Origin of the sequence: Guyparkeria halophila (genome assembly GCF_034479635.1) — a bacterium.
Lineage (GTDB): Bacteria > Pseudomonadota > Gammaproteobacteria > Halothiobacillales > Halothiobacillaceae > Guyparkeria > Guyparkeria halophila.
Genome location: NZ_CP140153.1, coordinates 2,060,685 through 2,176,027 on the forward strand (window position 1 = coordinate 2,060,685; position 115,343 = coordinate 2,176,027).

At 66.5% G+C, this 115,343-nt stretch carries 102 protein-coding genes, 3 tRNA genes and 1 other RNA gene (1 of these 106 only partly in view); 22 read left to right on the plus strand and 84 right to left on the minus strand.

Features of this window, described 5'->3' with window-relative positions:
• Positions 1–212: 212 nt before the first annotated feature.
• The 5 genes from folP to SR882_RS09320 form a co-directional block, all read right to left on the minus strand.
• On the minus strand, positions 213–1,043 hold the full coding sequence (gene folP / locus SR882_RS09300; protein WP_322520972.1) for a dihydropteroate synthase: 831 nt from the start codon (positions 1,041–1,043) through the stop codon (positions 213–215).
• Positions 1,040–3,052: an ATP-dependent zinc metalloprotease FtsH gene (gene ftsH, locus SR882_RS09305; protein WP_322520973.1), complete on the minus strand. Its 2,013-nt coding sequence runs from the start codon at positions 3,050–3,052 to the stop codon at positions 1,040–1,042. Before ftsH ends, folP begins: the two co-directional genes overlap by 4 nt.
• 93 nt (positions 3,053–3,145) lie before the next feature.
• The gene (rlmE, locus tag SR882_RS09310) at positions 3,146–3,769 is read right to left on the minus strand and encodes a 23S rRNA (uridine(2552)-2'-O)-methyltransferase RlmE (RefSeq protein ID WP_322520974.1); all 624 of its coding nucleotides are present in this window, start codon (positions 3,767–3,769) and stop codon (positions 3,146–3,148) included.
• 170 nt (positions 3,770–3,939) lie between these two features.
• The gene (locus SR882_RS09315) at positions 3,940–4,413 is read right to left on the minus strand and encodes a copper chaperone PCu(A)C (RefSeq protein WP_322520975.1); all 474 of its coding nucleotides are present in this window, start codon (positions 4,411–4,413) and stop codon (positions 3,940–3,942) included.
• Complete coding sequence (locus SR882_RS09320) at positions 4,410–5,069, minus strand: SCO family protein (protein WP_322520976.1); 660 nt, start codon at positions 5,067–5,069, stop codon at positions 4,410–4,412. Before SR882_RS09320 ends, SR882_RS09315 begins: the two co-directional genes overlap by 4 nt.
• Before the next feature lie 114 nt (positions 5,070–5,183).
• On the opposite strand from SR882_RS09320, the gene yhbY reads away from it, so the two are divergent.
• The 6 genes from yhbY to SR882_RS09350 all read left to right on the plus strand — a co-directional run bounded on the left by yhbY (position 5,184) and on the right by SR882_RS09350 (position 12,856).
• Entirely contained in the window at positions 5,184–5,501 is a 318-nt protein-coding gene (gene yhbY / locus SR882_RS09325) for a ribosome assembly RNA-binding protein YhbY (protein ID WP_322520977.1), read from the plus strand.
• On the plus strand, positions 5,498–6,184 hold the full coding sequence (gene aat / locus SR882_RS09330; RefSeq protein WP_322520978.1) for a leucyl/phenylalanyl-tRNA--protein transferase: 687 nt from the start codon (positions 5,498–5,500) through the stop codon (positions 6,182–6,184). The genes yhbY and aat overlap by 4 nt, the downstream gene beginning before the upstream one ends.
• 181 nt (positions 6,185–6,365) lie before the next feature.
• Positions 6,366–8,363, plus strand: a complete 1,998-nt coding sequence (locus SR882_RS09335; RefSeq protein WP_322520979.1) for a cation:proton antiporter domain-containing protein — start codon at positions 6,366–6,368, stop codon at positions 8,361–8,363.
• A gap of 98 nt (positions 8,364–8,461) precedes the next feature.
• Positions 8,462–8,695, plus strand: coding sequence for a hypothetical protein (locus SR882_RS09340; RefSeq protein ID WP_322520980.1), 234 nt, complete (start codon positions 8,462–8,464; stop codon positions 8,693–8,695).
• A 227-nt stretch (positions 8,696–8,922) separates the two neighbouring features.
• A complete protein-coding gene (gene mfd, locus SR882_RS09345) occupies positions 8,923–12,378 on the plus strand; it encodes a transcription-repair coupling factor (protein WP_322520981.1) in 3,456 nt (1,151 codons plus the stop codon).
• A gap of 16 nt (positions 12,379–12,394) precedes the next feature.
• Complete coding sequence (locus tag SR882_RS09350) at positions 12,395–12,856, plus strand: RDD family protein (RefSeq protein ID WP_322520982.1); 462 nt, start codon at positions 12,395–12,397, stop codon at positions 12,854–12,856.
• Positions 12,857–12,974: 118 nt separating this feature from the next.
• Here the strand turns inward: SR882_RS09350 and ftsZ are convergent, their stop codons facing one another.
• The 16 genes from ftsZ to rnpB form a co-directional block, all read right to left on the minus strand.
• A complete protein-coding gene (gene ftsZ, locus SR882_RS09355; RefSeq protein ID WP_322520983.1) occupies positions 12,975–14,135 on the minus strand; it encodes a cell division protein FtsZ in 1,161 nt (386 codons plus the stop codon).
• A 46-nt stretch (positions 14,136–14,181) separates the two neighbouring features.
• Positions 14,182–15,426 (minus strand): cell division protein FtsA, encoded by a 1,245-nt coding sequence (ftsA, locus tag SR882_RS09360; RefSeq protein ID WP_322520984.1) that lies wholly within the window; start codon positions 15,424–15,426, stop codon positions 14,182–14,184.
• 64 nt (positions 15,427–15,490) lie between these two features.
• Positions 15,491–16,300 carry a cell division protein FtsQ/DivIB gene (locus SR882_RS09365; RefSeq protein ID WP_322520985.1) on the minus strand — a complete coding sequence of 270 codons (810 nt, stop codon included), beginning with the start codon at positions 16,298–16,300 and terminating at the stop codon, positions 15,491–15,493.
• Entirely contained in the window at positions 16,300–17,319 is a 1,020-nt protein-coding gene (locus tag SR882_RS09370) for a D-alanine--D-alanine ligase (RefSeq protein ID WP_322520986.1), read from the minus strand. Before SR882_RS09370 ends, SR882_RS09365 begins: the two co-directional genes overlap by 1 nt.
• Positions 17,316–18,752 (minus strand): UDP-N-acetylmuramate--L-alanine ligase, encoded by a 1,437-nt coding sequence (gene murC / locus SR882_RS09375; protein WP_322520987.1) that lies wholly within the window; start codon positions 18,750–18,752, stop codon positions 17,316–17,318. The genes SR882_RS09370 and murC overlap by 4 nt, the downstream gene beginning before the upstream one ends.
• Entirely contained in the window at positions 18,752–19,882 is a 1,131-nt protein-coding gene (gene murG, locus SR882_RS09380; protein WP_322520988.1) for an undecaprenyldiphospho-muramoylpentapeptide beta-N-acetylglucosaminyltransferase, read from the minus strand. The genes murC and murG overlap by 1 nt, the downstream gene beginning before the upstream one ends.
• On the minus strand, positions 19,879–21,135 hold the full coding sequence (gene ftsW, locus SR882_RS09385) for a putative lipid II flippase FtsW (protein WP_322520989.1): 1,257 nt from the start codon (positions 21,133–21,135) through the stop codon (positions 19,879–19,881). Before ftsW ends, murG begins: the two co-directional genes overlap by 4 nt.
• Positions 21,132–22,598 carry a UDP-N-acetylmuramoyl-L-alanine--D-glutamate ligase gene (gene murD / locus SR882_RS09390; protein ID WP_322520990.1) on the minus strand — a complete coding sequence of 489 codons (1,467 nt, stop codon included), beginning with the start codon at positions 22,596–22,598 and terminating at the stop codon, positions 21,132–21,134. Before murD ends, ftsW begins: the two co-directional genes overlap by 4 nt.
• A complete protein-coding gene (gene mraY, locus SR882_RS09395) occupies positions 22,598–23,680 on the minus strand; it encodes a phospho-N-acetylmuramoyl-pentapeptide-transferase (RefSeq protein WP_322520991.1) in 1,083 nt (360 codons plus the stop codon). The genes murD and mraY overlap by 1 nt, the downstream gene beginning before the upstream one ends.
• Complete coding sequence (locus SR882_RS09400) at positions 23,661–25,115, minus strand: UDP-N-acetylmuramoyl-tripeptide--D-alanyl-D-alanine ligase (RefSeq protein ID WP_322520992.1); 1,455 nt, start codon at positions 25,113–25,115, stop codon at positions 23,661–23,663. The genes mraY and SR882_RS09400 overlap by 20 nt, the downstream gene beginning before the upstream one ends.
• Complete coding sequence (locus tag SR882_RS09405) at positions 25,112–26,629, minus strand: UDP-N-acetylmuramoyl-L-alanyl-D-glutamate--2,6-diaminopimelate ligase (RefSeq protein WP_322520993.1); 1,518 nt, start codon at positions 26,627–26,629, stop codon at positions 25,112–25,114. Before SR882_RS09405 ends, SR882_RS09400 begins: the two co-directional genes overlap by 4 nt.
• Before the next feature lies 1 nt (position 26,630).
• The gene (locus SR882_RS09410) at positions 26,631–28,400 is read right to left on the minus strand and encodes a peptidoglycan D,D-transpeptidase FtsI family protein (protein ID WP_322520994.1); all 1,770 of its coding nucleotides are present in this window, start codon (positions 28,398–28,400) and stop codon (positions 26,631–26,633) included.
• The gene (gene ftsL / locus SR882_RS09415) at positions 28,397–28,657 is read right to left on the minus strand and encodes a cell division protein FtsL (RefSeq protein ID WP_322520995.1); all 261 of its coding nucleotides are present in this window, start codon (positions 28,655–28,657) and stop codon (positions 28,397–28,399) included. Before ftsL ends, SR882_RS09410 begins: the two co-directional genes overlap by 4 nt.
• Complete coding sequence (gene rsmH / locus SR882_RS09420; protein ID WP_322520996.1) at positions 28,654–29,577, minus strand: 16S rRNA (cytosine(1402)-N(4))-methyltransferase RsmH; 924 nt, start codon at positions 29,575–29,577, stop codon at positions 28,654–28,656. The genes ftsL and rsmH overlap by 4 nt, the downstream gene beginning before the upstream one ends.
• A complete protein-coding gene (gene mraZ / locus SR882_RS09425) occupies positions 29,574–30,026 on the minus strand; it encodes a division/cell wall cluster transcriptional repressor MraZ (RefSeq protein WP_125197790.1) in 453 nt (150 codons plus the stop codon). The genes rsmH and mraZ overlap by 4 nt, the downstream gene beginning before the upstream one ends.
• Before the next feature lie 355 nt (positions 30,027–30,381).
• An RNA gene (rnpB, locus tag SR882_RS09430) (RNase P RNA component class A) lies at positions 30,382–30,739 on the minus strand.
• Between the two features lie 467 nt (positions 30,740–31,206).
• Here rnpB and SR882_RS09435 point away from each other — a divergent pair.
• Complete coding sequence (locus tag SR882_RS09435; protein WP_322520997.1) at positions 31,207–32,370, plus strand: tetratricopeptide repeat protein; 1,164 nt, start codon at positions 31,207–31,209, stop codon at positions 32,368–32,370.
• 105 nt (positions 32,371–32,475) lie between these two features.
• Here SR882_RS09435 and SR882_RS09440 read toward each other — a convergent pair whose 3' ends face one another.
• The 9 genes from SR882_RS09440 to SR882_RS09480 all read right to left on the minus strand — a co-directional run bounded on the left by SR882_RS09440 (position 32,476) and on the right by SR882_RS09480 (position 42,367).
• Positions 32,476–32,799: an H-NS histone family protein gene (locus SR882_RS09440; protein ID WP_058574532.1), complete on the minus strand. Its 324-nt coding sequence runs from the start codon at positions 32,797–32,799 to the stop codon at positions 32,476–32,478.
• Between the two features lie 415 nt (positions 32,800–33,214).
• Entirely contained in the window at positions 33,215–34,906 is a 1,692-nt protein-coding gene (locus SR882_RS09445) for a flagellar hook-length control protein FliK (protein WP_322520998.1), read from the minus strand.
• A complete protein-coding gene (locus tag SR882_RS09450) occupies positions 34,903–35,370 on the minus strand; it encodes a flagellar export protein FliJ (RefSeq protein ID WP_322520999.1) in 468 nt (155 codons plus the stop codon). The genes SR882_RS09445 and SR882_RS09450 overlap by 4 nt, the downstream gene beginning before the upstream one ends.
• Positions 35,371–35,385: 15 nt before the next feature.
• Positions 35,386–36,750 carry a flagellar protein export ATPase FliI gene (fliI, locus tag SR882_RS09455; RefSeq protein WP_407653315.1) on the minus strand — a complete coding sequence of 455 codons (1,365 nt, stop codon included), beginning with the start codon at positions 36,748–36,750 and terminating at the stop codon, positions 35,386–35,388.
• Positions 36,743–37,612 (minus strand): FliH/SctL family protein, encoded by an 870-nt coding sequence (locus SR882_RS09460; protein ID WP_322521000.1) that lies wholly within the window; start codon positions 37,610–37,612, stop codon positions 36,743–36,745. Before SR882_RS09460 ends, fliI begins: the two co-directional genes overlap by 8 nt.
• Positions 37,599–38,639: a flagellar motor switch protein FliG gene (gene fliG / locus SR882_RS09465; protein ID WP_322521001.1), complete on the minus strand. Its 1,041-nt coding sequence runs from the start codon at positions 38,637–38,639 to the stop codon at positions 37,599–37,601. Before fliG ends, SR882_RS09460 begins: the two co-directional genes overlap by 14 nt.
• Before the next feature lie 6 nt (positions 38,640–38,645).
• The gene (gene fliF / locus SR882_RS09470) at positions 38,646–40,451 is read right to left on the minus strand and encodes a flagellar basal-body MS-ring/collar protein FliF (RefSeq protein WP_322521002.1); all 1,806 of its coding nucleotides are present in this window, start codon (positions 40,449–40,451) and stop codon (positions 38,646–38,648) included.
• Between the two features lie 50 nt (positions 40,452–40,501).
• Entirely contained in the window at positions 40,502–40,855 is a 354-nt protein-coding gene (gene fliE, locus SR882_RS09475; protein ID WP_322521003.1) for a flagellar hook-basal body complex protein FliE, read from the minus strand.
• Positions 40,856–40,945: 90 nt separating this feature from the next.
• Positions 40,946–42,367, minus strand: coding sequence for a sigma-54 interaction domain-containing protein (locus SR882_RS09480; protein ID WP_322521004.1), 1,422 nt, complete (start codon positions 42,365–42,367; stop codon positions 40,946–40,948).
• A 323-nt stretch (positions 42,368–42,690) separates the two neighbouring features.
• On the opposite strand from SR882_RS09480, the gene SR882_RS09485 reads away from it, so the two are divergent.
• Together SR882_RS09485 and SR882_RS09490 are read left to right on the plus strand one after the other, a co-directional pair.
• Entirely contained in the window at positions 42,691–44,193 is a 1,503-nt protein-coding gene (locus SR882_RS09485; protein WP_322521005.1) for a flagellar hook-length control protein FliK, read from the plus strand.
• Positions 44,190–44,531, plus strand: a complete 342-nt coding sequence (locus tag SR882_RS09490) for an EscU/YscU/HrcU family type III secretion system export apparatus switch protein (protein WP_322521006.1) — start codon at positions 44,190–44,192, stop codon at positions 44,529–44,531. The genes SR882_RS09485 and SR882_RS09490 overlap by 4 nt, the downstream gene beginning before the upstream one ends.
• A 99-nt stretch (positions 44,532–44,630) precedes the next feature.
• On the opposite strand, the gene SR882_RS09495 is transcribed toward SR882_RS09490, so the two are convergent.
• The 5 genes from SR882_RS09495 to SR882_RS09515 form a co-directional block, all read right to left on the minus strand.
• Positions 44,631–44,706, minus strand: a tRNA-His gene (locus tag SR882_RS09495).
• 37 nt (positions 44,707–44,743) lie between these two features.
• Positions 44,744–44,820, minus strand: a tRNA-Arg gene (locus tag SR882_RS09500).
• Positions 44,821–44,838: 18 nt separating this feature from the next.
• Positions 44,839–44,915, minus strand: a tRNA-Pro gene (locus SR882_RS09505).
• Positions 44,916–45,041: 126 nt separating this feature from the next.
• Positions 45,042–47,333, minus strand: coding sequence for a phosphoenolpyruvate--protein phosphotransferase (gene ptsP / locus SR882_RS09510; RefSeq protein WP_322521007.1), 2,292 nt, complete (start codon positions 47,331–47,333; stop codon positions 45,042–45,044).
• Positions 47,323–47,901 (minus strand): RNA pyrophosphohydrolase, encoded by a 579-nt coding sequence (locus tag SR882_RS09515; RefSeq protein WP_322521008.1) that lies wholly within the window; start codon positions 47,899–47,901, stop codon positions 47,323–47,325. The genes ptsP and SR882_RS09515 overlap by 11 nt, the downstream gene beginning before the upstream one ends.
• Before the next feature lie 462 nt (positions 47,902–48,363).
• Here SR882_RS09515 and SR882_RS09520 point away from each other — a divergent pair, with 462 nt between their 5' ends.
• Positions 48,364–49,038 carry a histidinol-phosphatase gene (locus tag SR882_RS09520; protein WP_322521009.1) on the plus strand — a complete coding sequence of 225 codons (675 nt, stop codon included), beginning with the start codon at positions 48,364–48,366 and terminating at the stop codon, positions 49,036–49,038.
• Between the two features lie 41 nt (positions 49,039–49,079).
• On the opposite strand, the gene dcd is transcribed toward SR882_RS09520, so the two are convergent.
• On the minus strand, positions 49,080–49,661 hold the full coding sequence (gene dcd, locus SR882_RS09525; protein ID WP_322521010.1) for a dCTP deaminase: 582 nt from the start codon (positions 49,659–49,661) through the stop codon (positions 49,080–49,082).
• A gap of 203 nt (positions 49,662–49,864) precedes the next feature.
• Between dcd and SR882_RS09530 the strand changes: the two genes are divergently transcribed.
• Both SR882_RS09530 and SR882_RS09535 read left to right on the plus strand, forming a co-directional pair.
• Positions 49,865–50,512 carry a DUF1134 domain-containing protein gene (locus SR882_RS09530; RefSeq protein ID WP_322521011.1) on the plus strand — a complete coding sequence of 216 codons (648 nt, stop codon included), beginning with the start codon at positions 49,865–49,867 and terminating at the stop codon, positions 50,510–50,512.
• A 174-nt stretch (positions 50,513–50,686) separates the two neighbouring features.
• Positions 50,687–51,283, plus strand: a complete 597-nt coding sequence (locus tag SR882_RS09535) for a Tll0287-like domain-containing protein (RefSeq protein WP_322521012.1) — start codon at positions 50,687–50,689, stop codon at positions 51,281–51,283.
• A 105-nt stretch (positions 51,284–51,388) separates the two neighbouring features.
• On the opposite strand, the gene SR882_RS09540 is transcribed toward SR882_RS09535, so the two are convergent.
• The 8 genes from SR882_RS09540 to SR882_RS09575 all read right to left on the minus strand — a co-directional run bounded on the left by SR882_RS09540 (position 51,389) and on the right by SR882_RS09575 (position 59,995).
• The gene (locus SR882_RS09540; RefSeq protein WP_322521013.1) at positions 51,389–53,767 is read right to left on the minus strand and encodes a mechanosensitive ion channel domain-containing protein; all 2,379 of its coding nucleotides are present in this window, start codon (positions 53,765–53,767) and stop codon (positions 51,389–51,391) included.
• Between the two features lie 103 nt (positions 53,768–53,870).
• Positions 53,871–55,712 (minus strand): excinuclease ABC subunit UvrC, encoded by a 1,842-nt coding sequence (uvrC, locus tag SR882_RS09545; RefSeq protein ID WP_322521014.1) that lies wholly within the window; start codon positions 55,710–55,712, stop codon positions 53,871–53,873.
• 15 nt (positions 55,713–55,727) lie between these two features.
• A complete protein-coding gene (locus SR882_RS09550) occupies positions 55,728–56,354 on the minus strand; it encodes a response regulator transcription factor (protein WP_322521015.1) in 627 nt (208 codons plus the stop codon).
• Positions 56,355–56,504: 150 nt separating this feature from the next.
• Entirely contained in the window at positions 56,505–56,972 is a 468-nt protein-coding gene (locus SR882_RS09555; protein WP_322521016.1) for a CYTH domain-containing protein, read from the minus strand.
• Positions 56,973–56,999: 27 nt separating this feature from the next.
• On the minus strand, positions 57,000–57,974 hold the full coding sequence (locus SR882_RS09560) for a beta-ketoacyl-ACP synthase III (protein WP_322521017.1): 975 nt from the start codon (positions 57,972–57,974) through the stop codon (positions 57,000–57,002).
• Positions 57,971–58,993 carry a phosphate acyltransferase PlsX gene (plsX, locus tag SR882_RS09565; protein WP_322521018.1) on the minus strand — a complete coding sequence of 341 codons (1,023 nt, stop codon included), beginning with the start codon at positions 58,991–58,993 and terminating at the stop codon, positions 57,971–57,973. Before plsX ends, SR882_RS09560 begins: the two co-directional genes overlap by 4 nt.
• Before the next feature lie 121 nt (positions 58,994–59,114).
• On the minus strand, positions 59,115–59,300 hold the full coding sequence (rpmF, locus tag SR882_RS09570) for a 50S ribosomal protein L32 (RefSeq protein ID WP_125197768.1): 186 nt from the start codon (positions 59,298–59,300) through the stop codon (positions 59,115–59,117).
• 113 nt (positions 59,301–59,413) lie between these two features.
• Positions 59,414–59,995: a YceD family protein gene (locus SR882_RS09575; RefSeq protein ID WP_322521019.1), complete on the minus strand. Its 582-nt coding sequence runs from the start codon at positions 59,993–59,995 to the stop codon at positions 59,414–59,416.
• Positions 59,996–60,126: 131 nt separating this feature from the next.
• Between SR882_RS09575 and SR882_RS09580 the strand changes: the two genes are divergently transcribed.
• The gene (locus SR882_RS09580; protein WP_322521020.1) at positions 60,127–60,723 is read left to right on the plus strand and encodes a Maf family protein; all 597 of its coding nucleotides are present in this window, start codon (positions 60,127–60,129) and stop codon (positions 60,721–60,723) included.
• Between the two features lie 209 nt (positions 60,724–60,932).
• Positions 60,933–61,799 (plus strand): undecaprenyl-diphosphate phosphatase, encoded by an 867-nt coding sequence (locus SR882_RS09585; RefSeq protein ID WP_322521021.1) that lies wholly within the window; start codon positions 60,933–60,935, stop codon positions 61,797–61,799.
• A gap of 109 nt (positions 61,800–61,908) precedes the next feature.
• On the opposite strand, the gene SR882_RS09590 is transcribed toward SR882_RS09585, so the two are convergent.
• From SR882_RS09590 to parE, 6 genes are all read right to left on the minus strand, one after another.
• Positions 61,909–62,679, minus strand: a complete 771-nt coding sequence (locus SR882_RS09590; RefSeq protein WP_322521022.1) for an inositol monophosphatase family protein — start codon at positions 62,677–62,679, stop codon at positions 61,909–61,911.
• A gap of 981 nt (positions 62,680–63,660) precedes the next feature.
• Positions 63,661–64,137 (minus strand): hypothetical protein, encoded by a 477-nt coding sequence (locus SR882_RS09595; RefSeq protein ID WP_322521023.1) that lies wholly within the window; start codon positions 64,135–64,137, stop codon positions 63,661–63,663.
• 267 nt (positions 64,138–64,404) lie between these two features.
• Positions 64,405–65,094 (minus strand): zinc metallopeptidase, encoded by a 690-nt coding sequence (locus SR882_RS09600; RefSeq protein ID WP_322521024.1) that lies wholly within the window; start codon positions 65,092–65,094, stop codon positions 64,405–64,407.
• Positions 65,094–69,038, minus strand: a complete 3,945-nt coding sequence (locus SR882_RS09605; protein ID WP_322521025.1) for a translocation/assembly module TamB domain-containing protein — start codon at positions 69,036–69,038, stop codon at positions 65,094–65,096. Before SR882_RS09605 ends, SR882_RS09600 begins: the two co-directional genes overlap by 1 nt.
• Positions 69,035–70,774 carry an autotransporter assembly complex protein TamA gene (locus tag SR882_RS09610; protein WP_322521026.1) on the minus strand — a complete coding sequence of 580 codons (1,740 nt, stop codon included), beginning with the start codon at positions 70,772–70,774 and terminating at the stop codon, positions 69,035–69,037. Before SR882_RS09610 ends, SR882_RS09605 begins: the two co-directional genes overlap by 4 nt.
• A gap of 6 nt (positions 70,775–70,780) precedes the next feature.
• Positions 70,781–72,685 (minus strand): DNA topoisomerase IV subunit B, encoded by a 1,905-nt coding sequence (parE, locus tag SR882_RS09615; protein WP_322521027.1) that lies wholly within the window; start codon positions 72,683–72,685, stop codon positions 70,781–70,783.
• Between the two features lie 359 nt (positions 72,686–73,044).
• Between parE and trxA the strand changes: the two genes are divergently transcribed.
• Complete coding sequence (gene trxA / locus SR882_RS09620) at positions 73,045–73,908, plus strand: thioredoxin (protein WP_322521028.1); 864 nt, start codon at positions 73,045–73,047, stop codon at positions 73,906–73,908.
• A gap of 186 nt (positions 73,909–74,094) precedes the next feature.
• Positions 74,095–74,985 carry a cation diffusion facilitator family transporter gene (locus SR882_RS09625; RefSeq protein WP_322521029.1) on the plus strand — a complete coding sequence of 297 codons (891 nt, stop codon included), beginning with the start codon at positions 74,095–74,097 and terminating at the stop codon, positions 74,983–74,985.
• A 6-nt stretch (positions 74,986–74,991) separates the two neighbouring features.
• On the opposite strand, the gene SR882_RS09630 is transcribed toward SR882_RS09625, so the two are convergent.
• Positions 74,992–75,510, minus strand: a complete 519-nt coding sequence (locus SR882_RS09630) for a GlcG/HbpS family heme-binding protein (RefSeq protein ID WP_322521030.1) — start codon at positions 75,508–75,510, stop codon at positions 74,992–74,994.
• Positions 75,511–75,584: 74 nt separating this feature from the next.
• On the opposite strand from SR882_RS09630, the gene SR882_RS09635 reads away from it, so the two are divergent.
• The 3 genes from SR882_RS09635 (at position 75,585) to SR882_RS09645 (ending at position 79,743) form a co-directional block, all read left to right on the plus strand.
• Positions 75,585–77,471: a DUF294 nucleotidyltransferase-like domain-containing protein gene (locus tag SR882_RS09635; protein ID WP_322521031.1), complete on the plus strand. Its 1,887-nt coding sequence runs from the start codon at positions 75,585–75,587 to the stop codon at positions 77,469–77,471.
• A 226-nt stretch (positions 77,472–77,697) separates the two neighbouring features.
• On the plus strand, positions 77,698–77,958 hold the full coding sequence (locus SR882_RS09640; protein ID WP_322521032.1) for a DUF4212 domain-containing protein: 261 nt from the start codon (positions 77,698–77,700) through the stop codon (positions 77,956–77,958).
• A 21-nt stretch (positions 77,959–77,979) separates the two neighbouring features.
• On the plus strand, positions 77,980–79,743 hold the full coding sequence (locus SR882_RS09645; protein WP_322521033.1) for a sodium:solute symporter family protein: 1,764 nt from the start codon (positions 77,980–77,982) through the stop codon (positions 79,741–79,743).
• A gap of 97 nt (positions 79,744–79,840) precedes the next feature.
• On the opposite strand, the gene SR882_RS09650 is transcribed toward SR882_RS09645, so the two are convergent.
• Positions 79,841–80,143, minus strand: a complete 303-nt coding sequence (locus SR882_RS09650) for a hypothetical protein (RefSeq protein ID WP_322521034.1) — start codon at positions 80,141–80,143, stop codon at positions 79,841–79,843.
• A gap of 246 nt (positions 80,144–80,389) precedes the next feature.
• Here SR882_RS09650 and SR882_RS09655 point away from each other — a divergent pair, with 246 nt between their 5' ends.
• Positions 80,390–81,919: a leucyl aminopeptidase gene (locus tag SR882_RS09655; protein WP_322521035.1), complete on the plus strand. Its 1,530-nt coding sequence runs from the start codon at positions 80,390–80,392 to the stop codon at positions 81,917–81,919.
• 109 nt (positions 81,920–82,028) lie between these two features.
• Here the strand turns inward: SR882_RS09655 and SR882_RS09660 are convergent, their stop codons facing one another.
• The 6 genes from SR882_RS09660 to surE form a co-directional block, all read right to left on the minus strand.
• Positions 82,029–82,550: a MarR family winged helix-turn-helix transcriptional regulator gene (locus tag SR882_RS09660; protein WP_322521036.1), complete on the minus strand. Its 522-nt coding sequence runs from the start codon at positions 82,548–82,550 to the stop codon at positions 82,029–82,031.
• Positions 82,551–82,741: 191 nt separating this feature from the next.
• Positions 82,742–83,743, minus strand: coding sequence for an RNA polymerase sigma factor RpoS (gene rpoS, locus SR882_RS09665; RefSeq protein WP_322521037.1), 1,002 nt, complete (start codon positions 83,741–83,743; stop codon positions 82,742–82,744).
• A 444-nt stretch (positions 83,744–84,187) separates the two neighbouring features.
• The gene (locus SR882_RS09670; protein WP_322521038.1) at positions 84,188–84,949 is read right to left on the minus strand and encodes a peptidoglycan DD-metalloendopeptidase family protein; all 762 of its coding nucleotides are present in this window, start codon (positions 84,947–84,949) and stop codon (positions 84,188–84,190) included.
• Positions 84,950–84,952: 3 nt separating this feature from the next.
• Positions 84,953–85,534: a YqaA family protein gene (locus SR882_RS09675; RefSeq protein ID WP_322521039.1), complete on the minus strand. Its 582-nt coding sequence runs from the start codon at positions 85,532–85,534 to the stop codon at positions 84,953–84,955.
• A 36-nt stretch (positions 85,535–85,570) separates the two neighbouring features.
• Entirely contained in the window at positions 85,571–86,224 is a 654-nt protein-coding gene (locus SR882_RS09680; protein ID WP_322521040.1) for a protein-L-isoaspartate(D-aspartate) O-methyltransferase, read from the minus strand.
• Positions 86,225–86,234: 10 nt separating this feature from the next.
• Entirely contained in the window at positions 86,235–86,975 is a 741-nt protein-coding gene (surE, locus tag SR882_RS09685) for a 5'/3'-nucleotidase SurE (protein WP_322521041.1), read from the minus strand.
• Between the two features lie 136 nt (positions 86,976–87,111).
• Between surE and SR882_RS09690 the strand changes: the two genes are divergently transcribed.
• Entirely contained in the window at positions 87,112–87,660 is a 549-nt protein-coding gene (locus SR882_RS09690) for a Smr/MutS family protein (protein ID WP_322521042.1), read from the plus strand.
• A gap of 186 nt (positions 87,661–87,846) precedes the next feature.
• Here SR882_RS09690 and SR882_RS09695 read toward each other — a convergent pair whose 3' ends face one another.
• The 5 genes from SR882_RS09695 to secA are packed head-to-tail and all read right to left on the minus strand — an operon-like array spanning position 87,847 to position 94,782.
• Positions 87,847–88,347, minus strand: a complete 501-nt coding sequence (locus tag SR882_RS09695; RefSeq protein ID WP_322521043.1) for a hypothetical protein — start codon at positions 88,345–88,347, stop codon at positions 87,847–87,849.
• A gap of 33 nt (positions 88,348–88,380) precedes the next feature.
• On the minus strand, positions 88,381–89,361 hold the full coding sequence (locus SR882_RS09700) for a thiamine phosphate synthase (protein WP_322521044.1): 981 nt from the start codon (positions 89,359–89,361) through the stop codon (positions 88,381–88,383).
• A 5-nt stretch (positions 89,362–89,366) separates the two neighbouring features.
• Positions 89,367–90,596 carry a bifunctional glutamate N-acetyltransferase/amino-acid acetyltransferase ArgJ gene (argJ, locus tag SR882_RS09705; RefSeq protein ID WP_322521045.1) on the minus strand — a complete coding sequence of 410 codons (1,230 nt, stop codon included), beginning with the start codon at positions 90,594–90,596 and terminating at the stop codon, positions 89,367–89,369.
• Between the two features lie 20 nt (positions 90,597–90,616).
• Positions 90,617–91,939 carry a DUF945 family protein gene (locus SR882_RS09710; RefSeq protein ID WP_322521046.1) on the minus strand — a complete coding sequence of 441 codons (1,323 nt, stop codon included), beginning with the start codon at positions 91,937–91,939 and terminating at the stop codon, positions 90,617–90,619.
• 44 nt (positions 91,940–91,983) lie between these two features.
• Positions 91,984–94,782, minus strand: a complete 2,799-nt coding sequence (gene secA, locus SR882_RS09715; RefSeq protein WP_322521047.1) for a preprotein translocase subunit SecA — start codon at positions 94,780–94,782, stop codon at positions 91,984–91,986.
• Between the two features lie 265 nt (positions 94,783–95,047).
• Between secA and SR882_RS09720 the strand changes: the two genes are divergently transcribed.
• Positions 95,048–95,500 (plus strand): DciA family protein, encoded by a 453-nt coding sequence (locus tag SR882_RS09720; RefSeq protein WP_322521048.1) that lies wholly within the window; start codon positions 95,048–95,050, stop codon positions 95,498–95,500.
• Positions 95,501–95,556: 56 nt separating this feature from the next.
• Here the strand turns inward: SR882_RS09720 and SR882_RS09725 are convergent, their stop codons facing one another.
• The 21 genes from SR882_RS09725 to SR882_RS09825 all read right to left on the minus strand — a co-directional run.
• The gene (locus SR882_RS09725) at positions 95,557–96,114 is read right to left on the minus strand and encodes a flavin reductase family protein (protein ID WP_322521049.1); all 558 of its coding nucleotides are present in this window, start codon (positions 96,112–96,114) and stop codon (positions 95,557–95,559) included.
• A 52-nt stretch (positions 96,115–96,166) separates the two neighbouring features.
• On the minus strand, positions 96,167–96,670 hold the full coding sequence (locus tag SR882_RS09730; protein ID WP_322521050.1) for a response regulator: 504 nt from the start codon (positions 96,668–96,670) through the stop codon (positions 96,167–96,169).
• Between the two features lie 184 nt (positions 96,671–96,854).
• Positions 96,855–97,772, minus strand: coding sequence for a UDP-3-O-acyl-N-acetylglucosamine deacetylase (gene lpxC, locus SR882_RS09735; protein ID WP_322522413.1), 918 nt, complete (start codon positions 97,770–97,772; stop codon positions 96,855–96,857).
• Positions 97,773–97,940: 168 nt separating this feature from the next.
• Entirely contained in the window at positions 97,941–99,824 is a 1,884-nt protein-coding gene (gene htpG / locus SR882_RS09740; protein WP_322521051.1) for a molecular chaperone HtpG, read from the minus strand.
• A 142-nt stretch (positions 99,825–99,966) separates the two neighbouring features.
• Complete coding sequence (locus SR882_RS09745) at positions 99,967–100,638, minus strand: DUF429 domain-containing protein (RefSeq protein WP_322521052.1); 672 nt, start codon at positions 100,636–100,638, stop codon at positions 99,967–99,969.
• Positions 100,639–100,794: 156 nt separating this feature from the next.
• The gene (gene rplS / locus SR882_RS09750; RefSeq protein WP_322521053.1) at positions 100,795–101,142 is read right to left on the minus strand and encodes a 50S ribosomal protein L19; all 348 of its coding nucleotides are present in this window, start codon (positions 101,140–101,142) and stop codon (positions 100,795–100,797) included.
• The gene (gene trmD, locus SR882_RS09755) at positions 101,139–101,936 is read right to left on the minus strand and encodes a tRNA (guanosine(37)-N1)-methyltransferase TrmD (protein ID WP_322521054.1); all 798 of its coding nucleotides are present in this window, start codon (positions 101,934–101,936) and stop codon (positions 101,139–101,141) included. The genes rplS and trmD overlap by 4 nt, the downstream gene beginning before the upstream one ends.
• Positions 101,936–102,457, minus strand: coding sequence for a ribosome maturation factor RimM (gene rimM, locus SR882_RS09760; RefSeq protein ID WP_322521055.1), 522 nt, complete (start codon positions 102,455–102,457; stop codon positions 101,936–101,938). Before rimM ends, trmD begins: the two co-directional genes overlap by 1 nt.
• A gap of 3 nt (positions 102,458–102,460) precedes the next feature.
• On the minus strand, positions 102,461–102,727 hold the full coding sequence (rpsP, locus tag SR882_RS09765; RefSeq protein ID WP_125197731.1) for a 30S ribosomal protein S16: 267 nt from the start codon (positions 102,725–102,727) through the stop codon (positions 102,461–102,463).
• Between the two features lie 205 nt (positions 102,728–102,932).
• Positions 102,933–104,228, minus strand: a complete 1,296-nt coding sequence (locus SR882_RS09770) for an adenylosuccinate synthase (RefSeq protein ID WP_322521056.1) — start codon at positions 104,226–104,228, stop codon at positions 102,933–102,935.
• Positions 104,221–105,411, minus strand: a complete 1,191-nt coding sequence (locus SR882_RS09775) for an ATP phosphoribosyltransferase regulatory subunit (protein ID WP_322521057.1) — start codon at positions 105,409–105,411, stop codon at positions 104,221–104,223. The genes SR882_RS09770 and SR882_RS09775 overlap by 8 nt, the downstream gene beginning before the upstream one ends.
• Before the next feature lie 152 nt (positions 105,412–105,563).
• The gene (locus SR882_RS09780) at positions 105,564–105,746 is read right to left on the minus strand and encodes a DUF2065 domain-containing protein (protein ID WP_322521058.1); all 183 of its coding nucleotides are present in this window, start codon (positions 105,744–105,746) and stop codon (positions 105,564–105,566) included.
• A 12-nt stretch (positions 105,747–105,758) separates the two neighbouring features.
• Positions 105,759–106,691: a protease modulator HflC gene (gene hflC / locus SR882_RS09785; protein WP_322521059.1), complete on the minus strand. Its 933-nt coding sequence runs from the start codon at positions 106,689–106,691 to the stop codon at positions 105,759–105,761.
• Positions 106,688–107,821, minus strand: coding sequence for an FtsH protease activity modulator HflK (gene hflK / locus SR882_RS09790; protein ID WP_322521060.1), 1,134 nt, complete (start codon positions 107,819–107,821; stop codon positions 106,688–106,690). Before hflK ends, hflC begins: the two co-directional genes overlap by 4 nt.
• Positions 107,822–107,971: 150 nt before the next feature.
• Complete coding sequence (gene hflX / locus SR882_RS09795) at positions 107,972–109,324, minus strand: ribosome rescue GTPase HflX (protein ID WP_322521061.1); 1,353 nt, start codon at positions 109,322–109,324, stop codon at positions 107,972–107,974.
• A 5-nt stretch (positions 109,325–109,329) separates the two neighbouring features.
• Complete coding sequence (hfq, locus tag SR882_RS09800) at positions 109,330–109,587, minus strand: RNA chaperone Hfq (protein WP_322521062.1); 258 nt, start codon at positions 109,585–109,587, stop codon at positions 109,330–109,332.
• 228 nt (positions 109,588–109,815) lie between these two features.
• Positions 109,816–110,757, minus strand: a complete 942-nt coding sequence (gene miaA, locus SR882_RS09805; RefSeq protein WP_322521063.1) for a tRNA (adenosine(37)-N6)-dimethylallyltransferase MiaA — start codon at positions 110,755–110,757, stop codon at positions 109,816–109,818.
• An 8-nt stretch (positions 110,758–110,765) separates the two neighbouring features.
• Positions 110,766–112,586 carry a DNA mismatch repair endonuclease MutL gene (mutL, locus tag SR882_RS09810; protein WP_322521064.1) on the minus strand — a complete coding sequence of 607 codons (1,821 nt, stop codon included), beginning with the start codon at positions 112,584–112,586 and terminating at the stop codon, positions 110,766–110,768.
• A gap of 79 nt (positions 112,587–112,665) precedes the next feature.
• On the minus strand, positions 112,666–113,922 hold the full coding sequence (locus SR882_RS09815) for an N-acetylmuramoyl-L-alanine amidase (RefSeq protein ID WP_322521065.1): 1,257 nt from the start codon (positions 113,920–113,922) through the stop codon (positions 112,666–112,668).
• Between the two features lie 226 nt (positions 113,923–114,148).
• Positions 114,149–114,643: a tRNA (adenosine(37)-N6)-threonylcarbamoyltransferase complex ATPase subunit type 1 TsaE gene (gene tsaE, locus SR882_RS09820; RefSeq protein ID WP_322521066.1), complete on the minus strand. Its 495-nt coding sequence runs from the start codon at positions 114,641–114,643 to the stop codon at positions 114,149–114,151.
• A protein-coding gene (locus SR882_RS09825) for an NAD(P)H-hydrate dehydratase (protein WP_322521067.1) crosses the window boundary here: on the minus strand, positions 114,640–115,343 show its 3' portion. 919 nt of this gene lie beyond the right edge of the window; only the last 704 of its 1,623 coding nucleotides appear in the window; its start codon lies beyond the right edge, outside the window; its stop codon occupies positions 114,640–114,642. Before SR882_RS09825 ends, tsaE begins: the two co-directional genes overlap by 4 nt.

Below are 115,343 nucleotides of genomic sequence, written 5' to 3' on the forward strand. Positions count from 1 at the left end.
TTTTCTCTCAACTGTTGCACCCCGCGACACCCGCCGGGCAAAAAACACCACGATGCCAGTGACATCGGAAAACGGTGAACCGGCGGATTGGCGGTGATTTCAAGTCAACCAAATTAACCCCGCCGGGCAAAATATCAGAAAACCCTAATTCGTTCCAAGGCAAACGCTTTTATGGCGGGAAAGCCGTATTTGTATACATGCCGCGGTCCGGCTCATGCAGCGCAGACGGCCTCCCAAACCGCCAGTGCGTCACGTGTGGCTTCGACATCGTGCACGCGCAGCACGGCAGCACCACGTTCGGCCGCCAACAGGGCGGCCGCCGCACTGCCTACGGCACGGCGCTCGAGCGACTGCCCGGTGGCCTCGCCGATCATGCGCTTGCGCGACATGCCGACCAGGATGGGCGCGTCCAGGCGCGCGAGTTCATCGAGGCGACGCAACAGGGCGAAGTTCTGCGCATGGGTCTTGGCAAATCCGAACCCCGGGTCCACCAGGATGCGCTCGGCAGGGATGCCCGCCGAACGCAGGCACTCCACCCGCTCGGCGAGATAGTCGATCACCTCGGTCACCACGTCGGCGTAACCCGTGCGCGTCGTCATGTCATCGGGTTCGCCGCGCATGTGCATCACGCAGACCGACGCGCCACTCGCTGCCGCCGCCTCGACGGCGCCCGGGCGGGTCAGCGCGCGAACGTCATTGATCAGGCAGGCACCCGCCTCGACCGCTCGCGTCATGACCACCGGTGAACTCGTGTCCACCGACAGCGGGCAATCGAAACGCATAGCCAACGCCTCGATCACCGGGATGACACGCGCCAGCTCTTCCGCCTCGGCAACGGGGGTGGCCCCGGGGCGCGTCGACTCGCCGCCAACGTCAATCAGGTCGGCGCCGGCCTCGATCATCTCCTGCGCGGCCGCCACCGCCCGGTCGACGCTGTCGAAGCGCCCCCCGTCGGAAAACGAATCCGGCGTAGCATTGAGGATGCCCATGATCAACGGGCGCGCCGACTGGCGCCAGTCCGGGCAGGCACACGGGGCGGTCATCCGCCGCGCGGGCCACCCAGCGGGTCACCACTGGGGGTGCGATTGCCGTCATCGGATTCGGATCGACCGTCATCATCCGATCCGCCGTCGTCACGAGTGGGCTCGTCGTCCTCGACCTCGTCGTCGGTGGTATCGATGTGCGCACCGGAACTCGGCGGCTCACCACCCGTGCCGGAGCCACGCTCGCCCCAGTCCTCGGGCTCGCGCACCGGGCGGCGCTCCATCAGGTCGTCGATCTGCTTGGCGTCGATGGTTTCGTACTTCATCAACGCTTCGGACATCGCGTGCAGGATATCCATGTTCTCGACCAGGATCTGACGGCAGCGCTGGTAGTTGCGGTCGATGACGTCCTTGATCTCGACGTCGATGACTTCCTTGGTCTCGTCGGAGAAGTGACCACCCGAGGCCTGGCGCCCCATGAAGGGGTCGCCGTCGTCCTCGGAGTAGTAGAGCGTGCCGAGCTTCTCGGACATGCCCCACTTGGTGACCATGTTGCGCGCCAGCTCGGTGGCCCGCTCGATGTCATTCGAGGCCCCGGTGGTCACCGCCTCGTCACCGAAGATCAGCTCCTCGGCGATCCGCCCACCGAACAGGCTGGAGATGTTCGAGTCGAGCTTGCGCTTGGAATAGCTGTAGCGATCGGCATCCGGCAGGAACATGGTGATACCCAGCGCCCGGCCGCGCGGAATGATCGAGACCTTGTAGACCGGATCATGCTCCGGCACCAGTCGGCCGACGATCGCGTGGCCCGCCTCGTGGTAGGCGGTGAGCTTCTTCTCGTCCTCGCTCATCACCATGGACTTCCTTTCGGCGCCCATGATGATCTTGTCCTTGGCGCGCTCGAGATCGGCCATGGTCACGTCCGGCTTGTTGGCCCGGGCGGCGAACAACGCGGCCTCGTTGACCAGGTTGGCCAGGTCCGCGCCGGAGAAGCCCGGGGTGCCGCGGGCGATCAGTGACGGCTCGACGTCCTTCGCCGCCGGCACCTTGCGCAGGTGGACGTTGAGGATCTGCTCGCGACCGCGCACGTCCGGCAGACCGACCACGACCTGGCGATCGAAACGGCCCGGGCGCAGCAGCGCCTTGTCGAGCACGTCGGCGCGGTTGGTCGCCGCGACCACGATCACGCCCTCGTTGCCCTCGAAGCCGTCCATCTCGACCAGCAGCTGGTTGAGGGTCTGCTCGCGCTCGTCGTGGCCGCCGCCCATGCCCGAGCCGCGATGACGACCGACCGCGTCGATCTCGTCGATAAAGATGATGCAGGGGGCGTGCTTCTTGGCCTGCTCGAACATGTCACGGACACGCGAGGCGCCCACGCCGACGAACATCTCGACGAAGTCCGAACCCGAGATGGAGAAGAACGGCACCTTGGCCTCGCCGGCGACCGCCTTGGCCAAGAGCGTCTTGCCGGTACCCGGCGGACCGACCATCAGCACGCCGCGCGGGATGTTGCCGCCGAGACGCTGGAACTTGCCCGGGTCCTTGAGGAAGTCGACCAGCTCGACCACCTCTTCCTTGGCCTCGTCGGCACCGGCGACGTCGCTGAACGTGACCTTGACCTGGTCCTCGCTCATCAGCTTGGCCTTGGACTTGCCGAAGCTCATGGCGCCGCGGCCACCGCCGCCCTGCATCTGGCGCATGAAGAAGATCCAGATGGCGATCAGCAGGATGAACGGGAACCACTGGATGAAGATCGTCATCAGCAGCGACGGCTTCTCCGGCGGCTTGGCGTTGATCGCCACGTTGTTGTTCAGCAGATCACCGATCAGGGCACGGTTGTCCGTCTCCGGGCTGTAGGTCTCGAAACGCGTGCCCGTGCCGGTGGTGCCCTTGATGGTCTGGCCTTCGATGGTGACCGAGTCGACGCGCCCGCTCTTCACGTCCTGAATGAACTGCGAGTACGGCACCGCACTCGTGGTGGTTGCGCGTTGATCGAAGCTGTTGAACACCGTCATCAGCACGATCGCGATTACCACCCAGATCAGGATGTTCTTGGTCAAATCGTTCAACGCAACACCTCTGCGTACAGCCGCAAACAGGCGGACATCCCCGATGCCCGCCTGCCCTGGCGAATCAATGAATCGAATATTGTTCGGACAACCTTATCTCACGCGCTTGCCGGTTGCCACCAGATAGACCTCTCGCGAGCGTGGCCGAGACGCCTTCGGCTTGCGAACCACCACGCGGTCGAAGCGCTGACGCGTCTCCTTGACGTACTCGTCGAACCCCTCGCCCTGGAACAGCTTGGTGACGAAGGCGCCCTTCGGCTTGAGCATCCGATCACAGAAATCCAGTGCAAGTTCCGCGAGATACATCGAGCGGGGAATGTCGACCGAATCCACACCACTCATGTTGGGGGCCATGTCGGAAAGCACAAGATCGACTTCGCTCTCGCCCAGGGCCGCCTCCAATTCGTGCAGCACGGCATCCTCGGTGAAATCACCCTGCAGCACCGTGGTGTCGGCGAATTGATCCATGGGCAGCAGGTCGAGGGCAAAGACATGGCCGTTACTCCCGACCACCTGGGCGGCGTACTGGGTCCAGCCGCCCGGCGCGGCGCCCAGATCGACCACCGTCATGCCGGGGCGCAGGAAGCGGTCGCGCTCGTTGAGCTCGATCAGCTTGTAGACGGCGCGCGAACGCCAGCCCTCGCGCTGGGCCTTCTGCACGAACTCGTCACGGAAATGCTCGGTGAGCCATCGTTTGCTGCTGACCGACCGCGCCATGAGGCCTCCGGGTAGGACGTTACAAGGGAGCGGGATTATCCCCTATCGTCCCCGGCGACCCAAATCGCGCAACCGGCGCACGACCAGATTCACCGGGCCGCGACGCCGCGGGGAGACGTCGATCGGATCGCCACCGGCGCAACCGACCCTAGCCCGGCCTAAGCCCGGCCTTAGTGATGGTGATGATCGCCGTGGCCATGTCCGGCGGGGCGCGCTTCGCGCGGACGCACCACCGCCTCGACCGTCTGGGTGCTGCCATCGTCAAAACGCAGCTCGATGGCGATGCGCTCGCCCTCGGCGGGCGCCGTCTCCGGCCCGATCAGCATGATGTGCAGACCACCGGGTGCCAGCGCGACGGACTCGCCGGCCGGCACGCTGATCCGATCCTGGCGCACCATGCGGTGCATGCCGTCCTCATTGAACGACCGGTGCAGCTCGACCGTCTCGAAGCCGGGCGCGTCGGCCTCGACCACGTCGACGGGCACCTCGCCGGCGTTGTGCAGTTCCATGAACGCGGCCGTGGCGTAGGCGCCCGGCGGCGCCAGCACCACCCACGGCTCGCGCACTTCCAGTTCGGCGGCGGAGGCCGGGAGCGTCATCACGGCGGCAATCGTGGCGGCGATCAGGGCGGAGAGACGTTTCATTCGGGGCGTACCTCAGATAGGAATGACTGGAGCATCGTCACGACGCGGTCGGGGTGATGCGGGCCGGGCAACACCGCCAGCATGCGCCCCTGCGGGTCGATCAGGCGAAAGCCGGTGTCGTGGTCGACACTGTAGCGCCGTTCGCCCGGCGCGTGCTCGCCGATGCGATAGCCGGCCTTTACCGCGCCGGTGACCGCGTCGATCGCCTCGCGCGATCCGGTCACCGGCACGAACTCCTCGGAAAAGAACGCGGTGTATTTTTCCAGGTGGGCCGGCGTGTCGCGCTCCGGGTCGACCGACAGGAACACCACCTGCCAGTCGAATTGCGGCGAGTGCTCCTGCAGCGCCGGCAGGATCTGGGACAGCTGGCCCAACTCGGTCGGACAGATGTCGGGGCAGTAGCTATAGCCGACGTAGAGCAGGGTCCACCGGCCATCGAACAGCGCCGATGTCCCCACGGGGCCGTCAACGCCTTCAAGCACCACGTCGGGCACGGGCATGGGCGCCTCGGGGGCACGCAGCACCAGCGGCTCGGGACTCTCGTAGCCGGCCAGCGGATTGGTCCCGGGGTTTTCGGCGGCCGGCTGGCAACCGGCGAGCAGCGAGACGAGGAGGAAGGGCAGTAGCAGAACGCGCAGCAACATGGTGTCGGTCATTGGTCCGATAGAGTCCAGGGCGGTAAACTGCCGGGTCATCCACGGCGTTGCAATGTGTGATTTCACACAGCCGCCCTCCCCCAACTCGGCCGATACCCGGAGAGTCCCGACGACATGAACCTAACCGCCCGCCAGCGACAGTACCTTCGCGCCGAAGCGCATCACTTGAAGCCCGTGGTTCTCCTCGGCCAGCACGGCCTGACCGAGGCGGTACTCCTCGAAATCGAGCAGGCACTCGAAATCCACGAGCTAATCAAGGTGCGGGTCCCCGGCGTCGAGCGCGACGAGAAGCGTCAGATCATCGACGCCATCACCGATGAGACCAAGGCCACCCTGGTGCAGACGGTAGGTCACATCGCCGTGCTGTTCCGCCCGCGCGCCAGCTACTCCGACTTCAATCTACCCAAGCCGGGAAAACCCGGCCAGCAATGATCCCGCTGCTCGGGCCGAATCCGCGGGTCTTCCCGCCGGTCAGCAGTGCCCTGCAGGAACCCAACGGCCTGCTGGCCGCCGGCGGCGATCTCTCTGTCGATCGACTGGCGACGGCTTACCGGCGCGGCATCTTCCCTTGGTACTCAGAGGGCGACCCCATCCTCTGGTGGAGCCCCGACCCACGCACGCTGTTCACCCCCGAGCGATTCCACGTCTCGCGCAGCCTGGCCAAGTGGCGCCGTCAGCAGCGCTACCGCGTGACGGTCGACACGGCGTTTGCCGCGGTGGTCGACGGCTGCGCTGGACCGCGCCGAGGCGATCCGGGCACCTGGATCGTGCCGGCCATGCGCCAAGCCTTCGTCGACCTGCATGCCGCCGGCATCGCCCACTCGGTGGAGGTCTGGTCGGGCGAGGAGCTGGTGGGCGGACTGTTCGGCAGCCGCATCGGCCGGGCCGCGTTTGGCGAGTCGATGTTCAGCCGCGCCGCCAACGCCTCCAAGTTCGCGCTGGCCGCCATTCTGGTCGATCACGCCTGGGGACCAATCGATTTCCTCGACGCCCAGTTCACCACCGAACACCTGCTCGGACTGGGCGCCGAGGAATACCCGCGCTCGGTGTTCACGCGCTGGCTCGACGAGGCGGCCTGTGCCGATAGCCCGGCCGGGTTTCCGGGCGGTTTGTGATAAAACATGGGCGCTCGTTAGCTCGTTAGGAACCGGTGCACGAAAAGTAACCCCGCTCTTTGCGCCTTAAGGGCGGACGACTCAGCAAGCCATCGGGGCATTAACTATTCGCGCAGAGGCTCCTTAGCCACTTGCGCCGAAAACATCGCCGTCACGCCCACATCTAGGAACGAGACACCCCATGCCAGCCGACACCATGGGCATCCTGCTGACACTGTTGCTGATCTCGGTCGTCGCCGTGGTCGCCCTGCGACGTCTGAACCTGCCGGCGATCCTCGGCTATCTGGCCGTCGGCATGCTCGCCGGCCCGCATGCGCTCGGGCTGGTCAAGGACATCCACGACATCCACCTGATCGCCGAGTTCGGCGTGGTGTTCCTGCTGTTCATGCTGGGGCTGGAATTCTCGCTGTCGCGACTGATCGCGATGCGCCGGGCCGTGGTCGGCATGGGCGGGGCCCAGGTGTTGCTCACCGCCGTGATCACCGGCGGGGCGGCATTGTTGATGGGCTTCTCCCCGGCCGCGGCCTTCACGCTGGCCGGGGTCATGACCGTCTCCTCGACGGCGATCGTCATTCGGCAACTCGGCGAGCAACTGGAGGTCAACTCCCGGCACGGCAACAATGCCGTCGGCATCCTGCTGTTCCAGGACCTCGCAGTCATCCCCTTCCTGATCGTCATCCCGGTGCTGGGCGTGTCGGGTGCGGCGGGCGACGCGGGCAACCTCACCCTTGAGATCACGCTTACCCTGGGCGCGGGCGTGCTCGCCGCCATCGTGCTGTTCTTCGGTGGGCGCTGGGTGCTGCGGCCGCTGTTCCGCGAAATCGCCAAGTCCCGCTCGGCCGAACTGTTCACCCTGGCGGTGCTGCTGACGGTACTGGGCGCCGGCTGGATGACCGATACCGCGGGCCTGTCCTGGGAGCTGGGCGCATTCCTGGCCGGTATCGCCCTGTCCGAGACCCAGTACAAGCACCAGATCGAGGCCGACATCCGTCCGTTCCGCGACGTGCTGCTGGGTCTGTTCTTCATCACCATCGGCATGATGCTCGACATCGGCGGTCTGGCCGATATCGGCCACTGGGTGCTGATGTTCCTGGCCATCCTGATTCTCGCGAAGTTGGCGATCATCTTCCTGATCGGCCGGGCAATGGGGGAGGCGCCCGGCGTGGCGTTTCGCTCAGGGCTGGTGCTGGCCCAGGGCGGCGAGTTCGGCTTTGCCATGCTCTCCATCGCCAGCCCCGACCTGATGACCGACGTGGAGCATCAAATCGTGCTGGGCACGGTGATCTTCTCGATGGTGCTCACGCCCATCCTGGTCAAGTACAACGGCGTGATCGCCAAGCGACTGGTCCCGGGTTACGCGAAAAGCCGGCGCGAGCACAACATCGAGGTGCGCGCCGATGCCAGCGACGTGTCACGGCACGTCCTGATCTGCGGGTTCGGCCGGGTCGGCCAGAACGTCGCCCGCCTGCTCAAGAGCGAGGGCATCGACTACACCGCGATCGAGGTCGACCCGGATATCGTCCAGCAGGCCAACGAGGCGGGACTGCGGGTGTACTTCGGCAACTCGACCCACCTCGACATCCTGCAATCGGCGGGCCTGAATCGGGCGCGCGCCGTGGTGATCAGTCACCTCGACGATGCCTCGACCATCAAGACCATCGAGGTGATCCGCGGCCACAATCGCGACATCCCGGTGATCGTGCGCACCCGCACCGACGAGCATCTCGACCGCATCCACGAGGCGGGGGCCACCGAGGTGGTCGCGTCGGTCTACGAGATGAGCCTGGCACTCGGCGGTCACGTGCTGCGCACGCTCAACGTGCCGCTGGCGAAGATCCTCCGTCAGATCCAGGAAATCCGCCAGGCCGATTACGCGCCATTGCGTCACACTTTCCACGGTGACCGTGCCCGGGACGAGAACGATTTCACCCTGCTCGCGCCGCGCACCCTGAAGAACGTCGCCCTGGTGCCGGGGGCAGCGGCAATCGGCAAGCGACTCGGCGCGCTCCTGACCGACCACGACGACGTGGTGGTCGACGCCATCAATCGCCACGGCATCCGTGGCGAGAGCCCCAGCGACGAGGTCGAGCTCCAGGAAGGCGACGTGCTGACCCTCTATGGCTCCCCGGAGACCCTCGACACCGCCGAACAACTGCTGCTGACCGGCCGCCCCGACTGATGGCCGGCGGCGAATCGATTGGAAATGTGGCGGTATTTCACTAAGCTAGGGCGAACAACGACAGGCACCTGATCCCGATATCAGGGGAGGCAAGCGACATGATCGCCAGTGTGGACAGCGGTTACAGCAACGTGGCGGCCGCGGACGGCATGCTCTCGACACCGTCCAATCAGCAGACCGCCAACCCGAGCGCCCAGACGCGCAACACGCCGGTCGAAAACCCGGTGGAAAACCGGGTCAACGGTGGCGAGGCGGCCGCTGCTGCACAGAACCGTGCCGGTGACGAGCAACAGGATGGCGGCCCGGGCAGCATGATCGACGTGCGCGCCTGATCCGATCGGGATTGACACGAGGCAGCGACAGCCGCTGCCTGGGAATGCGGGCCACGGCCCGCATTTTTTTGTCCCCGCAACACCGGCGACGGACAGCGTCGCCATCAATCCCGCCGCCCGTGCAGCCGCGCGGCAAATGGGCGACAATCGCGCCTTCGAATCCGACCGCCTTGATACACGCCGGCCCCCGCGGGGGCCCGCCTCGACCACGACCCGCAACCGACTCCATGAGCGACGCCAAGCAGTCCATCGCCCAGCCCGCCGACCACCGCGACCCGATCTATCTGCGCGTGCATACCGAGCTCGGCCGAGCGCTGGCCACGCGCCTGGCGGCCGTTGCCGCGGACCGGCCGGTACTCGCCGTGCTGCCCGACAGTCGAGCGGTCAACGACACCCGCGCCGCCCTGGCGTTCCTGGGCGTCGAGGCCAGCATCTTCCCCGACTGGGAAGTCCTGCCTTACGACCGCTTCTCGCCGCACCAGGACCTGATCTCCGACCGGCTCTCAAGGCTGTGGCGACTGCCCGGCGAATCGCGTGGCCTGACCCTGATCGCCGCGCCCACCCTGCTCCAGCGCCTGCCGCCACCGGCCTTCGTCACCGGCCAGGGTATGGTGCTGGAGGTCGGGCAGCGCCTGGACCGCGAGGCCTATCGCCAGCAGCTCGCGGCGGCTGGCTACAGCCTGGTCTCGACCGTCGAGCAGCACGGCGAATACGCCCTGCGCGGCGGACTGATCGACGTATTCCCGATGGGCGCCAACGAGCCGGTGCGCATTGACCTGTTCGACGACGAGATCGAGACCCTGCGCCATTTCGATCCCGAATCGCAGCGCTCCACCGAAACGGTCGAGGCCATCACCCTGCTGCCGGCCCGCGAATACCCCCTGACCGACAAGGGCATCGCCACCTTCCGTCAGAACTGGCGCAATACCTTTCCCGGTGACCCGACCAGCGCCCCCATCTACAAGCAGGTATCGGAAGGACTGGTGCCGGCCGGCATCGAGAGCTACCTGCCGCTGTTCTTCGAGTCCACCGCGACGCTGTTCGATTTCCTGCCGGACTCGGCCCGGCTGCTGCTGTTCGATGGCGTCGAGCAGTCCCTCGAGGCCTTCGTCCACGAGACCAGCGAGCGCTTTGCCCAGCGCGCCGGTGACATCGACCACCCCATCCTGGCCCCCGAGGCGCTCTACCAGACGCCGGAGGAATTCGGCGAGCAGCTCAAGCGTCTGCCCCGCTGGCAACTGGTGGCGGGCAACGACGAGCGTTTCCCGCAGGCCGCCGACATCGCCGACCGGCCGCTGCCCGACCTGACGGCCGGCAGCGCCGCCCAGCCGGCGGTGATCGAACGACTGGCCGAATTCGTGCGCGGGTTCGACGGCCACACCCTGCTGGTCGCCGAGAGCAGCGGGCGGCGCCAGGCCCTGATCGAGCAGACGGCCGCCGTCGGGCTGGAGCCGCTGGCGATCAAGGGCTGGGACCAGGCCGACAAGGCGCCGGTCACCATCGCGGTGGCCGAGCTCGAGCACGGCGCCATCCTGCCAGCGGCCGGCCGACCGGTGGCGGTGATCAGCGAGACCAACCTGTTCGCCGAGCGGGTCGCGCAACGACGAGCCAAGTCTCGCCGGGGCCGGGATGCCGATGCGATCATCCAGAATCTCGACGATCTCGCCATCGGCGCACCGGTGGTCCACGAGGATCACGGTGTCGGCCGCTTCCAGGGGCTGGTCACCCTGGAAATGAACGACCAGCAGCAGGAATACCTGCTGCTGACCTACGCCGATGACGACAAGCTTTACGTGCCGGTCTCCAGCCTCGAGCGCATCTCGCGCTACACCGGCGGTGCCGAGGAAACCGCTCCCTTGCACCGGCTGGGCTCTGGGCAATGGGAGAAGGCGAAGAAGCGCGCCGCCCAGCAGGTGCACGACGTTGCCGCCGAACTGCTGGACGTGCATGCCCGTCGGGCCGCGCGCAAGGGCACCTCGCTCAAGGCCGACGAGGCCGACTACCGCCAGTTCGCCGAGGAGTTCGCCTTCGAGCCCACCGACGACCAGCGGCTGGCCATCGAGCAGGTCCTGGTCGACATGGCCGCCGGCCAGCCCATGGACCGCGTCGTCTGCGGCGACGTGGGCTTCGGCAAGACCGAGGTGGCGATGCGCGCGGCGTTCGTCGCGGTGGAGAACCACGCCCAGGTGGCGGTGCTGGTCCCCACGACGCTGCTCGCCGAGCAACACCTGCGCAACTTCCGCGACCGCTTTTCCAACTGGCCGGTGACCATCGAAAGCCTCTCGCGCCTGTCGGGCGGCAAGAAGACCGGCGAGTTGCGCGAACGGATCAAGGCCGGCCAGGTCGACATCGTGATCGGCACGCACAAGCTGCTGCGCGACTCGCCCGAGTTCGCCAACCTCGGATTGGTGATCATCGACGAGGAGCAGCGTTTCGGCGTGCGCGACAAGGAGCGCCTCAAGGCCCTGCGCGCCGAGGTGGACATGCTCACGCTCACCGCCACGCCCATCCCGCGCACGCTCAACATGGCGCTGTCGGGCATTCGCGACCTGTCGATCATCGCCACCCCGCCGCGCGAGCGGCTGGCGGTCAAGACCGTGATCCTGCGCTGGGACGAGGTGCAGATCCGTGAGGCGATCCAGCGGGAACTGAAACGGGGCGGTCAGGTGTACTTCCTGTACAACGAGGTCAAGAGCATCGACCGCATGGCCCGCCTGGTCGAAGAGATCGTCCCCGAGGCGCGCATCGGCGTGGCCCACGGTCAGATGGGCGAGCGCGGGCTGGAGCAGGTGATGTCGGATTTCTACCACCAGCGCTTCAACGTGCTGGTCTCGACCACCATCATCGAGTCGGGCATCGACATCCCCACGGCCAACACCATCCTGATCCACCGCGCCGACAAGTTCGGGCTGGCCCAGCTCCACCAGCTGCGCGGTCGCGTCGGTCGGTCACACCACCGCGCCTACGCCTACCTGATCACCCCCGAGCCGGGCCAGCTGACCCCGGATGCGCAGAAGCGCCTCGAGGCGATCGCGGCGCTCGAGGACCTGGGCGTGGGCTTCACCCTGTCCACCCACGATCTCGAGATCCGGGGCGCCGGCGAGCTGCTGGGTTCGGGGCAATCCGGGCAGATGCACGAGGTCGGCTATCGCTACTACATGCAACTGCTCGACCGGGCGGTCGCCGCCATCCGTCAGGGGCGCGAGCCGGCACTGGACGCGCCGATGCAGAACGCGAGCACCGAGGTCGACCTGGGCGAACCCGCGCTGATCCCGGAGGACTTTGTCAACGACGTTCACACCCGACTGACGCTCTACAAGCGCCTGTCGACGGCGACGGACGACGAGGCGCTCGACGAGCTCAAGGTGGAGCTGATCGACCGCTTCGGCCTGCTGCCCGAGCCGGTGGTCGCCCTGGTCGAGACCCATCGCCTGCGCATTCGCGCCCGCCGGCTCGGCATCACCAAGCTCGAACTCACGTCACGCGGCGGGCGCCTGATCTTCGGCGAGGATGCCCGCATCGACCCGGCCAAGCTGGTCGCCGCCGTGCAGGCCGCCCCGGAGACCTACCGCCTGTCGGCCGACACCCTGCGCTTTAACCGGGACATGCCGACGCTCGATGATCGCCTGAAGACCATCGAGGTCATCCTGCAGGACATTGCCCTGCCCGAGACCGCCACCTAATCACCAGGGCCGAGAAATGACCGACGCCAGTGAACGCGACACACCCAAGCGCCCCGCCCGCACCGCCCCGCTGTGGCGACGGGCCGCGGCGCTGTTCTACGACATGCTGTTCGTCATCGCCGTCGTGATCCTGGCCACCTTCATCGCGCTGGTGTTCACCGGCGGCGAGCCCGTGCCGCCGGAAGGCCCCGTGCAGTGGCTGTTCCGTGGCTACCTGCTGGCGTGGATCGCGGCCTATTTCGTGTTCTTCTGGTGCCGCTTCGGCCAGACGCCCGGCATGAAGGTCTGGCGCCTGCTGCTGATCCGCGAGCGGGCGGGCGCTTGCCTTGGACCGATGCTGGCGCGTTTCGGCTTTGGTCTGCTCAGTCTCGCGACTCTCGGCCTGCTGTTTTTCGCCGCCCGCCGCGACCCGCAGCGGCGCAGCTGGATCGACGATCGCCAGGCGATGCGGGTGGTGCAGTTGCTGCCCGGCGGCTGACGCAACCCGGCCGATCCAGGAGAACGAACCCAAAAAGAAAGGCCCCGCGGACGCATGTCCCGGGGCCTTTGACTTGCCTCGCGAGTTTTCACCCCGGCGATCAACCGGGGACCCTCATTCAGTCCGCCTGGTGGCGCAGGAATGACGGGATATCGATGGTGTCGAGATTGATCGCGGTGTTGCCGCGATGTGCCGCGCCGGCGTAGGCCTGCTGGGCCTCGGCACGCGTCGGCTCGGCCTGCTCGGTCGACTCCTCGCGGCGAGCCGCGTTGTCGATCACCACGCGCGGCTTGCTCGACTCGGCGCTGACGTTCTTGATCCGCGACAGGCCGGTCGCCACCAGCGTGACGCGCAGCTGGCCGTCGAGCTCGTCGTCGACCGCGGTGCCCACCTTGACCACCGCCTCGTCGCCGGCCAGCTCCTGGACCATCTCACCGATCTCCATGAACTCGCCGATCGACAGATCGCCGTTGGAGGTGACGTTGACCAGGATGCCCTCGGCACCGGTGAGGTTGATGTCGTCGAGCAGCGGGCTGTGGATGGCGGCCTCGGCGGCCTCGGCGGCGCGGTTGTCGCCGGTGCCGATGCCGGTGCCCATCATCGCCGTGCCCTTCTCGGTCATGATCGCGCGCACGTCGGCAAAGTCGAGGTTGATCTCGCCCGGACGGGTAATCAGCTCGGAGATGCCGGCCACGGCAGTGAACAGCACCTCGTTGGCGGCGGCAAAGGCATCACGCAGGGCCGCCTGCTTGCCCATCACCGCGGTGAGCTGGTCGTTGGGGATGACGATCAGCGAGTCGACGTTGTCCTCGAGCTCCTGGATGCCTTCCATCGCCACCGAGGTGCGCTTCTTGCCCTCGAAGGAGAACGGCCGGGTAACCACCGCCACGGTGAGAATGTTCATGTCGCGGGCGATCTGGGCGATCACCGGTGCCGCGCCGGTGCCGGTACCCCCGCCCATGCCGGTGGTGATGAACAGCATGTTGGCATCACTGATTGCCTCCTGGATCTGTTCGCGATCCTCGAGCGCGGCCTGGCGGCCCAGCTCGGGGTCGGCGCCGGCACCGAGGCCCTTGGTGATGTTCGCGCCGATCTGCAATTGCGACGGCGCGTTGCTTTTCACCAGCGCCTGGGCATCGGTGTTGGCACTGATGTACTCGATGCCCTCGATGTGCTGTTGAACCATGTGAGCCACGGCGTTGCCGCCGCCCCCACCAACGCCGATGACCTTGATCTTGGCGCTTTCGGTCTGCATTTCAGCCATTGTCCAGTTGCTCATGGTGTCGTCTCCTTCTCTCGCGTGGCATTCAGATAAGTGGTGTGAATCAGAGGTGATCGCGGAACCAGCCCTTCAGGCGTTCCAGAACATTTCCATGGGCCGTCGCCGGTCCATGGGCCGTTTGTTCGCGGGCCTGTTCCAGCCCGTGCAGCATCAAACCAATCCCGGCGGCGTTCGCCGGGTCTCCCAAGGCGTCCAGGTTGCCGACCACACCCTGGGGCGTACCCAGTCGGGCCGGCATCTGCAAAAAGTCCTCGGCCAACTCGACGAAGCCCGGCATCTGCGCCGTGCCACCGGTCAGCACCACGCCGGCGTTCACCAAGTTCTGGCAACCCGACTGGCGGACCTCCTCCTGCACGTAGGAGAGCAGCTCTTCGACCCGGGGGCGGACGATGCGCATCATCGTCTCCTGCGGGATGCGCCGCGGTGGGCGGCCGGAAACCCCCGGCACCTCGATGGCGCGTGAGGCCTCGCGTTCGTCCACCGTCCCCAAGTTGGCGTGGTTGATCTTGATCTTCTCGGCCTCCGCCGGCGGCGTGGTCAGGCCGTAGGAGAGGTCGTTGGTGATCTGCTCGCCGGCAATCGGCAGCACCGCGGCGTAGCGCAGCGCCCCGCCGGTGTAGATGGCGATATCCGTGGTGCCACCGCCGATGTCGATCAGCACCACCCCGAGCTCGCGCTCGTCGTCGTTGAGCACGGCGCGGGCCGCGGCGATCGGCTCGAGGATGGTGCCCTCGACATGCACGTCACAGCGCTCGACGCACTTGATCACGTTCTGCACGTTGTTCGCCGCCGAGGTGACGATGTGCACGTTCGCCTCGAGCCGGTGACCGCTCATGCCCTGCGGCTTGCGGATGCCGTCCTGCCCGTCGATGCGGAATTCCTGCGGCTCGCAGTGCAGGATCTGCTGGCCGTCGGCGATCTTGACCGCCCGGGCCGACTGGATCACCTGGCTGACATCGGCGTCGGTGATCTCGCGCCCGCCGGTGCCGGTCATCCCCTGCGAATCCATGCTGCGCACGTGATCGCCGGCGACCCCGACCCACGCCGAGCCGATCTCGCAGTCCGACAGGGCGCTCGCCCCGTCGATCGCGCGGCGAATCGCCATCGAGGTGGATTCGATATCGACCACCGAGCCACGTCGCAGCCCCTTGTTGGTCGGATGCGAGCCGTAGCCGATCAGGCTCAGCCGCCCGTCGCCGTCGCATTCGCCAACGAGGGCCGCTACCTTGCTGGTGCCGATATCGAGTCCGACAACGAACTCCCGCTCTCCTTTTCTCAACGCGCTCATGCTCTGTTTCTGCCTTTGATTGCCATGGTTTCCGATCGCTTCCGGCTCCCGAACATCCCTGTCGTCAGTCTTGTGTTGTCTTGTTGTTCGATTTGTCGTCCGCGTCGCGCCACGCCACGGCAAAACCGTTGCTGTAGCGCAGGTCGATTCGCTCGACCTGATCCATCTTTCCCGCCAGCGTGTCCGGGTAGACGTCGAGCAGTCGCTGGAGGCGCGCCTCCAGCGATTCCTGCCCGGTCTGGATCACCGCCCCGGAGGCGAGCGACAGGCTCAACGACCCGCGCGGACTCATCGCCACGCCGATCAGCTCCATCCCCACCCCGGCCAGCACAGGCTTGAGGCTGGTGTAGCGCTCCCAGACGGTCCACTGGCTGCCGGCAGGACCGGCAAGCTGCGGCAAGCGCAGGTCGACCGGCCGCCGCTGCGGTGCGAAGACCACGCCGGCGGCGCTCAGCAGTCGCTCCTCGTTCCAGGCGGCGATCGGCTGATGCGTCTGCAGGCTCACCAGCAGCCGATCCGGCCATTGCCGGGTAATGCGCACCTCGGTGAGCCAGCCGTCGTTGAGCAGTCGCTCGCGCAACGCCGTGATATCCACCGTCCAGATGCCCTGCCCCAGCGCCGGCCAGAGTTCCTGGCGCACCTGCTCCTCCGTGACGAAGCGGTTGGCCCCGTCGATCTCCAGTGCCGCAACCGGCGACTGGAGCTTGAGCCAGACCCGCTGCGAGACCAGCACCACCGCGGCGACGAAGGCCAGCCACAGCCCGATCCGCCAGGCCCAGCGCAATACCACCCGCAGGCCGGTAATAAAGGCCGTCCAACGCTCGCGCCAACTCGGCCCGCGAGGCCTGACCCGGGAGGCACGTCGTGTTGTCATCAAACCGCTCCATCAGCCGACTCACCTCCCGTGGATGCCCCGGCCGGGTGGGCCCGGCTGGCCCCGCTGGCCCCGCTGGCCCCGCTGGCCAGGGTCTGCTCGAGAATGGCGACGCACAGCCCGGGAAAATCCAGGCCCACCGCACGCGCAGCCATGGGCACCAGCGAATGACTGGTCATCCCCGGCACCGTGTTCACCTCGATCAACCAGTGCCGCCCCTCGGCGTCACGAATGAAATCCACCCGGCCCCAGCCGCGCGCGCCGATCAGGGCGAACGCCGTCCGGGCCGCCTCGGCCAGCCGAGCCTCTTCCTCGTCGGCGAGGCCACAGGGAATCCGGTAGCCGGTGTCCTCGGCCTCGTACTTGGCCTGGTAGTCGTAGAAGGCATGCTCGGCGCTGGCCTCGATCCGGATCGCCGGGAGTCTCTGCTGGCCCAGGATGGCGACGGTGTACTCGCCACCGGCGATGAACTGCTCGACCATCACCTCGCCGTGGGCAGCGGCGTCACGGAACGCCGGTTCGACGCCCGCCGGGTCGTCGACCTTGCTCACCCCCACGCTCGAGCCGTCGGCGGTGGGCTTGATAATCACGGGCCAACCCAGCGTCTCGGCGGCCTCGCGGGCCGCGGCGAGGCCGTCGACTACCGCGAAGGCGGGCGTGTCCAGCCCCGCGTCCCGCCAGATGCGCTTGCACAGCACCTTGTCCATGCCGACCGCCGAGGCGGCCATGCCGCTGCCGCTGTAGGGCACCTCATTCAGGTCGAGCAGGGCCTGGACCTGACCGTCTTCACCCCCCCGGCCATGCAGGGCGATGAAGACCCGGTCGATGCTCTGGTTGACCAGCCGCCGGCCGAGGTCGCGGGCGCCGGCACGATTCAGATCGACGCCGATCGCATCCACCCCGCGCGACAACAGACCCTCGAGCACCGCCCGACCGCTGGCGAGCGAGACCTCGCGCTCGGCCGACCAGCCGCCCATCAGGACCATCACGCGCCCCAAGGCCTGAATCGATTCGTTCATGCCCGATCCTCCCATTGCTCCAGCAGCAGTCCCGGCAAGCTGCCGACGTTGCCGGCCCCGAGGGTCAACACGATGCCGTCCTCGCGCACCATGTCGTCGATCACCTCGGCCACCTGGGCCGGCTCGGTGACGAACACCGGGTCGACCTGGCCGCGGGCACGAATCGCGCGGGCCAGGCTGCGGCCATCGGCGCCGGCAATCGGCTGCTGCCCGGCGGCATAGACCTCCATCAGGATCAGCTGGTCAACCTGCGAGAGCACCTCGACGAAGTCCTCGAACAGATCGCGGGTGCGGGTGTAGCGATGCGGTTGGAAGATCAGGAGCAACGGCTCGTCCGGCCAGGCATCGCGCACCGCGGCCAGGGTCGCGGCGACCTCGCGCGGATGATGGCCATAGTCGTCGAGCAGCATCCGCCGGCCCTGAGTGAAGGCGAGCGAGCCGCGACGCTCGAGCCGACGCCCGACGCCCTTGAACCCGGTCAGTGCCCGGACGATCGCCTCGCCGTCGACACCCAGGTCATGGGCGACCGTGATCGCCGCCAGCGCGTTGAGGATGTTGTGCCGTCCCGGCATCGCCAGCCGGCAGTGCCACGACTCGCCGCCCGGCAGGCTGACGTCGAAGCTCGACTCGAAACCGTCGCTGTGGATGTCGGTCGCGCGCACGTCGGCCTGCGCATCAATGCCATAAGTCAACACCTGGCGACCCACGCGATCGACGATGCTCATCGTGTGACTGTCATCGGCACACAGCACCGCCAACCCGTAGAACGGCAGGTTGTGCAGGAACTCGACGAAGTGATCCAGCAGCTTGGAGAAATCGTTGTCGTAGGTCTCGAGGTGATCGGCGTCGATGTTGGTGACCACCGCGACGTGCGGCTGCAGGTGCAGGAACGAGGCATCCGACTCGTCGGCCTCGGCCAGCAGGTATTCCCCCCGGCCGAGGCGCGCGTTCGAGGCGCTGGACAGCAGCTTGCCGCCGATCACGTAGGTCGGATCGAGCCCCGCCTCGGCCATGATCGCGGCCAACAGCGAGGTGGTGGTGGTCTTGCCGTGCGTGCCGGCCACCGCCAGCCCGATCCGAAAGCGCATGATCTCGGCGAGCATCTCGGCGCGACGCACCACTGGCATGCGGTGTTCATGCGCCGCCACCAGTTCCGGGTTGTCCGCGGCGATCGCGGTCGAGACCACCAATACGTCGGCCCCGGCAAGATTCTCCGTGGCATGACCGATGAACACCTCGATGCCCAGCTCACGCAGGTGACCCACCGCCGGCGATTCGTTCATGTCCGAGCCGGAGACCACGAAGCCCAGCGTGTGCAGCACCTCGGCGATACCGCTCATGCCCGCCCCGCCGATACCGACGAAGTGCAGGTGGCGCACCTTGCGCATGCGCACCTGGGCGACCGGGGCGAAATCGGCTGTCACTGCATCCATTACCGGCCCTCCCCGGATGGGTTGTTGTTGGGTTGCGCGGCGATCACGTCCTCGCAGATCGCCGTGATGCGCGCGGTACTATCCGGCACGGCGGCTTCGCGGGCCCGCGTCGCCATGTCGAGCAGAGCGGCCCGGTCGGCCAGCAACGGCCCGAGCAGACGGGCCAGGGTGTCGACGTCGGCCTCGCGCTGGTTGAGCAGTCGCGCGGCGCCCTGCGCCACCAGCCAGGCGGCATTGAATCGCTGGTGATCGTCGACGGCGTGCGGGAACGGCACGAACAGCGCCCCGATACCCGCCGCGGCGATCTCGGCGACGGTCATGGCGCCCGCCCGGGCAATGACGAAGTCCGCCCAGCCGAAGGCCTCGGCCATGTCGTCGATGTATCCCGATACCTCGTGGCGGCTGCCCGCACCCCAATCGGCGACGTCGTAATGGGCAACGGCGGTCTCCAGGTGGCGTGGCCCCGCCTGGTGACGCACGATCAGGTCAGTGCGCTGACTGATGCGCGCCAGGGCCTGAGGCACGGCCTCGTTGAGTGCCTGGGCCCCCAGGCTGCCGCCCAGCACCAGCACGCGCACCGGCCCGTCGCGCCCCTCGAAACGCGTGGTCGGTGCCGGTAGCTCGGCAATGGCCGAACGCACCGGATTACCCACCACCTGCTCGGCCGGCAGCGTGCGACCGAAGGCCTTCGGGTAGGCGGCCAGCGTGACGCGGGCCAATCGGGACAGCACGCGGTTGGTCAGACCGGCGATGGCGTTCTGTTCGTGAATCACCAGCGGACGGCGGGTCAGCCACGCGGCCAGGCCACCCGGGCCGGCGGCAAAGCCACCCATGCCTATGACCAATGCGGGCCGATGGCGGCGCAACAACCGACCGGCCTGCCAGACGGCATGCAGCAGGCGGAAGGGGGCCGCCAGGCGCGTGCTGAAGCCCTTGCCGCGCAGGCCGCCGATGGCGAGATAGTCGATCGGATAGCCGGCCTCCGGCACCAGGCGGGATTCGATGCCCCGCTCGGTCCCCATCCAGCGAATGGCGTAGCCGCGCTCGGCCAGCGCCCCGGCCACGGCCAGTGCCGGCACCACGTGCCCGCCGGTGCCGCCGGCCATGACATAGATCACCGCGCGGCTCATCGGGTCACCTCCCGCACATCCTCGATGCCGGCATCGGCCAGGGCTCGACTGGCCTCGTGATGGACGCGCAGGATCAATCCCATCGCGAGCAGCGTCGCGACCATCGCCGAGCCGCCGTAGCTGATCAACGGCAACGTCAGACCCTTGGTGGGCAGGAGCCCCATGTTCACGCCCATGTTGATCAGCGCCTGCATGCCGATCCACGTGCTGATACCCCAGGCGAGCGCCGCGCCGGTGTAATGATTCACCGCCCAGGCCATGCGGGCGATCACGAACCCGCGCCAGACCAGCACCCCGTAGAGTCCCAACAGGGCGATGACACCGAACAGGCCGAACTCCTCGGCGTAGACGGCGAAGATGAAATCGGTATGGGCCTCCGGCAGGTAGGCCAGTTTCTGCACGCCCTCGCCCAGGCCGCGGCCGAACAGGCCGCCGGTGCCGATGGCGATTAGGGCATTGACCAGCTGGTAGCCGTCGCCGAACGGATCCGCAAACGGATTGGAGAACGACAGCAGGCGATCGACCCGATACTGCGCCGAGAACACGCCGACGACCGCCAGTGCCCCGCCGGCGACCATCAGCATCAGCATGGTTTGCAGCTGGGCACGCATCAGCCAGGCCATGGCAAAGAGCGTCGCGCCCAGCACCAGGGTGTTGCCGTAGTCGGGTTGGAGCAGCAGGAGGGTCGAGGCGAGCATGATTACGCCCACGGGGGCGGCCATGCCGCGGATGCGCGTCTGCACCTTCTCCAGATGCACGCCGAGATAGGCGGCCATCCAGACGATCATGCCCAGCCGGGCAAACTCGCTTACCTGCACCCGCACGAAGCCCAGATCGATCCAGCGCGTCGCCCCGTTGACGGTGTGCGCCACACCCGGGATGAACAGCACGGCCAACGACAGGATCGAGGCGAGCAGGATCACGTTCCGCAAGGCCACGAAGTGACGCAACGGCATCATCAGCAGCACCGCCATCGCGATCAGACCGACGACCACGGCGCCCGACTGGCGAATCAACAGGCCGCGACCGGCGGCCGAGGAATCGCCCATGCCGAGCGTTGCCGAGGCGACCATCACCAGGCCGATCGACAACAGCGCCAGCAGGGCGATGAGGAACGACCGGTCCAGGGAAATGCCACTGGTGGCATCTTTCGCCCCGTCGACCACATTGCGATCGGCGAGCCATTGCAGGCCCTGGCCGCCCAGGCGCCCGAGCGATTGCCACCCCCGGCGGTTGAGTTGCCACAGGCTCATGAGGCCACCTCCGCGGACACCGGCGCCGGCACATCACGCGCATCGCAGATCGACTCAGCCGCCCGGGCGAAATGCTCGCCGCGATCGGCGTAGCCGCGGAACTGGTCGAAACTCGCACAGGCAGGCGACAGCAACACCACCACCTGCCGACCGGCCGCTACCCGGGCAGAGGCCTGCTCGGCGGCCCACGCCACGGCGGCCTCGAGCGATTCACAACGGGCGCGGGGCAATGAGTCGCCGGCCACCGCGGCCAGTACCGCCTCGATCTCATCGGCATCGGCGCCGATCAGCGCCACGCCCTGAGCGTGGGCCTTGAGGGCCGCGGCCAGCTCGTCGAAGGATTGGCCCTTGGCCTGCCCACCCACGATCACGACCTGCCCGGCCGCCCCGCCGGCAGCCAACCCGTCGATCGCGGCCACGGCGGCACCGACATTGGTGGCCTTGGAATCGTTGATGAATCGCACCTCGCCGCCATTGACCGGCCAGCGGCAGACCACCTGCATGCGATGCGGCAGGCCGGTGAAGGCGGCCATCGCGGCCCTCAGGGCCATCCCGTCGAGCGCCGCTCGACCGGCTACCGCCTCGACCAGCGCCAGGGCGGCCAGGGCGTTCATGCGGTTGTGGGCCCCCGGCAAGGCCAGGTCCTCGCCGGCGAACAGCACCTGGTCGTCGCGACAGAGGGATTCGCCATCGGCATCCAGGTAGTAGCGATGCTCGGCGGCAGGCGAATCGTCGTCCGCCCCGGCGGAAAAGGTCACGATCCGAGCGCGGCTGTGGGCGGCCATCGCCGCGACGCGCGTATCGTCGGCATTGATCACGACCGCCTGGGCATGGACGAGGATCTTCTGCTTGAGCGCCGCGTAGGCCTCGATCGAGCCGTGCCGGTCGAGGTGATCGGCACTGATATTGAGTACGGTTGCGGCCCGTGCGCGGATGGCCTCGGGATCGCAGGCCTCCAGCTGGAAGCTCGACACCTCGAGCACCAGCACGTCGCTCGGTTCGGCCAGGAGATCCAGCGCCGGGGTGCCGTAGTTGCCACCGATGGCCACCCGATACCCCGCGGCGGTGAGCAGTTCGGCGGTCAGTGCCGTGACCGTGCTCTTGCCGTTCGAGCCGGTGATCAGCACATAGGGCACCGGCGCGTGACGCAGGGCGACGGCGATGTCGCTCTCCACCGGGATGCCGCGACGGCGCGCCTCGCCTACCAGCCCCGCCAGCGGTTCGACTGCGGGGTTTAACCCCGGGCTCAGCACGATGCCGTCGAGCGCGCGGAGTTCGGCCGAGTCGAGCATGGCCGCATCGAGCTCGCCGTCGAAGAGCGTGCCGGCACCGAACGCCTCGAGCCAGGCGGCACGCGGGGCGTTCGCCCCGCGCGTGTCGGCGGCGACAAACGACTCGCCGCGACGGGCGAAGAAGCGCCCCGCGGAGAATCCAGTCTGTCCCATGCCGACGATCAGTTTCATCAGCGCACCTTCATCGTTGCCAGACCGATCAACACCAGGATCACGGTGATGATCCAGAAGCGCACGATCACTTTCGGCTCCGGCCAGCCCTTGAGCTCGAAGTGGTGATGGATCGGCGCCATGCGGAAAATGCGTTTGCCGGTCAGCTTGAACGAGGCGACCTGAAGCATCACCGAGACGGTTTCGAGCACGAAGATGCCGCCCATGATGAACAGCACGATCTCCTGGCGAACCATGACGGCGACGATGCCCAGTGCCGCGCCCAGCGCCAGCGCACCGACGTCGCCCATGAACACCTGCGCGGGATAGCTGTTGAACCAGAGAAAGCCGAGACCGGCGCCAACGATCGCGGCACAGAAGACCACCAGTTCGCCCACCCCGGCGATGAACGGCAGCCCCAGGTAATTGGCGAACTCGTAGTGGCCGGTGACGTAGGCGAACGCGCCCAACCCGCCGGCGACCAGCACGGTGGGCATGATCGCCAGCCCGTCGAGCCCGTCGGTGAGGTTGACGGCATTCGAGCTACCCACCACCACGAAATAGGTCAGGATCACGAAGCCCAAACCCAGCGGGATCAGCGCGTCCCTGACCAGCGGGATCAGCAGGCTGGTCTCCGCCGGCGTCTCGGCAATGGAGAACAGGAAGACGGCGGCAACCAGCGCGATCACCGACTGCCCCAGGTACTTCCAGCGCGCGGCCAGGCCGTCGCTGTTGCGGCGCGAGAGCTTGAGGTAGTCGTCCCAGCCACCGATCAGGCCAAAGCCCATGGTGGTGAGCAGCGCGACCCAGACATAGACATTGCCCAGATTGCCCCAGAGCAGCATCGAGACCGCAATCGAAATCAGGATCAGCGCCCCGCCCATGGTCGGCGTACCCGCCTTGGCCAGATGGGTCTGCGGACCGAGCTCGCGGATCGGCTGACCCGCCTTGACGCTCTGCAGCCAGCGAATGACGAACGGGCCGACCGCCAGCGAGATCAACAACGCCGTGGCGACCCCCAGCATGGCGCGGAAGGTCAGGTATTCGAATACGCCAAAGAAGCTGGCGTACTGGGTCAGCCATTCAGTCAGCCAGAGCAGCATCTCGCCCTCTCCCTGTGGATTTGTTGCCGGTCCCCGGCGCGATGCCGATCTCCCGTTCGAAGGCCTCGCGGACCCGTTCGATGTGCATGAAGCGTGAGCCCTTGAGCAGCACGGTCACGGCCGTCGAGCCGTGGTCGGCCAGGCGCTGGCGCAATACCCGGATGGCCGCCTCGCTGTCGTCCACCACCTCGATCGCGCCCTGGGCTCCGCCGGCCGCCTCGAATCCCGCGGCCAGCGCCGCGGCCCCCGGACCGACTGCCACCAGGCCCTCAAGTTCCTGCCCCGCGGCGAATTCGCCCAGTTGCCGGTGCAGTGAGTCGGACTCGACACCCAGCTCGCCCATGCTGCCGAGCACGGCAAACCGCGCGCCCGGCTGGCCGGCGAGGTAGCCGAGCGCCGCACGCATCGATTCGGGATTGGCGTTGTAGCTGTCATCGATCAATTGCCAACCGTTGGCGAGCACCACCTGGCCCATCCGCCCGGCCGGCGGGCGGAAGGCGGACAGCCCGGTCCTGATCGCCTCGACCGAGGCACCCGCCAGGCGGGCCAGGCCGATCGCGGCCAGCAGATTGGCGGCGTTGTGCGCGCCGGGCATGGGCACGGCAAGGTGATCGAACAGCGGCTGGCCACGCTCGGTCACCGACAGCTCGTGGGCCGTGGCGTGGTATTCGCCCGACCAGGTCGCCCATTCGCGGTGGCAGGGGTCGAGCGTGAAGGTCTCGGCCTGCGGCGCGTCCATCAGCCAGCCATCCGCGCCGTTCGAATCGAGATTCACCAGGGCGCGTGCCGCCGCGGGGCGATGGCGATAGATCTCGCCCTTGGCCTCAATGATCCGTTCGACCGAGCCGAATTCGCCCACGTGGGCCCGCCCGGCCATGGTGACCACGACGATGTCCGGGGCGGCCAGTTCGGTCAGCCGGGCGATCTCGCCGACATGGTTGGCGCCCATTTCCACCACCGCGAAACGCGTCTCAGGTGCCCAGTCGAGCAGGGTCAGCGGAACGCCGATGTCGTTGTTCAGGTTGCCGCGGGTGGCCGCCGTGGCGCCGATCTGACCCAGCATGGCGGCCAGCAGTTCCTTGACCGTGGTCTTGCCGCTGCTGCCGGTGATCCCGATCACGGTCGGATCGACCGCCTCGCGCCAGCCGCGGGCCAATCGACCCAGCGCGGCCAGCGTGTCGTCGACGACCACCTGCGGCAGCGCGCAATCCGGCAGTTCGCGCTCGACCAGCGCGGCAACTGCACCCTGTCGGGCCGCCTGATCGATGAAGTCATGGGCATCGAAGTTCGGGCCTTTCAGCGCAACGAACAGGCGACCGCCCAGTTCGGCGCGCGTATCGGTGCCCACGCCGGCGATTGGCAGCGCGCCGTCGGCATCCTTCGCCAGGCGTCCCTCCGCCCAGCGGGCGATCTGATCGAGCGTGGCCCGGATCATGGCGCCACCTCCCGTGCCTGCTCGCGGACCACCAGACGGTCGTCGAACGGGCGCCGCTGGTCGCCGATTTCCTGGCCGGTTTCATGGCCCTTGCCGGCCACCAACAGGCAATCGCCCGGCCGCCCGTCGGCGAGCTGGCGAATGCCGGTGGCAATCGCCGCGTGCCGGTCGACGAGGCGCTCGACATCGGCGGGGTTCTTCATGCCGGCCACGATCGCCTCGATGATCGCCTCGGGCGATTCACTGCGCGGGTTGTCACTGGTGACGATCACCCAGTCGGCCAGCCGCTCGGCAACCGCCCCCATCAGCGGGCGTTTGCCCGTGTCGCGGTCGCCGCCACAACCGAAGATCACGCCCAATCGGGCACCATCGGGCAGCGCCTCTCGCAGGCTTGCCAGCACGTTTTCCAGGGCATCGGCGGTATGGGCGTAGTCGACCACGACGGTCATGCCGCGACCGACGGCAAAGGTTTCCATCCGCCCCGGCGGGGTCTTGAGCCGGCCCACTTGGCGCGAAAGGGCATCCAGCGTCTCGCCCACTACCAGGCGGGCAGACAGCGCGGCGAGCAGGTTCTCGGCATTGAAACGACCGGCCAGCGCGGCCTCGAGCTCGGCCCGCTCGCCAAAGCCACTGACCGCCAACCGCATGCGTCCCGACTCCGGGGCCTCGAGCACGCCGGTCAGGCAGGGACGGCAGGCGGTCGGCCCGGCCGACGGGGCCAGCGAATAGCACAACTGGCGTGGCGCGTCCGCTCGGGCGGCGAGTGTCTCGAGCATCCGCTCCGTCGCCGGCTGGTCGGCATTGAGCACCGCCTGGCGCAGACTCGGCAGGGCGAACAGGCGGGCCTTGGCCGCGAGATAGGCCTCGATGTCGCCGTGGTAGTCGAAGTGATCCCGACCCAGGTTGGTAAATACCCCGGTGCGGATGGGAAGGCCGTCCACCCGGCCCTGGGTCAGGGCATGGGAGGAGACCTCCATGACGATCTCGCGCGCGCCCTCACGAACCAGCTCACCGATCAGACGCCAGTTCTCGATCAGCCCCGGCGTGGTGTTGCTCGTCGCCTGGTACTCCGCCCGCGGTGACCACAACCCCCAGCCCAGCGTGCCGATCACCCCGACGGGCTCGCCGTCGATGCCGATCAACCCGGCAATCAGATGACAGACGGTGGTCTTGCCGTTGGTCCCGGTGACGGCCGTAATCGCCACGGCTTCGTGGTTCCAGCCATTGGCCTGGATGATCAGCTCGGCGATCGCGTCCTCCGGGCGGTCGAGAAGCATCACGCCCTCGGCGGGTGTAAGCCCGGCACCAATGACACCGGCCGCGCCACGGGCCAACGCATCCGCGACAAACCGGTCGGCATCGTGCGATTGGGTTTCACGGGCGTAGAACAGCGTGCCGGCGTCGAGATCGCGGCTGTCGTCACTGATCGCGCGCACGCGACGATCCGGGGCACCGGCATGCCGCAGCCGGGCGATCTCTCGCAGGCCGATCTCGGGGAATGCCACGCGCGCCATGTCAGCCAGCCTCCCGAGTTCGGGTGGAATCGGCCACCACGGACGGCAGATCGCCGGCAATCTGCCCGGCTGGCAGTTCCGGCAGGTTGTCCGGGCGGATATTGAGCATGCGCAGCGCGCCGCTCATCACCCGCTGGAAGACGGGCGCGGCGACATCGCCGGCGTAGACCCTGCCGGCACTCGGCCGATGCAAGACGACCACCAGCGCGAGCCGCGGATCGCTGGCCGGGGCCACGCCGGCAAAGACGGTGTTGTAATCGGTACGGGAGTAGCCGCCCTCGCCCAGGCGTCGCACCGTGCCGGTCTTGCCGGCGATCTGGAAGCCGGTCACGGCGGCCTCGGGTGCCGTGCCGGTGGGCGAGACCACGGAACGCAACATGCCGACCACGCGGTCGGCCACATCGGGATCGAACACCGGCCGGCTTTCGGGTGGACCGTCCCGACGCAACAGGCTGGGCACCACGAACTGGCCGTCATTGGCCAGGGCGACATAGGCCGAGGCGAGTTGCAACGGCGTGACCGCCAGTCCGTAGCCGTAGCTGTGCGCGGCCGTGTCGGCCACCCGCCAATCGCGCCACAGGCTGAGCGAGCCGGAGGCCTCGCCCGGGAACCCCACTCCGGTGACCTGCCCGAAGCCCAGCCCCCGATAACTGCTCCAGATGGCCTGGGCGCCGATATCCTCGGCCAGCATGCTCGCGCCAACGTTGCTCGACTTCTCCAGCAGGCCGGTCATGTCCAGCGTGCCGTAATTACGATGATCGTGGATGGTAAAGCCGCCAACCCGGCGGTAGCCGGGGGCCGTATCGACGGTGTCGGCCGGCTGCCAGCGGCCGCTGGCCAGCGCGGCGGCCACGGTAAAGGGCTTGACCGTCGACCCCGGCTCGAACTGGTCGACAATCGCGTGATTACGGGTAAGCGACGGGTCGATGCTGGCCCGGTTGTTGGGGTTGAACGACGGCGCGCTGGCCATGGCCAGCACCTCGCCGGTGGCCACGTTCATCAGGGTGGCCGAGCCGGCCAGTGCCTCGTGCTCCTCGACCGCACGCGACAGCTCCCGATAGGCGAGGTACTGCAGCCGCCGATCGATGGAAAGCGCCAGGTCCTGCCCCGGCCGCGCGGCCTGAACCACGCCCAGGTCGACGATCTCGCGGCCATCGCCGTCCTTGAGGATGCGGCGCTTGCCCGGGGTGCCGGCGAGCAGCTGATCGAAACTCAGTTCGATGCCGGCCAACCCCTCGTCGTCGATGTTGGCAAAGCCCAGCAGCGGGGCGGTGACATCCGCGGTCGGGTAGAAACGCTTGTATTCACGCTTGAGCCCCACACCCGGCAGCTTGGCGGCACGCACCGTCTCGGCCAGGCTCGGGCGCACCTGGCGAGCGACGTACAGGAAACGACGCGAGCCGTATTCGCGCACCCGCCGCTGCAATTCGGCGGCCGGCTGGTCGAGCATGTCCGCCAGCCTGGTGACGGCCTCGGGGTGGGTGCCGATCACCTTGGGGTCGATCCAGATCGCGTGCATGGCCACGCTGATGGCAAGCGGCTCGCCATGGCGATCGGTGATCATGCCGCGATGGGCCGCGATGGTCTGGACGCGCTGCTGACGGTCGCCGCCCTGCTCGGCATAGAAATCCCGTTCAGTGACCTGCAACTGCACCGCCCGGCCGAGCAGCATCGTGGCCGCGAACGCGAACACCATCAACACGACGCCAGCGCGCCAACGCACGCCCAGCCAGGTGGCCCAACGGGTGATGAATGCCCAGGCCGCGTTCATCGGAACACCACCGTGATCTGGTCCTCGGCCGGCGGGCGCATGCCGAGCTCCTCGGTCGCGATCCGTTCGATCCGCCCCTGGGCGGTCAACGTGCCTTCTTCGAGCTGCAGCTCCGCATAGGTGCCATCAAGACGTTCGATGCCGTCACGCGCCACGGCGATCTGCTGGGTCAGTCGACGATCCTCGGCCACCAGCACCACCACCGCGAGCGCGCTCGCGACGACCAGCACCAGCAAGAAGAGATTGAGCGCCCTCATGACGCACGCTCCGCGACCCGCATGATCGCGCTGCGTGCACGCGGGTTCTGGGCGGTTTCCTCGCGGCCGGCACGAATGGCCTTGCCGACCTTCTTGAGCGCCACTTCGCCGACCGGGTTGCCGAAGAAATCCTTGCCGGCCGTGCTGTGATCGCGGATGAAACGCTTGACGATCCGATCCTCGAGCGAATGGAAGCTGATCACCACCAGCCGACCACCCGGCGCGAGGTGCTCGAGCGCCTGCTCGAGGGCCTGGGTGATCTCGTCGAGTTCCTTGTTGATATAGAGCCGGATCGCCTGAAAGGTGCGGGTGGCCGGATGCTTGTTGGGGTCGCGCCTGGGGATGGCGGCGACGACGCAATCGACCAGGTCGGTGGTACGGGTCAGCGGGGCCTGCTCGCGCCGAGCGACGATACCGGCGGCGATCCGGCGGGCGAAGCGTTCCTCGCCCAGACGAAACAGCACGTCGCGGATCTCCTCTTCCTCGGCGACCGCCAGCCAGTCGGCCGCCGACGGCCCGTGGCTCTGATCCATCCGCATGTCCAGCGGACCGTCGAAGCGGAACGAAAAGCCGCGCTCGGCCTGGTCGAGCTGCGGGGAGGACACGCCCAGATCGAACATCACGCCGTCCACCGGCTGGTCGACGCCGTGCTCGGCAAGGGCCTCACCCCAACCGGAAAAGGAGGCCTTGATAAAGGAGAAGCGCGCATCCTCGTCGGCGAGCCGGGCCGCACTGTCCGCCGCCTCGGCATCGCGATCGAAACCGACCAGTCGCCCTTTTGCCGCCAGCTTCGCCAGAATGGCGCGGCTATGGCCACCGCGACCGAAGGTGCCATCCACGTAGGTGCCGGCCGGGTCGGTGACCAGGTTATCGACCGCCTCGTCGCGCAGCACCGTGTCGTGGCTGGCATCGACCGTCATAGCGACAGGGTCTCCAGGGCCGTGGGCAATTGGTCGTCCTCGTCGGACTGATCGAGGAACTCCTCGGTCATCTGGCTCCAGAGCGGCTGTGACCAGAGCTCGAGCTTTTTGCCCTGCCCGACCAGCACGGCCGGCTTTTCCAGCTTCGCGTGGGCGCGCAGCGCGGGGGGAATGACGATGCGACCGGCCGAGTCGAACTCGACCTGGGTGGCGTGACCGATCAGCATCCGCTTGATGCGGTTGGCGGTCTTGTTGAACGACGGCAGGGCATCGATCTGCTTCTCGATTTCCAGCCAGGTCGCCAGCGGGTAGATAAGGAGACAGTGTTCCTGCGTGTCGATAGTGAGGATCAGCTGGTTCTCATCCTGGGCAAACGCCTCCCGATGACGCGTGGGCATGGCCAGGCGACCTTTGGCGTCGAGATTCAGGTTGGTGATGCCTCGGAACACTTTTTCCCACTTTTTCCCACTTTTCTACACCTGCGCGCACTATAGCCCCAGCCAACAGGGCTATCAAGCAAATGGCGGCATTTTTCTTTTGACCACAAGGAGTTAGCCAACAAAGAGAGGGAAGTCGAGACGCTGTTTCCAGATAAAAACAGGGGGTTACCGCGCATAGATAACAAAGCGCACGAGGATGCGAGCAGCCGCATCCCGGCGCACCGGAGTGCCGGTGGGGGAAAGTGGGAGAAAATCGGGGGCGGATGGCGCGGGGTGGAGTCGCGCTTGTCCGCGGTAACGGCAAGGCGGCGATCCGCCGCGTCCGCCGACGGGAACGGGACCGTTCCGCCGGAAACACAAAATGGGGTGGAGTCAGCCGGTAAGCCGGGTTCTGTCGTGGATTGCCATTCATCTGGGCGCGACGTCACCGTCGCGCTCGAGCAGCCTACCCGGGAACAGCGCGGGCCACGCCATTGTTCCCCTATTTGGCCTTGCTCCCGGTGGGGTTTACCGTGCCACGACGTGTTACCACGCGTGCGGTGCGCTCTTACCGCACCCTTTCACCCTTACCTGTGCCGCATTGCTGCGGCCATCGGCGGTCTACTCTCTGCTGCACTTTCCGTCGACTCGCGCCGCCCAGGCGTTACCTGGCACCGTGCCCTATGGAGCCCGGACTTTCCTCGACGTTCACTAAGGAACGCCGCGACAATCTGGCCAACTCCGGCGGCGGAGTATAAAGGAAGGTCTGCACGAATAGCCAACCCCTCTGGCTTACCGGCTTGTTCGCCATCAAGGCGTCGATTCGAAGGCGGGCTCATTGCCCGGCGAGAATCGGCAACACCGAGGGCGGGCAAGCCGGCAAGCCCCGCAGGGCGACCCGGAACGGCGTGCCAGTGGCACGCCGCAGCCCGGGAAGCGCCGAGCAACAGCGAGGCCGGAACGGGCCGCCAGGCGCCCATCTGCGGTGTTGCAGCGCTTGCCAATGACTATGGCCATTGGGCAGCGCACTGCGCCTTGCACCTGGACGCCTGGCGACCCGCAGAGAGGTTGGCTATTCGCGCAGACCTTCCTGAAGAAACCGCAGCCGGTGTCGAGGCGAGCGTGATTCGACTCCCGTCATCCATGGGGGAGTCGGGTAGACTTCGAACGCCGAATTCGATCCGATCCCCCCCTTTGCTCGAGCCCAGCCATGCCCGAATCGCTCCCCGCCGCCCTCGATACCCTGCGCCGCCAAATGACCGAACCGGCCACCAGTCCGGTGGACTGCGCTCAGGCCGCCGACGTCATCGACTGGTACTACGAGCAGGCCTGGCAGACCGACCGTATCGTTCGTGACGAACTGCCGTGGCTGCTGGACTGGATGCGTCATTGCCGTGACCCGCGACGATTCGAGATCGGTGACGGTCTCGCCGTGACCCTGATCGGCGAGGGACGACTGCAGGAAGCCAGCGACCTGGCCGGAGGATTGCTGACCGAGGCCTGGGACGCCGGCTTGATGCATACCCTGGCCCTGGCCCTGGCCGCACGGGGCGAGGTGGCCGAGGCGATCACACGACTTCGCGATCTGGTCGGCCACCCGGAATTCGCCGCGCTGCCGCCGGAACTCGCCACCCAGGCGCACCTGGACCTGGCCACCCTGCTCCGTCGTCAGGGCAGCCTGTTCAAGGCCATCCCACCATTGACACAGGCCGTGGAAACGGCCGCCCGCTGCGACGACCCGGCCTGGCTGGAACAGGCGGCCGACATACTGATCGAACAACTGGTCGAACAGGGCGGCGCCGAAGAGGCCGTGGAGATTCTCTCACCATGGCTCGACGAGACACGCCTGGGGCTTTGGCAGCGGGTTCTCGATCGACTCGGCAACCAACTCGACCCCGAACAGCGCGAACGCGGCCTAGCCCTGATGGTCCGCGCCGGCGACTACCGCACGGTACTCAACCGGCTCGTCGACCAGGCCGGCAATGACCCGCAACGACTGCTGGTCGCGTTCACGGCCGCGCTGTCGTTGCGGGCCCCTGCCGAAGTCACCTGCCCACTGGCCGCGCGGCTGCTGGGAAGCGATTCGGCCCGCCAGGACGAGAGTGCGCCATTGATTGCCGCCGCCTCGGTCGCCGTCGCCGAGAGCCAACAGGAGAAAAGCCAGGCGCAGGCAAAATGGCACCGTGACGGGGTGGTTCAGCTAATCAGCGTGGCAAAACACCACGGCATCCTCGAAGGGGACGTGCGCGCATGGGCCGAGAAGGAGGGGCTTTACCACGAGCATGGCGTGATCGACCGTGCCGCCCGGCACTGCCTGGATAAAATCGATCGACCACCGGAATGGCTCGTTCAACGTATCAGGCAGAAAGGCTAATCGGACCGCATAAACAAAGGCCCTGCCGTTTGGCAGGGCCTTTTCTTTTCGATCGAATCATCGAGAAGATTCACCAAATCCCGGTCAAGCGCCGGGGTCAACGATTCAGATGCGGAAGTCTTCGAGCTTCTTGCCCTTGTTGAGTTCATCGACGAGCCAGTTGGGGCGCTTGCCGCGACCCGACCAGGTCTGCGACGGATTGGCCGGGTTCATGTACTTGGCCGGCAACTTCTTGCCCGCCTGCTTACTGCCCTTTTCCAGGCCGAAGATGTCGGCCACGGAGGTATTGAGCTCGTTGGCCAGCGCCTCGGCTTCGCGGCGCAATTCCATGACGCGCTGCTTGCTGCGCTCGCGCAGGGCCTGCTCGGCGTCATTGACCAGTTTCTTCAGTTCGTCGGCGGAAAGGTTTTTTACGTCGAATTGACTCATCTGGATAGGTACCCCTGAAAAAGTAATGGGCGGAATGGGATTCACTCGAATCAACATTCTTTCCGGAGAAAGCCGCGCTTTCCATGGCCCGGCCCAATGCATCGGGAATCTAGCCCATTAAAACAAACAGGTCAACGCCTGCCGAGGCATAACCCCTATCCCGAAAAAAACCCCACAATTACCAGAAAGGTTTCGCCGAAACCTTCTCCGCATCGAAAAACCTCGGAATGGCCCGCCACTCGTTTTCGCTTGGGACGGCCATTGTCACGACAAAATGCATTAAGTACGTACCCGCCAGATAGCAAAAAGGGGCCGCAAGGCGACCCCTTAAATAACGGAACGATCTGTCTTATCTCAGAGTGTCAGCTGACCGGCGACGTCAAGACCCGGCGCCAGCCGCTCGACGACCGATTGATCAGGCAAAGAGGTCGAGGACCAGGCGCCCCTGGGTCGATTCCTCATCCAGGCCATCCGTTCCGTCGGCGCCCATCATGGCCGTCTGGCCGGCTTGAGTACCATCGCCGGCCTGGCCGCCTGCGCCGCCCTGGCCCTCATCGTCGGCATCGGCCAGTTGCTGACCAAAATCGCTTTCCTGGCCAAGGTCGACCTCGACTTCGCTATTGGCCAGGCCCGCTTCCTGCAGCCATTCCTTCAGGCGAGGCAGTTGTTGTTCGAGCAGACCCTGTGCGGTGGCATTGCTGGCCGTCAAGGCAATACGGGTCTCGTCGCCCTGGGTCTCGATGGCAATCTTCAATGGACCCAGGTCTGCGGGCCTCAACTCAATACTGGCCTTGGAGATGCCCTTGCCGACCATCCACTGGACCTGCTGGCCCAGTTGCGCCGGCATCTGTGGATTGGGCGTGCCGGCCGCGGCCTGTCCCGTGAATATCCCCCCGGCCGGGCTACCGCCGGACGACATCGACGCCGCGCTGGCACCCAGGCCCGCCGAGGTAGTCTGGGCGTTGCCCGACGCCAGCTCCGCCTCGGAACGCGCCTGGCGTCCCTCCAACCCGTTTAGCGACGACCAGTGGGTGAGCGGCGCCCGCTCGCGCTGCGTCTGGGATGGTTCGCGACCGGTCAACCCCAGGGCCGCACTCACCGGACCACCGGTCCAATCGGCGTCACGCGCTGCCTCACCACCAGCCCCACCGACCAAGCGGGTCGACTCGCTCGAGCCGGCCGAGCGGCGGCCATTTTCCGCAAAGCGCAGAAAGCCATCCCACGATGTGTGCGCCTCACCTTGGGACGCCGCTAGACCCTGGGCGCCCCGCGCCTCGCCACTCGCGGCGGATTCGGCTCGGCGCACGACTTGCTCAAGTGCCTGCAACTGCCCCAGCAGGCCCGCGGGCATGGCACCGCTCTCGGATTGGGCATCGGCCAAACCCTCACGCAGGGCGGCCAGGCGCTCCGCCAATCCTTGCCATGCCTGCGATGATGGCGAACCGGCGTTGTCAGTCGATTGGCGCAACTGGGTCAGGGCATCGGCCAGCTCGTTCAGCTGATCGCCCAGCCCGGCCATCAGATCATCCCGCCCCCCACCGGCAGGTTCAGAGGAACCGCCAGCCAAGCCATCGATGCCCCCATCACCACCACGCCAATCGCCGTCCGCCGTTATAGACAAGTGGTTGCCCGAGCCATCCCGTTGGCCCAGCGCCCTGCCGTCTGCCGGTGCACCGTTCAGGCGGCCGCCACGACCATCGAGCAGCCCGGCCAACTCGTCCAGTGCCGACTGGATATCGCCAGCCATCTCGGTGGCGGTGTTTTCACCCGACTGGGCCAGACCCTGCGAGCGACCGGCAAGCGCGTCGCGCAGCTGGGCCAGTTGATCGGCCAACCCCGCCAATGCCTGCTCGAGATCGCCCCCTCGTCCGCCGACACCTTGCTCGGCCGCCGCCAGACTCTCCGGCGCGGCGGCCGCACCGCGCGACAAACCGCCCTCACCGTCCGCCTTGAAGCGCCCCTGCGCGGAGGCCATCAGGCGCGCGAACTCCTCGCGCCCAGTGCTGCCACCCAGACCCGCAGCAAGCCGTCCGGCCTTGCCGTCGGCATTGCCCAGCAGGCGACCGAGCGACTCGATCGTCGCCTTGCCTTCACCGATCTGACTCATTGCATTCCCCCTGTTCCGCCCCCGCGCGCGGCCTTGGCCGCGCCGTGCTGATCCATCACCTGTTGCTCGGCCCGGTCGGCTCGCCGCCGGATCGAGTCGCGGTAGCGCTGGCTAAGACGGTCGACCGATTCATTGCGCGCATGCGCCTCTCGGGAGTCGTTCGCCCGCTTGCTCAGTTGCTCTTCCAAGTCCCGGACCACCTTGCGCTGGTGCTCGATGGTCTCCTCGATCCGGGCCATGAACTGACGATAATTCTGCAGCGCAAAGGCGCGGTTGCGCCCCTCGGCGGCAAAGCCCAGATTGTTGGTGTATTCGGTGAAATAGCCTTCCAGGTCGGCAAGACGCTGGCGCTGCGCGTCCAGTTCGCCCTGCGCCTCGCGACGACGACGGCTGGCCAGGTCGGCCTGATGACTCATGACTCGGCCGGCATTGCCCAGGGACTTGAGTCGCTGTGTGTCACTCATGATTGCTTACCCCCTTCACGCCGAGTGCAACAGGTCGACCAGGGCATCGATGCTGGATGCCATGTCGGCCGGTTGGTCCATCGACTGCGACAGGAACGCCTCGAGGTCGGGCTGGATATCGATCACCCGATCCAGCCGCGCATCCTGACCCCGGCGATAGGCGCCCACCGCGATCAGGTCGCGATTCTCGCGGTAGGTGGCCGCCAACTCCTTGAATCGCCTCATCAAGGATAGATGATCCGGGTCGACCAGCTTGGGCATCAGCCGGGAGATCGAGGCCTCGACGTCGATCGCCGGGAACCGGCCGCGCTCGGCGATCTCGCGTGACAGCACGATGTGCCCATCCAGGATCGCCCGGGCGGCATCGGCCACCGGATCGTTAAGATCGTCACCCTCGACCAGCACGGTGTAGAAGGCGGTGAGACTGCCCTGGCGGCTTTCGCTGTTGCCGGCCCGCTCGACCAGCCGGGGCAGGTGCGCGAACACCGACGGCGGATAGCCCTTGGTCGCCGGCGGCTCACCGATCGCCAGCCCGATCTCGCGCTGGGCCTGGGCGTAACGGGTCAGCGAGTCCATCAGCAACAGGACGTCGAAGCCCTGATCGCGGAAATGCTCGGCGATCGAGCTAGCCAGGTTCGCTCCGTGCAGGCGCATCAGGGCGGAGCTGTCGGCCGGTGCGGCCACGACGACGGCGCGCTGGCGCGCCTCGTCATCCAGGATCTCGCTGACGAACTCGGCCACCTCGCGCCCCCGTTCGCCGACCAGGCCGACCACGATGATCTGGGCGCGGGTGTAGCGGGTCATCATGCCGAGCAGCACGCTCTTGCCGACGCCCGAGCCGGCAAAGATGCCCATGCGCTGACCGCGCCCGACCGTCATCAGGGCGTTGATCGCCCGCACGCCCACATCGAGCGGTTCGGTAATCTCGCGACGCTTGAGGGGGTTGATCGGTCGACCGTGCAGATTGACCGACGCATCGCCGGTCAGGCGCTCGCCGTCGTCGATCGGACGACCGCGGGCATCGAGCACCCGCCCGAGCAATTGCTCGCCCATCGGCACGCGGCTGGCCGTGCCGAGGTTCTTCACCCGGCAGCCGGGACCGACGCCCTGGGTGGTCTCCAGCGGCATCAGGTAGGTCGCCTCCTCGGCAAACCCGACCACCTCGGCCTCGAAGCGCCGCCCCTGCGGGTCGGTCACCTCGCATTGATCGCCGATCAGCGCCGACAGACCGCGCGCCTCGAGCGCCAGCCCCACGACACGCACGATCCGCCCCTCCGAGGCCGCTGCCGGGGCATCCACCCGGGCGGTCGTGCCCATCAGGCGTCTCGCCCAGTTCAGCGACACATCGGTGTTCGGGTCACGCAGTCCGGGGTCAGTCATCACGGTGCTCCTCCGACTGGGGGTCATCGGCCTCGGGCGCCGGCTTGGCATCCGTGCGCGCGCTGGCCTCCGCATCCACGGCGGCGTCCGATTCTCCGGCCTCCCGCGCTTGCCCCGCCAGCTGATCGCCCCGATCGGAGCGGTCCGTCCCGGAACGGGCGGCCGCGTCGTCGGGAACCGGCTGGTCCGGGCCGGGGTAGACCCGGCCGATCAGGTGATCGAGCGTCGCCGCCCAGCGGTTGGCCAGACTGGCATCCACCCGGGCATCACCCGACTCGACCACCACCCCGCCGGCGGTGACGGTCGGATCGGGCTTGAGGTCGAGCGTCTCGAAGCGCGAGTCATCGATCAACTCACGCAATGCCGTCTCGTCCGCCGGCGCGCAACGCAGGATCACCGCTCGGGCCGAAACCGGCAGGGCCGCGAGGGCCTCGCGGGCGATCGACGGCAAACCGCTGTTGTCCGCCTGCACCTCGCGAGCCACCATGACGCGCGCGATCTGGGTGGCCAGTGCCGTGAGCTGCTCGGTGACCTCGTCGTCGAGCAGGGCCAGGGGGCGCTCGAGATGCGACAGCCAGCCACGCAGGCGGTTCTCGACGCTCTCGATCTCCTCGCGGGCCGCGGCCATGCCTTCCTGGTAGCCGGCATCGCGGCCCTTCTGCAGGCCCGCCTCGTAACCGCGCTGCTCGGCCTCGGCACGCGCCTCGGCAAGCTCCTCGGCCGTCGCCGGGTCGAGCTCGTAGGCCGGCTCGTCGGCGGGCGCGGCGCTGAAATCCGGCAGTTCCCAGGCACCCACCAGCTCCGACCAGTCCGAGGCATCCAGCGGGCGGGTGAGGGTCGGCGACTCGTCAGATGAACTCATCGCCACCACCACCGCCCAGGGCTATCTTGCCTTCGTCGGAAAGCTGACGGGCAACCTGCAGGACTTCCTTCTGCGCGGCCTCCACGTCGGCCAGGCGCGTCGGGCCGAGGGTCTCCAGGTCGTCGCGCATCATCTCGGCGGCCCGACGCGACATGTTGCCGAAGATCTTTTCCTTGAGCTCGGAATCCGCGCCCTTCATCGCCAGCAGGAGCTTGTCGGCCGGGACCTCGCGCAGCAGAACCTGCAGGCTGCGGTCCTCGACATCGACCAGGTTGGCAAAGACGAACATCAGGTCCTCGATCTGGACGCCCAGCTCTTCGTCGGTCTCCTTGACGCGTCCCATCAGCTCCTCTTCCACATTGGATTCGAGGAAGTTCATGATGCCGGCGGCAATCTTGACCCCACCGACCTTGGACGACTTGCCACCCTGGGTGCCGGACGCCTGACGCTCCATGATGTCGTCGAGCTCCTCGAGGGCCTGGGGGGATACCCCCTCGAGGTGGGCGATCCGCAGGACGATGTCGGTGCGGGTGTTCTCCGGCAGCATCTGCAGGATCTCCGCTGCCTGGTCGCTTTCCAGGTGCGACAGCACGATCGCGATGATCTGCGGGTGCTCGTAGCGGATGATCTCGGCGATCGAACGCGCGTCCATCCACTTGAGAAACTCGAGGTTGCGCCGGTTGCCCTGCGACGAGATCCGCTCGAGCAGGCCCGCCGCCTTGTCTTCGCCCAGCGCCCGGTTGAGCACGTTACGGATGTAGTCGTTCGAGCCCAGCGCGAGACCGGTCTGGTTCTCCAGGTCGTCGGAGAACTCGTCGAGCGCCGCCTGGATCTGCGGACGGGTGACGTTCTTCAGAACCGCCATGGCCTGACCGATCTTCTGCACCTCGCGCGGGTCGAGTTGACCGAAGATGTGCGCCGCGGATTCTTCACCCAGCGCCATCATCAGAATGGCCGCTTTTTCCGGCCCCTTGAGGCCGACGAGCGGGCTTTCCTGCGGGAGGTTGGTGTTGGGTGCCTGGGCCATGGGAAATCAGTTCTCCTCGTGGGTCCACTGCTTGATGACGGCAGCGACCGCCTTGGGATCGTGGTTGACGCTCTTGCGCAGCTGGCGCAGCTTGTCGGTGTAGCTGGCGTTACCGATCAGCTCGGGCACGTTGGAGAGGTCGTCCTCGTCGTATTCCTCTTCCTCGCCCTTGGCGCGGCGCTCGTCCGGGTACTGCGTCGGCATAGTGTACTGCGGGCCCTGCTGCTGTCCGGACTGATCGCTGAGCTCGGTCGACGTGGCGACGCGCTCGCGACGACTTTCGGCGAGCATCTTGAGCAGCGGTCGGGCCACCAGCAGGAACACCAGCAGCATCGCCAGGCCAATGCCGGCATTCTTCAGGGTGCTCCAGAACCAGCCCTGCTCCCAGACCGGCGTGGTCACCGGCTCGATGTCCTGGTCGACGAACGCGAAGGTGCTCAGGGTGACCTGATCGCCACGAGCCTCGTCGATGCCCACGGACTGGGCCACCAGCGCTCGCATCTGTTCCAGGCGCTCGGTTCGGGCCTCGGCGGCAGCTTGGGCGGCGGCTTCGGCGGCCGCCTCGTCCTCGGCATCGGCATCGGCCGGGGCACCGCCGCCGGTGGCGTTCTCGTCAAGCAAGACGGCGACGCTGAGCTTTTCGATCTGTCCACTGGCGAACTGGGTGTGTTCGATATTGCGATCGACGTTGTAGTTGCGCGTCTCGTTGCGGTCGCTGTCGATGGGGGTCTGCACCAGGGTCTGGAATTCCTCGACGGTCAGATCCTGCGGCGGAGCGAGTCCGCCATCGCCACCGTCCGGATTGACCACGCCACCCCCCGGTGGCTGGTTGGCGATCGCCCCCGGCACGCCCACGACACCTTGCCCACCACCCAGCGAGCGGACGGTCTCGTTGACCTGCTCACTGAGCAGGACACCCTCGTCGGGACCATAGGTCTGGCTGGTGCCCTCGCGACGGGAGAAATCGATCTCCGCGGACACCTGGGCGCGGACGCGGTCCGAACCGACGATCGGCGCGAGCAACGACTCGATCCGACGCGCGTAGGCCTGTTCAAGATTCTGGCGGTATTGGAACTGGCGGCTGGTCAGCCCCATGCCCGCGGCATCGTCGCCCTGGTTGGTCAGCAGGTTGCCGCTCTGGTCGACCACGCTGACATTCTCGGGGGACAGGTCGTTGATGCTGGAAGCAACCAGGTGGACGATGCCGTTGACCTGGCTACGACCAAGAGTGCTGCCGCCCTTGATGTCCACCACGACCGAGGCGGTCGGCGTCTTGCGATCCCGCACGAACACCGACTTCTCGGGCTGGGCAATGTGCACGCGGGCGGCACGGATCGCACCGATGGTCTGGATGGAGCGGGCCAGCTCGGTCTCGATGGCACGCTGGTAACGCGCCTGCTCGATGAATTGACTGGTGCCCAGCGACTGGTCCTGATTGAGCATCTCGAGCCCGACGCCATCGCCGCCCGGCAGGCCTTGCTGGGCCATCAGCATGCGGATCTCGGGTAACCGGTCCGCCCCTACCATCACGGTACCGTTGTTTGCCAGCTCGTACGGCTCGCCCGCGGCCTTGAGGGCGTCGACCACTTCGGCCGACGCCTGGGCATCCAGTGACTGGTACAGGGGGACCATCGATTTGCCGCTTCCCCACAGAAAGAAGCCGACCATGAACGAGATCACCGCCGCCAATGCAATCAGCAGCAACAACTGACGGAAACTTGACGACTGCGTGAATGCATCCATCTGCCGAATCCAGCGCGGGCTCTCGCCGCTGCCGGTCGGAGTGGTGGTGATAGCTGAACCTTGGGCCATGACGTTATGTCCGAATCAGGAAAGTACGGGGGACGCGGGAGAGCGAGGCATTACAACGGCATGTTCATGACCTTTTCGTAGGCCTGAACCAGTTTGTTGCGCACCTGCAGGGTGGCCTCGAAGGCCACGGAAGATCGCTGCGAGGCGAGCATGACCTGGGTGAGCGTCACCTGATCGTCACCCGCCTGCAGGCGGTTCTTGAGATCGCCGGTGGTCTGCTGCGCCTCGTTGACCTGCCCGACCGCCTGGGTCAGGGCATCGGCAAAATTGCTGCGCTCGACTTCGTTGACGCCCTGCGCGGCGGGATTGATCGCTTCCGGACCCGCCGGGCGCTGCGTGGCCTGGGTACGCAGCTGCTGCATCTGGGAAAGGATCTGATCGACTGACATGTCGTTGCCGCTCATGGACCCACCTCGTTGACTGTCGCGAATTGACTTGCGTCAGTCTCTAGCAGGACCCGTGCCAGTTCCGTTCGAAGTCGGGGGGCAGGAGCGTCAACCGATCTGGTACTTGCGCATCTTCTCGACGAGGGTGGTGCGACGGATCCCCAGCAGACGTGCCGCACGCGCGACCACGGCGTCGGCCTGTGTCAACGCCGCCTGGATCCAGGCCTGCTCAATCGCCTCGAGCTGCGACTTCAGCGAAATGCCGTCGTCCGGCAGCGTCAGGTCGCAGTCTTCGACCTCCTCCGGGGTCAGCGGCAGTCGCGGGCCGATGTTCTCGGTCAATGACCAGATGCTGCGCGGGTCCGGGTCCATTCGCGCCACCGCTGCCGACTGATCGGTGGATGCCTCAGCCGAGTGCTCGGGCGCGGGCTCCGACGGGCCGAGGTGCTGCAGATGCGCGGGGAGATCGGCGACCCGGGCCGGGCGGTCTCCCGCAAGAATGCCGATCCGCTCGAGCACATTCGCCAGCTCGCGCACATTGCCGGGCCAATCGTGCTGGCTGAGCGCCGAGATCACCGCATCGGTCAGCGTGGGCGCCGGTCGGCCGTCGCGGTGCAGCCGCTCCACCAGCGCCGCGGCGATCTCCGACAGGTCGTCACGCAGTGCGCGCAACGGCTGGGTCTGGATGGGAAAGACGTTGAGACGGTAATAGAGGTCCTGACGGAACTTGCCCTCGTCGACCATCGAGAGCAGATCACGGTGCGTCGCCGCGACGATGCGCACGTCGGCATCGAACGAGGCGCTGCCGCCGACGCGCTCGAACTTGCGCTCCTGCAGCACCCGCAGGATCTTGACCTGCATGGAGAACGGCATGTCGCCGATCTCGTCGAGAAAGATGGTGCCGCCCTGCGCCAGTTCGAAACGCCCCTTGCGCTGGCTGATCGCGCCGGTGAAGGCGCCTTTTTCGTGACCGAACAATTCCGATTCGAGCAACTCGCCGGGAATGGCCCCGCAGTTGACCGGCACGAAGGGCTTGTCGGCACGCTCGGAGAGCATGTGGATCATCCGCGCGACCACTTCCTTGCCGGTGCCGGTCTCGCCCAGGATCAGCACGGTGGCATCCGTCGGCGCCACCTGGGCCACCTCGCGGCGCAGCCCCTCGAGTGCGGGGCTGCTGCCGATCAGGCCGCGGTTTTCATGACGCAGTCGCTCGCCGTGCCAGCGGCTCTTCATCGGCGCGAGCACGGCCTGCAGCGTATCCAACGACACCGGCCATGAAAGCTGGGCCTGCGGCGGCATGGGCGGGACACCGTCAAGCTCACCCATCACCACCCACGGGGGCTGGGTGGCCGAATCGGTCGCCTCGATCGCGCCCTCGGCAGCGAAGGTCAATCGGCACATCGGCGCATCGGATCCGGGCGGCTGGTGGCCTGTGCGGGTATCGAAACCGAGCAGCGTCAATTGCTCCTTCAGCAACGACGCCTCGGGCGCCTCGCTGTCGATCCAGCAAAGGGGTTGCGGCCGCGGCATGCTCTTCTCCTGGGTCCTCGGCGGTCGGGTGCCGCCGATTCTTGTTGTTTTTTGTTTGCTTTTCCGAGCAAACTGTCGCACTCATCCCGTCATGGCCCTCGAACGGGCGGCGGTGACAATCGGCGAACGCGAAAGTTCCCGGGAAAATTAGCGCGCGCCCAGCGACATGTCAAAACATTGTCACTCGCAATGAAATCCCGTGCGCTCCCTTGTGGCTTGTGAGCGACACCGGCCCGTCCTACCATCGTCGGTAACCTCGACGTGCCGGGGAACGTGCCCAGGGAAACGCGGCACGACCGGCAACCGCCCCGACCGGAGCCCGCATGAAGATTCTCAAGGTCGAACAGCCCGGTCAGACGACCACCGCGGGGCCGGTCCTCCGACTGGAGACGGGGCAGCGCCTGGCGGCCATTTCGCTGTCGGATGCGCGCCCCGGTGAGCGCGCGATGCTGTCGGTGGCCGGGGGACAGTTGCAGGTCACCACCCAACATCCGCTGAAAGCCGGCCAGGCCATCGATCTCGAGGTCACCAGACTGGGCGAGCAGGTTCACCTGCGGCCACTCGGTCCTCCCCCTGACCCGCGTCGGCTCGATCAGGCGCAGTTGACCCGCAACCTGCTGCAGGCGCTCGCCCGTCTGCCAGCCCCCGGCGTGGGCACCCCGAATATCACCTCGAATACCGCCCCGGCTGCCGGGATGTCACCGGCCGGTCCCGGCACGGGCACCGCAGCCACCGCCCCTCCCGGCGTCCCGGCTCAGGCGTCGGGCGGCTCGGCAACGGGGGGCGCGCCGAATGCCCCGGCCTCCGCAACCCAGCCGAATTCGTCGACTCCCCAACAGGCCAGCGGGACCAACGCCGCACCGATCCCGGCCTCGGTCTTTCAGGCCACTCGATCGAGTGGCGCGGCTGGAGCCACCGAATCGCTGCTGCGCGCCGCATTCGCCCAGGCCAGCGCGACGGGCAGCCAACCAACCGCTCCGGCGAACGCCCCGGCCCCGGGGCAAGCCATGCCAACGGCGCCAGCGCAGGCCATACCGCCGGGGCTCAATGGGCTGCTGCCGCTGCTCTCGGCGCTGCGCGAACCGCGGCTCATCCAGGGACTGGTCTCCGGCTGGCTGGCCACACCGACCAATCCCGCCCCACAACCCAACCCGCTCGCCGGCATGGGCGGTCCGATGCCGGCGCCCGCCGGCCAGGGGCAAGGATTCATGGAAACCCCACTGGGCACCCTGCTCCAACAAGCCGCGCGCAGCCTGCGCAGTCAGCCGGATCTGGCCCCCCGCGATCCGGCCACCCGGCAGGCCACTCTGGAATTCATGCAGCGCCTCGGCGAACAGGTCGAACGCAGTCAGCTGGCCACCGCCCTCTCCCAGGGTGCGGCCGGCGCAGCGGCCGGCACCCAGACCGGCCCCAACCAGCCCACCTGGTTGCTGGAGATCCCGCTGCAACTCGCCAACGAGGCCCACACGCTGCGTCTGTCGATTCGGGAAGAAGATGACTCGGGCGAGGCGCAAAGCGGCGGGGGGCGCTGGCGCATCGATCTGGCGATGGAATGGCCGCAACTCGGCCCCCTGCATGCCGCGCTGGTCATGCAGGGCGAGCAAATCGACGTCGACCTCTTTGCCGATCAACCGGCGACGGTGACCGTGCTGGAAACCACGCGCCCGACCCTGGCCCGCGGGTTGGCCGATGCCGGCTTCACGCCCGGGCGGCTGGGGGCACACCCCGGCCCGCCGCCGGCGAGCGCACAGGCCCGGCTGGAGCCCGACACCGCAGCGGCCGCCGGGGATTCCGCCCCGCAGGGCTTTCTGAGCGAGCAGGCATGAGCGACCCGGAGCCGAGCGACACGCACCGCCGTCCCTCATCCGGCCCGCGGCGGGCGATTGCCCTGTCCTACGACGGCAGCGACGTGCCGCAGGTTGTGGCGACCGGGCAGGACGAGCTGGCGCGCCGCATCATCGAGATGGCCCGGGAATCCGGCGTACCGGCCGTCGAAGACCCGATGCTCGCCCGTGCGCTGGCCGAGATCGATCTGGGCGAGCACATTCCCGAGGCACTTTTCCGGGCCGTCGCCGAGGTATTGAGCTATGCGCTCTACGTCAACGACCGCCATGAGGAGGTGCTGCGCCGTGCCAGGGAACAGGGCGACAAGGACGACGGTTGACCTGCCCCGGGATGCGCCCAGTTGATGCGGCACCAGCGCGGAAAAGCGATCAGGCACGAAAAAGCCCGCCAGGTGAGGCGGGCTTTTTCAAGGCTATGGTGGGGTGACTGATGGGATTCGAACCCACGACCACCGGAATCACAATCCGGGGCTCTACCAACTGAGCTACAGTCACCATCGAAAGGCAGTTGCCGTTCGTGCAGGTGCGCTTATGGCGCGCCCGGCAGGACTCGAACCCGCAACCCTCGGCTTAGAAGGCCGATGCTCTATCCGGTTGAGCTACAGGCGCAAGTTTCGGCTAATTCACTGGTCGGAGTGGAGGGATTCGAACCCCCGACCACCTGGTCCCAAACCAGGTGCGCTACCAGACTGCGCTACACTCCGTTCGCCGTCATCGCGCAAACGCGCCTCGTCCGCCGGAGCGGTTCGACCCGTGCCGGTGACGAAGGTGCGCCATGATAGGGATCGACCGGGGCCAAGTCAATCGCCCCGGGGGGCAGCGGTCGACGCTCAATAGCGGCCCGCGCGAATCAGGCCGCCCAGCCCGCGATCGTCGAGCGCCTGGTTGAGCAAGGTGCGGATCTCGGCGGGGCGTTCGCAACGCATCGCCTGCTCGAGCAGCGCCTGGGCATCGGCATGCGAGAAACTGCGGATCACCCACTTGATGCGCGGCAATGAACCGGCGCTCATCGAGAGCGAGTGGATTCCCAGCCCCAGCAGCAGCACGGCCCCGAGCGGGTCACCGGACAGCTCACCGCAGACGGCCACTTCGCAGTCCTGCCGTGCCCCGGCGGCACAGATATCGCGGATCGCGGCGAGCACCGCCGGGTGCAGGGCATCGTACCGCGAGGCGACGCGCTCGTTGTTGCGATCGATCGCCAGCAGGTACTGGGTGAGATCGTTGGTGCCGATGGAGAGAAAATCGCAGCGTCGAGCCAGCGCGTCGGCCTGGTAGACCGCCGACGGCACCTCGATCATCACGCCGATCTTGGGCCGCCGGATTTCGCCGATCTCCTCGGACACCTCGTCGAACGCCTGCTCGATGTAGGCCAGCGACTGGTCGAGCTCCTCGACCGCCGAGATCATCGGCAACAGGATATGCAGGTTGTTCAGTCCCGCCGATGCCTTGAGCATCGCGCGGATCTGGGTGAGGAAGATCTCCGGGTGGTCCAGCACCAGCCGGATGCCCCGCCAGCCGAGGAACGGGTTGTCCTCGCGGATGGGGAAATACGACAGCGGCTTGTCGCCGCCGACGTCGAGCGTACGCAACACCACGGGCTTGCCGACGAAGGTCTCGAGCGCCTCGCGGTAGATGTGCGCCTGCTCTTCCTCGCCCGGGAACTGCTTGCGGATCTGGAACGGCACCTCGGTGCGGTACAGGCCGATGCCCTCGGCACCGACGGTCAGCGACGGCGCCATGTCCGAGAGCAGGCCGATATTGACGTGCATGGCGACGCGCACGCCATCGGAGGTCAACGCCGGCTCGTCGCGCAGGGCGGCCAGCTCTTCGGTCAGTTCGGCTTCCTCGCGGGCCAGCCGCTGCATCTCCTCGCGCAGCGAGCCGCGCGGGCGCACCACGACCAGGCCGCGATAGCCGTCGACCACCACCTCCTTGTTGCGCAGCCGGGAAATCGGCAGGTCGGAAACGCCCATTGCCGCCGGAACGCCCAGCGCCCGGGCGAGTATCGCCAGGTGCGAGGAGCCCGAGCCCGTCGACGAGACGATACCGACCAGGCGCTCGGTGGGCACCTCGGCCAGATGCGAGGCAGACAGGTCATTGCCGACCAGCACGATCTGATCGGGCCACTCGGTCGGCCCGGCGCTCTCGGCGTGCAGCTTGTGCAGCACGCGGTTGCCGAGATCACGGATGTCCTGGGCACGTTCGCGCAGATAGGCATCGCTCATCTGCTCGAACACGGCAGCGTGCTCGGCGATCGCATCGCGCAACGCGGCACCGGCCCACTGGCCCGCGCGGATATGCTGCTCGATCGCCTCGACCAGCGAACCTCCCGACAGCATGCGGATGTAGGCATCGAACAGCAGGTTCTCTTCCTCGCTACCGGATGCCCGCGCAAAATCGATCTTGAGCTGTTCGAATTCCTGTCGGACGGCCTCGATCGCGCTGTCGAGCACGCCCAGCTCGTGGTCGATGTCCTCGACCTCGCGATCCTCGACCATCTCCAGCGACTGGCCGTCGGCCACCACCACCGCCGTGCCGAACACCACGCCGGGCGAGCCCGGCAGCCCGCGCGCCGAGAACGCGGAGTCAAAGCCGCCGGGCTCGTTGCCGGTGCGCATCAACTCGCCGCTGGCGCGGGCGTGACGAATGGCGGAGGCCAGCTGGGTGGCCAGGGTGACGACGAAGGATTCCTGGTCGTCGGAAAACCGGCGCCGCTCCCGGGCCTGCACGACGAGCACGCCCAGCACATCGCCCCGGTGAATGATCGGCACGCCCAGAAAGCCGTGATAGGGCTCCTCGCCGATATCGGTAACGAACTTGAAGGCCGGATGGAGCGAGGCATCCTCGAGGTTGATCACCTCGGCCCGACGCGCGACCAGCCCGACCAGCCCCTCGTCGAGGGCGAGCGAGACCTGCCCCACCATCGCCTTGTTCAACCCCTCGGTGGCCTGCAGCACCAGGCTGGGCTCGACCGCCTCGGCCTCGTCGCCACCCAGCACGTAGACCGAGCAGACCGACACGTCGAGCGCCGACTGCACCCGTCGGGCGATCAGGTCGAGCGCCGCCCGCAGGTCGGCGGACTTGGACACCTCGGTAACGATCTGGCGCAGCTCATCGAGCATCACGATTCCCCGCCGTGGCCAGATCGGCCGATGAGTCCCGTCCGCCACGCCGCTCGAGTTGCTCGGGCAGGCAGTCGTCCGGGCATTCGGCGGGCACGCCTTCGATGAAGGGCGCGAGCTGATGCAGCGCCTGAAAATAGACGGTGCGCTTGAAGTAGATCACTTCGGGCAGGATCGACCAGAACGGGCGCCACTCCCAGCCATCGAATTCCGGCTTGTGGGTGGCGTTGAGATCGAAGGCGCTCTCGTCGGTGCGCAGGCGCAGGAGAAACCACTTCTGCTTCTGACCGATGCAGACAGGCTGGACGTGACGACGCACCATGTTGCGCGGCAGCCGGTAGCGCAGCCAGCCACGCGTCCAGGCCATGACCGAGACATGCTCGGGCAAGAGCCCTACCTCCTCGTGGAGCTCACGGTACATCGCCTCCAGCGGCCGCTCCTCGACATCGATGCCGCCCTGGGGAAACTGCCAGGAACGATGGCCGACCCGCTTGCCCCAGAAGACCTCGCCTCGCTGGTTGCACACGATGATGCCGACATTGGGTCGAAAGCCGCTACGGTCAATCACGATTCCACTCTTGCAAAAGTCAGTCGCCTGAAATGGCGGGACGTCGCGCCCCGCAGGGGTAAGCCACCGTGCCGAAAGCAGGCCGTCGATGGTCACCCAAGTGTCATTGATTCTTTCACAAAACCCCGGGGCGATAAACCGACGCCGCCAGCCGACTCACGATCCGCCGCTGCAGGCGCCCTTCCCTCCGGCCTCCTCGCCCGATTCGACCATCGATGCGACCGCCCGACGTCGGGCCGATTGCCGATCAACAAGGCGCACCCCGGCGGATCGGACAAGCGGCAACGCCCATTCTGACGCGCTGCTCGGCACCGACGACGACCGGCCAGGCCAGACTGGCATTCCCCGGGCCACGATCCGGTCATGTTGGGGTATCATGCGCGCCCGTCGACCCGGCCCCGGTCGGGATCCAACGCGATCATGACGGCAGGCGCTTCGTGCCCTGTCGGCAGGAGGCCTTTCGTGAAACTCGCCATCTTCGACCTCGACAACACCCTGCTCGCCGGTGACTCCGATCACGCCTGGGGCGCCTTCATGACCGAACACGGCATTGTCGACGCCGACGATTACGCCCGTCACAACGACGAGTTCCTGCGCCATTACCAGCAGGGCACGCTCGATATCGACGCCTACCTGCGCTTCGCGCTCGCCCCCCTGGCCGAGCACCCGGCCGAGGACCTGGAGACGTGGCGGTCCGCGTTCATCGAAAAGGCCATCCGGCCGATGATCACGCCGGCCGCCCGCGAGCTGGTCGAATCCCACCGGCACCGGGGCCACACCCTGATGCTGATCACGGCGACGAACGCCTTCGTCACCGGCCCGATCGCCGAGCTACTGGAGATCCCGCACCTGCTGGCGACCGAGCCCGAGCGACGTAACGGTCGCTACACCGGTCGTTACACCGGCACGCCGACCTTCCAGCATGGCAAGATCCTGGCACTGGAGGAATGGCTGGAGACGCAGCAGGTGCGCCCGGAAGAGACCTGGTTCTACTCCGATTCGCGCAACGACCTGCCGCTGCTCGAGCAGGTCGATCACCCGGTCGCGGTCGACCCGGACCCCGTCCTGCGACGCGAGGCCGAGGCGCGTGGCTGGGACATCCTGATGCTGAACGCCGTTGAGGAAACGGCGGAATAGGCGAAGTCGGCGGGGCACGCCAGCGGCGAGCCCCACCGGCATTAAGCCGTCGGCAGGGTGACGCCGCGCTGTCCCTGATACTTGCCGCCACGATCCCGGTAGGAGGTCTCGCAGACCTCGTCGGACTCGAGGAACAGCATCTGCGCCACGCCCTCGTTGGCGTAGATCTTCGCCGGGATGGGCGTGGTGTTGGAGAACTCGAGCGTCACGTGGCCCTCCCACTCCGGCTCGAGCGGGGTGACATTGACGATGATGCCGCAGCGGGCATAGGTCGACTTGCCCAGGCAGATGGTCAGCACGTTGCGCGGGATACGGAAGTACTCGACCGTGTGTGCCAAGGCAAACGAGTTTGGCGGGATGATGCAGACGTCGGAATGCACGTCGACGAAGCTGCGCTCGTCGAAGGCCTTCGGGTCGACGATGGTGGTGTTGATGTTGGTGAACACCTTGAAATGGGTCGAGCAGCGCACGTCGTAGCCGTAGCTCGAGGTGCCGTAGGACACCATGGGCACATCGTTGCCCTCGCTGTCCCGGCTGCTACGAACCTGTCCCGGCTCGAACGGCTCGATCATGCCGTGCTCCTCGGCCATTCGGCGGATCCAGCGATCGGACTTGATACTCATTCGGTCATCCCATGGAAAAGGCGGCGCCATCGGGCGATCCCGCGGCAAAGCGCGTATGCTTGCGACAAAACAGCGGGTTGTCAACCGGGCCCGCCCGGCACGCGGCCGCGCAACTTTTGCGGCTTGCGCCGGTCTGCTTAAGGAACGTCCTTAGGCAACCTCTCGACATGCCGTTTCACTCTGAACAAGGGATTTTTCGAAACATGCAAGGCACTCTCTCCAACACCCCACGTTTCGTAGCGTCTGCCACGGGTTCACGGCTCGCCGCCGTGCTCGGGGCATTCGCCCTTGCCCTGCTCCTGGGTGGCTGCGCCACCAACCCGTCAACCAACCAGACCAGCGGCGATTCGAACCAGGCCGCGCAGGATGATGGCTACGACAAGTACGAAACGACTCAGGAGGCGGTCAACTTCCTGGGTGGCTCAGCCGAGGGCATTGCCCGGATGATCGACCGCGCCTTCGCCGACTACGGCCGGCCCAACGCCATTATCAAGGGCGAGGAAGGCGGCGGCGCGCTCGTTGTCGGTCTGCGCTACGGCATGGGCGAGTTCATGGCCAAGTCCGGTGAGAAGCAGACCGTCTATTGGCAGGGGCCGTCGGTCGGCTGGGACTTCGGCGGCGATGCGGGGCGTGTGTTCATGCTGGTCTACAACCTGCCCCGCCCGGATCTGATCTTCCAGCGCTTCGCGGGCGTCAATGGCTCGGCGTTCGTCGTTGGCGGCGTGGGCATGCAGTACCTGCGCAGCCAGTCGATCGTGGTCGCGCCGATCCGTGTCGGGGTCGGTCTGCGGCTGGGGGCCGGCGTGGGTTACACGCAGTTCACGCAGGACAAGTCCTACAATCCGTTCTGATAATCCGTTCTGAATTCCAGGACCGATCGCCCGTTTCGACGCCGGCCCCGCAAGGCCGGCGTTTTTCGTGCCGAGTAGCGCTCGATCTTGCACTGCGCCCCGGGTTTGGCTATAAGCTGCGTGTTTGCCCCAATTGTCACCGCTTATTTCAACCCTGCTGCAAGGAGACATTCCATGAAGGCACAGACCCGACTCATTCCCTCACTGCTCGCCGCCACCGCGCTGAGCGTCGCCGCAATGCCGGCCCACGCCGAGGCCGCGACCGACGCGGCGGTCCAGGCGCAGCTGCAGGATTACAAAGCGACCATGCAGGCCTTCGGCAAGACGCTCAAGGGTGAGCTGCAGGCGGCCATGAAGGAAGGTGGACCGATGGCCGCCGTGCAAGTGTGCAACGAGCGCGCCCCGGAAATCGCCGCCGACTTGAGCGAAGAGAGTGGCTACACCCTGCGCCGCACCAGCCTCAAGCCGCGCGCGACCGAGCCCACCGACTGGGAGCGGGCGGTCATGCAGGAATTCGAGGCCCGCAAGGCCAATGGCACACCGGTCGGCGAAATTGCCTGGCACGAGGTGACGAAAGTCGACGGCGAGAAACAGTTGCGTTTCATGAAGGCCATCGCTACCGAGGGCGTCTGCCTGACCTGCCACGGGCAGGATGTCGACCCGAAACTCAAGGCCGAGATCGATCGCCTGTACCCCGACGACCAGGCGACCGGCTTCGCGGAAGGCGACATCCGCGGCGCCGTTTCGATCAGCGCCGCGCTCAAGGACTGATATCCAGTCCAGACAAGTCGCAACGGGTTCCAAAATAAGAAACGCCCCGACGTGGGAGACCACGTCGGGGCGTTTTTGTGGCGGGCGACCAATCGGCCGCGGCAGTCAGTCCTCCGGCGTCTCGACGTCGTCCTGGGCAGGCACCTTGCCGCCCGGCCCATCGGGCTTCTTGCCCCGGCGCGAGCGCTGATCGGACTCGGTCTCGTAATCCTGCTCCACCGACTCGTCCTTGAGCAGGTGCAGGTTGGCCGGCGGGGCGGTGCCGTCCTTGTCCACGCCGAAGTACATCGTGGTGTGCGGGAACGGGATCTCGATGCCCGCCTTGTCGAAGTACATCTTCACCAGGCGGTTGTAGGCCCGGCCGACCGACCACTGATCGCCGGGCGTGGTCTTGATCATCACCCGGATGTTGACCGAACTGTCGGCCAGCGCGGTCACCCCGGGGATCTCGACCGGCTCGAGAATGTGGTCCTTGAACTTCGGATCGGCCGCCAGCTCATCAAAGGCCGCTTTGAGCTGGGCAATCGCATCGTCGATGTTCTCGCGATAGGCAATGCCGTACTCGCCCTTGTGGAAGGCGTACTCGCGCATGTAATTGGAGACGATGTCCACCGACGAGAACGGGATGACGTGCACGGTCCCCGACAGATCGCGGATCGAGACCGAGCGGATCGACAACCGCTCGGCGGTGCCGGTCACCCCGGCCACCGTGATCACGTCGCCGGTATTGATGGCGTTCTCGATCTGGATGAACACGCCGGTGATGACGTCCTGGACCATCTTCTGCGCGCCGAAACCGATCGCCAGGCCCAGCACCCCGGCGCCGGCGAGCAGGGGCCCGATGTTCACGCCGAGCTCCGAGAGGATGATCATCGCGGTGATGATGATCAGGGCAATCGCGATGGCGTTGCGGAACAGGTGCAGCAGCGTCTCCATGCGCGCCGAGGGCATGCCGTTGTCACTGTTGAGCTTCGCCTCGATCAGGCCGGTGGCGAGCAGCCAGACGATCAGGGCGATGATCAGCACGATCGATATATCGATTAACGCCGCGAGCAACCATCGACCGCCATCACTGGCAAGCCAGGCAAACATGTCGACCAGATGCCAGACCGACAGCACGCCGAACAGCGCGACGATGCCAATCACGATCCGCACGATTCGCAGGATCAGGGGCACGTAGGTATTCAGGCGCAACTGCAGGGTGGGCATGCGCTGGAGCAGGCTCTCGGGCACCGGCACCCCCCGCCCGATCCACTGGGTCAGCATGGCCGCGACGAAGATCGCCGCGCCGACGATGACGACGGTATTGAAGGTCGCCATGGCGACGAATGGCAGGGACTCGCCCGGCCGGGTGATGGCCACGACGAACACGCCGGTCGCGTAGATCATCGCCAGCCAGTGCCAGCTCGCACCCAGCAGACGGAAGGCCCAGGAGGCGACTGGCTGGCGACTACGCTCCCCTCGCGCGACCAGCGCGCCACGCACCGTGCCTCGCGCCTTCCACAACCGGCTCCAGGTATAGACCAAGGCCACCAGGGCGACCCCCCAGCTCACGGCGTTGGCCAGATCACCTCGATCGGCCCGCTCGATCGCCGGCACCAGCATGATCCCGGCATAGCCGGAAAACCAGATCACACGCGAAAGCCAGCCGGACCAGAAGTGCGAATCCGTCTTTGACAGCTGGAACAAACGCAGGCCGGGTGACGCTGGCGCGAACGCCGTGTTCACCAGCAACCGGGCGACCTCGACCACGATGAAGGCCTGCAACGCGAGCCCGAGCACGGCGCCGGTCGTTTCGTCGCCATCGGCAAGCCACCAGACGCTGGCCTGGGCCGCCACGTAGGCCACGGCCAACACCACCACCCCCAACGCGAGGCTGGCGAGCACCGCCACCCCGGTGCGAAGGAGCCGATGACGCGTGGTCGCCGATTGCGCGTAGGCATCCAGACGTCGCCAGATACCGCCAAGCAGGCGCCGCCCAATCACCAGCACGAGGTAGGCGATGGCAAGCGCCGCGATCACCCGCCAGGCGATCTGCCCGACCGACGCCCAGTCCACGTCCAGCCCGCCCTGCGCCAGTCGCGAGAGGGAGCCCGCCATGTCGGCCACGGTACCCGAGACCACACCCACCAGACCCGAGGCGATGCCATCAGCGACCCCCGACGCATCGGCGGCCTGCTCGGACGAATCGCCCGACGAATCGCCACTGCCGGAAGACAACCGCTCGAGTTCCGCGATCAGCTCGTCGCGCTTGGCCGGATCCTTGAGCAATTCGAGCAGACCCGCATAGCGGCCCTCGCCACCGGCCTCGGAACCTGCCTCGGCATCGGCCGCCTGCCCGGCCGCGGATTCACCCTGGCTACCCGCCTCTTGGGCGACTGCGGGACCAGCGGCCATCAACAGCACCGACAGCAGGATTCCCGGCCACCAACGCCAGCGAGGCAACAGCGAGGTGGGCGAATCGGCAGGAACAGATGAAATCAAGTGCTTCTCCGGCATGGGGCGGTAACGGCTGCAAGCCTAGCAAAGGAAAACGCGGATGAACGCGCGGGAGGATATTCCAGGCCCAATCGGGGGAGCGGGCGAATCAGTTCGCCCCGCCCTCGTGGAACCATTCGTGGATGCGGGTGGCAAGCGTCGGCGAGACCCCGGGCACCTTGGCCAGTTCGGCGATGCTCGCCCCCTTGAGTCCACGGATGCCGCCGAAGTGCTTCAAGAGCGCCTGACGGCGCTTGCCACCGACTCCGGGAATGCGCTCTAGGTCCGACTGCGTGCGCGCCTTCTGCCGCCGGGCCCGGTGGCCGGTGATCGCGAAACGGTGTGCCTCGTCGCGCACCTGCTGTATCAGGTGCAGCGCCGGGTCGTGCGGACTGAGATGGTCCTCGACATACAGTCCCGGCGAGCCGACCAGCGGCTGGATCAGGCTTTCCTCGCCGGGTCGCCGCTCCGGCCCCTTGGCCACACCGATCACGCGGACGCGGCCGGCCAGATCGCGCTCGGCAAGCACGTCGATCGCCTGGGCGAGTTGCCCTTTGCCGCCATCGATCAGCAACACGTCCGGCAGCACGCCCGATTCGCGCACCGCGCGATCGAAACGCCTTGTGAGGGCCTGGTGCATGGCGGCGTAGTCATCCCCGGGGGCGACACCCTCGATGTGATAGCGACGGTACTGGTCCTTGCGCGGCCCCTCCGGCCCGAATACCACGCACGATGCCACCGTCAGCTCGCCCTGGGTATGGGAGATGTCGAAGCACTCGATCCGCTCGATTCGCTCCATGGCAAGCCACTCACCCAGGGCCTCGAACCGGCGCGTCAGGCCGCGACGGCTGACCAACCGCTCGGCCAGGGCAATGCGCGCGTTCTCGCGAGTGTCTTCCAGCCAGGCACGGGCCTTGCCCCGTTGCGGCACCAGCAACTCGACACGATGCCCGGCCTGCTCGGCAAATACCCCGGCGAGCCATTCGGCGTCCTCCGGCAGGTGATCGCAGAGGATGCGCCGCGGCAGGTCGCGGTCACTGTAATAGAGCCCCAGAAAGCCGCTGATCACCTCGGCCGGGTCGGCGTCGGTCGGCACGTCCGGGAAGAAATGCCGGGTGCCCAGGTGCCGGCCATCGCGGATGGTGGCCACGCCCACGGCGGTGGCGCCCTGCTCGCTGATCTGCGCGATCACGTCCGCATCCCCCGACATGCCGGTGATGCCCTGTTGCTGGCTCACCGCCCGCAGCATGCCGATCTGGTCGCGCAGGGAGGCGGCGGCCTCGAAATCCAGCGCCTCGGCAGCGCGCTCCATGCGGGCCACCAGGTCATCGGTCAGCTTCTGACTGCGCCCCGACAGGAACGCCATGGTGTCCTCCACGTCCTGGCGGTACTCCGCCTCGTCGACGTAGTCCACGCAAGGGGCCTTGCAGCGCTCGATCTGGTACTGCAGACAGGGGCGCGAGCGGTTCTTGAACACGCTGTCCTCGCACTGGCGCACCTTGAACACCTTCTCGAGCAGGTTGAGCGTTTCGCGCACCGCGCCGGCCGAGGGATACGGGCCGAAGTAACGCCCCGGGCGCTTGCGCGAGCCGCGGTGGTAGGCCAGCCGCGGGAAGCGATCGTTGGTGGAGACGTAGATCCAGGGGTAGCTCTTGTCGTCGCGCAGGAGGACGTTGTAGCGCGGTCGATGGGCCTTGATCAGGTTGCTCTCCAGGAGCAGCGCCTCGGCCTCGGTCTGGGTGGTGGTGATCTCGACGTCCGCCACCTGCTCGACCAGCCGGCGGGTCTTGATCGCCTTGGGCGTGCCGCGGAAATAGCTCGAAAGGCGATTCTTGAGGTTGCGCGCCTTGCCGACGTACAGGATATCGCCGTCGGCATTGAGGAAGCGGTAGACGCCGGGGCGCTCGGTCACGGAGGCCAGGAAGGCCTTGGCATCAAACCGGTCGGTCATGGGCGCGGGGAAGGATCAGGCCGAGAGAACGGTACGGCCAGCCTTGACGGCGAGTCGCAGCAGGTCAATGTCGGTGCTGACCCCGAGCTTTTCGTGGATGCGGGCGCGGTAGGTGCTGATCGTCTTGGGACTGACACACAACGCCTCGGCGATCAGGGTATTGTTCTTGCCGTCGAGGATCATGCGCAGCACCTGCTGCTCGCGCCCGGACAGCACCTCGAACGGGTCTTCCTCGGGGCGCCCGTTCTGCAAGGCGATCTCCTGCGCGATGCGGCTGGAGACGTAGCGCTTGCCCTCGGCGGCCTTGCGGATGGCGCTGATCAACTCGTCCGGATCGGCATCCTTGGTGACGTAGGCGTGCACGCCGCAGTCGAGCACCTGGCGCGCCAGCGTGATGTCGGCCTCGGCGGTCAGGGCGACCAGGCCGAGGCGCGGATGGGCCTGGTGAGCGCGCTTGAGACACTCGTAACCGCCCATGCCGGGCATGTGGATGTCGCAGAGAATCGCGTCGATCGATTCCGAGCGCAACTTGTCGAGCGCGCTCTCGCCACTGTCGGCCTCGGCGACCACCTCGATGTCGCGTACCCCGCCGATCAGGTGACTGATCGCGGCGCGCACCATCGTGTGATCATCAACAATCATGACCCGAATCATCGGCAACCCTTCGTCTTGGTGCGGACACGCCCGCATCGATTCCTCACCGTGCGCCCTGTCCTGACCGGCAAACTCGCGTCGCCCGGCCCGAATGTTCCGTCGCGAGCCACCCGGGGGTGGCATCGAACAGCCCGCAATTTACCACTGACTGTAGGGATTTTTAACCAGCGAGACATTGTAGTACCGGGCGTCGTGTGACACCTCGTCGCCCAGCCACGCCGGGTGAGCAAAGGGCTGATCGACGTGTTCGAGTTCCACCTCGGCGACGATCAAACCGTCGTTCTCGCCGTGGAACTCGTCGATTTCCCACAGCAGACCGTCGCGCGGCACGAAATGCCGGGTCTTGTCGATCACGGGCCCGGTGGTCAGGTGATCAAGCATCCGTTCGGCATCCGCCAGGGGGATCTCGTATTCGAATTCGTCGCGCGAAATGCCGAGGGTCCGGCTCTTGATGTTCAACCAGGCCCGGCTGCCGGCAATGCGGGCACGCACTGACACCGGCCCCTGGTCGTTGAGATAGCCCTGCACCATGCGCTCGGAGCGCTCGATCTCGTTGCGCCAGGCCTCGCTGGCCAGCAGGAACTTGCGTTCGATTTCCTTGGCCATTCGCGTCTCCGGAAGGTCGAAAGCGGATCAGTAGCGCAGCAGCGCCGAACCCCAGGTAAAGCCGCCACCAAAGGCCTCAGTGAGGATGACATCACCGCGCTTGATGCGCCCGTCGCGCACGGCCGCATCCAGTGCCAGCGGCACCGAGGCCGCCGAGGTGTTGCCATGTCGATCGACGGTCACCACCACCCGGTCCATCGACATGCCCAGCTTGCGGGCCGTGGCCTGGATGATGCGGATATTCGCCTGGTGTGGCACCAGCCAGTCGATCTCGTCCGGGCTCATGCCGGCGGCCTCCATGGTCTGGTCAACGATGCGCCCCAAGGTATTCACCGCCATGCGGAAGACCTCGTTGCCGCGCATCTCGATGAAGGCGGTGCCGTCGGCAAGCCGCTCCGGATCGGTGGTCTCCGGGTTCGGCTTGGTCGTGGTCAGCAGCGACTCGTAGCTGCCGTCGGCGTGGATGTCGGTGCGGATGATGCCCGGCTCGTCGGAGGCCTCCACCACCACCGCGCCCGCGCCGTCGGCGAACAGCACACAGGTGTTGCGGTCCGACCAGTTGACGATGCGCGACAGCGTCTCCGCGCCGACGACCAGCGCACAACGCGCCGCGCCGGTCTTGATGAACTTGTCGGCCACCGACAGGGCGTAGACGAAGCCGGTGCAAACCGCCTGGACGTCGAACGCCGGCGGACCGTGGATGCCGAGCTTCTGCTGCAGCAGGCAGGCCGTGGAGGGGAAGGTGCGATCCGGCGTGGTGGTGGCCACGATGATCAAGTCGACTTCCTCGGGCACCCGGCCGGCCGCTTCCAGCGCGCGCCGCGCCGCCGGCTCGGCCAGATCGGAGGTCAGCTGACCGTCGGCGGCGATGTGGCGCTGCTCGATGCCCGTACGTTCGCGGATCCAGCTATCGGAGGTATCCACGATCTGCTCGAGATCGCGGTTGGTCATGACCCGCTCGGGAAGGTAGCTGCCGGTCCCGGTGATGCGCGAATGGATCATCCGTCAGAGCGCTCCTGCAGCAGTGTCTCCAGCCGCTGGTCGATACGGCGCGGCACGTCCTTCTCGATCTCGCGCAGGGCCACGTCGAGCGCGTTGCCGAAGGCCTCGACACTGGCCCCGCCATGGCTTTTGATGATGATGCCCTGCAGGCCGAGGAGGCTGGCCCCGTTGTAGCGGCCGGGATCGACACGCTTTTTCAGACGCGCCAGTACCGGCAGCGCCATCAGGGCGGCCAGGCGAGAGAAGATGCCCCGCTTGAATTCCTGGCGCAGGAAGTGGCTGATCATCTTCGCCACCCCTTCGCTGCTCTTGAGCGCGACGTTGCCGACAAAGCCATCACAGACCACCACGTCAACGCCACCTTTATAGATGTCGTCGCCCTCGACGAAACCGATGTAGTTCACCGGCCCCGCCTGGAGGCGTTCGGCGGCGCTCTTGACGGTATCGTTGCCCTTCATCGCTTCGGCACCGACATTGAGCAGGCCGACGCGCGGTGAGGGATTGTCGTCGAAGGCCTCGACCAACACCGAACCCATGACCGCGAACTGGAACAGGTGCTCGGCATCGCAATCGACATTGGCCCCCAGGTCGAGCACATGGGTGTGCCCGGACTCGTTCGGCAACGCGGTGCAGATGGCCGGGCGCTCGATACCCGGCAGGGTCTTGAGCACGAACTTGGCCGTGGCCATCAACGCCCCGGTATTGCCCGCGCTGACCGCAGCCTGTGCTCGCCCGTCCTTGACCAGATCAATCGCCAGCCGCATCGACGACGACTTCTTGATGCGCAGGGCGACCGCCGGCGACTCGTCCATCGCCACCACCTGGTCGGCGTGGACGATTTCGATCCGGTCACGGTCCACGCCGGCCTCGTCGGCCAGGTACCGCTCGATCGTGGCCTGGTCGCCGACCAGCAACAGCCCGGCGGACGGGTGGCGCGACAGAAAACGGGCAGCGGCACGGACCGTGACCTCGGGTCCGTGATCGCCACCCATTACGTCAATTGCGATCTGGTTAGTCATCGATGCCCCTTGCCCGCGGGAAGCCCGCGCGTGACGACGCTGCCCGAATCACCGACGAGTCGGCACGGACAGGCCGTGCCGCCCGACAAGCAGGCGGCACGCAGGCATTCGGCGAAGGAAATCAGGCGTTGTCGCCCGACTTGGTGACCACGCGACGACCACGGTAGAAACCGTCCGGAGTGACGTGGTGACGACGATGGGTCTCGCCGCTGGTCGGATCGATGGACAGCTGGGTGCTCTTCAGGCTGTCGTGGGCGCGGCGGGAGTCGCGCTTGGCGCGGCTGACCTTGTTCTGCTGTACGGCCATGGTTTTCTACCTCCAAAATGATCAAGACGCGCCGGGGCGCGCCTGCTTACTTTCACGTTTTCCCTTTCCGTCGCGGCGTTACCGCCACGACACGAATTCATGTGCCCCCGGGTTTACTCTTTCCCCGGTACCTTCTTCAACGCGGCCAGGGCCGCGAAGGGATTCTCGTCGCCGTCCTCGTCGACCGGCTCGGCCAACTGGCCCGACTCGTAAGGCCGATCGGGCGGGATCGGCCCACAGGGTGTTTCATGCACCGGCATCAGGGGCACGGCCATCAGCAGCTCGTCCTCGATCAGGTCGAGCAGCTTGACCCGCCCCTCGCGCCCGAGGATCACCGGCTCGGCCGCGGCGTCGACGTGCTCGGCCTGCTCCTCGCTGAACACGAAGCTCAACCGGGAGGACGAGGCGACCGGCTGCACCACCGTCTCGCGGCAGCGGGCGCATTCCAGCGCCAACGACGCCTCGATGGCCATCTCGGCGGCCAGCGGGTGCACCCCCTGTCCCTCGAAGAAACGTATCCGATAGGACAGCCGGCCATCCTCGGGGGCCATGTCGCGGCATCGCGACAATGCCGAGAGCGGCAATTCGCCGGCCCGCTCCTCTCCCGCCCGGCACGCGGCGCGCACATCCAGCGGCACGCTCAACTGCCTCACATCCAACGGCTTGGCATCCTTCTGGCTGTCGTCAGTCGACATCGGCACCATCCTGCGCCAGTGGACCGGGACGCCCCCAGAACGGCCCAAAATGGCCCGGGGCGCCAACGGCCTTGCAAGCGGGAATCTTAATCCGCTAAGTTTACCGGCTTCTCACACTTTCGCCAAACACAATGCCGCTCCACAAACCAGACCTGATCCTCGCCTCCGGCTCGGCAACCCGCCGCCAGTTGCTGGACCGACTGCAGATCCCCTACGCCGTCGACCCCGCCGACATCGACGAAACGCTGGCCGCCAACGAACCAGCCGCGCAGGCCTGCCAACGACTGGCCCGGGCAAAGGCCGATCGGGTAGCCGGGCGACACCCCGACGCCGTGGTCCTGGGTTCCGACCAGATGCTCTCCTGGCGCGGCGGCCTCCTGGGCAAGCCCGGTGATGCCGAAACCGCCCGTTGCCAGCTTGCCGAGATCGCCGGCGAAGCCATTGCCTTCCACGTGGCGATCAGCGTTGCCTGCCCGGACGGGCGGCGACTCGACTGGCACGAGATCGTCGAAGCGCGCATGCGGCAGCTGACCCGCGAGGAGATCGCCCGTTACGTCGAGATCGAGCGCCCCTTCGACTGCGCCGGCAGCATGCGCTCGGAAGGCCTGGGCATCTGCCTGGTCGAACGCATGGACAGTCGCGACCCCAGCGCGATCCTCGGCATGCCGCTGATCGCCACCGCGCGCCTGCTGCGCGATGCGGGCATCGACCCCCTGCATCGCGCCTAAAGACCGCCGGGCAAGGCGTGTTCCGGAACGCCGCTGATAAGCCCGCTGATAAGCGGTCGCGCAGGGCCGACGACACGAGAACCTTGTCCGCATGTGAACACCGGAAGACTGACCGCACTCGTGCCGTGCATGCCAGCGAGGCTGCCGGCATTTGACGCCCCCGGCCCCGTGCAGTAAAAACACCGCTTTCCCATCGTCAGGATAGCCACGTGACACTGCTCATCGCCGCCCTGCTCGGCGTCATTCAGGGCATCTTCATGTTCCTGCCCGTCAGCTCGACGGCCCACCTGGTGCTGACCCAACACTGGCTGATCGAGAAAGGCCATGACCTGCCGCCGCCGAACAGCCCCGAGATGATCCTGTTCGACCTGGTGGTGCATGTCGGCACGCTGGTCTCGATCGTGGTGGTGTTCTGGCCCAGCCTGTGGCGCTTCTCGCGGAACGCGGCAACCGGCGCCCTCCACTGGGCCTCGGCCGACGGGCGCCACGAGGGCATGCCACTGTACGTGCGCCTGTTCCTGCTGGGGATGCTGTCGGTACTGGCCACCGCCGCAATCGGCTTCGGGCTCAAGACCACCTTCGAGCAGGTGTTCGCCACGCCGCTGATGATCGCCTTCACGCTCACCCTGACCGGCATCCTGCTGTGGTGGACCGACAAGCTGGGGCCGCGCCGGCGCGGTCTGAAGGGCATCAACGCCCGGGTGGCGACCGTCATCGGCGTGGCCCAGGGTCTCGCGTTGGTCCCGGGGTTGTCGCGCAGCGCCATGACCATCGTGTTTTCGCTGTTCACGGGGCTAAAGCGCCGCTGGGCCGCCGAATACAGCTTCTTCCTGGCCATCCCCACCATCCTGGCGGCCACCCTGGTGCAGAGCCTGGATGTCTGGGGCAATCTCGGCCTCAACGGCGTCAGCCTGATGGCCATGGCGGTCGGCTTCGTGGTCTCGGCGCTGGTCGGCATCGTCTCCCTGAAGCTGGTGGTCTACTTCCTCTACCGCGCCCAACTCAAGATCTTTTCCTTCTATGTCTGGCTGCTGGCCGCGGCCGTCCTGTTCGGCTGGATCGACCTGCCGGCCTGACGCGCGCATCCGACGAGCCGGTCCATTCACCTCGCCCCGCCGGGCAGCCGGCGTGACGGCCGGCGCTGGACTGAAATCCAGCCCAAAGGAAAACCCCGACCGTCGGCGCTCAGTAGCCCAGCCGCTTGCGCGCGATCTGGTGCAGTTCCGGCGTGGCAGCCGCACAGACGGTCGTGGTGTCCAGACCCACACCCTTGCCTTCCAGATCGGTGAATACGCCACCGGCCTCCTGCACGATCACCGACAAGGCGGCAATGTCGAGCACGTTGACGTCCGACTCGACGATCAGGTCGATCGCACCGCGCGTCAGCAGGTGGTAGTGGTAGAAGTCGCCGTAGCCACGGGTACGGTTGACCTCGGCGACCAGCGTCGCCAGACCCGCCCAGCCGACCGGCTGCTTGGCCAAGGTCGAGAGGTTGCCCACCGACAGCGTCGCCTCGCCGAGCGTGTCGATCTGGCTGACCCGCGCGGCGCGATCCTTGAAGAACGCCCCGCCGCCCTTCTCGGCGTAGGCGTATTCACCGAACACCGGCGCGCTGGAGACGCCCAGGATGATCTCGTCGCCGTGCATCAGCGCGATCTGGGTGGAGAAGAACGGGTACTCGCGCACGAAGCTCTTGGTGCCGTCGATCGGATCGACCAGCCAGGTGAACTCGGCATCAGGCCGCGTCTTGCCGGTCTCCTCGCCGTAAAAACCGTGATCCGGGAAGGCATCGAGGATCACCGCCTTGATCGCCTTCTCGGTCTCCACGTCGGCCACCGTCACCGGCGTGGCATCTTCCTTGATCTCGATCTCGACGTTCTGCTGCCAGTAGCGGCGGACGACGGTTTCGGCGGCGCGGGCGGCGGCCAGCGCGGTTTCGAGGTATTGGCTCTGCATGACGCGTTCCTGGTTTTACTCTGGATTTCGTGCCGGATGCCGGCGTGATGGCGGGCATTGTATACGAGACACGCCTGCGTTCGGACGCAAAGCGGACCGAGTGTCAACGACGCATGCCGCGCAGCCACTTTACGAAAAGGTTTCTGACCCCTTTACCTTATAAAAACACCATTCCTCAACGCATACAAAAACCAAACTCTAGAATCACCATTCCATAAAATTTTGATATCAAAAGAAGAGGTGCCAACCTGAGAATAAACCTTTATCGGACACACACCCCAAACATACACCCCAGACTTGCCTTTTAAGTCCACCCCCTGAAAATCACATTCTCCCCGGAGGGAAACCTCATGTATTCGACCTACATTTATTCTCATGTAGTCGGAAAAAACCTCTGGGTCCGTGTCCATAGAATACAACAGCCAATCAGAGGAGTGATTCCTAATCGAATCAACGCTCCAATTGTCATCCGATATGTCTTTAAGAACATCGACCGCAAATTTCTCCCCGTCCGACAACACCATCGCGGACCTAATATGCAAGGAGGCCCAGTAAGCGATGATCATGATCACAATCAACAGAGTGATCACCTTGAATTTCCTTGACACGGAACATACCCCTTACAACTTAAATCTGATCAATCAAAGAAAATGCCAACAACCGGACATGGCAGTAAAGACAAACTTCGCAACGAGATAGATTAGGCAGCCTCCGCGGTATCCGTCGGTTGCGACTTGGCTATATCAACAGTCAAAGCTCCTTCTTCATCGTAGCAGTACGGCTTATCCATTTCATCTGACATATTCATGTCAATCCCTGTGAAGATATAAAATCAAAAATCAACGATTACGTGCGTGCAAAACAAGATCACGCAGGAATGCGAAATGCTGCCCTAGACACGCCCCGACCACACCAAAAATCACAACCCAGTAAAGCATTAGAAGTTCGGTAACTTCAGGCACGCAACCCATATACGTGCACTCACCAGTCACTGTCACCTCCGAGGTGAAAAAGCAAATCCAATACAGCCAGACAAAAAAAAACAAATTCAATGCCCACAAGATGAATCATCGCTCTACCGGTCGAAAATAGCAGAGCCCGCCCAACCCCAGAAAAAGGCGAACGCTCATGGTTGAAAAACAAGATAGCCACGGCAACCAAGTGTGCGAAAGAAAAGCCAATTGCAAAGAGGTACGGCATTTTCTCCCTCACAGCGAAGGCTAGATACGTATGACCTTGCGCAGCCGGAATGTTTTCAAAGATCCAATTCGTTGGAAGCTTCAACCAAACCGGCGGATCCCTCACGTCCATGCGATACAGCACGTACCAGAGCAGGATTTCCGGGAACACGGCCAAGCCGATCAGCCCCCAACGTACCCGACGCCAACGGCGGGTCTGGGCCTCCGTGGGGCCGGGCACGCTCTCCAGCCAGTCGATAATCGATTGCTTCATGCCCATGTCGGATTCCCTGCATAGCGGATGACCGACATAAGAAGACGTGTGGAAACGACGCGCAATGAGAGATTGCGACCCCACAACTGGAGCTCACCGGGTGGCGGCACGAGAAAAAGAGAAACATTGCGCGCGAACGCGCTCCGGGGGCGCTTGTCGTCCATCCGTGACAACCTCGTTCTGCATTCCATTGATGTTCGGTCGGTTTCAGATGACCAGATCGCGTACACGGGCGCAAGCGTGAATGGCTTTCCGGTTCCGCACGTCGTCGTGTCAGCGCCGCATGCCACGCAGCCACTTGAAGACGTTGATCAGCGAGGACAGCGCCTGGGCGACGTAGGTGAGCGCCGCCGCGCGCAGGATGCGTCGCGCGGGTCGGCGATCGGCGCGCTTCAACAATCCCGCCTCCTTGAGCATCGGCAGGGCGCGGTTGAAGCTGGCATCCAGTTCCGTGGGCAGGGTTGCCAGATGCGCGAACACCGGCACGGCCATGGTCATCACCCCGGCGGCGAACATCACCAGGCCGGCCAGCGGCCCCTTCTGGATCACCGAGACCACGGGGATCGCCACCAGGATCCAGCCGGCAATCCGCTGCGCCCACTGGGTGCGTTCGACCACCTCCTGGCGACGCAGAAACGGCGGGTACTGTTCGGCATCCTGCAGGGCGTGGCCGACCTCGTGGGCCGCCACCGTGATCGCGGTCAGCGACCGCCCGGCAAAGTGGGCCGGTGACAGGCGCACCGTGCGATCAGATGGGTCGTAGTGATCGCCCGTGTCGGTCTTCTCCACCTTGACGTACTCGAGGTGGTGCTGGTCGAGCAGGTAGCGGGCCAGGTCCGCCCCGCTGAAATCGAACCGATCGGCCGGCTCGCTGTGACGACGCATGACCCGCCCCACCCACCAGCCGGGCAGGTAGGACAGCGCGGCCATCAGACCCAGACCAATAAGCAACCCGATGCCCATCAATCCTCCGGTCGCCCACGGTCGATCTGGTAAATGAGGTCGCCGGACTGCGACTCGGCGCTACTGGACAACTCCAGGTGCAGAAACTTGTTGATGCGATAACGCGTGATCACTTCACCGACTCCATCGAAAACGCCCACGGCATAGCGGACCAGCAGATTCTCCCCGATACGCTTGCCGACGCTCAACTGCGTGCCGCCGACCCCGCCATCGGTGGTCAGGCCGATCTCGTCGAAGCCGAACACGCTGTTGACCTGCTGGGCGAGATCGTCGCCCTGGCGAATACCCAGCCCGGCGATCGCGTTGAGCAGCAGGGAGGCATCCGCATCGCTGCCGGCCGACAGGCGCCGCCCGGTGAGCAGCAGCGACAGGGCATCGCTGGGCGACGTCGGCGGTCGCGAGAACACCTCGGTCTCGGGTGATTCCAGCTCGCCGGCAATCGACAGGCCCACCACCGTGCCGGCCTCGTCGTCGATCTCGCGAGTGGCGACCACGTCCAGGCCCGGCGCGGTCAGCGGGCCGGTGAAGATCAACCGACCGCGTTCCACCGTCAACGTCTGGCCGTAGGCCTCGTAACGACCGTCTTCCAGGCGAATCTCGCCGAACGCCCCCGGCGATTCCCCCGGACGCAACTGCATCTCCAACCCACCCGTCAGGCGTGTGGCGAAACCCTGACCACGCAGAGTGACCTGGTCGCCGAGAATCACCTCGATATCACCGCTCAACGGGTAGCCCCCGCCGCGCTCCTCGGGCTCCTGGCCGACAATCACCAGGTCCTCGGAGTTGCCACGGGCGCTCTCCGGCAGCTCGCCGAGATTGGCGATCGCCAGGGGGACGTGAATCGCCCCGTCGAGTTGACCGCCGTCCGGCGCCAGGTCGATCGAGATCGCCGGGCGCGCATCCACCGCCAGCGTCGGCAGACGCAGTATCGGCAGGGCCTCGCCGCCCAGTCCCGCCTCCAGCCACCAGTCATCCAGCGCCGTCACCTGACCGCTGCCGTCCAGTCGGATGCGCCCGCGGCTGCGGGGCGATTCGACCTCGTCGACACGGCGGGCCGTGAACACCGGTCGTGGCGGGGTTTCGGCCTCGCCCAGCAACTCCCCGGTGAGGCGCAGTGTCCCGTCGGGCTCGACCGACAGGTCCAGGCGGCCATCGCGGTAATCCGTGCCCGTGGGCAGGGAGGCGAACCCCAGATCCTCGGCCAACAGCCGCCCCGACAGCCGGGGGGCATCCAGCCGCCCCGAAACTGCCAGCCGGCCACTCAATGCCCCGGCCAGATCGGTGATCGGCAAATCGAGCGGACCGAACAGACGGTCGACCAGGTCGAACAACCGGGCCAGATCGGCCTCCTGAAGCGAGAGCGCCCCATCAAGCGCACCATCCTCCAGACCAGCTTCGGCCTGCCCGTCGAACACCAGCCAGTCCTCGAGCCCGCCCCGCAGGGATGCCTCGAGACGCTCGCCAGCAAGATCGGCCGTCAGGCGGGTCTCGGGATAGGCAATCACCTGGCCATCCGCGTCGGTCTCGATCTCATCGCGGCCGGTAAACCGGATCTCGCTGGCCGGCAGGCGCAGGTCCACGTTCGCCGAGCGAGAGGCCCCGTCCAGCCGAGCCTTGGCCGCGATCGAGACACGCCCCGGCCATTCGACCGCGGCCGCCTTGTGCCCGGGCCATTGCTGCCACAACGCCTGCAGCGCCAGATCCCCGTCCACTTGCGCCGAGAGCACCTCCCCGGCACGCTCCCCCGACAGGCACAGCGAGCCGACATCCCCGGCGGCCGGTCCCGGGACGTCCGGCTGCAGGCAGAGCATCCCGAGTCGCTGTGATGCCGGCGCGACGAACAGATCAGCCGGCGCCCGCAGCCGCCAGGGGTGCCCGTCGCGCCACCCCAGCTCCAGGCGGGTCAATTGCCCCTGCCAACCCATCTCGTCCGCGCCCGCCCCTTCTGCGGTCTCCTGCCAACCGCCTCGCGCGCCCAGTCGCCCCTCCACCGGACCGTCGACCTCCAGGGTGGCGCGATGCGCGGATGGACTCCCCTCCGCGGTGAATGCCAGTCGATCGAACAGCGCCTCGCCGGTGTCCGCGGCAAGCGCACCGGCATCCAGCGATATCCGCATGCGCCGCTCCGCCAACGGGGTCGCATCAACGGCGGGGTCGATCACCGCTGTCGCACGGGCCCGATCGAGGGCATAGCCCGCCAGTCGCAACCCGTCGACACGCGCTTCCAGCTCGCCCTGTGGGGCGAGTATCGGCCCGGAGGCATCGACCTCGACGTGGATTGCTCCGCGGGCGGCGGCGGGTTGCAGGGGCGCCAAATCCACCCCGGGCAGCCGCTCGATCAGATCCCAGGGCAAGGCCGCCACGTTTGGGACCGCGAGCTTGCCCTGCACGCCATCGAGTTGCCATTGCGCCCAATCGGGATCGAGCTCCAGCGCCCCGGATGCCTCGAGGTTGGCGCCGGGCCCGTCGAGGGCGAGCCGCTCGATTGCCAGGCGACCGGCTTGCAGCTCACCGCCCACCTCGAGGATCACGGCCCGTCGCTGGCCGGCATCACGGCGCTCGACCAGCTCCAGCCGGCCATCCTCGACACGCGCCCGGAGGGCCGACAGCCACTCGGCATCACTCAAGGACCGATTCCAGTCCGGCAGCTCGACATCGAGTCGGCCGCGACTGGCCAGGTGTACCGGATAGCCCCCTTCCACCCCGCCGGCGAGCGGCAGCGCATCGATCTGCCAGTCCGCGCGCAGATGCCTCTCGGCATCGAGACGCCCATCCACGCGCAACTCGCCACCGCCGGCCTGGCCCGAGACCCGCGCCTCGGCCTGGGTGTCGTCGAGAAGCAGGTCGATATCGACGGCCTGGATCGACTCGCCGGCCAGGTCACCCGACAGGCCGACCACCGATAACGATCCTGCCACCGGCAACCAGCCATCGGCCGCCGCCAGCTCGGTATCGAAATCGAACGAGAGCGATCCCGGGGTCCCCGGTGAGGCCCAGGCCGGGTTCAGCGACTCGCCGTGACCGGTCAACTCGACCCGTCCGGTCGGCGACCATCCCGCCGTGCCGGAGAGCGCCAACCGACCACCGAGCAGATCCGCGACCAGGTGCTCGATGGTCAACCTCTCTTGCTCGAGACGCAGGCGACCACAGAGCGCGGCCGGCAGGCCGTCCGCCCCCATCCAGGCCAGCCGGGGGCGCAGGTTCAGCTCCCCCAGCAAATCGCCATCGGCATCGATCTGGCCGGAGAGCCAGCCCTGCGGGTGATCGAGCAGCAAATCGACCTGCCCGATCAAGGGCATGTCACCGGCCGGCTCCAGCGCGACGGCCGCGCGGGCATCCAGCCGAATGCCGTCAGGCAGGCGCAGGGCCAGTTCGTCGAGATCCATTTCCAGTCGCGGCCGCTCGACGCGGGCATCCAGCAGGGCCGACAGCCGACCACGCGACACCGCGTAGCGCCGACCGCCCTGCTCGATCACGAGTTGGTCCACCACCAGGCGCTCGACCGCCAGCGACACCGGCGGCAGGGAGAGCTCGGCCGGATCGAACGGCTCGCCGGGCGGGGCCGACGGATCAGGCGGCGGCAGCTCGATGCGGGCCTCGCGCACGACAAGTGCCGGAATACGCAGCCCACTGCGCCACAAGGCCGCCGGATCGATCTGCAAGCGGGCCTGGGCAACACGGGCGCTCACGCCCTGCTCGGGTGCCCACTCGACCTGCTCGAGCTCCAACCCGCGCCAGAGGGTGCCGCGCGACTCGCCTATCGACAGCGCCGGCAACTGCCGCTCGGCCTGTGTCAGTGCCCAGTTCACCCCGCCGGGGGTGGCGGTAAGCCACCAGCCGGCAACGACCGCCAGGATGGCCAACAGCACGACGGACCAGCCGGCGACCAGCACCAGTCGCCGCAGCCAGACCAGCGATGTCAGGAAAGCCGACGCCGCACTCAAAATGCGGCCCCCAGCCCGAGATGCAGCATCGGCAGGCCATCACTGCCGTCCAGCGGCTGGGCGATATCGACGCGGAGGATGCCCACCGGCGATCGCCAGCGCACCCCCACCCCGGCACCGGTCTTGAGCTCGGCCTCGGGATCGGTGTAGGCATTGCCGCTATCGACGAAGGCGGCGAGGTACCAGTCATCCTCGACCACCGGGAACATCGCTTCGAGACTGCCCACCAGCAGGTACTTGCCGCCGGTACGCGTGCCGTCCTCGTCGCGGGGGGAGAGCGACTCGTACTCGTAACCCCGCACCGAACGGTCACCACCGGTGAAAAAGCGCAGCGACCGTGGCATCTTGTCGAACTGGTCGGTCACGATCACGCCCGCCTCGGCGCGGCCGGAGAAGATCCACTTGCCCACCGGCAGGTAGCCACCGGCGAAGGCCCGGCCACGGACGAAACTGGCCGCCGAGGCGACCGGCTCGGCCGCGCCCTGCAATGAGACATCGAACACGACGCCCTCGGTCGGGAAGAGTGCGTCATCGAGTCCCTGGTAGCCCAGTCGCCCGCCGAGGATGGCAAAGCCGTTGGACTCGGCCGGCTCATCGCCGTAGCGGGTCCGATCGAGCAGGTACTCGGTGAACAGCGAGCGTGTCCAGCGGTCGGCCTCGCGCACCCACTGCACGCCACTGGCCGCCGCGGTGGTGACGATGTCGTTGTTGTCCTCGCGGGTGACCCGGGCGTAGATGTCATAGCGCTCGCGCAACGGATCGGCCGCCCGCGGGATGGTGTAACTGGTCTCCAGTCGCTGCTCGATTGCCGAAAGCTCGGTGCGGGCCGACCACTGGTGACCCCGCTTGTTGACGTAGCGACGCTTGACGCCGGCGCCCACGCGCGGCCCGACATCGGTGGCGTAGCCGGCGCGCAATTCGTAGGAGGTGCGCGGGTTGGGATAGGTGGTGATCTCGACCGGCACCTCGAGATTCTCGCGCTGGTCGAGCATCGGGCGCACCGAGACCGACTCGAAGTACTCGGTACCGGTCAGGTTGCGGTTCATCGCCAACAGATCACGGCTGGTGTAGGCCGCGCCGGGCGGCACTCCCGTCAGGCGGCGGGCGAGCTCGGGCTCGAGAATGGACTGCTCGATCACCACCTCGCCGAAGCGATAGCGCGACCCCGGCGCCAGCGCCAGGGCGATGCGCGCCGACTGCGTGGCCGGGTCAACCACCAGTTCGCGTCGGGTGAAGCGTGCGTCGAGGTAACCCAGTTTCTGCACGCGAGAGAGAATGCCATCGCGGAGGGCGTCATAGGCGGCCTGGTCGAGCGGCGCGCCCACCGAGGGACGCTGCTCGGCCACGAACGCGCGCACCGAATCGATCTCGCGGATCGGCTCGGGCAGATCGATGCTCACCGCCTCGATGGTGGTGACCGGACCGGCCTCGATATCCAGCGCCGGATCGCGGCATTCGGCTCGCCGCTGAATCGACGGGCGGATGCGGGCATTGAAGTACCCGTAGGCCTGCAATGCCTCTTCGGCCGCCTCGCTGGCGGCATCCAGGTAACGGCGGATGTGGGCGGTGCTCGCCTGACAGGAAAAGCCCACCCGAGGCATGGACAGCCCGACATTGGTGATCAGGCGGCTATCGGACAGACCGGTCAGCTGCAACTGTGGGGTCGGTGCGGCCATCGCCGTCGTCGTCCCGAGCAGCAAGGCGGCGCCAAGCCGGGCCGCGCCTAGACGCGGCATGGCCAATTACACCACCTCGGCGAGGTCGCCATTTCGCTCCAGCCACGCGCGGCGGTCAGCGGCACGCTTCTTGGCGAGCAGCATGTCGAACACCTCGATGGTGTCGTCGCCCTCCACTTTCAGCTGGACCAGGCGACGGGTGGCCGGGGCAAGTGTCGATTCGCGCAGCTGGATCGGGTTCATCTCGCCCAGGCCCTTGAAGCGGGTGACCTGGATCTTGCCGCGGCGCTTTTCCGCCTCGATGCGATCGATGATGCCGTCACGCTCGTGCTCGTCGAGGGCGTAGAAGGTCTCCTTGCCGATATCGACGCGATAAAGCGGCGGCATGGCGACGAACACGTGACCGGCATCCACCAGCGCGGGGAAATGCCGCAGGAACAGCGCGGAGAGCAGGGTCGCGATGTGCAGGCCGTCGGAATCGGCATCGGCGAGGATGCAGACCTTGCCGTAGCGCAGCTTGGTGAGGTCGTTCGAGCCGGGCTCGAGACCCAGGGCCACGGCGATATCGTGCACTTCCTGGCTGGCGAGCACCTGGGCGGGGTCGGTCTCCCAGGTGTTCAGGATCTTGCCGCGCAGCGGCATGATCGCCTGGAAGTCGCGCTCGCGGGCCTGCTTGGCCGAGCCGCCGGCCGAGTCGCCCTCGACCAGGAACAGCTCGGTGCGCGAGAGATCCGTCGAGGAGCAGTCGGCCAGCTTGCCCGGCAGCGCCGGACCACTGGTCACCCGCTTGCGTGCCACCTTCTTCTCGCTCTTGATGCGATGCTGGGCCGATTCGATCGCGATCTGCGCGATCGTCTCGCCCACGTCCGCGTGCTGGTTGAGATAGAGCGAGAGGGCGTCCTTGACCACGCCACTGATGAAGCTGGCCGACTCGCGCGAGGAGAGGCGCTCCTTGGTCTGGCCGGCGAACTGCGGATCGTGCAGCTTGGCCGAGAGCACGAAGCGCACCCGCTCGAAGACGTCTTCGGGTGACAGGCGCACACCGCGCGGCAAGAGATTACGGAATTCGCAGAACTCGCGGATCGCCTCGGTCAGGCCCTGGCGCAGGCCATTGACGTGGGTGCCGCCCTGCAGGGTCGGGATCAGGTTGACGTAGCTCTCGGTCAGCCCCTCGCCCGGTTCGGTCGCCCAGACCACCGCCCAGGCGACTTCCTGGGCCCGCCCGCCGTCCGGGGCCTTCATGTGACCGACAAAGCCCCCCGGCGGCAGCACCTCCTGGTCGGCGACGCTTTCGAGCAGGTAGTCGCGCAGGCCGTCGGCGTAGCACCAGTCTTCGCGCTCGCCGCTGGCCGCGTCGGTCAGGCTGACCTTGAGCCCCGGGCAGAGTACGGCCTTGGCCCGCAGCACGTGACGCAGCCGGGCCATGTTCATCCGCGGCTGGTCGAAGTAGCTGGTATCCGGCCAGAAGGTGAGCGTCGTGCCCGTATTGCGCTTGCCGACGGTGTCGATCACCTCCAGGGGGCGGGTGAGTTCACCATGGGCGAACTCGATCCGGTGCAGCTTGCCATCGCGCTTGATATCGACCACCAGCCGGTTCGACAGGGCATTGACCACCGAGACGCCCACCCCGTGCAGGCCGCCGGAGAACTGGTAGGACTTGTCGGAAAACTTCCCGCCGGCATGCAGCCGTGTGAGGATCAGCTCCACGCCGGAGATGCCGTGCTCGGGGTGCACGTCCACGGGCATGCCGCGGCCGTCGTCGGAGACGGACAGGGCACCATCCTCGTGCATCACCACGTCGATCGAGCTGGCGTAGCCACTGATCGCCTCGTCGACGCTGTTGTCGATCACCTCCTGGGCGAGGTGATTCGGCCGGGTGGTGTCGGTGTACATGCCCGGGCGCTTTCTCACCGGGTCGAGACCGGTGAGCACCTCGATCGAGCCGGCGTTGTATTCGGATCGTTCAGCCATAATCAACCGTGCATTCCCTGGATTATCGGTGCCGCCGGGGCCGGAATGGCCGTCCGCTAGGGAACCTCTGCACGAATCGATGGCGCCTCTGGCTTGCGGGTTTTTTCGCAATCAAGGCGCCGTGCCGAAGGCGGGCTCATTGCCCGTCGAGGGACGGCAACGCCGAGTGCGGGCAAACCCGCAAGCCCCGCAGAGACACTATCGATTCGTGCAGAGGTTCCCTACACCGAGAGCCGGCCATCGCGGCCCGCTGCAAAGTGTACACGCCCACCCGGGACCTGACACCGACCTTGAAAACCCGCCTGGCGGTCACCATGTCGGGCCGCAGTCGTTCACCCATCCACGAGGACACCCCGACCATGAGCGAGAGCGCGCACGTCTTTTCCGTCACCGCCCAGGAATTTCACGATCACGTGGTCGAGGCCTCCCGGGAAACCCCCGTGCTGGTGGACTTCTGGGCGGAATGGTGTGGCCCCTGCCGCCAGCTGATGCCGCTGCTCGCCCAGGTCGTCGAGGGCATGGACGGCCAGGTGAAACTGGCCAAGGTCGATACCGAGGCCGAGCAGGCGCTCGCGCAGCAATTCGGCGTGCGCAGCCTGCCGACGGTGATGATGTTCGTCGGCGGCCGGCCGGTCGACCAGTTCCAGGGCGCGCTGCCCGAGGGCCAGATTCGCGAATTCATCAGTCGCCACGTGCTCTCCGAGATTGACAAGCTGCGCCGCGAGGCCCAGCAGGTGCGTGCCGCCGGCGCCACCGAACAGGCCATGGATCTGCTCCGACAGGCCAACCAGCAGGAACCGGGCAACGTCGAGGTGCTGCTGGACATCGCCGACCTGATCGCCGAGCAGGGCGATCTCGATCAGGCCTGGCAGATCCTCGAGTCCCTGCCCGCGGACACGGCGATGCGCGACGACGTGAAGGAATTCAAGGCCCGCATCGGCATGGCGCGGGCGGCCCAGTCCGGTCCGCCCGAGGACGAACTGCGCGCGCGCATCGAGACCGACCCGAAAGACTGCGAGGCCCGCGAGGCGCTCGCCGCCAAGCTCGCGATCCGCAACGACATCGAGGGGGCGCTGGAGCAGAACTACCAGATCATGCTGCGTGATCGGTCGTACAACGAGGACGCCGGTCGTCGCGGGTTGATCGACCTGTTCGAGATGCTCGGCGACAGCCACCCGCTCACCCGCCAGTACCGTCGCAAGATGTTCGGCCTGTTGCATTGAGGCTGCAGGGAGATCAAGACAACGGACAGCAACCGACGGGCGCGTAGGCTCGCGCCTGACGGCGCCCCGACGGGATACCGGGCCCCAACGCGGCGGGCGGGGTTTCCACGCCCCCGACGCCCATTCTCTTCGAGCGGCCAGCTGTCAGCCTCAAGCCCCGCCCTCGCTGACTGCTAAGGTTCAGCCATGCCCGCCCATCACCACCATGACGTCACCGATGCCGCCGGCCGGGCGCTGGGGATCGGCATTGTCCTGAACCTCGCCTTCGTCGTCATCGAGGCGGTGGCCGGGGTGCTCGGGCACTCCATGGCCCTGCTGGCGGATGCGGCGCACAATCTCGGCGACGTACTGGGGCTGCTGCTTGCCTGGGGGGCCAACCGCCTGACTCGACGCCTCGCCTCGCGCCAGTTCAGTTACGGCCTGGGCAGCAGCACACTGCTCGCCGCGCTGATCAATGGCGTCACGTTGGCGCTGGTCTCGCTATGGATCCTCTGGGAGGCCGGCATGCGGCTGGCCGATCCGCCCGCCGTCCACGGGCTGCTGGTGATCGTAGTGGCGCTCGCCGGTGTGGTGGTCAACACCGCCACCGCCTGGCTGCTCGTTTCGGGCCAGAAGCACGATCTCAACCTGCGCGGCGCCTTCCTGCACATGGCCGCCGATGCGGCCGTGTCGGTGGCCGTCGCGGTGTCCGGCCTGATCGTGCTGCTGACCGGATTCGCGCAGGTCGATCCGCTATTGAGCATCCTGGTCAGCCTGGTCATCCTCGTCCCGGCGGTCGGCCTGGTGCGCCGCTCGCTGCAGTTGGTGCTGCACGGCGTGCCCGAGGAGGTCGATCTCGCCCAGGTCGAGCGCCATCTCGCCGCCCAGCCCGGCGTGACCGATCACCACCATCTGCATGTCTGGGCGCTGTCCACCCGCGAGACCGCGTTGAGCGTGCACCTGGTGATGCCCGATCCACCCGATGACAGCGACGCGTTCCTGCACGAACTCCAGACCGACCTGCGACAGCGCTTCGGGATCCAGCACGCCACGGTGCAGATCGAGCGGGGCAACTGTCCCTGCCCGATCGACGGCTAGCAAACGTCAGCGCAGTTGCAATCGGTCGAAGAAGGCCTCCAGCGCCTCACGGGCACAGGCAGCATCCTTGTCGCCTCCCGGCGCACCGCTCACCCCGAGCGCGCCGATGGTCGAGCCGGCCGACTCGATCGCCACCGCCCCGTCGAGCACGAGAATGCCGTCGACGTGGTTCATCTCCATGCGAATGTCCTCGCGGTTGGCGCGAAAGGCCCCCGAGTCGATCCCGGCCAGAATCACCGCACGCGCCTTGTCGGTGGCGATCTGGCGGGTAAAGCGCGGCGCATGGGTCGCGCGCATCATCACCTGCGGATCGCCGGACGGATCGACCACCACCGCGGTGACCGCATAGCCGTCCCGGGTGCAGGCGGCGACCGCCTGCTCGGCGATATCCGCGGCCAGCCCCATGCCGATCCGGTCGCTGGTGACCACGTCGCCGACACCATCCGCGTTCTCCTCGGCCGACACACCCACGGCCGCCAGCATCAACACCGGCGCCAGCACTCGTCCAATCGACACTCCCCTCATGGCAAAACCTCCGCTATGGTTGGGCACAACACATGGGTTTCAGCATAGCCGTCCAGCGCAACCCCGGAGTAACCATGGGCGATCCCGATCCGACCGACCTCTCAGAAGCCGCCCGCGAGGCTTTCGATGCCCTGCGCGAAATCGCGCCGTTCGACCGCATCGATCCGAGCATCCTCGCCGATGCGATGCAGGAGGGGCGCATCCGCCGGCTCGAGCAAGGCGAGGTATTGCTCGAGCCGCGCATGGGTCCGCCGGCGACGTTCTTCGTGCTGCTCTCCGGCCGCGTGGACGGCCTGGTCGAGGGCTCGGACGGTCACCCGGTCTGGTCGCTGAGCCGAGGCGACAGCTTCCCGCTGGGCGCCCTGATGGAAGACCGCCCGGTCAGCACTCGCCAGCAGGTCGCCGAACCGGGCAAGGCCGTCACGCTGCCGGCCAAGGCCTTCGCGCAGTTGCGGCGCGAAAGCGAGGCCTTTGACGACTTCTGCACCCGGCGCATCGGCCACCTGCTCACCCGCGGGCCGGCCGCCGAGGAAATCGACGACGGGGCCGGCCCCTCCGGCGCGCTGCTCGATCCCGCCACGCCGGTCCGCGCCCGGATGGAGTCGCGCACGCTGGCGCTCGACGGGGACACGACACTCGCCCAAGCCGCTCGCGAGCTCGAGGCCCACGGCGGCGAGGCGATCCTGGTCCACCTGCCCGACGGCTTTGGCATCGCCACACTGCGGGATCTCGCCTTCCGCGGGCTGACCCGGCCGGCCGATACCACGCTCGCCGACATCGCCACACGCGACCCGGTCGGCATCGATGCCGACACCTCGCTGCTCGAGGCGGCCGTGGCGCTGGCCGAGCACGGCTTTCATCACCTGCTGGTCACCGAGCGGGGCCGCGATGAACCGCTGGGCGTGCTGGACGAGGCCGCGCTCTATCGCGTCAATGCGATGACCCCGGGCCTGCTGCACCAGCGGATCGGCCGGGCACGAGATATCGAGGCACTGGCCGTCATCCGCCACGAGGTACCGGGCATCGTCGGCGCGCTGCTCGAATCCGGCTCGGAGTTCGCCCCGATCAGCCGGATCGTCAGCGGCATCAACGATGCGATCACCCGACGCGTGATCGGGCTGACGTTCGAGGACGCCCCCCTGCCCGCCGAGCTGGAGTGGTGCTGGCTCACCTTCGGCAGCGAGGCGCGCTCGGAGCAGACCCTGGCCACCGACCAGGACAACGGACTGGTCTTCAGCGGGCCGATCGAGCCCCAGGCGGCCCGGGATCATCTGCTGCCATTGGCCCGCCGGGTCAACGAGGCCCTCGATCAACTGGGCTATCCGCTGTGCCCCGGCAACATCATGGCCAGCAATCCGGACCTTTGCCTATCGGTCGATGAGTGGAACAAACGCTTTCGTGACTGGATCGACCAGGGCACGCCCGAGCACCTGCTCAAGGCCAGCATCTTCTTCGACGCACGCGGGCTGGCCGGGAGCGAATCGTTGTTCGAGCAATGGGCAAACGCCTGGCGCGAGCCGGCCAAGAAGAACAGCCGCTTCCGCCGCCAGCTTGCCGCCAACGCCCTGCGCAATCAGCCGCCACTGACCCTGTTCGGCGGCTTTCGCACCCGTTCTCGCGGCGGCCAACGCGGCATCGACATCAAGCTCGACGGCGCCACGCCATTCGTCGATGCTGCTCGTATCGAGGCACTGTCGCAGGGCTCGGCCGCCACGCGCACCGACCAGCGACTGGCCCTAGTGCCCGAACGCGCCCTGCCGGCCGAGGATCTGACCGCGGCCTACGACTTCATCCAGCGGCTGCGGCTGCGCCACCAGTACGCGCAGATCCAGCGCGGCGAGTCGCCGGACAACCTGATCGACCCGGACCGGCTCGACGGGCTCACCCAGCGATTGCTCAAGGAGTCCTTTCGCATCGCCCGCAAGTTTCAGCAGCATCTGTCCATCGCGTATCAACTCTGATGATGGGCGGTCAATAAACCGAGGTTCCCTTTCCCCCCACGGTTCCAGTAGGCTTACCGTGCTCCGAGGTGGGGGTGTGGTGGGGGCTTGATACCCGCCAGACCCCACCTCGGCTGGTAGGGAACCTCTGCACGAATGCCATGCCACTCTGGCTTGGCATTCGTGCAGAGGTTCCCAAGGAAGACATAAAAATGTTCGGACTCAACCGAAACTCGAGGAGCCACTTATGGAGCAACGTTCCAATCGCGCTAATTACTGGCGTGCCAACCTGAAGGTACTGTTCGGCTGTCTGGCCGTCTGGTTCCTGGTGTCCTACGTATTCGGCATTCTGCTGGTCGATACGCTCAACCAGATTCACCTGGGCGGTTATCCGCTGGGCTTCTGGTTCGCGCAGCAAGGCTCGATCTTCACCTTCGTGGTGCTGATCTTCTTTTACGCCTGGCGCATGAACGCCATCGACAAGAAATTCGGCGTCGCCGAAGACTGATAACGCAGGAGCCCAAGACACATGGAACTACAGACCCTGATTTACCTGGTGGTTGGCGCCACCTTCTTGCTTTACTTCGTCCTCGCGATCGTCGCCCGAGCCGGCACCACCAGCGAGTTCTACGTCGCCGGCAAGGGGATCAACCCTGTCCTCAACGGCATGGCAACCGCCGCCGACTGGATGTCCGCCGCGTCGTTCATCTCGATGGCGGGCCTGATCGCCTTCAACGGCTACTCGGCCTCCGCCTACCTGATGGGCTGGACCGGCGGCTACGTGCTGCTGGCGATGCTGCTCGCGCCGTACCTGCGCAAGTTCGGCAAGTTCACGGTGCCGGAATTCATCGGTGACCGCTTCTACTCGAACACCGCACGCGTTATCGCCGTCATTGCCCTGCTGGTCATCTCGCTGACCTACGTCATCGGTCAGATGAAGGGCGTCGGCGTGGCGTTCTCGCGCTTTTTGGAGACCTCGGTCGAGGTCGGCCTGTTCGCGGGCATGGGCATCGTGTTCGTCTACGCGGTACTCGGCGGCATGAAGGGGATCACCTACACGCAGATCGCGCAGTACGTGATCATGATCTTCGCCTACACCGTCCCGGCGATCTTCATCTCCCTGCAGCTGACCGGCCACTTCCTGCCGCAGACCGGCACGGGCGCCGAACTGGTCAACGGCTCGAACCAGTACCTGCTGCAGAAGCTGGACATGGTCCTGGTCGACCTGGGCTTTGCCGAGTACACCGGCACCCCGGACCTGATGAACACCTTCCTGCTGACGCTCGCGCTGATGATCGGTACCGCCGGTCTGCCGCACGTGCTGGTGCGGTTCTTCACCGTGCCGCGTGTCCGTGACGCCCGCAAGTCCGCCGGCTGGACCCTGCTGTTCATCGCGATCCTCTACACCACCGCCCCGGCCGTGGGTGCGATGGCGATGTGGAACACGCTCAAGACCGTGCAGGACACCGACCAGATCGGTGCACCGGAAGGCAACCTGCTCTACGCCGAGCGTCCGGACTGGATGAAGAGCTGGGAAACCACCGGCCTGCTGCAGTTCGAGGACAAGAACGGCGACGGCCGCATCCAGTACTACAACGACAAGAACGAAGACTTCGCGGCCATGGCCGAGGAAGAATTCGGCTGGGAAGGCAGCGAACTGTATGTCGATCGCGACATCATGGTGCTGGCCAACCCGGAGATCGCGAACTTGCCGAACTGGGTTATCGCGTTGATCGCCGCTGGTGGTATCGCCGCCGCGCTGTCGACCGCTGCGGGCCTGCTGCTGGCGATCTCGTCGGCCATCTCGCACGATCTTCTCAAGGGCGTGTTCATGCCGAACATCTCCGAGAAGAACGAGCTGATGGCCGGTCGGATCTCGATGACCGTCGCGATCATCATTGCCGGCTACCTGGGCCTTAACCCGCCGGGCTTTGCCGCCCAGGTGGTGGCGCTGGCCTTCGGTCTGGCCGCAAGCTCCCTGTTCCCGGCGCTGATGATGGGGATCTTCTCCAAGCGCATGAACAAGCAGGGCGCGATCGCGGGCATGCTGGCCGGTCTGACCATCACCCTGCTGTACATCTTCATGTACAAGGGCTGGTTCTTCATCCCGGGCACCAACCCGCTGCCGGACAACGCCGAGAACTGGCTGTTCGGCATCAACCCGACCTCGTTCGGTGCCATCGGTGCGGCAATCAACTTCATCGTAGCGATCCTGGTCGCGAAGATGACCACTCCGCCGCCGGCAGAGATCCAGGAGCTGGTCGAGGACGTCCGCGTCCCGCGCGCCAGCTGATCACCCGACCGGCAACCGCCGGTCCGAACGAACAAAACCCCGGGCAAGGCCCGGGGTTTTTTTGTGTCTGCTCGGTGCCTGACGTGGGTGAGGAAGATCAGCGCCCGCCGGCAATCACCCAGCCGGTAATCCCGGCAAACATCAGGATCACGCCCGCTGGCGCGAGCATCAACAGATTCATGAACTGGAGCTTGTCCTCCTCGCTGGTGAACACGATCGGCCCGAGCCCACCGATTACGCCCACCGCCGACATGATCGCGCCGATGACCAGCATGGCCTTTGATACCCGGGCAAAGCCGGGCTGACGCGACGGCGCCTCGAAACGGTAGGGATCACCAATACCCGGCTCGAACTCGTCGTCCGGGTGGTCGGTCGGTTTCTTCTCGGAAGGATCGGTCATCGTGGCACCCTGGTGCAGCGTTATGGAATATCCATGCAGAGACGTTGACGTTCGACGCAGCGCCTCGGCTGGAAAACGAAATCCTAGCAGGGGCGGACCAATGCACCGAGCCTCGGCGGGCAAAAACGGGCTTTTTGCTAGACTGGCCAGCGATATTGCCGGATTGGCCCAGTTGAACCGATACCCAAACCGGCCGGGACAACCCCCGCTCCCGTTCATCGCACATCAGACACGAGGAAGAACACCGTGCTCGAATTCTCCGTAAAGAGTGGCGCCCCGGAAAAGCAGCGTACCGCCTGCCTGATCGTCGGCGTCTTCGAATCCCGTCGGCTGACGGCAGCGGCGGAGACCATCGACCGGGTCAGTGACGGCTTTGTCTCGGCGATCACCCGGCGTGGCGACATGGATGGTGAACTGGGGGACACCCTGCTGCTGCACGGCGTCCCCAATGTGCAGGCCGACCGGGTGATGCTCGTTGGCCTGGGCAAGGAACGCGAACTCGATACGCGCGGACTGGTCAAGGCCACCCGGGCCGCCGTCGAGGCGCTGCATCACCGCGGCACGGCCGAATGCGTCAGTCACCTTTCCGAGATCGACGTGCGCGGCGTCAGCATGGAGCAGGTGCTGCGCCAGAGCATCGTCGCCATCGACGATGCCCTGTATCGATTCGACGAACTCAAGACCGACCGGGACCTGGGGCCGCGCCGCCCGCTGCGCAAGGTGACCTTCATCCTGCCAACCCGTCGGGAGCTGATGGAGGCCGAGCGCTACGTGCGCGAAGCCACCGCCATCAGCAACGGCATGCGAATGGCCAAAAATCTCGCGAACATGCCCGCCAACCTGCTCACCCCCACCACCATGGCCGAGCACGCGCGCAAGATGACCGAGACCCACCTGCACCTGTCGGTCGAGGTGCTCGATGCCTCGCGCATGGAGTCGCTGGGGATGAACGCGCTGCTGGCGGTGGCAAAGGGAAGCAGCGAGCCGCCCAAGATGATCGTGATGGAACACATGGGGGCAGACGCCGACACCCCGCCGATCGTGCTGGTCGGCAAGGGCGTGACCTTCGACACCGGGGGCATTTCGCTCAAGCCCGGCCCGGACATGGATCAGATGAAATTCGACATGGGCGGTGCGGCGGCCACCATTGGCGTAATGTCCGCCGTGGCGGAGATGCAGCTGCCGATCAACGTGGTCGGCATCGTTCCCACCGTGGAAAACATGCCCGACGGCGCGGCACTCAAGCCGGGCGACGTGATCCGCAGCATGTCCGGCCAGACCATCGAGGTGCTCAATACCGACGCCGAGGGCCGACTGATCCTCTGCGATGCCCTGACCTATGCCGCGCGCTACAAGCCGGCGGCGATCGTCGACATCGCCACCCTGACCGGGGCCGTCATCGTCGCCTTGGGTCGCCATCCGAGCGGCCTCTTGTCCAACCACGATCCCTTGGCCAAGGAACTGCTGCGGGCCGGCGAGGCGGCCAACGACCGCGCCTGGCAGCTGCCGCTGTGGGACGAATATCAGGACCAGCTCAAGAGCAATTTCGCCGACATGGCCAACATCGGCGGGCGCGAGGGCGGCAGCATCACCGCCGCCGCCTTCCTGTCACGTTTCGTCAAGGAACACCACTGGGCGCACCTCGACATCGCGGGGACGGCCTGGAAGGTCGGCGATGCCAAGGGTGCGACGGGCCGACCGGTCCCGCTGTTGGCCGAGTTCCTGATGCAGCGGGCCAGCCAGCAGCAGGACGGCAACGGCGGCGGGGCCGCCTGAACCCGACAAGGCCCGCCAGACGCAGAACGCCCCCGGCATGGACACGCCATGACCGGGGGCGTTTCGTTTCCGCCGAGAAAATCGTAGCCAGCGGCGCGGCCGGGAAAGCTCAGCCCTCGGCCGCGGCCCGCTCGAGGTTACGTCGGCGCTGCTGACGCTTCTTTTCCGGCAGGTTATCGAACAAGCGATCGCGCAAGGCGATGAAAAACCGCTCCACGTCCGGGATGCTCACGCCCGGCACATCGATCTCGGCAAAGGTACGGGCATAGAGCTTCTCGGCGCTGGCGCGAATCTCGTCGATCAGCGGCAATGCACGCTCGGTCAGACGGATGATCTTGCAGCGACGGTCCGTGCCGCACTGGACCCGCTCGACCCATTCGTCACGCGACAATCGGTCGATCATCGCGACCAGCGAGGGTCCCTCGATACCCAGCTCCTCGGCCAGTTCCGACTGGATCAACCCCTCCGGGTACAGCGACAGAATGGCCATGGTGCGCCACTTGGCCTGGCTCAGACCGTGATGGGAAAGCTCGTGATCGAGCAACTGGCGCCAGAGTTGGTCAACACGGTGCAGCAGCACCGGCACGCGATCCTCGGCACAGATGTCGAATTCCGTTTTCGTATCGGTCATGCGAAGCCCCTTGGTTACCTCGCCGATCTCGTTCAACCGGCATCAGCCCGTATTTTGCCAGCCCCGCCGACGACCTCCAACTATTAGCCAGTCAATACATCGCCCTGCCCAGATACAAAAAGACCGCCCACGGCCAGACGGCCGGGGCGGTCAGGATCACGGAGCGGCGCCGGATCAGGCGCAAGATGTTGTCACTCGCTGAAAATCACGTCCGACGTCACTCCCTCGTTGGCAGCAAACTGTTTGAGCCGACGCACCGCCTCGAGCTGGATCTGGCGCACGCGCTCGCGGGTGCAGCCCAGCAGGCTACCGACCTGCTCCAGGGTCGCCGGCTCGTGACCTCGCAGCCCATAGCGGCGCATCAGCACCTCGCGCTGCTTGCCCTCCAGCTTGTCGATCAACCGGTCGAGCAACTGCATGACGCCGTCGTCCTGCAGCTCGTCTTCCGGCAGCTGGCTGTTTTCGTCGGGCACCATATCAAGCAGGGAAAACTCGCCGTCACCCTTGAGGGGACTGTCGAACGAGGATTCCCGTTCGTTGTAGGACATCACCTTGAGCACGTCCTTGACCGGCTTGTCCAGATGCTCGGCGATCTGTTCGGGGCGGACATCGCCGTTCTGGCTCTGCGAAATCTTGCGGGCCGCGCGATTGTAGGAGTGCACTTCCTTGACCACGTGCACCGGCAGCCGAACGGTGCGGGCCTGGTTCATCAGCGCCCGCTCGATCGTCTGACGAATCCACCAGGTGGCATAGGTCGAAAAGCGAAAACCGCGTTCGGGGTCGAACTTCTCCACCGCTCGCATCAAACCGAGATTGCCCTCCTCGATCAGGTCCAGCAGGTCGAGGCCACGGTTGATGTAGCGGCGCGCCAGCTTGATCACCAGTCGCAGGTTGCAGACGATCATCTTCTGGCGGGCCCATTCCTCGCCGGCCTGCGCTCGACGGGAAAAGTCGATTTCCTCGGCGGGGGTCAGCAGACGCTCGGTCTCGACGTCCTTGAGGTACAGGCGAACCGGGTCGGGGGCCTCGGAATCCGCCACGCTGAAGTTGCGCGCGAACTCCGACGATTCGGCGGCAGCCGGCTTGCGAGCCACGCGAGGATCGACCGCGGCTTCGGCCGGATCGGCGGCCAGCTCGTCCACCTTGGCGGGTTCGACCTGGGTCATGCTGTCGTGAACGATTGCCTGTGCCATGTCTTATCCCTCGCTTGATTGCGATTGTCGTTGACTCAATCTGTGTACAACCTTTGCACAATCAATTGGGGCGATCAATCCCTACCGAATCGAATAAAACAACATTTCAGTTTCGATATATTGAAACTTGTACCGGGGAAGCACCTCTTCCGGTCGCGCGCAAGCGTGCTTTGCGCTGACGATCCGGCGAATATGTGTACAAGACATATACAACCATCCCGCGGTGATCAATCGCCGTCCCTGACAACTGCGACATGGGAATCGTCTGGAAGTTTTCAAGCGCACAGGCGTTGCCGGCCGCGCAGGCAACGAACCGACAACGGGAGAGACAAAAGGAAAGGATCGAGCGGGGAAAACGCGAGGGGGCCGCCGCCTCGCATCGGCTGATCCGGGCTGAGACGGGCGACGCCAAACACCCACGCGGGCGATGTCCGGCACGGCCGGTTATGGCAGATAGCGCTCCGGGTCGACCGGCTTGCCCTGGCGCCGGATCTGGAACAAGAGGTGGCCGCCCTGATCCGGCTTGCGGTGATCGCGAGGCCCGACTCGGGCAATGGTCTGCCCCACGCGGACCTGCTGCCCTTCCGAGACGGTCAGGCTCTTGTTGTAGGCATAGGCCGAGAGCCATTGGGCGTTGTGCTTGACGATGACGAGGTTGCCGTAGCCCGGCAAGCCATCGCCGGAATACACCACCTTGCCGCCAGCGGCCGCACGCACCGGGGTGCCGATGGCAGCGGCGAGGATCACGCCTTTCTGGGCGGGAGCGCCCTCGGGGAAGCGATGCAATACCCGCCCCTCCAAGGGCCACTTCCAGTCCACCGGCGAGGCGGCCGGCACGGCCCGGGAGGACCGTGAGCCACTGGATGCCGTTTTCTCCGGGCGGCTTGCGCTCGGCGCCTTGCTGGTCCGCCCAACGCTCGTCCCGCCGCCCGGCGAGCTGAGACGCAGACGCTGGCCAATCTTGAGGTGACGTGGGTTGGAAATACCGTTCCAGCGAGCCAGACGCTGCCAGTCCAGATCGTTGGCGACGGCAATCGAATAGAGGGTATCGCCGCCCTTGACGTAGTACACCGGCTGGCCACGCTCCCAGCTGCGGTAGTCGGTGGGGGTGGCGCAGCCGCTCAACACAAACAGTCCGGACAGCAAGCCGGCCACCAGCAGCCGGCGCAAACGAGACGAGACGAGAAGGGGCGGCTGGATACGCATGGGCTACATCAGCTGCCAGGCACCGATGGCAATCAGCAACAGGGCGACAAACAGCCACCCCAGCCATTCGATATAACGGCGCAGCGTCGGGGCGACGCGGGGCCCGGCCCAGGCCACCAGCCCCGACACGAGAAAAAAGCGCGCACCGCGGCCGACGAACGAGGCAACCACGAAGCCGAGCGGATTCATCGTCAACGCCCCGGCGGCAATGGTGAACACCTTGTAGGGAATCGGCGAGAAGCCGGCAACCAGCACCGCCCAGAACCCCCAATCAGCAAACCAGTCGCGGGCGCGCTCGAACCCTTCGGCGTAATGCGACTGGGTCAACCACGGTTCGATCGCCTCGATCGCCCAGAACCCGATCAGGTAGCCCAACACCCCACCGAGCACACTCCCCAGCGTCGCGATCAACGCAAAGCCCCACCAGCAGCGCGGCCGGGCCAGCGCCATGGGCATGAGCATGACGTCCGGGGGTATCGGGAAGAACGAGGACTCGGCAAAGCTCAGTGCCCCGAGCAAGGCTGGCCCACGGCGATGGGCCGACCAGGCCAGGACACGGTCATACAGTGGGCCGAACAGCCTCATGGGCACCTCATGCCGGCAGGTTCATGTCAGGGACCGTCACGCAAGGGATCCTGGCAAAAGTGGAACGAACGAGACCAGATCGTACCAGCGCGTCTGGTACTCGTTGTCGGCCAGCCGCGTGATCACGGTCAGCTTCTGCCCGCCACCCTGCGCCCCGACCGGGATCACCAGCCGCCCGCCGACGGCGAGCTGCTCCTTGAGTTCCGGGGGCACGGCGTCCGGGGCCGCGGTCACCACGATGGCCTCGAACGGCGCCTGCGAAGGCCAGCCCTTGAAGCCATCGCGATGCATGTAGCGGATATTGAGCAATCCCAACGCACGATGTCGGGCCTTGGCCTGGTCGAGAAAGGCGCCGATACGCTCGACGGTGAACACCGACTGGCATAACTGGGCTAGTACCGCGGCCTGGTAACCCGAGCCGGTCCCGACCTCGAGCACGCGACTCAATCGCCGCTCGCCTGACATGACCAGCTCGGTCATCCGGGCGACGATGTAGGGCTGCGACAGGGTCTGCCCCTGTCCGATCGGCAGCGAACAGTCTTCGTAGGCGCGCACGCTCTGCACCTCGTCGACAAAGGCCTCGCGCGGGACGGCGGCCATCGCGTCGAGCACCGGCTGCGCACGGACCCCCTGCGACACCAGCCGCTCGAGCATGGTCTGGCGCGCCCATTGGTAGTTGCGTCGGATCACCGGCCGCCCCTCAGGTCAGCCATTGCTCGAGCGACGGCATCGCCTCGTGACGGGTCATGTCGAAATGGATCGGCGTGACCGATACCCAACCGCCCAACAAGGCATGAAAGTCCGTGCCCTCGCCGGCATCCTCGGCCTCGCCGGCGGCCCCGATCCAGACGATCTCGCGTCCGCGCGGATCGGTGTCCCGGACCAGCTGGCCGGAGGGATGGCGCCGCCCCAGGCGCGTGGCGCGCACACCGCCGATCTGATCGAGCGGCGCGTCCGGCACATTGACGTTGAGCAGGGTATAAGCCGGCAGCGGGTGATTGTCGAGCCGACGAATCAGCCATTCGACCCAGTGCGCCGCCGACTCCAGGTACTCCGGGGCGAACGACTGGCAGGAGACCGCGATGGCCGGCAGACCCAGCGCTCGGCCTTCACTGGCCGCGGCGACGGTGCCGGAATAGAGCACGTCGTCACCCAGGTTGGCACCGTGGTTGATGCCCGAGACCACCAGGTCGGGCATTTCGGGCAGCAGCCCCTTGATGCCCAGATGCACGCAATCCGACGGCGTGCCGTCGATGACCCAGAGTCGCTCTTCGAGTTGGCGCGGACGCAGCGGGCGGGAGAGCGTCAGGCTGTTGGACGCCCCGCTGCGATCACGGTCCGGGGCGACAATGGTCACGGTGGCAAATCGGGCCAGGCGCTCGGCGAGGATGTTCAGCCCCGGTGAGAGATAGCCGTCGTCGTTACTTAAGAGAATATGCATGGATTGCTCGTTTCGATTCCGTAAGCCACGCCCCCACCGGGGCGCGACGGGATGGTCTCGCAAGGATACCGCCTGCGGGGCGGCAATTCAGCCCGTGCGATGGCACCGACCGGGACCGGGGCGCTATCATGCGCCCATGAATGACGAGTCACGCATCGACCCCGAGGATCGCGCGCTGTTCCTCGACGCCGTTGGCCCGGTGGAGCCGGTCGAGGACGAGCGCGTCGAACCCGAACGGCCCCGCGTCAGCGCCCGCCCTCGGCGGGATCCGGGCTTCGACGAGATGGTCGACGCGTTTGCCGTCAGCGACCTCGCGGACGCCCCCGAGCAGGGCGAACAGGTACAGTACCTGCGCCCCGGGGTACAGAAGGCCATCCTGCGCAAGCTCAAGCGCGGCGGCTACAGTGTCTCGGCGTCACTCGACCTGCACGGCCTGACCGTCGACCGCGCCCGCAACGAGGTGGCCGCCTTCATCCGCAGCGAACGCGGTGAGATGCGTCGCTGCGTGCGCATCGTCCATGGCAAGGGCTACCGATCCGCGGACGGCCAGCCGGTACTCAAGACCCTGCTCAATCGCTGGCTGCCCCAGCGCGACGATGTGGTCGCCTTCTGCTCCGCCCCGCCGCACGACGGCGGCACGGGCGCGCTCTACGTCCTGTTGCGGCGCCTCGGACCGGGCGACTGAGATTCCGAGGGAATCTCTGCACGAATCGATAGTGCCTCTGCGGGACCGCCAAGGGGCCAGATGCAAGGCGCGGTGCGCAGTGAATGGCCGTAGCCATTGGCAAGCGCCGCGTTGAGGCAGGTGGTCCCTTGGCGGCCCGCCCTGGCGGGGATTGCCAGAGCCACCATCGATTCGTGCAGAGGTGCCCTAGTCACCCCGTGGACGGGATCGATCGACACTGAACGGCAGCCGCACCAGGTACGCACCCGCCGTGCTGTGAATGCTCAGGTTGGCGCGCCAGTCGCTGCGATCGGTCGTGCAGACCGGCAGGATGACCGCTTCACGGTAGCTGCCGTCGGCCAGCCGGTCCAACCGGTAGGCGTTGATGCCCATGTCCATGCCGACCATCTCGAAGTCGACCCGGATCTCGCCAACCGCCTTGGCCGCCTCGCCCTGGGGCACGACGCGGAAGACCACCTTCTCCAGCGGCACGACCGTCTCGGGCAGGCGCACGAGGAACGAACCCAGCCCGTCGATGGCGATCTCGCAGCCTTCGCCCTTGAGTTCGCAATCCGCCGGCGCGGGCACTTCGTTAAGCGAGCCGCTCACCGGCGTATCGGTGGTCAGCTTGTCCGGCGCCCGCCCCCAGAGGTAGGTGAGCACACCCAACACCAGCAGCGTGGCCACCATCCATTTCGCTTGTTTCATGCTCATTCGTCGTTCCTCCAGACCGGGGCGCCTTCACCAGAAGGCCGAAATCGAGGCCACACCGAAGCCCCCCCGACGCCAAATGCGCGGCAGGTCCCCCACCACCACGCCGCCCAGCGCATAGACCGGCATGGCGGCGGCCTCGGCCAGCTCGGCAAACGCCGCCCAGCCCATGCCGCGGGCGCCGGGATGCGTTGCGGTGGCCCGGACAGGCGACACGGTCACCAGGTCGGCGGCCAGTTCGACCGCCCGCTCAAGGGTGGCCTGATCGTGCACGGCCGCGGTCACCAGATGACCACGCGCCTGCCAGTCCCGCACCTGCCCGGCGGACATCGACATGAGCCGGGCATGATTGAGATGCAGGCCGACCCGGGGGTCGAGCCCCTCCGGCCAGGACCGGTCGGCGGGCGGGTTGACCACCGGCCAGTGACCGGCGGCAAGTACCGCCCGGGCGAGCGCGGGCCACGGCACGCTCGCCTGCCCAACCGCCGGACCGGGGCGCAGGTTGACGAGCATCGGCGCGGGCAGCGAATGCAGCCGCGATTCGAGGCGCGCCTGCCAGCCGGTCAGCCCGTCGGCACGGACCGGCGGCGTAATTGCCAGGCAGCGCGGCAACACCAGCGCGTTGACCAGGCCGCGGTTGGCCGGCGGCATCGCGGCCAGCCAGTCGGCCCGGGCGTCCCGGTCGAGCGGTTCGGCCGCGAGCGCCTGCCCCTCCCCGGAGCGGGGCACGCCTACCCAATCGGTGACCTCGAAACCGATCAGCCGCAGACGGCGATCGGGATAATCCCAGTTGAGCGTGATCACCCGCCGGGCGCGCCGCACCCGGATACCGATCTCCTCGTCCAGCTCGCGTGCCAGCGCCTGGCGCAGGGTTTCGTCGTCCCGACGCTTGCCGCCGGGAAAGGCGCGCAGCCCCGCCAGATGCTTGCCATCGGGGCGGATCTCCGCCCAGACGCGACCATTCGGCTCGCGCAGCAGTCCCAGGACGATGTCGGTACGCGGCCGATCCATCGCGCTCAGGAACGGTACTCGGCGTTGATCTTGACGTAGTCGTAGGAGAAATCGCAGGTCCAGACCTGGTCGACAGCCGAACCCCGGCCAAGATCGATATGCATGGTGATTTCGGGCTCGGCCATCACCGCGGCCGCCTGGGCCTCGACGTAATGCGGGTCGCGGCCGCCATCGACCACCACGCGCACGTCGCCCAGCCACAAGCTGACATTGCCGACGTCGAGGTCGTCGATACCGGCGTAACCCACGGCCGCAAGGATCCGCCCGAGATTGGGGTCGGAGGCGAACAGGGCCGTCTTGACCAAGGGACTGTGCGCAATGGCCTTGCCCACCAGCCGGCACTCGGCACGGTCGCGTCCGCCGCTGACCTCGATGGTGACGAACTTGGTCGCCCCCTCGCCGTCACGCGCCAGGGCCTGGGCCAGGAACACGGCCACCTCGGCGACGGCATCGCGCAGCGGCGCGTAGTTCGGGTCGTCGGTGCCGGACACCTCGAGGCTGCCCGGCCGACCGTTGGCGATCAGCATGAAGGCATCATTGGTGGAGGTGTCGCCGTCGACGGTCACCCGGTTGAAACTTTCCTGGGTGACCTCGTCGAGCATCGCCTGCAGCACGGGCTTGGGCACCTGCGCATCGATACCCATGTAGCCGAGCATGGTCGCCATGTTGGGATGGATCATCCCCGAGCCCTTGGCGATCCCGGTGATGGTCACCGACGCGCCGCCGATCACGCGGGTCAGCGAGCGCCCCTTGGGGATGGTGTCGGTGGTCATGATCGCGGAGGCCGCCCGCAACCAGTTGTCCTCGACCGCCTCGGCGACCGCCGCGGGCAGCGCGGCGATGATCTTCTCCGACGGCAGGGTTTCCATGATCACCCCGGTGGAGAACGGCCAAACGGCCCGGTCGTCGCAACCCAGCCGGTGGGCCAGCGTGTGGCAGACCGACTCGGCGCGGCTCATACCGTCACGGCCGGTGCCGGCATTGGCATTGCCGGTATTGATCACCAGCGCCCGCGGGGCAACATCACTCGCGCGCCGGTCGCGGCACATGATGACCGGGGCAGCACAGTAGCGGTTCTGCGTGAACACACCGGCCATGGTCGCGCCTTCCGGCAACAGCATCACGGCCAGGTCGTCGCGATCGGCCTTGCGCACACCCGCCTGGGTGATCCCGATGCGGATGCCGGGAATGGGTTGCAATTCCCCGGCTGCCGGGGCGGTCAATCCAACGCTCATACCTTGAATGCTCCTCCCGCTCAGCCGCCGAACGCCATATTCAGCAATTGATTGGCCGACGTGCCGTTGAGCTGGAGATTGCCCTGTCGGAAGTCGATGGTGGTAGTGACCACGCCATCCTCGACACTGACCCAGCCCTGGGCAACCAACGGAGCAAGTTGCTCCTCGACGATCCCGACACGCTGCCCACGGGCCGCCGCGGACTTCTCGAGCAAGGCCAGCGGCATCTCGAGGCTGCCCTCGATCACCAGCGCACTGAGCATCGCCATCCACATCATCGGGTTGGGCTCGCCCTTGCTCACGCCGGCCGGCAATTCGGCGGCAAGCGTGATCTCGGTGTCACCCTCGGCGGTGGTGGCACGCAACGGCTCGATGGCGATGCGCGGCCCATGGCTCAGCAGGGCGGGCAGTTCGGCAACCACGGCATCGGTGAGGGCCTGGTCGATCGATGCCCCGCGCGCCGCAAGCTCTTGCAAGGTCTCCATCCGTTCGACCAGCGCACGCACCGCGGCGGCGTCCAGACGATCGACCGCGAGCCGCATCTCGGCATCACGGAATGCCTCGCCCTCGACCACGGCCTCGCCGACCTCGTAGGCAACGGCAAAGCCCCACTGAGCCTCGTCACGCGCCGAATCGAACCGCAGGATGAAATCCTCGACCCGACCCTGTCCGGTCGCCTCGGCAATCTCGAGGCGATCGATCTCGAACCGACCTTCACTGTCCCAGACGAATCCATCGTCGGCGACCTGCCCGGAGGCAATCAGGCGCAGCCCCTCGGTAACCACGGCCGAGCCGGACTCGACGCCATCCGCCTTGTCATCGACGGCCAACCGCTCGCCGTCGAGGCGATAGTCGAAGTGACCAGCGGCCGTCGTGTCGAGTGCGATGTCCGCCCCGGAAAAGTCGACGCCATCGCGCTTGACCGCCGGGATGCGACCAGTCGAATGGCTGGCACCGGTCGGGTACAGGGCGGTAGCCAGGGTGAAGTCGGCATCGTCACCGAACACCTCGGCCAAGGAATCGCGGAGCTCGGGGTCGGTCGGCTCCCATGTGGTATGAACGGTGGCGTACCGCCCGTCGATGCCCGGCATCTGGTCGATGCGATGCGTAAGCGTCACGCGCACCGGCTCCTGTTCGGGCAGGCGCAGCAGCAGCTCGGACTCGGCCCGGGATTCGAGATAACCGCGCTGATAGTCGGTCACCTCCAGTTCCATCGCATCACGCGTGCCCGGGAAGCCCTCGACCTCGGCCAGGGTGCGTTCCATCACATGTCCGGTAACGAACGGGGCGGCGGCAAGGATGGCCGCGACCACGACCACCACGGCAAGAATCAGACGTTTCATTCCCTGTCTCCTGATCAGATATTTCTCGGCGGGTAAAACCGCCCTCAGAGCTTGCCGCAGCAGTGCTTGTACTTCTTGCCCGAACCACAGTGACACGGGTCGTTACGGCCGATCTTCGGGTTCTCGCGACGCACCGGACGGGTGGGTGTCTCGCCGCCGGCCTCGTCCTGTCCCGACGGGCGGGCCGGGGCGGCCGGCTCTTCCGGCTCAGCGAACGTGGAGACCGACTCGTGGCGGGTACGCAACTGGCTCGGGTCGACGCGCGGGTTGTCGACCAACTCGTCGAGCATGGAGGTGATGTCGTCCTGCTCCATGCCCTCGGGCGCGGCGATCTGCAGGCGGGTCAGCGTGCGGACGATCTCGTAGTTCATGTCGTCGAGCATCTTGCCGAACATCTCGAACGCCTCGCGCTTGTACTCCTGCGTCGGGTTCTTCTGCGCGTAGCCGCGCAGGCCGATGCTCTGGCGCAGGTAGTCCATCGCCGCCAGGTGATCCTTCCATTGCGCGTCGAGCACCTGCAGCAGCACGCCCTTCTCGAACTGGCGCAGATTGTCCTCGCCCACCAGCTTTTCCTTCGCCTGGTAGTGACGCTGGGCGGTGTCGATAATCTTCTCCAGCAGCGTCTCGTCGTGGAGGTCGTCATCCTCGTCGAGCCATTTCTGGATCGGCAAATCGAGGCCGAAGTCCTCCTTCAGGTGGGCGGTCAGGCCCTCGACATCCCACATTTCCTCGAGCGCACCGAACGGCACGTAACGGCGGAACCGGTCGGCAAGCACCTCGCGGCGCATCGACTCGATGATCGGGCTGGTGTCGGTGGTCGCCATGACGGCACGGCGCTGCTCGTAGATGACCTTGCGTTGCTCGTTGGCAACGTTGTCGTAATCGAGCAGGTGCTTGCGCATGTCGAAGTTGTGGCCCTCGACCTTGCGCTGGGCATTCTCGATGGCGCGCGAGACCCAGGGGTGCTCGATCGCCTCGCCCGATTTCATGCCCAGCTTTTTCATCAGCCCGGAGACGCGGTCGGAGGCGAACACCCGCATCAGATTGTCTTCCAGGGAGAGGAAGAACCGGGTCGAGCCCGGGTCGCCCTGACGACCGGCGCGACCACGCAGCTGGTTGTCGACCCGGCGGGATTCGTGACGCTCGGTGCCGACCACGTGCAGGCCGCCGGATTCGAGCACCGCCTCGTGGCGCTGCTGCCACGAGGCCTCGACCTCGTGCTGCGCTTCCTCGCTGGCATCCGGCCCGAGATCGTGGAGTTCCTGCTCGAGGTTGCCGCCCAGCACGATGTCGGTGCCGCGGCCGGCCATGTTCGTGGCGATGGTCACCGCCCCCGGACGCCCGGCCTCGGCAATGATCTCCGCTTCGCTCAGGTGATTCTTGGCGTTGAGGACGTTATGCGGGATGCCGGCCTGCTGCAGCGCCTCGGATACGATCTCGGAGGCGTCGATGGAGGCGGTGCCCACCAGGGTGGGCTGACCGCGGTCGCGGGCCGCCTGCACGTCCTTGGTGATGGCCCCGTATTTCTCCTCGGCGGTGAGGAAGACCAGGTCACCGTGGTCGATCCGCTGGATCGGACGGTTGGTCGGGATCTGGATCACGTCCAGGCCGTAGATCTCGCCCAGCTCGCGCGCCTCGGTAATCGCCGTGCCGGTCATGCCGGCCAGCTTGGGGTAGAGACGGAAGTAGTTCTGGAAGGTGATCGAGGCGAGCGTCTGGTTCTCGGGCTTGATCGTCACCCCTTCCTTCGCCTCGACGGCCTGGTGCAGGCCTTCCGACCAGCGACGACCGGCCAGCGTCCGGCCGGTGAACTCGTCGACGATGATCACGTCGTCGCCCTTGACGATGTAGTCGACGTTGCGCTTGTAGATCGCATGCGCGCGCAGGGCCGAGGTCAGGTGCGAGAGCAGCATGATGTTGTGCGAGTCGTACAGCGACTCGCCTTCCTCGAGCAGACCGGCCTGGATCAGCAATTCCTCGGCCTTGTCGAAGCCCTGCTCGGTGAGGAAGGCCTGCTTGTTCTTCTCGTCGACGGTGAAGTCGCCACGCTCCTCGTCGGTCAGCGGCGGCTCGTCGTCCTTGGGCTCTTCACGTGCCTGACGCTTGAGCTCGGGGATCAGGCCGTTGATGGTGTGGTAGGTCTCGGAGGAGTCGGCGGCGGGGCCGGAGATGATCAACGGCGTGCGCGCCTCGTCGATCAGGATCGAGTCGACCTCGTCGACGATCGCGAAGACCGGCTCGCGCTGCATGATCTGCTCGGCGGAGAAGGCCATGTTGTCGCGCAGGTAGTCGAAGCCGAGCTCGTTGTTGGTCGCATAGGTGACGTCGCAGTAATAGGCGTCGCGCTTGGCGCGTGCGTCCATCCCGGGCACGACCGTACCCACGGTCAGGCCCAGCGCGGTATAGACGCGCCCCATCCATTCGGCATCGCGCTTGGCCAGGTAGTCGTTGACCGTCACCACGTGCACGCCCTTTTTCGTGATGGCGTTGAGGTAGACGGCCAGGGTCGCGACCAGGGTCTTGCCCTCACCGGTCTTCATCTCGGCGACCTTGCCCTCGTGGAGCACCATGCCGCCGATCAGCTGCACGTCGAAGTGGCGCATGCCCATCACGCGCCGACTCATCTCGCGGCAGACGGCAAAGGCCTCGGGCAGCAGGGAATCGAGGCTCTCGCCATCGGCCCAGCGCTGGTGGAACTCCTCGGTACGTCCTTTCAGCTCATCGTCGGATAGCGCTTGGGTCGCCTCCTCGAGGGCATTGATCTCCGTGACGCGTTTCCTGAGCTTCTTGACCTGACGGTCATTGCGCGTACCGAAAACCTTGGCTGCAAGCGATCCAATCATGTCCTATCCCGTGTTTCGACAAACCACGCCAATGCGGCGCGCGAAAAATGAGGAACCACCGTGGTCGCCGAGCGCCCCGACGGCGCTGCGAAACGCGACCGGTCCGAGGGCTCGGCGTGCCGAAAAAGCGGCGGAGCGGATCCGCGGGCAGTTCCTTGGCAAATGCGCTGAATCTTACGGCAGATGCGTGGATAATGATAGGCGGCGAGCCGTGCCCCACGCCCGGCCCCGCGCCCGTCACAACCCCGTCACGAAAGGCCGCGCGATGAATCTGGAACGCTACCGCCTGAACAACCCCACGCTGGCCGGCATTCTCGACCGGGTGGCCCTGATCCGGGGCTACCAGGCAATCGTCGACGGCCTGGTGCCGGGCCGTTCCGGAATGAGCGTGCAGGTGCTCAATGTCAACGAACAGACGCTGACCATCGGCGTGCCCAGCGCGGCGGTCGCCAGCCGGCTGCGTTTCGAGGCCCCCGATCTGCTTGCCCGATTGCACAAGGCACTCGAGGCACACCCCGGCGCCCCGCGACCGGCGAGCATCCGGGTGCGCATCACCTCCGGCCGCCCCCCGATGAGACCGAAGCCTCGCGACCATGATCGACCCGCCTCGCAGGCGGGCAGCCAGGCACTGCACTACCTGGCGGAGGCGCAGTCGGGCAGTGACCTTTCGCGGGCATTGGAGCGGCTTTCCCAGGCGATCAAGCCGACGCAGGATTAATCGACGGCCAAGGCAATGATCGTGGCTGGCACGACCGCCCTGCCCCGCGACAATGCTCAGAGCATCTGGGGCAAGAACTGGTCTCGGCGGTCAATGGTCTGACCGGAAACCATGAACACGCCGTCACCGGTGTAGTGGAGGGTCTCCGGATAGACCGGCTCGGGGGCAACGCGGGCGAGGACGACCTCGAAGACGAAGAAGTTGCGGTCTTCCACCAGCCGATCGTCGACCAGCCGGCATTCGAAATTGGCGTGGCATTCGGCCACACGGGGCACCGCCACGGACCCACCCGGTTCGGCGGTCAGATGGAAACGCTCGAACTTGTCGATCAGCTCACCGCTGGTATTGCCGACACCGATGACCTCGTCGATCAGGTCCGCCGTCGGCAGGTTGATCACGCATTCGCCGGAGCGGCGAACCAGGTCGAAGCTGTGGTTGCCTGCGGCAATCACGCAGCCGACCGTGGAGGGCGAGAACGCCATCACGGTATGCCAGCCCAGGGTCATGATGTCGCGCTCGCCGTCACAGGCCGAGGAAACCAGCACCACGGGACCGGGTTCGAGGTAGCGGCGGACCTTCTCCACCGGGAAATCGACTTTTGACGGCCTGTCCATGCCCGGACCTTAGATCAGGCAGGAGACACCTGCCCCGCGCCCAGCCTGATCCTCAGAGGGCGTGCCAGTCGAAGGCGGACGGCTTGGACCGGGCCGGCAGCCGCCCGCGGCGCACCAGTCCCTCGATACGCGTGAAGACGTCGGCGCGACCAAAGGGCTTTTTCATGAAGTCGTCCGAGCCGAGCCGGTCGAGCACCATGCGGGCCATCGACTGCTCGTCGCCACTGATCATGATGACCGGCACCTTGGCGGTCGCCGGATCCTGGCGCAGGCGGCGCAGGGCGGCAAAGCCGTTCATGCCGGGAAGCAGGATATCGAGGAAGATCAGGTCCGGTGGGTACTGGCGCGCCAGCTGCAGACCCGATTCGGCATCGCCGGCGGCGATCGGTTCATACTCGTTCTGGCTGAGCATCCGGCTCAGGATCTTGACCACGGTCTTGGAGTCATCGATCACCAGGATGCGGCATCCTCGCGGCGCCTCGTAACGGCGCGCCCGACGACGATCCCCAGATTTCCGCAGCCCCAACAGGCCGCTCATGCGACGCATGTAGCCCATGACACATCTCCTTGTGGTTGGTTGATCGCACCGGCCTTCCCGGCCGGCGCACGTTCGACGATCCTGTCGAAACAAATCGCGACGTAGTGTTACCCACGCCGCCGCTGCTGTCCACCGGGCAGCCATCTCCGGTCGCCAGCAAAAGGAAGACCCGGCGCAAACCGGGTCTTGTCAGTCCCTATCCTTACTCGGCGATCTGGGCCGCCGGGCGGGAGAACGACACCGGGGGCGGCTCCTCGTTCTCGAAGGTCACCACCTCGTAGGCCGACTCCTTCGCCAACAGCGCCCGCAGCAGCTGGTTGTTCAGCGCATGGCCCGACTTGTGACCGGTGAAACTGCCGATCACGCTGCAGCCGAGCAGATAGAGATCGCCGATGGCATCGAGGATCTTGTGCTTGACGAACTCGTCGCCGTAGCGCAGCCCGTCCTCGTTGAGGATGTGCTCCTCGCCGACGACGATGGCGTTGTCCACCGAGCCGCCCAGCGCGAGATTGCGCGAGCGCATCATCTCCAGATCGCTCATGAAGCCGAAGGTCCGTGCCCGGGCCACTTCCTTGACGAAGGAGGTCGAGGAGAAATCGATCTCGGCCAAGCGCGCCGACTTGTCGAGCACCGGGTGGTTGAAGTCGATCGACATCGCGACGCGAAAGCCCTCGTGCGGGTCAAAGCGCACCCAGCGATCACCGTCGATCACCTCGACCGGCTCGAGGATGCGGATGAAACGCTTGTGGGCGTCCTGCTCCTCGATGCCTGCCGACTGGATCAGGAAGACAAACGGGCTGGCGCTGCCGTCCATGATCGGCATTTCCGGGCCGTCGATCTCGACCACGCAGTTGTCGATACCCAAACCGGCCAGCGCCGACATCAGGTGCTCGACCGTGGATATCTTCACACCGTCCTTGACCAGGGTGGTGGACAGCTGGGTCTCGCCGACATTGAAGGCGTGCCCCGGAATGGTCGCATCGTTCCCGAGGTCCACTCGGTGAAAGACGATACCGCTGTCCACGGGCGCCGGGCGCAGCGTCAGGCGGACCTGCTCGCCGGTGTGCAGGCCGATCCCCGTGGCGCGAATGGTGTTGCGGAGTGTGCGTTGCTGAACCAAGATCGAAGAACCCAAGCTGGTAAATCGGGTAATTATCGCACGCTAATGGATGCGAAAAAACACGGCATGACCGCGGATTTACCCCCATTGCGACCGACCGTCCCAAAAGAAAGACCCCCGGGGGTGCCGGGGGGTCCGTCTGATGGCATTCACTGATTGGTTGGACCGTCAGGCGAGCAGACGGTTCAACCGGCTGACAAAGTCGGCCGAGTCGCCCAGCTTGCCGCCCTCGGCCAGCATCGCCTGGCCGTAGAGCACATGGGCGATGTCGGCGAAGCGCGCCTCGTCGGCCTCACCCTCGGCCTGCTTGAGCAGACGGTGATCCGGGTTGATCTCGAGGATCGGCTTGCTCTCGGGCATCGCCTGACCGGCCTGCTCGAGGATGCGCTGCAGGTGCAGGCTGACATCGCCCTCGTCGGTCACGAGGCAGGCCGGGGATTCGACCAGGCGCCGCGAACGACGCACGTCCTTGACCTCCTCGCCCAGGGTGTCCTTGAGACGCTTGATCAGCGCCTCGTGCTCCTGCTTCTCTTCCTCGGACTCGTCCTCTTCCTCCTCGTCGACGTCGATCTTGGCCTTGGTGACCGACTTGAGCGTCTTGCCCTCGAATTCGGTCAGGTGGGCCATGACCCACTCGTCGACGCGATCGGAGAGCAGCAGCACCTCGATGCCCTTCTTGCGAAAGATCTCCAGGTGCGGCGAGGCGAGCGCCGCCTGGTAGGAGTCGGCGATGATGTAGTAGATCTCGTCCTGGCCCTCGGGCATCCGCTCGATGTAGTCGGCCAAGGAGACCGTCTCCTCGTCGCCCTCTCCTTTCGTGGAGGCGAAACGCAGCAGGCCGGCAATCTTCTCCTTGTTGGCAGCATCCTCGCCGACGCCCTCTTTCAGCACGCGGCCGAAGGTCTGCCAGAACTCGGCATACTTCTCGGCCTCGTTTTTGGCCATCTTCTCCAGCAGCGAGAGCACGCGCTTGACCGACCCTGAACGGATGGTGTCGAGCACGCGATTGGACTGCAGGATCTCGCGCGAGACGTTCAGCGGCAGGTCGGCCGAGTCGATCACGCCGCGAACGAAGCGCAGGTAGCGCGGCATCAGCTTGTCGGCGTCGTCCATGATGAACACGCGCTTGACGTACAGCTTCACACCATGGCTCTGCTCGGGCTCGAACAGGTCGAACGGCGCGCGCTTGGGGACATAGAGCAGCGAGGTGTATTCGACCTTGCCCTCGACCTGGTTGTGCGCCCAGGTCAGCGGCGGCTCCCAGTCGTGCGAGACGTGCTTGTAGAACTCGGTGTACTCCTCGTCCGTGATCTCGCTCTTGGGGCGGGTCCACAGTGCGTTGGCATCATTCACCGTCTCCCAGCGACCCGGGATCTCGGTCTCGTTGCCCTCATCGTCCTTCTCGGTCTTGGGCGCCACCCACATCTGGACGGGGAAGTTGATGTGGTCGGAGTACTTGCGGATCACCGAGCGCAGACGGAAGTCGTCGGCGAATTCCTGCTGGTCCTCGCGCAGATGCAAGACGATGCGGGTGCCGCGCTCGGGCTTGTCGACCGTCTCGATGGTGTACTCACCCTCGCCGCTGGAGGTCCAGCGCACGCCGTGCTCGGCGCCGACGCCCGCGCGGCGGGTGGTCAGCTCGACGTGGTCGGCGACGATGAAGGCCGAGTAGAAGCCCACGCCGAACTGGCCGATCTGCTGGAGATCCTGCTTCTTGCCGGCCTCGAGCTGCTCGAGGAACGCCTTGGTGCCCGAGTGGGCAATGGTGCCGATGTGCTCGACCACCTCCTCGTGGTTCATGCCGATGCCGTTGTCGTCGATCGTGACGGTCTTGGCCTCGCTGTCGAAGGTCACCCGAACGCGCAGGTCCTTGTCGTCTTCGTAGAGGCCATCGTCGGCAAGGGCCTCGAAACGCAGCTTGTCGCAGGCATCCGATGCATTCGAGATCAGCTCGCGGAGGAACACCTCCGGGTTGGAGTACAGCGAATGGATCATCAGGCGAAGCAGCTGCTTCACCTCGGTCTGGAAGGCATGCGTCTGGGCTTGACTCATGGAAGCGGGTCTCCGTCTTGTCACTCGGATTGGGTTCGGTACGACAGCGGCCGGCAAGGGGCCGGGCGCCATCAACGCCGTGGAGATAGGGACATCGGGCGGGATTTCAAGTCCCAGGGGAAAGCCGCCCGACGCATGCGGATCAGAAGGTAATCCGCATCGGCAGGCCGCAGGCATCCAGCGGTGGCTCGGATGGCAGACACACGCCGTTGCCGCTCGCCCAGCGATGCGCGCTCCAGAGCACGGCAAAGGCATCGAGCATGTCGTCCTCCTTGACCCGGGTACCGGCCAGCTGGGCCACCGCGGACTCGACCGCCGCCATGCCGAACGCATCGGCCACCAGATCACGCCGGCGATAGATGCCGTCGATACGGTGCTTGGAGGCGGGCAAAGGGACACCCTCGTTCATGGCGAGAAACGAAAGCTCGGGATGCACCTCGACCAGCCGCTCGCGCCAGACCTCCTGTTCGCCCAGGAACGCATCGACCTCGCGCACCCGGGGAAATAGATTCCAGGCCTGCACGGAGATCCCCCGACCGCTGACGCGCCGGGAGAGGTCGGATGCCTCGGCATGAGTCGCCGCGGCCAACGCGGGACGCAACGGTGCCGGAAACACCGACGCCCGCCTTGCACCCAACCGGTCGCGCGCCGTCAGGTCGCAATCGCGGGGCTCCCCCTCGGACAGGCCGATGGGCATATCGATGCTCGCGAGCCGAATGTCACCGAAAGAGGCCAGCACGCCCTCGAGGTCCGGAGCCACCATCGCCCGCACCTCGTCAGCCACACCGGGGTGTTCCGGCTGGGCTACCGCCACCCAGCCACCCAGCCACCCGGGCAGCCGTCGATGCCGACGATCCAGTGCGCGCTCATGGCATTTCTCCCCGGCGCTTCCCGTTTTTGCACCATCCCACAAAAAGCGAAACCCCCGTCACCGAAGGTGCGGGGGTTCGTTTCGTCGACCGGGGCCGAATCAGCCCAGACGCTCGCGGATGCGGGCGGCCTTGCCGGTACGACCACGGAGGTAGTACAGCTTGGCACGACGAACGTCACCGCGACGCTTGACGTTGATCGCGGCGATCTGCGGGCTGTAGGTCTGGAAGACGCGCTCCAGGCCCTCGCCGTAGGAGATCTTGCGCAGGGTGAACGACGAGTTCAGGCCGCGGTTGCGCATGGCAATCACGACACCCTCGAACGCCTGCAGACGCTCGCGGTCACCTTCCTTTACCCGTACGTCGACGGAAACCGTGTCGCCGGGGCCGAATTCCGGCACCTCGCGGGTCATTTGCTCGGCTTCGATTTTCTGGATGATCTCGCTCATTTTCCGCCACCTGTTATCAATCGCGTGTCTGTTGGCTGCCCGGGGTTGTCATTGCTGCCCGCGAGCCAGTGTCTTTCCAGTGCCGCCCGTTCGTTGTCGGTCGGCCCGTGTTGCAAAAATAGGTCCGGTCGTCGCCGGGCCGTGGTCATCAGCGCCTGCTCCGATCGCCACTCGGCGATCCGCCGATGGTCGCCGCTGGAGAGCACCGCGGGCACCCCGCGTCCTTCCCACTCCGGCGGCCGCGTGTAGTGCGGGTGGTCCAGCCGGTCGGCCTCGAAGGAGTCTTCGACCACCGACTGGGCGTCCCCGACCACGTCGGGCAGGCGCCTGGCAATCGCGTCCACGACCACCATCGCCGCCAGCTCGCCACCCGAGAGCACCAGGTCGCCGAGGGAATACTCGACGTCCACCCGGGAGTCGAGCAGGCGCTGATCAAAGCCCTCGTAACGACCGCAGACAAGCACCAGCGGCTGTTCACGCTCGGCCCAATCGGCAATCACGTGCCTGTCGAGCCTTTGACCCTGCGGCGAGAGGGCCACGACCAGCGGTCGCGTCCCCCCGTCCTCGTCGACGGCAGCGTCGATCGCGCCGCTGATCGGCCCGGGCTGCAACAGCATCCCCGGCCCGCCCCCGAAGGGACGGTCGTCGACCCGACGATTGCGGTCCGCCGACCAGTCGCGCGGATTGTAGCCCGCCACGGTCAGGCGCCCTTTCTCGATCGCGGCGCGGACCATGCCGCAGCGGTTCCCCGCGCTCACCAGTTCGGGGAACAGGGTCACCACCGAAATCTGCATCAGAAATCGGGGTCCCAGTCGACCTCGATTCGACGGGCATCGAGATCGACACCCCGGATGACCTCGTCAGGAAGGAAGGGAATCAAGCGTTCCCGATCTCCCTGCACGACCAGCACGTCATTCGCCCCGGTCTCCATGATGTCTCGCACCTCGCCCAGCACCTGGCCGGAGAGATGCACCACCTCGCAACCCATCAGGTCACGCCAGTAGTATTCGTTCGGGCCGGCCGGCGGCAGCGCGTCGCGCCCCACCAGCATCTCGGCCCGGGCCAGCGATTCGATTGCCGTACGGTCGTCGACCCCGGCCAGCTTGATGGTCACTCCCTTGGGATGGACCGTCAGCTTCTCGATCTGCGCCGGGCGCGTTTCGCCGCGCTCGGTGCGCAGGTAGACGTCACGGTAACGCTGGATGTTCTCGATCGGCCGAGTGAACACCTGCAGCCATATCCAGCCCTTGATCCCGTAGGGACGACCCAGCTGGGCAATGACGACCGGATCGACCGGCCCCGTCGACGCCGTCACCGCTTACTCGGCGGCGGCCGTCGCCTGCTTCTTGCTCTGGCGAACCAGGGAAGCGACGCGCTCGCTGGTCTGGGCACCACGCTCCTGCCAGAAGGCCAGGCGATCGAGGTCCAGGCGCAGGCGCTCTTCCTGACCACGGGCTACCGGGTTGAAGAACCCGAGACGCTCGACGTACGAGCCGCTGTCACGCGCGTTGCGCTTGTCGGTGACGACGACGTGGTAGAAGGGCTTCTTTTTGGCACCAGTACGAGCCAGACGAATCTTGACCATAACGCTTAACGATTCCTGTTGGAGTAGTGACTGCCAGACTGCGTCGACAACGACGCCGACCATGCATTTGGTCGATCTCGCAGCCTCGGCAATTCACCGAGGGAAATTCAAGTGGCGCGATTTTACGGATTTTTACGCAGAAATAAAGACCTGCGACCCACCGATTTTAGGGTGGGCACCTCGAATCGCGATGGGGCGGACGTGATTAGGCGTCGTAGGGATCCCGCAGGACGATGGTTTCCTCGCGGTCCGGGCCGGTCGAAATCAGGTCGACCGGCGTGCCGGTCAACTCCTCGATACGACGGATGTAGGCCCGCGCCTCTTCCGGCAGGCCATCGACATCCTTCACGCCGACAGTGGTTTGCTGCCAACCGGGCATCGACTCGTAAATGGGCACGCAGCGCGAGTAGGTGTCGGCCGAGAACGGCGCACTCTCGATGCGTTGGCCGTCGATCTCGTAGCCGATGCAGATCCGCACCTCTTCCATGCCGTCGAGCACGTCGAGCTTGGTCAGACACAGGCCCGACAGGCTGTTGATCTGGACCGCGCGACGCAGGGCGACGGCATCGAACCAGCCGCAGCGACGCGCCCGGCCGGTGGTCGAGCCGAATTCGTGACCACGCTCGGCCAGCCGCTCGCCGATGGCATCCTCCAGCTCGGTCGGAAACGGCCCGCCACCCACGCGCGTGGTGTAGGCCTTGGTGATACCCAACACGTAGTCGAGCTCCAGCGGCCCCACGCCGCTACCGGTGGAGGCCCCGCCGGCCGTGGTGTTGGACGAGGTCACGTACGGGTAGGTGCCGTGATCGATGTCCAGCAGCGTGCCCTGGGCCCCCTCGAACATCAGGTTGCGGCCCTCGGCACGCATTCTCGCGAGCGTGCCCGGCACATCACCCACCATCGGCGCCAGGATCTCGGCCTGGGCCAGCAGCCGATCGAGCGTCTGCTGGAAGTCGATCGGCTCGGCGCCGAAGTACTGGCGCAACACGAAGTTGTGATAGTCGAGCACCTCGCCGAGCTTCGCGGCCAGGCGCTCGCGGTGGAAGATGTCCTCCAGCCGGATGCCGCGACGGGCAACCTTGTCCTCGTACGCCGGACCGATACCGCGGCCGGTGGTACCGATCTTCTGCTCGCCGCGGGCATGCTCGCGCGCCTTATCCAGGGCGACGTGATGCGGCAGGATCAGCGGGCAGGCCTCCGAGAGCATCAGGCGATCGGAGGCCGGCACGCCGCGCGACTCGAGCTGCTCGATCTCCTCGATCAACGCATCCGGGGCGAGCACCACGCCATTGCCGATCAGGCACTTGACGCCTTCGCGCAGGATGCCCGAGGGGATCAGGTGCAGGACGGTCTTCTCGCCGTCGATCACCAGCGTGTGACCGGCGTTATGCCCGCCCTGGAAGCGCACGACGGCGCCAACGTTTTCCGTCAGCAGGTCGACGACCTTGCCCTTGCCCTCGTCGCCCCACTGGGACCCGAGGACGACCACACTCTTACCCATGGTCCAATTCACCCGTTAGCTGCCAAGTTTGTGTCTGTCCGTCACCGACGGCGGCCAGTCGTGGCGCACCCTCGGGAATCGATTTCGTCGTGATCACGCGATAGCCCTGCTCACGCAGCTCGCCCACGGCCCGGTCGAGGGCCATGTCGTTGAGTCGTGCCGGCGCGTAGACCACTTGCCGCGCGGGCGCCTCGTCATCACTCTGACCCAGGAGGTCACGCAGATCGAGGGAGAACCCCAGCGCCGGGCGCGATCGCCCGAACACCCGGCCGATGTCGTCGTAGCGACCGCCGCGGGCGATCTCTCGCCCCATGCGCGGCGAGTAGGCCGCGTAGACCAGTCCGGTCTGGTAGTGATAGCCATGCAGTTCGGAAAGGTCGACCAGCACCTCGCCGGCGACCCGCGCCTCAATGGCCTCGGCCACCGTCGCCAGCCGCTCGAGCGCTGCCTGCCCCTCGGCATCCAGCAAGCCATTCAAGCGCTGCTTGGCCTGATCGATCGTCGCCTGCCAAGGACCGTGCAGGTCGCACAACGCCTCGATTGCCTCGGCCAGCGCCGCGTCGAGCGACCAGTCGACCAACGTCTGGCGGATTTCGGGAATCGCCTTGCGGGTAAGCGCGTCACGCAGCTGATCCTCGCGCCCCCCGTCGAGTCCAGCGGCGCGCACCAGCGCCCGGAAGACCCCCACGTGACCCAGGTCGAGCGTGATTGCCTCGCAACCACCCACCGCCAGCGCCTCGGTCATCAGCGAGATGACCTCGACGTCCGCCTCCGGCCCGTCGCTACCGAACAGCTCGGCGCCCACCTGCATCGGCGCTCGCGAACCACCCAGCCCGTCGGTCTTGGCCCGAATCACGGTGCCGATGTAACACAGCCGGCGTTCGTCGACCGACGGCAGGCTGTGGGCATCCATGCGCGCGACCTGCGGCGTCATGTCGGCACGCACGCCCAACTGGCGCCCCGAGAGGCCATCGGTGACCTTGAGGGTCTCGAGATCGAGATCCTCGCCGGTACCGACCAGCAGGGTGTCGATGAATTCCACCATCGGGGGCACTACCAGCTCGTACCCCCAACGATCGAAGGTTTCGAGCATCCGGGTGCGGACGCGCTCAATGCGGCATGCCTGCAGCGGCAGGACCTCGTCGATGCCGGCCGGCAGAATCCAGGGGGACTGATTGCTCATGTTGTTGCAGGTATACGCGTGTGTCGTGAACGAAAGGCCGAGGCGGGCACGGCACGGGGCAAAACCCGCGTATTGTAAACGCCGCACACAAAAAACCCCAGCCCGGGCTGGGGTTCTTGATTCGAGATGGTTTCGGCAACGCGCCCCGGGCGCTAGCCCCAGACCCAGAACGCCAACCCGATCAGCAGCATCACCAGCGCGATCCCGCGCATGCGTGAGTCCGGCGTCAGGGCGATCTGCGCGACCGCCTGGCGATAGGTGCGCGGGCTGATGAACGGCAGCAGCGCCTCGATGATCAGCACCAGGCCGAGCACCCGCAGCAGGTCGTCCATCATGCCGGACGACCCCTATCGTGCCGGCAGCGCGTCGCCACCTGCCGAGGCGGCTGACGATCCGCCCTTGCCATCCGGTGATTGGCCATCCGGTGACTGGAAGTAGCGGAAGAACGGGCTGTCCGGGCTGAGCACGAAGGTGTCGCTACCGTTGGCAAAGGCCTTCTGGTAGGCCTGAATGCTGCGATAGAAGGCGAAGAACTCCTCGTCCTGACCGAAGGATTCGGCATAGAGTTTCGCCGCCCGGGCATCACCCTCACCGCGGATCTCGTCGGCCTCGCGCTCCGCCTCGGAGACGATCACGACGCGCTGGCGATCGGCATCCGACGAGATGCGCTTGGCCTGCTCCTCACCTCGCGAACGGATCGCCTTGGCAACCGTCGAGCGCTCCTTCTCCATGCGCGAATACACCGACTCGCGCACTTCCTGCGGCAGCTCGATGCGCATGATGCGCACGTCGACGATCTCCAGACCCAGCCCCGAGATGTCCTCGTTGGTGGTCTCGATGACGTTGCGCATGAACAGGTCGCGATCCCCGGAAACCACCTCGGCGATGGTCCGACTCGAGATCTGACTCTTCATGCTGTCTTTCACGATCTGGTTCAGGCGGCTCTCGGCCACGGCCTCGCGGCCGCGGGTCGCCCGGTAGAAGTCCGCCGGATTCGTGATGCGCCACTTGATGTAGTAGTCGACGATCAGGTTCTTCTTCTCGCTGGTCAGAAACCGCTCCGGCGGCGTGGACAACGAGAGGATGCGCGTATCGAACAGGCGCACGGAGTTCACGAACGGCAGCTTGAAGTGCAGGCCAGGCTCGAAGTCGGTCTCGATGATCTCACCCAGACGGAACTTCACGCCCTCCTGGTATTCGGCCACCTGGAAGGTCGCGGTCGCGTAGAGAAACACGACCACGACGATGATCGGCAGCAGCAGGCGCGTCACCCAGTTCATTCGGACCCCCTGGTACGCAGACCGGAACGGTTGTTGTTGGAGCCGCCCGAATTGCCTTCGAACGATGTGCTGGTCGACAGCGACGGTACTGCCAGCGGCGCACCGCTGCGCAGGTCGGCATCCTGCATGACGTTGCCCTTGGTGCCCGACGGGAGGTTCAGGATGTTGTTGGCATTGTCCGGATCGACCAGGATCTTGTTGCCCTTGGCGTAGATCTCGCCGAGCGTGTCGATGTAGATCCGCTCGCGGATGATCGACGGGGCAAGCTTGTAGGAGGCGAGCAATGCATCGAAACGCGCGACCTCACCCTGAGCCTGGTTGATCACACGGGACTGGTAGCCCTTGGCCTGCTCGAGGATCTGGGCGGCGTCACCACGGGCACGCGGCACCACCTGGTTGGCGTAGGCCAGCGCCTCGTTGATGTAGCGCTGCTCATCCTCTCGGGCCCGGATGGCATCCTCGAAGGCCGGCTGGACCGGCTCCGGCGGCTGGACGTCCTGCAGGTTGACCGAGCGCACGTTCAGGCCGGTCTTGTAGGACTCAAGCAACTCCTGCATCCGGGAACGGACCGCGTCGACAATCTCGACACGGCCGTCGGTCAGGACGTAGTCCATGCGGCTCGAGCCGATGACCTCGCGGATCGCGCTCTGCATGACGTCCTGCAGCGTGCCGTTGGGATCACGGACGTTGAACAGGAACTCGACCGGATCGCGAACGGTGAACTGGCTGGAGAGGTCGACGTCGACGATGTTCTCGTCGTTGGTCAGCACGGTCATGCTCAGTTCACGATCACGGTATTCATCGACGTTGACCGTGATCACGTCCGAAATCGGATACGGCGGATGCCAGTGCGGGCCGGGACCGGCGGTACTGGTGTACTTGCCGAAGGTCAGCACGACGCCGCGCTGGCCTTCGTCAACGATGTAGATACCGGAAATCAGCCAACCGATCAGCACGATGCCGATGATCGCCAGGATCCCCTTCGACCCGCCGGCGTTACCCATGCCGCCGCCACCGCCGAAGCGGTCCTTCAGGCGTCCGAGGGCATCGTCGATGTTGGGCGGCTTTCCGCCCCGGCCGCGCGGATTCGACCAGGGATCTTTACCGCCACCCGGCTCGTTCCAGGCCATGGGCTTCTCCAGTGATTGCCGCCGGAGAATCCGGCGGACATGGGTATTCGTTTCGTTCGGGACATCCATTCCGCCCGACGGGCGGAAAGCAGCGCCAAAGTGTAGTGGCCGTGGCCGGACGTGGCAACCGCCGCCGCGCCTGCGGCCAGGTCAGTGACGAGGGTCGCGCGCGGCGAGGATCTCTTCGAAGGGCTCGGGCGGGGTCGGCTCTGGACCGTCAACCACCATGTCGGCCAGCGTCGGCTCCTTTTTCAGCAACTGCCCCCAGCGAGCCACCGGCAGGTTGATCTGCAGGTGCCAGCCGCTTTCGTCGACCTCTTCTTCCAGCACGGCACCCTCACCCTGCAGCTGGGCGTATAGCCGCCCATCGGCCATGGGGATGAACAGGCGACGCGTGACGCTGCTGGGTTCGAGCCGTTCGGCAAGCGCCTCGCGCAGCTCGTCCAGGCCGCGGCCATCCTTCGCCGACACCCAGACGCGGGCGGGCAAGTCGCTGGCATCGCGGTCGATGCGTACCGCGCCGTCCTCGAGCTGGTCGATCTTGTTCATGACGGTCAGCCGCGGCATTTTCCCCGCACCAATCTCCTCGAGCACCACCTCGACATCCTCGATCTGCCGGTCGCGCTCGGGTGAGGCGGCATCCACCACGTGCAGCAGCAAGTCCGCCTCGAGCGTCTCTTCCAACGTGGAACGGAATGCCGACACCAGTTCGTGCGGCAGGTGACGGATAAAACCGACGGTGTCGGCGAACACCACGGTCAGCTGCGGGTTCATCTCGACGCGTCGCAGGGTGGTATCGAGCGTCGCGAACAGTTGATCCGCGGCGAAGGACTCGGTCACCGTCAGGGCATTGAACAAGGTCGACTTGCCGGCGTTGGTATAGCCGACCAGGGCCACGGTCGGCACGTCGGACTGCTGGCGACCCTTGCGACCTTCGGCGCGTTGCCGGCGAACCCGGGCGATACGCTCCTTGAGCTGCTTGATGCGGCCACCAAGCAGGCGGCGGTCCATCTCGAGCTGGGTTTCACCCGGACCGCGCAGGCCGATCGAGCCACCGCGCTGGCGTTCGAGGTGAGTCCAGCCTCGCACCAGCCGGGTCGCGAGGTGGTTCAGCTGGGCCAGTTCGACCTGCAGCTTGCCCTCGTGCGAGCGGGCGCGCTGGGCAAAGATATCGAGGATCAGTCCGGTGCGATCCAGCACGCGACACTTGACCAGCCGCTCGAGGTTGCGCTCCTGAGAGGGCGAGAGCTGGGCGTTGACGATCACCAGTTCCGCCTCGTGAGCGGCGACCAACTCGGCCAGCTCCTCGGCCTTGCCCTTGCCGATAAACAGGCGCGGGTCGGGCGTCTGGCGGTTGACCGCGCTCTCGACAAGGATCTCGGCCCCGGCGGAGCGGGCCAGCTCGCGAAATTCGGACAGGTCCTCGTTGGAATCCACCGCCCGCTGCTCGACGTGCAGCAGCACGGCCCGTTCACCGCCCTGGTGGCGCTCGAAAAACTCCATCGGGCTTATTCGTCGCCCCCGCCGTCACGTCCCTCGCCCTTGGGCTCGGGGTCAATGTTCACCGGCCGAGTCGGCACGATCGTGCTGATCGCGTGCTTGTAGACCAGTTGGCTGACGTTGTTCTTGAGCAGCACGACGAAGTTGTCGAACGAGTCGATCTGCCCCTGCAGCTTGATGCCGTTGCGCAGGTAGATGGAGACCGGGATGTGCTCGCGACGCAGGGTGTTGAGAAACGGTTCTTGCAGTGACTGGCTTTTGGCCATGGTGATTCCTCTTGTTGGTTGTCCGGCCTCTCGGGCCGGTCGGCCGTTCTCGGCGGCCTGTGCCCCGCGGTGTGACGGCCGCCGCGACGAGCGGGCAATGGCCGAAACGATGGGGATGCCTGTCGGCAATTCAATCTGTGGGAAGTGTAGGGGAATTCCCCGCCAGCGGCAGGCCGGCTCACCGCACCGATCGACGCCTCGGCTCCGGATGCCGTTCGCACGACCTATTCAAGATGCCGAGACGTCGACAAAGTTCATTATGCGCGATTCGATCCGATCGGCCGCCTGGGCATCCATCGCCTCCCAGTTGGGCGCCGAACGCAGCCAGGTGCGCTGGCGCTTGGCCAATTGGCGTGTGGCGGTGATGGCCCGCTCGCGCATGGTCTCGAAATCACAGTCCCCGGCCAGGTGCGCCCAGGCCTGCCGGTAGCCGACCGCTCGCATCGATGGCAGCCCGGGGTGCAGATCACCCCGGGCATACAGCCGCTCGACCTCGTCGAGAAACCCCGCCTCGAGCATGGCATCGAAACGCTCGGCGACCGCCTGGCGCGTGTGCGCGGTGCTGCGCGGCCAGAGCGCGACTGCCAGTAGTTGCTCGCCGGCCAACGGAGAGACGGGCGGATGCTCACGTTGCCAGTCGCTCAGGCTCTTGCCGGTGGCACGAAAGACCTCCAGCGCCCGGCCGATGCGCTGCGGGTCGGTGGCGTGGATACGCCCCCCCGCCACCGGGTCGACCTCGATCAATTCCCGGTGCATGGCGGGCCAGCCGACCGCAGCTGCCTCGGCCTGCACCGCTTCGCGGATGGCGGGGTCGGTCGATGGCAGGCGGGAAAGCCCCTGCAGCAGGGCCTGAAAATACATCATCGTCCCGCCCACGAGCAGCGGCACCCGCCCATCGGCGCGGGCCGCGGCGATCGCGGCCAGGGCATCGCGGCAGAACTGCTCGACGCTGTAGGTCTCGGCCGGATCACGGATATCAACGAGGGCATGCGGGTAGCGCACCAGCAGGTCGGCAGGGGGCTTGGCCGTGCCGATATCCATGCCGCGGTAGATCATCACCGAATCGACCGAGATGATCGACACCGGCAGCCGATCGGCGAGCCGCATGGCAAGCGCGGTCTTGCCCGAGGCGGTCGGCCCGGCAAGGGCCACGATGGGCGGGGCGCTCAAGACCACCATCACTGCCCCCGCATGAACCAGCGATCGAGTTCCTCGATCGTCAGTCGACGCCAGGTCGGGCGACCGTGATTGCACTGGTCACTGCGCTCGGTGCGCTCCATGTCGCGCAACAGGGCGTTCATCTCGGCGACCGTCAGGCGCCGGTTCGCCCGCACCGAGCCGTGACAAGCCATGGTGGAAAGGATCTCGTCGATCCGATCGTCGACCACCGCGCGGGGCACGTCACCGCCGGCCAGCGGCACGCGGCGCATCTCGGCCAGCATCTCGCGCACCAGGGTCTCGATGTCCGCCTCGCGCAACATCACCGGCACCTCACGCACCCGCACCCGCTCGGGCCCGATCCGATCCAGCACCACCCCCGCCGCGGCGAAGGCCTCCTGCCAGGTCTCGAAGGCCTCCGCCTCGACAGGCGACACCCCGAGATCCACCGGCAACAGCAGCGGCGCGGCCGAGAGCGCCTGCTGGCGATAGCTCTGCTTGAGGCGCTCGTAGGTGACCCGCTCGGCCGCAGCGTGGGCATCCACGATGACCAGCCCGTCGCGATTGCGCGCCAGGATGTAGATCTCGCCCAGGTGGGCGATGGCATACCCCAGCGGGGGAATTTCTGCATCCTCGGGCAGCGGCTCGGCGACTCGACCGCCCTCGCCCTCCGCGGCCCGGCCCTGTTCGAGCAGGGAGAAGTAGCCCTGCGCCGAACGTCCACCCCCCATGGTCGCCGTACCCATGGTCACCGTACCCATGGCGGGGCGCGCCGCCTCCCCAGCGAACGGCATGCCGGGCGCCGCCGAGCCGGCCAATCCCGGCTCGACGGCGCTGGATGACGAGGCGCCACCCGGCGTCGCCAGGGCCCGATGCACCGATTGGAACAGGAAGTCGTGTACCCCGCGGGCGTCGCGGAAACGCACCTCGGCCTTGGTGGGGTGGACGTTGACGTCGACTGCGGCCGGATCAAGGTGCAGTGACAGCACGTAGGCCGGGTGCCGGCCGTGGTGCAACACGTCACTGTAGGCGCGACGGATCGCGTGGGCGATCAGCCGATCGCGCACCACCCGCCCGTTGACGAAAAACAACTGCTGATCGGTCGAGGCGCGGGCGTACTGCGGGCTGGCCACCAGACCCTGCAGCGAAAACCCGGAGGCCGAGGCATCGATCTCGCGGGCCTGTTCCAGAAAGCCCTGGCCAAGCACGGCGGCAATGCGCTGGTCGAGTGTCTCGAGCGTCACCGCCGACAGGTCGAGCACCGGTCGGTCGTTGTGAATCAGGCGAAAGGCCACGTCCGGATTGGCGAGCGCGAGCTTGCGCATCAGCTGATCGACGTGACCGAACTCGGTACGCTCGGTGCGCAGGAACTTGCGCCGCGCGGGCACGTTGAAGAACAGGTCGCGCACGTCGACCAGAGTGCCGGCCTTCGCCGGCGTGGGTCGCGGTTCGTCGAAGACCCCGGGGGCAAGCTCCCAGCCGTGATCGGCATCAGCGGTCCGGGAGACCAGCCGCAGGCGGGAAATCGACTGGATGCTCGCCAGCGCCTCGCCGCGAAAGCCGAAGCTCGCCACCGCCTCGAGGTCGTCGAGGTCACGGATCTTGCTGGTGGCGTGCGGCGAGATCGCCAAGGGAAGCTGCTCGGGGCCCATGCCGTGGCCGTTGTCACGCACCGACAGTTGCTTGACCCCGCCGGCGACCACCTGAACCTCGATCCGATCGGCGCCGGCATCGAGCGCATTCTCCACCAACTCCTTGATCACGCTGGCGGGGCGTTCGACCACCTCGCCGGCGGCGATCTGGTTGACCAGCGACTGTGGCAGTTGGCGGATTTCGGCCATGGGGCTCCGGGCAAAACCGCCATTGTCACCCGCTCGCCGCCGGGGTGACAAGCGCCGCCTCGGCCGGTGGCCGAAGCGGTCAGAGCATGGCGTAGCGGGTGCCCTGCGGGGCGTGCGCCGTGTAATAGCTGTGCACACCCTCGAGGATCGACTGCGCAATCTGACGCTGGTAGCTCGAGGAACGCAGTCGCTGCTCTTCCTGCGGGTTACTGATGAAAGCGCTCTCCACCAGGATCGAGGGGATGTCCGGCGACTTGAGTACGGCGAAACCGGCCTGCTGGACATCGTGCTTGTGGAGCTTGGCGATATTGCCGATACGGCCCAGCACACGATCGGCGAAGTCCAGGCTCGACTCGAGTGTCTTGGTCTGGGCCAGGTCGAGCAGCACCGAGGCGACGTCCTCGTCGTGACCGGACAGCGAGGCGCCACCGACGAAATCGGCGCTGTTTTCCTTGGCCGCCAACCAGCGCGCCGCCTCGGAACTGGCGCCGTTCTGGCTCAGGCAGTAGACCGAGGCGCCCTTCGCCGAAGCGAGACGGAAGGCATCGGCGTGCACCGAGATGAACAGGTCGGCCTCGTGCCGACGCGCGATCTCGGTGCGCTGGCGCAGCGGGATGAAGCGGTCGTCCTCGCGGGTCATCACCGGCGTGAGCCCGGGCGTCGCGGCAATCAGGTCGCGCAGCTGCAACCCGATATTGAGCACGATGTCCTTCTCGCGCGTGCCGCGACGGCCGATGGCGCCGGGATCCTTGCCGCCGTGGCCGGGATCGATCGCCACCACCAGGTCACGGAAGGCACCGGAACCGGATCGCAGCGCGGATTCCTGACGCGGGACGTCGGGGCGTTCGGCGATCACGGTATCCGCGCCACCCCCGTGGGGCAGGTCGATGACCAGCCGGTGGGAGCCACCACCCGTGGGCGGCAGGATGATGATCTGCGGGCGTGCCCGTTTCTTGAGGTCGAACACCAGACGCAGATCATGGCCGTTGCGCACACCGACACGCAGCCCCTTGACCACCGGCGAATCCGGTGTCGATGGCAGGGCGACATCCTGCAACCGCGTCGAGCGGATGTCGATGACCGCACGCGCCGGGTTGTCCAGCAATAGCGTATCGAAATCGACCGGATCGGAGATGGCGAAGACGTAGCGGGTAAAGCCGTCGTGGCGCCCTGCTTCGACACGGGAAACGTTGACGGCCCGACCGGCCAGCGCCGGCCCGGCCAGGGGAAGACCGAAGGCCGCCACCCCGGTACCGACCGCCGTGCGCAAAAAGCGGCGGCGCTCGGCATTCAGCAAGGCAAGCGCGTCACGGGCAGATTGGGATGAATTGTTCATGCTCCACCTCTGGCAACACAGCCCCAAGAACGTGTCATGCAACACGGTCACTACAGTGTGCGCCAAAAAGGGAATTTTTCAACAATTGCAAGAAGATAGCGCGTACTTCTTAACCCGATGCGAGACATCGGCTCACCAAATGTGGCGGGGCAGTCTGCCGATAGGCACAAGATGATGTGGTTTGGGCCGACGTTGAAAAAACACCACACTCGGCCGTGCAAGGGGCTCAGGCGGCGGCAAGACGCGCCAACCAGGCCTCGCCCAGCGGGCTTGACGCCCGGCAGACGAGATCGCGCTGTTCGGGCCGATCGATGCATCCCGCCAGGGAGATTTCCAGATCGGCAACCAATTCGCCATGGGCCTGACTCAACCACTCCACCAGGAACAGTGCGTGATCCGCTTCGTCACGCACCCCGAGGTAGTCGAGCTCCTCGGGGTCGGCCAGTCGGTAGAGATCGAGATGCAGGACGCGGCCCGGACCGCCAGACGGGGGCGTCACATCGTAGGGCTCGACCAAGGTGTAGGTGGGGCTGCGAATGGTGCCGGTCACGCCCAGGGCGCGCAGAAACGCCCGGGCGAAGGTGGACTTGCCCGCCCCCAGCTCGCCGCGCAGCGACAGCAGGCCGGCCGCCGGTGCCACGACAGCCAGCTCGGCGGCCAATGACTCGACCTCGGGCTGGTCGAGCGCGCGATAGCGGCGTTCGGTCACAACGCCCGTCATCGCCCTGCTCCCGGCACGGAATCATCCTGAGCGGACAGATCGCTGGATGAGCCGGACCGACACCAGCCCGTGCCGCCCGTGTCGCACCGCTCGACCTGGCCGTTGAGTCGGGCGCGGATCACCCCGAACAAATCGCTGGCCGCCATCCCCCACTCGCCGTGCGTTCCGGCCTCGATCTCGCCGGCCTCGGCATGCAGGCAGACCCCGAGCTCCATGGCCGCAAGGCGTGACAAGCCCATGCCCAGCAGGGCCCCGAGCAGGCCGGCCAGCACATCGCCGGTGCCGGCCGTGGCCAAGGCCGGGCTCCCCCGCTGGCAGACCGCCAGACGATCGGCATCGGCCAGCACGCTGCCGGCGCCCTTGAGCACCACGCCGCAACCGAGCCGTTCGGCGAGCAAACGTGCCGAGCCGAGCCGGTCGGCGTTGATCGCGGCGGTGTCGCATTCGAGCAGCATGGCCGCCTCGCCGGGGTGAGGCGTGATCACCGCATCGCGCTCGCGCAACGAGTTCGGCCCCAGCAGCCGCAGGGCATCGGCATCCACCACCAGCGGCAACGGACAGTCTCGCAGGGCGCGCCAGACCGTTACCGCCCAGGGATCACGTCCCAGGCCCGGCCCGACCACCACGCTCGTCGCCTCGGCCGCCAGACGCAGCAGGTCGTGGGCCGTCTCGACCCCGTGCACGATCAGCTCGGGCCGGC

Coding starts and splice junctions, on each gene's coding strand:
- parE (WP_322521027.1), bottom strand. CDS start 72,685: ATGGCTGAACGATCCGAATACAACGCCGGCTCGATCGAGGTGCTCACC.
- SR882_RS09490 (WP_322521006.1), top strand. CDS start 44,190: ATGAGCGACCCGGAGCCGAGCGACACGCACCGCCGTCCCTCATCCGGC.
- SR882_RS09550 (WP_322521015.1), bottom strand. CDS start 56,354: ATGATTGTTGATGATCACACGATGGTGCGCGCCGCGATCAGTCACCTG.
- SR882_RS09560 (WP_322521017.1), bottom strand. CDS start 57,974: ATGATCCATTCGCGCATCACCGGGACCGGCAGCTACCTTCCCGAGCGG.
- fliI (WP_407653315.1), bottom strand. CDS start 36,750: ATGACTGACCCCGGACTGCGTGACCCGAACACCGATGTGTCGCTGAAC.
- aat (WP_322520978.1), top strand. CDS start 5,498: ATGATCCCGCTGCTCGGGCCGAATCCGCGGGTCTTCCCGCCGGTCAGC.
- rpoS (WP_322521037.1), bottom strand. CDS start 83,743: ATGGCACAGGCAATCGTTCACGACAGCATGACCCAGGTCGAACCCGCC.
- ftsZ (WP_322520983.1), bottom strand. CDS start 14,135: ATGAGCAACTGGACAATGGCTGAAATGCAGACCGAAAGCGCCAAGATC.
- rpsP (WP_125197731.1), bottom strand. CDS start 102,727: ATGGTCAAGATTCGTCTGGCTCGTACTGGTGCCAAAAAGAAGCCCTTC.
- ftsA (WP_322520984.1), bottom strand. CDS start 15,426: ATGAGCGCGTTGAGAAAAGGAGAGCGGGAGTTCGTTGTCGGACTCGAT.
- murD (WP_322520990.1), bottom strand. CDS start 22,598: ATGAAACTGATCGTCGGCATGGGACAGACTGGATTCTCCGCGGGGCGC.
- mutL (WP_322521064.1), bottom strand. CDS start 112,586: ATGGCCGAAATCCGCCAACTGCCACAGTCGCTGGTCAACCAGATCGCC.
- mraY (WP_322520991.1), bottom strand. CDS start 23,680: ATGCTGCTCTGGCTGACTGAATGGCTGACCCAGTACGCCAGCTTCTTT.
- SR882_RS09535 (WP_322521012.1), top strand. CDS start 50,687: ATGAAGGCACAGACCCGACTCATTCCCTCACTGCTCGCCGCCACCGCG.
- SR882_RS09450 (WP_322520999.1), bottom strand. CDS start 35,370: ATGAGTGACACACAGCGACTCAAGTCCCTGGGCAATGCCGGCCGAGTC.
- SR882_RS09690 (WP_322521042.1), top strand. CDS start 87,112: ATGAATGACGAGTCACGCATCGACCCCGAGGATCGCGCGCTGTTCCTC.
- SR882_RS09610 (WP_322521026.1), bottom strand. CDS start 70,774: ATGCCGCGTCTAGGCGCGGCCCGGCTTGGCGCCGCCTTGCTGCTCGGG.
- SR882_RS09480 (WP_322521004.1), bottom strand. CDS start 42,367: ATGCCGCGGCCGCAACCCCTTTGCTGGATCGACAGCGAGGCGCCCGAG.
- SR882_RS09595 (WP_322521023.1), bottom strand. CDS start 64,137: ATGGGCATGAAGCAATCGATTATCGACTGGCTGGAGAGCGTGCCCGGC.
- SR882_RS09365 (WP_322520985.1), bottom strand. CDS start 16,300: ATGACAACACGACGTGCCTCCCGGGTCAGGCCTCGCGGGCCGAGTTGG.
- htpG (WP_322521051.1), bottom strand. CDS start 99,824: ATGAGTCAAGCCCAGACGCATGCCTTCCAGACCGAGGTGAAGCAGCTG.
- SR882_RS09710 (WP_322521046.1), bottom strand. CDS start 91,939: ATGAAACGTCTGATTCTTGCCGTGGTGGTCGTGGTCGCGGCCATCCTT.
- SR882_RS09350 (WP_322520982.1), top strand. CDS start 12,395: ATGACCGACGCCAGTGAACGCGACACACCCAAGCGCCCCGCCCGCACC.
- tsaE (WP_322521066.1), bottom strand. CDS start 114,643: ATGACGGGCGTTGTGACCGAACGCCGCTATCGCGCGCTCGACCAGCCC.
- SR882_RS09555 (WP_322521016.1), bottom strand. CDS start 56,972: ATGGCCAAGGAAATCGAACGCAAGTTCCTGCTGGCCAGCGAGGCCTGG.
- SR882_RS09600 (WP_322521024.1), bottom strand. CDS start 65,094: ATGGGCATCGGGTTGCTTATTGGTCTGGGTCTGATGGCCGCGCTGTCC.
- SR882_RS09530 (WP_322521011.1), top strand. CDS start 49,865: ATGCAAGGCACTCTCTCCAACACCCCACGTTTCGTAGCGTCTGCCACG.
- ftsW (WP_322520989.1), bottom strand. CDS start 21,135: ATGAGCCTGTGGCAACTCAACCGCCGGGGGTGGCAATCGCTCGGGCGC.
- fliF (WP_322521002.1), bottom strand. CDS start 40,451: ATGGCCCAAGGTTCAGCTATCACCACCACTCCGACCGGCAGCGGCGAG.
- SR882_RS09460 (WP_322521000.1), bottom strand. CDS start 37,612: ATGAGTTCATCTGACGAGTCGCCGACCCTCACCCGCCCGCTGGATGCC.
- SR882_RS09370 (WP_322520986.1), bottom strand. CDS start 17,319: ATGAACGAATCGATTCAGGCCTTGGGGCGCGTGATGGTCCTGATGGGC.
- rplS (WP_322521053.1), bottom strand. CDS start 101,142: ATGAGCGAGATCATCCAGAAAATCGAAGCCGAGCAAATGACCCGCGAG.
- dcd (WP_322521010.1), bottom strand. CDS start 49,661: ATGAGTATCAAGTCCGATCGCTGGATCCGCCGAATGGCCGAGGAGCAC.
- hflX (WP_322521061.1), bottom strand. CDS start 109,324: ATGGAGTTTTTCGAGCGCCACCAGGGCGGTGAACGGGCCGTGCTGCTG.
- ptsP (WP_322521007.1), bottom strand. CDS start 47,333: ATGCTCGATGAGCTGCGCCAGATCGTTACCGAGGTGTCCAAGTCCGCC.
- mfd (WP_322520981.1), top strand. CDS start 8,923: ATGAGCGACGCCAAGCAGTCCATCGCCCAGCCCGCCGACCACCGCGAC.
- fliE (WP_322521003.1), bottom strand. CDS start 40,855: ATGAGCGGCAACGACATGTCAGTCGATCAGATCCTTTCCCAGATGCAG.
- SR882_RS09340 (WP_322520980.1), top strand. CDS start 8,462: ATGATCGCCAGTGTGGACAGCGGTTACAGCAACGTGGCGGCCGCGGAC.
- rsmH (WP_322520996.1), bottom strand. CDS start 29,577: ATGACGGTCGATGCCAGCCACGACACGGTGCTGCGCGACGAGGCGGTC.
- SR882_RS09590 (WP_322521022.1), bottom strand. CDS start 62,679: ATGCAGAGCCAATACCTCGAAACCGCGCTGGCCGCCGCCCGCGCCGCC.
- SR882_RS09410 (WP_322520994.1), bottom strand. CDS start 28,400: ATGAACGCGGCCTGGGCATTCATCACCCGTTGGGCCACCTGGCTGGGC.
- secA (WP_322521047.1), bottom strand. CDS start 94,782: ATGATTGGATCGCTTGCAGCCAAGGTTTTCGGTACGCGCAATGACCGT.
- argJ (WP_322521045.1), bottom strand. CDS start 90,596: ATGAGCGTTGGATTGACCGCCCCGGCAGCCGGGGAATTGCAACCCATT.
- SR882_RS09670 (WP_322521038.1), bottom strand. CDS start 84,949: ATGCGTATCCAGCCGCCCCTTCTCGTCTCGTCTCGTTTGCGCCGGCTG.
- SR882_RS09445 (WP_322520998.1), bottom strand. CDS start 34,906: ATGAGTCAGATCGGTGAAGGCAAGGCGACGATCGAGTCGCTCGGTCGC.
- yhbY (WP_322520977.1), top strand. CDS start 5,184: ATGAACCTAACCGCCCGCCAGCGACAGTACCTTCGCGCCGAAGCGCAT.
- SR882_RS09675 (WP_322521039.1), bottom strand. CDS start 85,534: ATGAGGCTGTTCGGCCCACTGTATGACCGTGTCCTGGCCTGGTCGGCC.
- SR882_RS09775 (WP_322521057.1), bottom strand. CDS start 105,411: ATGAGCAATCAGTCCCCCTGGATTCTGCCGGCCGGCATCGACGAGGTC.
- SR882_RS09695 (WP_322521043.1), bottom strand. CDS start 88,347: ATGAAACAAGCGAAATGGATGGTGGCCACGCTGCTGGTGTTGGGTGTG.
- SR882_RS09700 (WP_322521044.1), bottom strand. CDS start 89,361: ATGGATCGGCCGCGTACCGACATCGTCCTGGGACTGCTGCGCGAGCCG.
- SR882_RS09640 (WP_322521032.1), top strand. CDS start 77,698: ATGGAGCAACGTTCCAATCGCGCTAATTACTGGCGTGCCAACCTGAAG.
- murC (WP_322520987.1), bottom strand. CDS start 18,752: ATGGATGCAGTGACAGCCGATTTCGCCCCGGTCGCCCAGGTGCGCATG.
- SR882_RS09580 (WP_322521020.1), top strand. CDS start 60,127: ATGCCGCTCCACAAACCAGACCTGATCCTCGCCTCCGGCTCGGCAACC.
- SR882_RS09630 (WP_322521030.1), bottom strand. CDS start 75,510: ATGAGGGGAGTGTCGATTGGACGAGTGCTGGCGCCGGTGTTGATGCTG.
- hflK (WP_322521060.1), bottom strand. CDS start 107,821: ATGGCCTGGAACGAGCCGGGTGGCGGTAAAGATCCCTGGTCGAATCCG.
- murG (WP_322520988.1), bottom strand. CDS start 19,882: ATGAGCCGCGCGGTGATCTATGTCATGGCCGGCGGCACCGGCGGGCAC.
- trmD (WP_322521054.1), bottom strand. CDS start 101,936: ATGCAGATTTCGGTGGTGACCCTGTTCCCCGAACTGGTGAGCGCGGGG.
- SR882_RS09400 (WP_322520992.1), bottom strand. CDS start 25,115: ATGATCCGGGCCACGCTCGATCAGATCGCCCGCTGGGCGGAGGGACGC.
- SR882_RS09405 (WP_322520993.1), bottom strand. CDS start 26,629: ATGGCGCGCGTGGCATTCCCCGAGATCGGCCTGCGAGAGATCGCCCGG.
- SR882_RS09720 (WP_322521048.1), top strand. CDS start 95,048: ATGAATCTGGAACGCTACCGCCTGAACAACCCCACGCTGGCCGGCATT.
- SR882_RS09575 (WP_322521019.1), bottom strand. CDS start 59,995: ATGTCGACTGACGACAGCCAGAAGGATGCCAAGCCGTTGGATGTGAGG.
- SR882_RS09780 (WP_322521058.1), bottom strand. CDS start 105,746: ATGATGGACGACCTGCTGCGGGTGCTCGGCCTGGTGCTGATCATCGAG.
- surE (WP_322521041.1), bottom strand. CDS start 86,975: ATGCATATTCTCTTAAGTAACGACGACGGCTATCTCTCACCGGGGCTG.
- SR882_RS09625 (WP_322521029.1), top strand. CDS start 74,095: ATGCCCGCCCATCACCACCATGACGTCACCGATGCCGCCGGCCGGGCG.
- SR882_RS09650 (WP_322521034.1), bottom strand. CDS start 80,143: ATGACCGATCCTTCCGAGAAGAAACCGACCGACCACCCGGACGACGAG.
- SR882_RS09335 (WP_322520979.1), top strand. CDS start 6,366: ATGCCAGCCGACACCATGGGCATCCTGCTGACACTGTTGCTGATCTCG.
- rlmE (WP_322520974.1), bottom strand. CDS start 3,769: ATGGCGCGGTCGGTCAGCAGCAAACGATGGCTCACCGAGCATTTCCGT.
- hflC (WP_322521059.1), bottom strand. CDS start 106,691: ATGAACTGGGTGACGCGCCTGCTGCTGCCGATCATCGTCGTGGTCGTG.
- ftsL (WP_322520995.1), bottom strand. CDS start 28,657: ATGAGGGCGCTCAATCTCTTCTTGCTGGTGCTGGTCGTCGCGAGCGCG.
- SR882_RS09645 (WP_322521033.1), top strand. CDS start 77,980: ATGGAACTACAGACCCTGATTTACCTGGTGGTTGGCGCCACCTTCTTG.
- SR882_RS09440 (WP_058574532.1), bottom strand. CDS start 32,799: ATGAGTCAATTCGACGTAAAAAACCTTTCCGCCGACGAACTGAAGAAA.
- SR882_RS09320 (WP_322520976.1), bottom strand. CDS start 5,069: ATGACCGACACCATGTTGCTGCGCGTTCTGCTACTGCCCTTCCTCCTC.
- SR882_RS09660 (WP_322521036.1), bottom strand. CDS start 82,550: ATGACCGATACGAAAACGGAATTCGACATCTGTGCCGAGGATCGCGTG.
- SR882_RS09485 (WP_322521005.1), top strand. CDS start 42,691: ATGAAGATTCTCAAGGTCGAACAGCCCGGTCAGACGACCACCGCGGGG.
- uvrC (WP_322521014.1), bottom strand. CDS start 55,712: ATGACCGACCGGTTTGATGCCAAGGCCTTCCTGGCCTCCGTGACCGAG.
- fliG (WP_322521001.1), bottom strand. CDS start 38,639: ATGGCCCAGGCACCCAACACCAACCTCCCGCAGGAAAGCCCGCTCGTC.
- SR882_RS09635 (WP_322521031.1), top strand. CDS start 75,585: ATGGGCGATCCCGATCCGACCGACCTCTCAGAAGCCGCCCGCGAGGCT.
- SR882_RS09730 (WP_322521050.1), bottom strand. CDS start 96,670: ATGGGCTACATGCGTCGCATGAGCGGCCTGTTGGGGCTGCGGAAATCT.
- SR882_RS09815 (WP_322521065.1), bottom strand. CDS start 113,922: ATGAACAATTCATCCCAATCTGCCCGTGACGCGCTTGCCTTGCTGAAT.
- trxA (WP_322521028.1), top strand. CDS start 73,045: ATGAGCGAGAGCGCGCACGTCTTTTCCGTCACCGCCCAGGAATTTCAC.
- SR882_RS09315 (WP_322520975.1), bottom strand. CDS start 4,413: ATGAAACGTCTCTCCGCCCTGATCGCCGCCACGATTGCCGCCGTGATG.
- SR882_RS09435 (WP_322520997.1), top strand. CDS start 31,207: ATGCCCGAATCGCTCCCCGCCGCCCTCGATACCCTGCGCCGCCAAATG.
- folP (WP_322520972.1), bottom strand. CDS start 1,043: ATGACCGCCCCGTGTGCCTGCCCGGACTGGCGCCAGTCGGCGCGCCCG.
- rpmF (WP_125197768.1), bottom strand. CDS start 59,300: ATGGCCGTACAGCAGAACAAGGTCAGCCGCGCCAAGCGCGACTCCCGC.
- SR882_RS09770 (WP_322521056.1), bottom strand. CDS start 104,228: ATGGGTAAGAGTGTGGTCGTCCTCGGGTCCCAGTGGGGCGACGAGGGC.
- plsX (WP_322521018.1), bottom strand. CDS start 58,993: ATGACTAACCAGATCGCAATTGACGTAATGGGTGGCGATCACGGACCC.
- hfq (WP_322521062.1), bottom strand. CDS start 109,587: ATGGCCAAAAGCCAGTCACTGCAAGAACCGTTTCTCAACACCCTGCGT.
- SR882_RS09725 (WP_322521049.1), bottom strand. CDS start 96,114: ATGGACAGGCCGTCAAAAGTCGATTTCCCGGTGGAGAAGGTCCGCCGC.